Origin of the sequence: Arenicella chitinivorans, from assembly GCF_014651515.1 — a bacterium.
Classification (GTDB): domain Bacteria; phylum Pseudomonadota; class Gammaproteobacteria; order Arenicellales; family Arenicellaceae; genus Arenicella; species Arenicella chitinivorans.
On sequence record NZ_BMXA01000005.1, the window covers coordinates 115,343 to 222,046 of the forward strand.

Consider the following 106,704-nt stretch of genomic DNA (forward strand, 5'->3'; position numbering starts at 1 on the left):
GATGCCCATTGGTGGTAAATACCAGCTTTAATGTACGCGGCGAACCGATCGTTGGTTCACCGGAAGACGCATTCAACTGTTTTATGGGGACCGAAATGGATGTGCTGGCGATTGGTAACTTTGTGTTACACAAGAAAGATCAGAACCCGGATCTCGCAAAAGACTACAAAAACGAGTTTACATTGGATTAACAGCCCATAATCCAGCTCACCCTAATCCTCTTCGAGCAACAGAAACAGCGCTCCCAGCATGGTCTCCGCGGGAGCGCTTGCTGGGTCAGCGGCTAAAAAAGTCATACTCAAGTCAGTCGCATTCTGAAATTTCACGAAAAAGCGCTGCAATGCAATATCCAGTGTCATAGGATCCCCTGCCGCCGTTGTTGGGTACTGCGCTCCAGGTAAGATTTGTTGGTCACACGCACTGCAACGCAACTTAATATTCCAGCCTCCGATCCCATTAATCCTTGGCAACCCAAGCATGAACGGCCACGCCGTTTGACCAGTGGCCGCAGTAAACTGGCGTTCAAATACGGGAGGGTTATTAAACGAAGAGCCGGTAATCGTCAACGTGATGGCTTCCCCACCTTGTGCAACAAGCCCACCTGGAAAAAGAACACTGCCAGTAAAGAAATCCGCATTTCCTAAGGTAATATTTATTGCTAGATCCGACGAATTGGCCGGAAAAACTTCCGCGCGAGTCGAATCCACCACGCCAGCGGCGGGTTTCCAAAATCCTTGTGTGGTGGTTTGCAAGTCGACGTTACATCCTTGCAAACATTCAAACCCGAGTTTGAACGGTGCATAATTAGCCGGTTGCCCAGGTACAGTGCTGGTCGAGTTCTGTAGATTAAGGCTATAAAACGTAGAACGGCTGCCCTGAGAGATGGTTGCGACGGTGGCGGGACCAGTACCAAACTCGCCAGCCTCCCCAGTGCTGGTTAACGTGTAGATCCGAAAAATTACGTCTGACTGGGTACTCGATACACCATTCGGTAAACTGAAATTACCGCTCAGCGTGTGTGTTTGCGCATGGCTGTTAATAGACACCATAAGTGTAAGCCAGCCAATAGATTGGATAAAAATACGAAAAGCTTTCATTTGCGCTGAGCGCCCTCCCGGACCCGATTCACTCGACTGTATAGCCGATTCACTCTCACGCTTCCCTGTTACCCCAAGGCAACGCCTTAATTGAGGCCACCTACCCGTTCACGTCATTAATTTAAGCAGTCACCTACCATTGCGATTGCCCTTTCTCAACCAACCACCAGGCAAGTACCGACATCGCGGTTACGCCCGCAAGCGCCACCAACCCATGCAATGGCGTCAGCGTAACCGAATTTGGGATCAGACCAACCACACCGCTCATTAAGCTATTGAAGTCGATGGTAAAGTACGCAGCCAGAAACCCAAGCAGAATACCGATAAGCTCAATGGAGACTCCGGCTTTGCGTCGTCGCGCCACCCTAGGCGGCAAAGAGTTGAGCACTTGCTTGGTAAAGTTCTCGCCCTCAAACTGAGGCACTGCGTTACGAGCGTCATTGAATAACGCGTCCAGCTCACCAAAGCCCGAGTCGGGTTCATTTGATGTCGCGGAAAACAATTGGTTAAACTCGTTTGTCATAGGGTTTTCTCCTGCCAGCCCTGCAGACTCTGCTGCAGCGCAGACCGGCCACGGTTAATATGCGTTTTCACGGTACCCAATGGGATACCCATGATATCTGAAATTTCTTGTTGCGTATTCTGTCTATGTAGGAATAAGTGTAGCACGGAGCGTCGTTCTGGCTCCAACATAGATAACAATTTGGCAACCTTTTGGTGTAGGGCAGAGGTTTCATCCCCCTGCCTTGGATCGGCAACCTGGTTAGCGATGTATGGATCATCGTCGATCGATTGTGTGTCCAGTTGTTTTTTGCGCACATATTGCAAAAACACGTTGTAGCCAATTCGATAAAGCCAACTGGAGAACTTGGCTTCTTTTCGAAATCGGTGCAACTCTTTAAACGCCTGGATAAAAGTATCTTGCGTTAAATCGTCCGCAAGCGCTTCATTCCAGTTTGTTAACTGGCGCATCGAATAACGCAGATTAGATTGGTGTCGGTTCACCAGTTCTGCGTACGCGCGCTGGTCGTTCTCGCTTACCGCAAGCTCGACCAACACAGCTTCTTCCAGGGTTTTCACAATCGTTCAACAGGTCAGGTTACAAGAAACGACTTACTGCGTGCCCTCTTTACGCTCTGCGATATACCAATACACCAGTCGAGCAATACCAATAAACAGTGGTATCAATCCAAATCCAGCGATGTCGCTGTCACCAACCACATTAAAGGCCGCGACGATACCCGCACCAATACCGGTCAGCATGATCCCTCTGCGCAGAGAGTTCCCGCCGTCCACATCGATTGTATGCAATACTTCTGGCGGCACTTCTTTACCAGAATCTAAGAAGCGATTCACTAGCTCCACGCGCTGTCGACGCTTCTTGTGGCCGAACCAAAGTACCAGCAGCACAATAAAGACCGGCATACCAAAAATGAGCAGCACAGCGAGAGTCGCGACGATTACTGCGCCGACCGGCATGTCACTCCCATTCAAGTCAAAGGTGATGCCATCTTCAATGGCTTTAACAATTTTTTCTTTGTCTTCGTTCGACAAACGTGAAATGTCGGCTTCAAGGTCATTGACCACCTCTTCCCCAAAGTTTTCACGAATCGCTTTTCGGGCGGCGGCGAACTTTTCATCCGAGGTTAATTCTTCGTCGCCGTCAATTTCGATACCAATACGTAATTTACCGTCTTCGTCCTTCAGGTTAACTGTGGTTTCGACCGATTGCTCAACCACGCCTTGGTTATCGGCCGCCTGCGCAAAGGCAAATGATGAAATACTCATCATTAACGCCAGAGAGAAGGTAGTAAGTGTGTTTTTCATAATAATTCTCCAGTTGAAATTAAGCTCGAAAATTGAGCTCTCGGTGATTTAGATGCGCGGCCACCGATTTCGGATTCAGGTTTTTGCTATTTTTTAAGAAAAAAATTAACGTTGGATGATATCCGCTACTAAACCAGCAAAAAATAGCGAAATAGACATAAAAAAAGGCGACCCGCATGGTGAACAATCGTGGTCGCCTTTCGGATGTTTCGATACCGCTAAGGTTGTCAATCTCAAACAAATCTAGCGGCGTTAGAATAAAAACTAACCATGCTTGATGAGGTGTTCAACCACTTTGTCACCAAAGGCCTCGGTGGACAGCATTTGCACACCACTCCCGGGTTTCGACAGATCTGCAGTTGAATACCCGTCAGCAAACACGCTTTGCATTGCTTGCCAAACCTTTTTGGCTTCGTCTTGCATACCGAAACTGTATTCCAACATCATGGCCATTGAACCAATCATCGAGTAAGGATTTGCCATTTGTTTACCCGCGATGTCTGGTGCTGAACCGTGCGATGGCTCGTAGTAGGCCTTACCATCGGTGCCCAAACATGCTGACGGCATTAAGCCCAGCGAACCCAAGATACCACCACCCTGATCGCTGAGGATGTCTCCAAACATATTTTCCATGACCATAACATCGAACTGACCTGGGTTCAGACAAAGCGCCGTCGCCGCAGCGTCTACCAAGGTGTGAACCACGTTGACCTCAGGGTACGCCTGCGCGACCTCTTCCAACACCTCATTCCACAGCACACTGGACTTCAGGACATTACTTTTATGAATATTGTGCAACACCTTTTTACGCGCGCCAGCGAGTTTAAATGCTTCATGCAAAATCGCCTTAATTTGATTTTCATCGTATTCAAGCTGTTCACGCACATAACGCACACCATTTTCATCGACGCCCATTTCCTTGTGTCCAAAATACAGGCCACCAACTAATTCACGCACCATAATCAGATCAATACCCTCACCAACGACCTCAGGCTTCAGAGGTGAAAAGTGAGCCAGTGACTTGGGTAAATAGACTGGACGAAAGTTAGCGTAGGTGTTGAGTCTTTTACGCAGCGGCAATAAAGCGCCGCGTTCCGGTTGCTGGTCGACCGGTATTTTTTTGGATTCCTCGTGACTCAAGCCAATAGGGCCCTTCACCACCGCGTCGGCGCTATCCACCAACGCCTGGGTTTGCTCCGGAAACGAACTGCCATGACTGAAGTACGCGCTGGCTCCGAAGGGAGCCTCTACCAACTCAAATTCAACATCGTTGCGTTGCTCGATGACCTTGAGGACCTTGACGCCCTCACGCATGATTTCCGGGCCAATGCCGTCGCCGGCAAGGATGGCTATTTTGTATTTACTCACTGTATTGATTATCGGTTAAATTGAAGCGAAGCGATTTTAGCTGATTTGACCGAGCAAACGTACCCTAGGATATCAAAAGTAGCTCAATCGCAGGGCACATGGCCTTTGCTTTGCGACCTGTGACGGTGTTGTAGTGCGCCGCACGCGTAACATTTAGCCTCAAGGCCGACGTTCGCATCACATCACCGGCGGTTCCAACCCCGGCAGTGGGGCTCCAAGCAAGGTCACCACCGTACATGACACGATACACACTCACTGCCACCGCGAACGTCCCAAAGTCGGTCGGATGAATCTGGTCCTCTTGAAACAGACGATCAAAGACAGTGCGCGCATTGCGATACATTTCGAACCAGAGGTCGCCGACCCGAGCTACCGATACATCCAGCTCTGCACCAATATCGAGGTAAGCCTGTGATATGCGCACCTGGTCACCCGGATAATTGCCGGTTTGCAGTCGCGCCCACGTCTGGAACAGTATCGGTTCAGCCCCACTCGCACGAACCTCTGTCACTAGCTCTTTGATTCCCGAGACGAAATGGCCGTAATGACGAATTACTTGCGTGCTGTGATCCTGTAACACCACATAGTCCCAGTGTCCATCACGGATCAAGGCCAAGGTTTGCGATCGACGCGCATGTTCGGACAAGCTGATCCCGCCGACATACTCATAGTGAAAAATGTCTTCGCCCTGCGGGTTGCTGGCTGCAAACCGCTGTAGAGTTGTTGCTGAAAATCCGGTAAAGCTGTTACCGACAAAAAGCACTTTAAATGCTGACGCTGGCATTGACGCCAGCAACAAAGCAATCAACAAAAGACATTGCCAATGGAAACGGTTCATACCCTAAAATATTGACGAGCTGTGCAAAATCGTATCATAAAACAGCGCACACAAAATGCCTGCATAAATAACACCAAAATACGCATAGTTGTTTAACCTAGGTAATTTGACTCGACCTTCAGTGCTCTAAAGTACACTGTCACCCCGATGGCCTTGCCGCGGATGATTGATCCCTGGGGTCGAGCCATTTAGAATGTCAAACGTTGACGCCCAACCCAATTCAATACGCTGCAAGTAGCACACAGCCTTTGCGGTCGGCCTTTCCACTCATTTTTGGACACTTTTTACAGGATTCAGTCATGCAAGTTACTACTCTTTTTCGCACTGCGGCCACATCAGCTGTAATTGCACTTTTAATACTTCCTCTGCGTATCGTGTCGGCCGACGAAGTGAAGCTGCACTTGGTAAACACTAAAGTCAGTGACCGGATTTACATGTTGCGCGGCGAAGGTGGCTTCACGGGCGGCAATGTTGCCTTGAGTATTGGCGAAGATGGCGTTGCGATGATTGATAATGGCATTTCCTCGGTACTTGAAATGTTGCGGGCAGAAACCCGTAAGATCACAGATCAACCGATCGACTACTTAATAAATACGCACGTGCACGGTGATCATACCGGCAATAATTTCGCCTACGGTAGCGACGGAACGCGCATCATCAGTCACGAAAACTTGCGCACCGCGTTGGTAAAACAAGGTGTTGAAACCGAAAGCGGCAAGCAACCGACACCGAAGGCCAGCTTACCAGTACTTACATTCTCAGACCGCATGACCATTCACATCAATGGCGATCAGGCGAAGATCATCCATTTCGCACATGCGCACACGGATGGAGATGCGATCGTCTATTTTGCCGGCGATAACGTAATTCACACCGGTGACATTATGTTCAATAAAGTATTCCCTTACATCGATGAATCGAATGGTGGCAGTCTGCGCGGTGCGATCAAGGCGCTCCAATCCATTCACGAGATGAGCAATGACGACACCAAAATCATTCCAGGCCACGGTCCTCTGGCCACGAAAGCCGACATCAAACGTACTATCGACATGATGCAAGACAGCCTGAGCTTGGTTCAAGCTTTAGCTGATGACGGCCAGAGCGACGAGGAAATTTTGGCGGCGAATCCACTCAGCAAATACCAAGAATACCATTGGGGATTCATCACCACTGAACGAATGACCAAACAGGTTATCTCGGCAGTGCGCTCGGTGTCCCAAAAAGCAAAGCCTCATTCTCACAGTCATTAAGGTTCGGTATACACATGGAATCTGAATTTTTTATCGCTACCCTGTTCAACCTCGGTATCAACCTACTCTACACTTTGTTGGCGTTGATCGTCGGCGTGATTGCGCTGAAATTTGTCGATCGACAATTATTGAAGAATGTGGACATCGAAAAGCAGCTGCAAAGCGGCAACATAGCCGTCGCGATTTTCGCCTCAACCATATTGCTATTCGTGGCTGTCATTGTCTCATTCGGGCTAAAAGGCTGAGGCCGAAAGTCAACTGGTTGCAACTAGTTAGAATTCCGTGCGCGTATTCTTTAAAAGTAGCTTCTGGCTGCTGAGCAGTATTCTCGTTATCGCGTGGCTTGAAAGCCACCAACAACAGGTGTCGACACCGATGACGGCGCAGCTGCAACAAGCGGCGGAGTCGCCAGCACCGCCACCAAGCGAACAGTCCGTGCGACAAACCGGCGAGATTCAAAGCTTACCAGATGGACAACGGATGAGCACTGCAACGCTGAATCAGATTGTCAGCGCACCAGATTACCAGGGCGGTTCCGCCAGCTTCTACTTGAGTGATCGGCAACAACGTATCATCAACTACGTGGCAACGGGAATTGACCATCGACCGTATTTCTCAAATTCGTATCTGGTTGGTTTCGTGCCCTTTGAAACAGACTCAATTTGGGTGCCACTGGCCACACTGAGTATGCGTAAACGGTACGTACTCGACCATGTACAACACGGACCAGGGATGACCGACATATGGCAGAATTCGGAGCAGGCGTACTATTACGGACATGGCGATTGCGAAGACCACGCCGTGTTACTGGCCGACTGGCTGATTGGCTTAGGCTATGACGCGCGCGTCGTGATTGGCGAAATACCGCAAGGCGGACACGCCTGGGTGGTGCTATTTATGGCTGACAATACCTACGTACTTGAGGCTACGGACAAGCGTAAACCAACCTCGATTAACGATTTCATTCCGGCCGCACGCGCCACCCAATATCGCCCTAGGATGCAGTTTAATCGCACAGAATTCTGGGAAAACACCGGCTCGACTATGACCGTGGATTACCGAGATTCAAAGTGGTTGCGACGCTCGTTGTTTCGGCCTCAGCCTGCCGTGGTTAAGAACCAATAAGTTGCTCGCTGCTCACGACTACACCATTTAAATCAGCATAGACCCACTCCCCAGGGTAGATGGTCTGCCCAGCAAACGTAACCGGCACATCCAGATCCCCCAACCCACGCTTTTCGGTCTTCATCGGATGCGTATTAAGCGCTTTAACGCCTAAATGGGTATTGGCGATCTCCACACAATCACGTATACAACCATTAATAAGCAACCCAGACCAACCATTCTGAGCGGCCTTTTCAGCCAACATATCGCCTAGAATTGCGCGGCGCAATGACCCTCCACCATCCATCACGATAACGCGGCCGTCACCGGGTGTGTCCACCAACTGTTTCACCACCGAGTTATCTTCAAAACACTTAATGGTGACCGCTGGCCCACAGAATGCGCTCAGCCCACCGTAATTTTGAAACAAACTATCCAAAACTCGGACATCATCTGGAAAATCATCACATAAATCTGGTGTTGAAAATTTAACCACGCTTGCTCCTAACGTTTATATGGTCGAATGGACAGTGCCGACAACGGTTTCCGCAACAGCGACCGCGGGCAAGATGATAGGCTTCGGTTAGCACCATCAGCCCATCTTCCCTGTAATAGTGAACGCCTTCGACCAGTTGGTCAATGGGCCATTGTCGCGCAGGCGCGGCTCGCTTAGTCATGAGAAGTCCCCGACGTACACTTAGGTGCTGCGCCGATACTGCCCGCCGACCTCGAAGAAAGCATCAGTTAACTGCCCCAGTGAACAATGCCGCACCGCCTCCATCAACGCTGCAAACCCATTTCCGCCGGCGTTGATCGTTTGTTTGATCTGCTCCAGCGATTGCGGCGCCGAATCTGCGTGACGCTGGTGAAAATCCGCCAGGCGAGCAATCTGACTCTGCTTTTCGGCGTCGGTTGAGCGCGCCAACTCAATTACCATGTCGTCTTCTTCATGCTCTGGAAGAAAGGTGTTCACACCAATAATCGGGTAGCTTCCATCATGCTTCTTGGTTTCGTACTTCATGGATTCTTCTTGAATACGACCACGCTGGTAGCCGGTTTCCATGGCACCGAGTACACCACCTCGATCAGAGATACGTTCAAATTCACGCAACACTGCCTCTTCAACTAGGTCGGTTAATTCATCAATGATAAACGCGCCTTGCATAGGGTTTTCGTTCTTAGCCAGGCCAAATTCTCTATTAATAATCAACTGGATAGCCAGCGCTCTTCGCACAGATTCTTCAGTTGGAGTCGTAATCGCCTCGTCGTAAGCATTGGTGTGTAGGCTATTGCAGTTATCGTTAATTGCCAGCAACGCCTGTAACGTCGTTCGTATATCGTTGAACTGCATTTCCTGCGCATGCAGTGAACGCCCTGACGTTTGAATATGGTATTTCAGCTTCTGACTACGCGCATTCGCGCCGTACTTATCCCGCATCGCGACCGCCCAGATACGACGAGCAACGCGCCCAATCACCGTGTATTCAGGGTCCATGCCATTCGAGAAGAAAAATGACAGATTTGGTGCAAAATCATCGATGTGCATTCCCCGTGCCAAATACGTTTCCACAAAGGTAAAACCGTTGGCTAAGGTAAATGCGAGCTGAGAAATCGGGTTGGCGCCGGCTTCCGCGATGTGGTAGCCGGAGATCGACACTGAATAGAAGTTTCGTACTTCGTGATCAATGAAGTACTGCTGGATATCGCCCATCATGCGCAGACTGAACTCGGTTGAAAAGATACAGGTGTTCTGACCTTGATCCTCTTTTAGAATGTCAGCCTGTACCGTGCCTCTAACCGCCTTGAGCGCACGCGCGCGGATATCAGCCGCTTCTGCGTCTGACGGCTGTCGCCCTTGCTCCTCAATAAACTTATCGATCTGTTGATCGATTGCGGTATTCAGAAACATCGCCAAAATAGTTGGCGCGGGCCCATTGATCGTCATGGATACCGATGTACTTGGTGCGCACAGATCAAAACCGTCGAACAATTGTTTCATGTCATCCAAGGTCGCAACGGACACGCCGGAATTCCCAATCTTTCCATAAATATCCGGACGTTCTGCCGGGTCGAAACCATACAGAGTCACGGAGTCGAAAGCGGTAGAAAGTCGAACTGCATCAGCGTGTTGTGATAACTTCTTAAAACGTTGATTGGTACGTTTTGGGTCACCTTCACCAGCGAACATACGCGCTGGGTCTTCGCCTTCACGCTTAAACGGAAAAACGCCCGCAGTATAGGGAAAGAATCCAGGCAGGTTTTCACGACGCAGCCAGCGTAGCAAATCGCCATCGTCCGAAAAGGTCGGCACCGCAACACGCGATACCAAGGTGCCTGACAATGTCTCGCTCACTAAACGTGTCGTGACTTCTTTTCCATTCGGCAAACGATCGATACGCTGCTCACCCTTATAGGTAGCTGCGCGTGCAGGCCAGTCCGCCAATAGTGCTTTATTTTCTGCACTCAGCGCATCATTTCGATTTTCGATATGATCACTAAGCATTTGTTTTGAATCAGAAACTAGCTCAGCGGTACGAACTAACGCTTGTCGTTCTCGAGCGACTTGAGCTTGCGCATCGGTGCTCGCATGGTAGGCACGAACAGACTCCGCAATTTCAGCCAGGTAGCGCTGTCGACTACTGGGCACGATCACCGAGCGCTCGGATGGAATGCGCGACTCGACCAAGGGTAGCTTGGACTCCCATTCACGCAAACCTTTGGCACGTAGAACCCGTAGCAAGCCGTGATACGCGGCCGTCACACCATCATCGCCAAAGCGTGATGCAATCGAGCCATACACCGGCAACTGACTTGGATCGGTATCCCATGCCTCACGATTACGTTGCACTTGTTTAGCCACATCACGCAGCGCGTCCGCAGCACCTTTACGGTCGAATTTGTTAATCACAACCAGATCAGCAAAGTCCAGCATATCGATTTTCTCGAGCTGGCTCTGAGCGCCAAACTCTGGCGTCATCACGTACATAGACGCATCCACGTAGGGCACGATACCGGCATCACCTTGCCCGATGCCTGGGGTTTCGACAATGATCAAATCGAACTCAAAATGCTTAATCGCAGCGATGATGTCGGTTAACGAATCAGGCACCTCACCGCTTGAGCCACGTGTGGCAATTGAGCGCATAAAGATCGAATCGTGATAAATCGAGTTCATACGAATTCGATCACCCAGCAAGGCACCACCAGTCTTGCGTCGTGTCGGGTCAATGGCCAACACAGCTATTCGGGCATCATCATTACTGTCTGCCCGGAAGCGGCGGATAATTTCATCGGTTAACGAAGATTTACCCGCGCCACCTGTACCTGTGATACCCAATACAGGTGGAACGGTCGCCTCTGCAGACAATTTGAGACGCGCCCTTTGCGCTTTATCCAACTCTCCATTTTCAATGGCAGAAATCAAACGCGAGAGCGACACGAAGTCACGCTTGTTAGCATCGAAATCTAACTTGGGGCGCGCCTCTGCATTGTGCGCAGCACATCGCGACACCATGTCTTCAATCATACCGACCAGACCAAGTTCCATCCCATCCTGCGGCGAATAAATGCGCTCGACACCATAGTCATGCAATTCACAGATCTCAGCCGGAATGATGACGCCGCCGCCGCCACCGAATACACGGATGTGTTCAGCGCCATTTTCACGCAGCATGTCGACCATGTACTTGAAGTACTCGACATGGCCGCCTTGATACGAACTCATGGCAATGCCATGCACGTCCTCCTGCAATGCCGCCTGAACGACCTCAGCAACCGAGCGATTGTGGGCCAAATGAATGACTTCTACCCCCAGCGACTGAAGAATTCGGCGCATAATATTGATCGACGCATCATGACCATCAAACAGGCTTGCGGCCGTTACGAAACGTAATGGTGTGGTCGTGAGTGAGCTCGAGTGCGTCGTTGCAGATTCGAGTCGTTTGCTTGTCATTATGTTATTCCTCGCTAAGTAAGCGCATCATGGTCTTTTTAAGACCATCGTGTAAGCCCTTGGTTTCATTTATTTTATCTGGATTTGCAAGCCAGAAATAAACGATCCCGATGATTGACGCGCTAAATTGAGCCGCGATCGTATCCGCCTCTTTTTTTATCGCATCACTAATTCTTTCGTCCATCAATATCCAGTTCATTACGTCCTGATAACGGCGCAAATGAATAGCTCTAATGGTCTGACTCAACTCCGAATCCGCATTCAGTGACTCAAACCATAAGGTGTACAGCGTACGAACATGATCTGGCGCATCCACACAGAACTGGTAGTGTTGATCGATGGCCTGCTCCATGGCTGCCAACCCGGTCTTTTTATGCGTTACTTCCTTTAACTTGGCCAGCCACATTTCCCCCAAACGCAGCACCACAAAGTTGAATAAACTCTCTTTCGAGCCAAAGCGATGACTGGCCAATCCTCGACTGTAGCCGGCCATGACACCAACGTCAGTCAAACTGGTACCCGCAGGCCCCCGCTCAGTAACCAGCTTGACTGTCGCTTCGAACATGCGCTGATCGGATATCTCTGTGCGCTCAGCTTGTGTGCGACGCGGCTTGGGTGCTGCAATAGATGACATAGCACTTAACCAAACGCCGACGTGTCGAGCGGGCAGCTGATTGCAGAACCGCCATTTACTGCTGCACCGTAAGCGCCGGCTCGCGGCAATAAATGCGTCATGTAAAAACGTGCTGCAATTAACTTTCGTTGATAAAAGCCCTGATTCGACGCACCGCTAAGCAACTGCTGATTCGCTGCAACCGCCGCACGCAAGTGATACCAAGCACCGCAGACGTAGCCCATCTGCATTAGGAAATTGTATGCGACCGAACCTTCAAATAGCTTGCTATCTGCTTGTTTATTAAGAATATATTCAACGGTTTCTCGCAGGTATGCTTTCGCTTGAATAAACGCATCTGTCAAACCATCCAGACCCTGAGTCTGCGCCAATGTGTCTTCCATCTCTTGCATCAGGGCAGAAAACCCGGCCCCGCCATCGCGAATAATTTTACGGTTGATTAAGTCATTGGCTTGAATCCCGTTGGTACCCTCGTAGATAGCAGTGATACGCGCATCACGATAGTGTTGCGCAACGCCGGTTTCTTCAATATAGCCCATGCCACCATGCACTTGAATACCCAGAGAGGTGACCTCGTTTACTAATTCGGTACACCAGGCTTTGGTGATTGGCGTTAGCAGTGCAAAGCGTGTCGCATGATATGCACGCGACGTCGCGTCCGCCCCGTGAGTACGAATGTCGTGCGACATGGAGGCGTCGAAACACAGTGTACGCATCGCGTCCGTCATCGAGCGCATCTGCATCAGCATTCGCTGCACGTCTGGATGATGGATAATGGTGGCACTGTCACCAGTTTCAGGGTCACGGCCTTGTACACGGTCTCGTGCATATGCCACGGCGTCTTGATAAGCACGCTCGGATAAACCAGCCCCTTCCAACCCCACCTCAAGCCGTGCATGGTTCATCAGCGTAAACATACAAGCCAATCCTTGACCAGGCTCACCAATCATGTAGCCGATCGCCCCATCGCCTTCGCCAAAGCTCATAACACAAGTTGGACTGGCGTTAATACCCAACTTTTCTTCGGTGGAAACTACCTGAACGTCATTCCGCTGGCCCAAGCTGCCGTCATCATTCACGAGAAACTTAGGAACCACAAATAAAGACAAGCCTTTAACCCCTGCTGGCGCATCATCTAGCGGCGCTAAGACAATGTGGACGATATTTTCGGCCATATCATGCTCGCCCCAAGTAATATAAATTTTCTGCCCTTTGATACGGTAATGGTCGTCGTGCGCAGTGGCCTTGGTTTTCAAGTTTGACAAATCTGAACCCGCATGCGACTCAGTTAAATTCATCGTGCCGGTCCACTCACCTGAGATAAGTTTTGGCATATAGATTTGTTTCAACTCATCACTCGCGTGGGCCGCAAACACATCAATGGCACCCGCTGTTAACATCGGGCACAAAGCCATGGCCGTGTTTGCACTGTTCCAAAACTCACTCGCCACCATGTGCACGGTGAATGGCATCCCTTGACCGCCATACTCTGGGTCCTGCGCCAAACTCATCCACCCATTGTCCACGAACAACTGGTAGGCTTCACGGAAGCCATTTGGTGTCACGACGTCACCATCACGAGCTGTGCTGTGCTGTACATCACCGACACGGTTAATCGGTGCAAATACTTGCGCGGCGAACTTACCGGCCTCTTCAACAACTGCGTCAACCAAATCAGCAGATACCTCACCGAAGTCCGGTAAATCATAAAGTTGATCGATCCGAAGAACATCATTGAGCACAAATTGAATATCAGTAACTGGTGCAGAGTAGTCAGCCATTTTTTCCCCAAATAAGAATCTGCGCTTGCCAAGCATGCGCACTAAGTGAACGGATGCCCAATTTACTTGTTTGCAACAAGCAAGTCAATAAATATGGGCGTAATGCTCCACATCACGCGGGTTTCCGCTACACTAGAGCAATACCGATTCGTTCAACCTTGAAGCAGTTTTTGAAGTGACTAGTAAATTAGCGCGCACGCGCACACCCAGTCGAGCTCGAGCGGGACGCCCCAGAGACAGCTCTAAGCACCAGGCGATACTTCAAGCTACACGCGAACTTGTTAATGACGTTGGGTATCGAGGCTTGACCCTCAAGGCCATCGCCAGCAAGGCATCCGTCACTCGCAATGTGCTCTATAACTGGTGGGATGGCGACATCAATCGCATCGTAGAAGAAGCCCTGCTCCCGAATGTTAACGAGTGGGCCGTGCCAGACAACGGCTCTTTTGCCGCCGACATCGATGAATTTCTGGATTTAACCATTGAAGCAATCTACAAGCCCGACGTTTTAAAGGGCTTTCTCACTTTAGCAGCTGAGATTGTGGACGACCAAGGTCAGTTACGTGAGACCTCACGCTATTTTAGAGCCCCCTACGCGAGGCTGGTCGCTAAAATCGTCAAGCAGGCTGAAGCGCGCGATGAAATCTGTGCCAATCTAGACCCTAAGCATTTGGCACAAATGATTTCCGGTAGCGTATTGCAATTCGCCATCAGCAAAAACCCAGGGCGACGCAACACCAAAGCTGTACTGTCTACAATGATTCAGAAAATCGCCGCAAAATAAGCCATTATTGTATACAATAATCTACCCAACACTGAGTTTGCGAGGAATATTCGCAAATAAATCACCACATTGTTGACAATAAAAGCGCATTCGGACATATTGTCGCGATGATCAACACGCCCCACCACATCGCCACCGATGATCACGAATCATCGGACAAGACGCTCAGCGGCCAGACCACAATCGCGCTGCGAGAAGCAATCGTGTGTGGGGTAATTAAGCCCGGTGACAAACTGAACGAGCCGCGACTCGCAGAACAGTACAAAGTTAGTCGAGGTCCACTGCGAGAAGCCATCCGGCGTCTTGTGGCTTTGCGCCTGGTACGTCACGTTCCGCATGTTGGCGCGACGGTGGTCACTCTCAGTGGTGACAGCATTCGCGACCTGTATGAAGTTCGAGAATCACTGGAAGGCAAAGCAGCCGGTCTCGCCGCGCAACACATGACAGACCAGCAAATTGCCGAACTACGCGACCTGTTAAAAGTTCACCGTCGGCATCTGGAGCAAAATGCCGGTGAATACATGCAGGCTGAAGGCGATTTCGATTTTCATTACCAAATCATCAAAGGCAGCGGTAACCAACTGCTAGTTAACCAGCTCTGCAATGAGCTTTATCATCTGATTCGCATGTACCGCTTCCAAACAAGTCGGTTTCGCGCTCGCTCCGACCGGGCACTGATTGAACACGAACAATTGATCTACGCAATCGAAATGCGGGATCCGGAACTTGCCGAAATGCTGATGCGAAAACACATCACACGCGCAAAAAACTCCATTTTAAATTCATTGTTTGAAGAGGAAGAAACATAATGTCGAGCACATCTGCCGGACAGCGGTTTCGCACCGCACTAAATAACAGTACCCCCTTGCAAATCGTTGGCACGATCAACGCCTACACGGCGATGATGGCAAGCAAGATCGGCCATCAAGCGATTTATATCTCCGGTGGTGCGTGCGCCAATGCATCCTATGGTCTGCCTGATTTAGGCATGACCAGCATGAACGATGTGTTGGAAGATGCTCGACGCATCACCGCCGCCGTTGACACGCCCTTACTGGTTGACATTGATACCGGCTGGGGCGGCGCTTTTAATATCGCGCGCACCATCAAGGAGTCGATCCGCGCTGGTGTGGCGGCCGTACACGTGGAAGACCAAGTCGCACAAAAGCGCTGCGGCCATCGACCTAACAAGGCCGTTGTCAGCTGCGAGGAAATGGTAGACCGTATCAAAGCTGCCGTGGACGCTCGAACGGATGACGCATTTTTTATTATGGCGCGTACGGATTCCTACGCAATCGAAGGGCTACAGGCCTCCATTGATCGCGCCGCCGCCTATCTTGAAGCTGGTGCGGATGGTATTTTTGCCGAAGCCATGGCATCGCTCGACGAGTATCAGGCGTATCACGACGCACTGAAGAAGCCACTATTAGCCAATATGACCGAATTTGGTATGTCTCCCCTGTTTGATACTCAGGAGCTGGCTCAGCACGGCGTTAATATGGTGCTCTACCCTTTAACCGCGACCCGTGCCATGCACAAGGCGGCCGAAATGGTTTATCAAGATGTGCTAGAGAAAGGCCATCAACGAGACATGGTGCAGCACATGCAGACCCGCATGGAGTTGTACGACTATCTTAATTATCATGAGTATGAAGAGACACTGGATAAACTATTCTCTTCCCAACAAGACTAAAGACGAGAGAGGCAAAGATGTCATCGGATAAAAAACTAGGTGGCGCGGGCTTGCGTGGCCAGGTAGCTGGTCAAACGGCATTATGTACAGTGGGCACACAGGGCTCTGGATTAAACTATCGAGGCTATGATGTCGACGACCTGGCCGACAACTGTATTTTTGAAGAAGTCGCACATTTGATCTTAAAGGGGCACCTACCGACTCAGGCTGAACTGGATACCTATCAAGCCAAATTACATGGTCTGCGTGACTTACCAGAAGAGCTAAAAGCCGGTCTAGAGCTGATTCCCGCCGGCGCACACCCGATGGATGTAATGCGCACCGGTGTTTCCCTGCTCGGCAACCTAGAGCCTGAAACCGATTTTTCGCAACAAGCGGATGTGGTCGATCGCATTCTGTCACTACTACCGGCGATTGTCGTGTACTGGTACCGGTTTTCGCACGATGGTGTGCGTATTGATACCAACACCGGCGCGGCGACGATTGGCGGACACTTCCTGCACATGTTGCATGACAAACCTGCCAGTAAGCTGCATGAAAAAGTCATGAACGTGTCACTGATTCTTTACGCCGAGCACGAGTTTAACGCATCCACTTTTAACGGCCGCGTTGCAGCATCCACCTTGACCGACATACATTCCGTCATTACCGGCGCGATTGGCACTTTACGAGGCCCGCTGCATGGTGGTGCCAATGAAGCAGCCATGGAAATGATCGAGCAGTGGTCATCGCCGGATGAAGCCGAAGCCGCCATTCTGGAAAAGCTGAAAAATAAAGAGTTGATTATGGGCTTTGGGCACGCAGTTTACAAAGAACGCGATCCACGCAATGCGATTATCAAAAAATGGTCAGAAGCCTTGGCCAAAGATGTTGGTGATGACGTGCTCTTCCCAGTTTCCGTGCGGGTTGAAGCGGTGATGAAACGTGAAAAGAACATGTTCTGCAATGCCGACTTCTTCCATGCCTCAGCGTATAACTTCATGGGCATTCCTACCGGGTTGTTCACACCAATTTTTGTGATGTCACGTGTTACCGGCTGGGCTGCACACGCATTCGAGCAACGTGCGAATAATCGAATCATTCGCCCCAGCGCTGAATACACCGGACCTGAACATCGCGCGGTTGAGCCGATCGATCAGCGTTAAACTAGCTTAGGTTAGACGCCACGAGCTCGGCGCAAGCTGCTTGTGGCGTCCTCAAACTAACTTTGAAGTGGTTTTATTCGCGCATGCTTAAGCCAAACAGGCTCCGGGGACGCGTACCCACCCTTCCATCAGCACACGTGCGCTGCGACTCATTGTCGCTTCGGTCGCACGCCATTGCCCATCTTCCAAATAAGCACTCGCACCAACTTTCAACGTACCTGACGGGTGGCCAAAGCAGACGCTGTTACCTTCCGGTGATGTCAGCACCTGGTTGACAATCGTACCGGGCACGGCGGCGGCAACACTGATGGCAACGGCGGCGGTGCCCATCATGGCATGATGCAACTGCCCCATCGACATCGCACGCACCACCAAATCAATGTCCTGCGAGCTAATCTGTTTACCACTTGAAGCCTGATAAGATGCGGGCTCCGCGACAAACGCCACCTTCGGTGTATGCTGTCGTGATTGCGCTTCATCCAGATCGGAAATCAACCCCATGCGGAGTGCACCGTGCGCTCGTACCAGCTCAAGCCGTTGCAAGGCGTCGGCATCGCTATTAATATCTGACTGCAGCTCCGTGCCCGTAAATCCTAGATCCCGGGCGCGTACAAATACGGTCGGAATACCGGCATTAATCAGCGTTGCCTCAAACTCACCCAGCTTGGGCACCACCAAGGTATCGATACTATTCCCAGTCGGAAACAACGCACCGTCTGCCGCGGGGTCTTTGAAAGCCAACTCAATTTCAGCTGCTGGAAAAGTCACACCATCCAGTTCGAAGTCGCCCATCTCTTGAACCAAGCCATTGTGTATTGGCACATTGGCAACAATCGTCTTACCAATATTTTGTTGCCAGACACGTACCGTGGCAATGCCATTTGCCGGCACGCGAGACGCGTCAACCAAACCCTGTGCGATCGCGAATGGGCCAACCGCAGAAGACAAATTGCCACAGTTGCCACTCCAGTCGATCATCGGCTTATCAATCGACACCTGACCAAACAAATAGTCCACATCATGATCCGCCCGCTCGCTTTTAGAAATAATCACCACCTTACTGGTACTGGATGTGGCCCCGCCCATACCATCGGTCTGCTTGCCATAGTGATCAGGACTGCCAATGACACGCAGCAACGTCTGGTCACGAATTGGACCCGGTTGCTGCATCGCATGCGGCAAGTCGGCCAGATTAAAGAATACCCCTTTACTGGTGCCACCACGCATATAGGTGGCCGGAATTCTAATTTGTGGTAAATACATAGAGCTCTCCTTACGCCGCATCGCCGGCTTCGAGAAAATCCTGCGCAAAACGCTGCAACACGCCGCCGGCGGTGTAAATGGCAACTTCTTCTTCGGTGTCTAGGCGGCATAGTACCGGCACATCGACCCGCTGGCCTGAACGTCGCGTGATACGCAACTGCAAAGTCGCACTGGGTGAGGGCTGCCCGATCACATCGTAGAGCTCAGAGCCATCCAGTTTGAGAGTTCCTCGCGTAGCGCCTGCGGTAAACTCCAATGGCAAAACCCCCATACCAATGAGATTAGTTCGGTGAATTCGCTCGAACCCCTCGGCCACGATTGCCTCCACACCAGCCAGACGCACACCTTTAGCAGCCCAGTCACGTGACGAGCCCTGCCCGTAGTCAGCGCCTGCCACGATAATCAGCGGCTGTTTGCGTTGCATATACGTTTCGATCGCCTCCCACATACGAGTGACCTTACCTTCAGGCTCAATCCGTGCGAATGAACCCTGTACCACCTCACCATTCTCGGTAACCATTTCATTCAATAGTTTTGGGTTAGCAAAGGTTGCCCGCTGTGCGGTCAGGTGATCGCCGCGATGCGTGGCATAAGAATTAAAGTCCTCCTCTGGCAGCCCCATTTTTGTCAGGTATTCCCCCGCCGCACTACTCGCCAGAATGGCGTTTGAAGGCGATAGATGATCGGTGGTGATGTTGTCGCCCAGTACCGCCAATGGACGCATACCACTCAACGTGCGTTCGCCAGCCAATGCCCCCTCCCAATAAGGCGGTCTGCGGATGTACGTACTGGTAGGACGCCAGTCGTATAACGGGCTGATACCAGCGTTATCACTTACCTCGAGGTTAAACATAGGCTCATATGTGTTTCGATACTGTTCAGGCTTGACGCTACTGGCCACGATGGCATCAATCTCTGCGTCACTCGGCCAGATGTCACTTAAACGCACGGGGTTGCCTTCGGCATCGTGCCCCAGTACGCCTTGCTCAATATCAAACCGGATGGTCCCGGCTAGCGCATAGGCAACCACCAATGGCGGTGACGCCAAAAATGCCTGTTTAGCGTAAGGATGGATCCGGCCATCAAAGTTTCGATTGCCAGACAACACAGCCGTCGCATACAGGTCACGCGACACCACCTCTGACTGGATAGTCGGATCGAGTGCGCCGCTCATCCCATTACAGGTAGTACACGCAAAGCCCACCACACCAAAGCCTAAATTCTCCAGCTCAGACATCAATCCAGCTTCTTGCAAGTACAGTTGCACGGTCTTGGAGCCCGGCGCCAACGAACTTTTCACCCAGGGTTTGCGAAGTAAGCCAAGCCTATTTGCATTGCGTGCGATCAATCCAGCGGCAATCATGTTGCGCGGATTACTGGTATTCGTGCAGCTGGTGATGGCAGCGATAATGACCGCCCCGTCTGGCATATGTCCCTGCCAATTGTCTAGATCTACGGTTTCCACAACCTCTCGACTGATTCCCTGTGCGCCAAGCTCAGTCGTGGCGACGCGACGATGTGGATTCGAGGGACCGGCAATATTCCGAACAACGGTTGACAGATCAAACCTCAAAACCCGCTCATACTCCGCGTCGCCCATTTGGGATGCCCATAAGCCAGTTTGCTTAGCGTAGGTTTCGACTAACGCCACTTGCGCATCGTCTCGGCCAGTTAAGCGTAGGTAATCAATGGTATTTTGGTCTATGTAGAACATGGCCGCGGTGGCACCGAACTCTGGCGTCATATTCGAAATAGTCGCCCGATCCCCCAGGGTAAGCTGGTCGGCCCCTGGACCAAAAAATTCCAAATAACTCGAGACTACGCGTTGCTCTCTCAAAAACTCGGTCAATGCCAGTACGATATCGGTAGCCGTAATACCCGCTTGACGCTCGCCAACCAGTTCTACACCGACAATGTCTGGCAATCGCATATACGAAGCACGACCTAGCATGACGCTCTCAGCCTCGAGCCCACCAACGCCGATCGCGATCACACCGAGTGCATCAACGTGCGGTGTATGACTGTCGGTACCGACCAGCGTATCCGGGAATGCCACGCCATCACGTGCGTGCACCACGGGCGACATTTTCTCAAGGTTTATTTGGTGCATGATGCCGTTGCCTGGCGGAATCACGTCGATATTCTTGAATGCTTTTTTCGTCCAATTAATAAAATGAAAGCGATCTTCATTACGACGATCTTCGATTGCACGATTTTTTTCAAAAGCCTCTGGATCGAAACCTGCCGCTTCGACTGCTAGAGAGTGATCCACAATTAATTGCGTCGGCACCACCGGGTTGACTTTGGACGGGTCACCGCCTTTCTCCGCGATCGCATCGCGCAGACCCGCCAAATCCACCAACGCCGTTTGCCCTAAAATATCGTGACACACAACACGCGCCGGATACCATGGAAAGTCAGAGTCTCTGCGCCGCTCAATTAGCTGCATCAACGCAAGTTCCAATTGCTCTGGAGGGCAGCGCCTGACCAAATTCTCTGCCAGCACCTTGGAGGTATACGGCAACTTTGCGTAAGCACCGTCAGACAGACGGTTAACCGCCGCTTCGGCATCAAAAAAATCCAACTGAGTTTGCGCCAATGACTTGCGATAGTGTTGATTCATAACAGAGTGATGTACTTAGAGTTAAAAGAGTGGTTTGACCCTGCCATTGTAAACAATATCGAAGATATTCGCGAATCAGGAAAGCAATTTCGGCTTAAAACGAATTTATTGTTTACAATGTAGACATAAAATCACACCAAACGTCAGACCGAACCTGTACCAAGCCCAAGCCCCCCCCCGCAACCACGGATTGTTACAACCCTGTAATCACTCAAAAGAATTCATATATTTTTATACATTCCTTGTGGTTATTTCTAATATAAGGACATACCATTTTAAATTTGCGCTGTCAGCACGCATATTACGCCCCAGACAGAGCCATTTAAGGCATATGTTTAACCAAATTAACTTTTATCAGATTAAATTTATCAGGTGACAAAATGGAAATCCTAACCGTATTAACTCTGGTTCTATTGGCGCTGGTTGCAATTAACGAAGTGACTGATCACTAAGTAAGCAATGCCTATCGAATACAGTATTCGACAACGCACAGATGTTAGGCTCCTTATCGGGCTCTGTGCACTAGCCTCACTCCTTCGCTAGCTTAACACGTATCTGTTCGCCGCCGGGCCCTTGGTCTGGCGGCTTTTTTATGTCTCATGACAACACAACCATGGCACCAAAGGTGACACTAAACATGACGTTTCTCGGCCATCGCCTGCACAATAATTTGCCGTGACGAGCTAACGAATAGACTTGCAAGTACGGTCGCCACAACGAGATCAGGCCAACGCGTCCCAGTAACGAACACCAACCCGGCAGCCACCAGTACCGCCACATTGCCAATGGCATCATTGCGGCTACATAACCAAACCGATCTAACGTTCGCGTCACCCTCCTTGAATCGAACCAGCAACACCACGCTAATCAGGTTGGCGGCCAAGGCCGCCAGCGCCACGCCACCCATAATCGGCGCACTCGGTGAGTTTGAATACAGCACGTGATATAAGGTCGACCCTAGCACCCAAAATGCCATCAATAAGAGGCTTACGCCCTTAAGCAGTGCGACATTACCTCGGGTAGCCAAGGGCTTGCCGATCGCCCATAAACTCAACGCATAGGTCATGCTGTCACCAAGAAAATCCAGCGCATCAGCTTGCAATGCCTGCGACTCGCCTGCGATTCCGTAGATCATCTCGACGATGAACATACCCGCATTGAGTGCAATCACCAAGAATAAAGCACGTCGGTAAGCCGCGCTCGCACCATCAAAATCGTGGTTGTGTTGACACCCGGCTGACATCTAGAGATGCAAATATGTTTGCGCAGTAATGGGTAACATCGCTTGGTGTACCTGTACACCAGCAGCCATGACATGACCGGACTCCAAATAATTGTCACGGCCTGCTAGATCACTTACGACACCACCCGCTTCGGTCACTAACAAGGCTCCAGCAGCAATATCCCATGGCTTTAAGTGGGATTCCCAAAAACCATCGTAACGCCCGGCAGCGACGTAGGCCAGATCCAATGCCGCTGCACCAAGTCTTCGAATACCGCTGGTCTGTTGTGCCAAGAGTGTCGTCATAGTCGAAGTAAAAGCAGACAGACTTGCGAGCGGATCACCACTGTAAGGCACGCCGGTGGCGAGCAAGGCGCCATGCAGTCCACCGCCGTTGGTGACGCTAATGGTCTGCCCATTCATCTGCGCACCCCGCCCTAGTTCCGCGGAAAAAAGTTCATTCTTTACTGGGTCGTACACCACACCCAGAACCAACTGATCATCGTGTTTTAGCCCAATGGACACAGCGAAATGCGGAATACCGCGCAAAAAGTTGGTGGTCCCATCTAACGGGTCAATAATCCAAGTGTAAGGCGACTCCAACCCACCGGAGACACCGTACTCCTCGCCCAGTATGCGGTGGCTTGGAAAATGCCTATGGAGTTCGGCAGTGATGACCTGTTCTGAGTGACGGTCCACCTCAGAAACAAAGTCGTTGAGGGACTTTTGCTCAATCACCAACTGCGCACGGTCGCCGAAGGACTCGGCAATGTATTTTCCCGCGGACTGTGCTGCAGCTTTGGCGATACTCATCTTATTGCTCATGCGATGAATTATCGACCAGCGACAGATGGATAGCAACCTAGCGTACGCGAATCCGCGCGATCATGAACAAGAATAAAACTCGCCCAGTCGGTCTACGACTGAGCAAGTTCTTTAACATCATCAATTGGTTCGAGAGAGATAACCGTCTAGGCCATGCGGCACTAACCGACCAACCTGACGTGCGACCGAAGAAATGTCCTTCATCGGCGTCTCATCCAACAACCAACCTTGTACCACGCCGATAATGCCACCGGCGTAGAAATCCGCAATAGTATCCAGTTGGCGTGCATTAAAGTTTTGATTAAATTGAAACAGAATTCGATCTGAAATCAACCTTGAAACCAATGATTTCAAGAGCGAAAGACATTGAATCCCGGCTTGACCGGTGAATGCAGCACGCATCAAGATACGATCTTTTTCGCACTCTTCTAACAAGTTACGCATACTGATTTCAACGAACTCTTCACGCCCAATCTCGGCGTTTTGGATGAAAGATTCCGTTTTCACCCAACTCTTTTCAAACATGCTCTCAATTCGTGACAGCAGGATCGATTGTTTACTATCAAAATTGGAGTAAAACGTCTGGCGACTCACACCAGCGGTCTTGGTCAACTCCCCGATCGTAATTTCATCGATTGTTTGCTTTTGTAAATGGTGCGCTAGTGCGACCTGAAGCTTTTCTTGGCTGCGTCTTTTTCTTAAATCCACGTGATAACCCCTATTACTGTTTTCTTGATTTATTAAAATGTCGATAAATTTATGTAAGACAGCGATTCAATGTCGCTGAATTGTTTCAACCCCGGCATGGCTGTCACGAATAACGGCCCTGCCAGCAACAAAGTGATGTAAGATGCTCGGATGGATTGGTCGCATTTCAGGCCAAACAAGTTCAATGCAATCTTGCAAACTTGCGCATAGCGTCACTGGTATAAACCGGACATCGCCAATCGGTACGATGCGCAAATGCCAAGATGAACCACCAGTCCGTCTCGGCACTGCCGTCAATGACCGCAGCAACCACGCCTAACGCAGCTGTAACATTTGCGTGCGACAATGCTAAAAAACAAAATCGCTGACAGACGTTATAGCGAACTCGTTGATCAGAACGCTTCAATGAACCGTGAGATCGACTGTTTACCCCAACCTGATCGACCTGACATTTTGTTACAATCAATAGTCCGGCAGGACTTGTCCCGTATGGAACAATTACCGCCGCCAGCGAATACATCAAGGAGTAATCACTGTTGAAAAAGGTTTAAAGTTGTTTGACCCGATTGGCTCATCAACACACGCAAGTCCAACCTGCACCGTGCCTCTGACACCATCCTTACAGCGCTAACATCAGCACTGTTTATTGCAAACTCAGCAATTAGAACGATTTTTACTAAGCTGCAGGCCTTATTAGACAATGATCTATCTAAATTGCCAATACCAGAATGTGAAATTGTTTAAATCTTTACAATATGGCTAGTACTTTGGGCTATATCCGACTAGTTTATACCGAGGCGAATAGCCCATTAATAGACATTTGTAATACAAGTTATTGAATTTATCAACCATGCTGTACAAAATTTATCGAATATCTTTCCCTCTCGGACTTCTTTTCCTAGTCTCGGCTTGCCAGTCCTGGTTAACCAAGCCGGCCTGGCCGACGGATTTACCGCCGCGTCAGGTTTTCGTCGAAGCCTTTCTGGAAAACCGCAACCTTGAGCAGGCCGAACCCGCGGTGCTCGAAAGCCACCTGAGCTGGATTCAGCGATTCTATCAAGGCACGCTCCTCTACCCTAACGGCTGGAACCAAGCCACCGAACAATTCCTTGCAACCATTACAGACACCCGCATCAAGCAGGAAGTTGAACAAAGAATGTATGCCCTTGGTATTGAGATTGCGAATGAATGGGCACAGGACAATCACCAGCGCAACATAGACAACACAAATGTCGCGATTTGGGGCAGTGCGCTGAGAGAAGCTGCTGAGCGTAATGATCACCTTGCGTTTATCAGCAAAGTAGAAAAGGATGTTGCCAAGCTTATTGCGCGAGAAATAAGCGCCGGTGAAATTGATTACGAAAGATACTATCCCGATGAAGACTATGGTAACTTTTAACGCAAATAGGGTCCGAACAGTTAGCTAATCGGTGTCGACAATAACGATTATTATAAAACCATGTTAAAGCACTTCCGCACCGACAAGTGGGCTCCGCTCTTGTTGTGTCTGTGTTACAGCGTCATACCGGTTTCAGTTTCAGCACAGAATGCCGACCACGCTGAGGGACTTGACCCCATTCAGGTGCACACGAAACCCTCGGCGATGACCGAGAACTCTGCCGCACCGCTGGCCACGCCGAGTAGTGCCAGCGGCGTAAATGCCGCTGACTCTCACGCGCACCCAGCCTCGAATTTTAATCCACAAAACGATGATGGTAACGCCGAAAAAAGTGGTTGCCGTCGGCATACTGCGTCGAAAGTTTGGGTCGATAGACTTCGAGCCGATACTCATACACGCCTGTGTCGTACTGCGAGTTGGGTAGACGGCCTATTCGGTCAAGAGCAGCCGTTTAAAGGCGAAGAATTCCGCGGCAAGGTGTCTGTCGGTTTCCGCCATGACGAGATTGACGGCATTGATCCTCGGTTGCGAATCCGATTACGCACACATTTGCCGAATATGAGCAACCGTTTCGATGCGTTTGTCGGCCGCGTTGAAGAGGACAGTTACATTAGTAATACCGAGGTCAAAGAAGACCGTCTCAACAATGTCGGTTTGCGATCCACCAATGACGAAGACAGCGAATGGTTAATCGGGCTTGGCTACCGATCACCAGATGCCAATAATAACGGCTGGGACTTTTCGGTCGGCGCGAAGCTCAGCAGCGGCATTAGCCCCTACTCAAAACTCGCGTATCGGCATGTATTCCAAACTTCGGAGGATTCCTTCTGGAAAACCGAGCAAACTGGCTTTTGGCGCAAACGGGACGGTTTCGGCGTGAGTAGTAATCTGGACTACACACGCATGTTTAACGATGAGGACATCATGGTTCTGCATGGTAGCATCAAGTACACCGAAGAAGCCGAACAATGGGAATGGTTTACCGATGCTACTTGGCATCATTCGATTACCGATAAGCGCGGCATTTCATCCAGTGTTTACTTACGTGGTGAAGAAGAGAACGCAGTATCGATACCTGAATACGGTGTCACCTTCACATACATCCAGCCCATCATGCGGGAATGGATCTACGTTGAAACCGGGTTCGATTATCGCTGGGAACGAGAATACCCCGGGCAGTCTTACCAAGGCGCAATTAATTTAGGTATTCAGTTTGAAATGCTGCTTGGCGATTATTACCGTGGTCGCCGAAAACGATAAACTGTATATTCATCGCATGCATTTCGATTAGTTATCGCAATTTAAAACACGCCATCGGTACGCCTTGTATACTGATTATTCGGCAATCCGTTTTACGATCGAATTATGAGCTTTTATCCACCCAAACGCACGTTAATGGGGCCCGGCCCCTCAGACGTTAATCCGCGCATTTCACTGGCACTGGCACGCCCAACAATCGGCCACCTGGACCCGGAATTCATCCGCCTCATGGATGAAATCAAAGCCTTACTGCAGTATGCATTTAAGACTAAAAATCTGTTAACCTTGCCGATTTCGGCCCCAGGGTCGGCCGGCATGGAAGCATGCTTTGTAAACCTTATTGAAGCCGGTGATACCGTCATCGTCTGCCAGAACGGCGTATTCGGCGGACGCATGAAAGAAAACGTCGAACGCGCTGGCGGCACTGCCGTCATGGTGAACGACGCCTGGGGGCAAGCCATTGACCTCGACAAACTCGACGCGGCCATCAAAGCTAACCCAGACGCCAAAGCCATCGCTTTTGTGCACGCCGAAACCTCAACCGGTGTGCGCAGTGATGCGCAAGCCATATGTAAGCTTGCGCAGGACAATGACATGCTCAGCATCATGGACACGGTGACCGGCCTCGCGGGTATCGAAGTCGATGTCGATGGCTGGGGCGCGGATGCGGTATACAGCGGCACACAAAAGTGTTTGTCCTGCGTACCGGGCATATCGCCAGTGACGTTTAGCGAACGAGCGCAGTCAGTGATTACCAATCGTCAACTGCCGGTACAGAGCTGGTTCCTCGATATGAATTTGATCATGGGGTACTGGGGCGAGGGTCGTCAACGTGCGTACCACCACACAGCCCCAGTAAATGCGCTGTATGCACTGCACGAAGCGCTCACGATTTTGCGCGAAGAAGGTTTGGAGCAGAGTTGGGCGCGCCATTTGCGTAATCACGAGGCGCTTAAAGCGGGCCTAACAGGACTGGGGTTGTCACTTCTGGTGGATGAGGCTTGCCGGTTACCACAACTCAATGCCGTTGGCGTTCCCAAGGGCGTGGACGAAGCCGCCGTGCGGCAGCGCCTACTGCAACAGTCAAACCTCGAAATTGGTGCCGGACTCGGTGAACTTGCCGGCAAAGTCTGGCGAATTGGCTTGATGGGTTACGCATCCAATGAAACCAATGTGCGTCTCTGTATCCACGCGCTTGAGAGCGCGTTGCTGGCGCAAAATGTGCCGTTGAACCCAGGAGAAGGTATTGCTCGGGTTGACGCAGCCTACGCGTCCTCTGACGGAGCGTAACAAGCGATTTACTATGCTGCTGTCACCGCTTTGGCGCTCGGGCGCGCCTGCTTAAAGTCTGGCTTAGACGTCACACTCAACCCGAGTGTGGAATCACCGCATTGCCCGGGATAAGCCCGTACTGTTGCCATGGAAAACGACCACAAGCGGAACACGCTGAGGAACTAAGCGGACTGGGCAGCCGAGAACGACACCTGAGTAAATAAAACACCAAGCCAGATTCTGTAGGCGAAAAAAAAGCTCCCTACCCAAGGAGCTTTTTTTCCTCATAGCGAGAATATAAATCGACTCGAACATCAATGTGTTGACCTACCCATGCCCAAAACTTGAAGTGCGTTCGGAGTCGATTCATACGCCTACCTAACCATGGGTCTAATATAGGTGCTTTACTCAAACCAAGCTATACACCAAGGTAGGGACTTTCATCAGACCAAAGTCGAATCAATTCAACGACTATTGGATTTACTCATTTCGTAAGCTTTAATTGCGGCCTGAACACGGTTACTCACGTGCAGCTTATGCATGATGTTAGTCATGTAGTGCTTGACCGTTTTTTCGCTCAGGAAAATATCGTCCGCAATCTCCTTATTGCTCATGCCGATTGCCAGCTTTTCCAGTATCTGACGCTCCCGCTCGTTCAAATCAAAGTCATCCGGTGAGTCGGGTTTAGGTTGCTCAGAACTGCGCATTAGTATATTGACGGCTAGATTCGGTGAAATATATGAGTCACCATTATGAATATCGCGCAGAATCGAAATCAACTCTTCCGAAGCAACGCCCTTGAGGATGTAGCCTCGCGCTTGCGCTTTGAGAGCCGCCTGGACGTCGTGCTCCTGCTCGGAGACCGTTAGCATGATAATCTTGATCACAGGGACCCGAACAGCTATCTCTGAGGCAGTCTCGATGCCACCACCGGGCATACTGACATCCAGCAACATCAGGTCCGGTATGTGTTTCTCCGCCTGAATGATCGCCTCTTCTTTACTGCCGGCCTGCGCCACCACGTCAAAGTAGCCGCTCTCTGCCAATGTGGTCACCACACCTTCTCGAAACAAAGGATGGTCATCGACCACAACAATCCGAATTCGATCACTCATACTAGATTTTCTCTCTCCGATGTAAGTTTGATTGCGTAGCATCGCACCCTGTACAGAATGAATCCAGCCTGCCAAAGATTGTCATCTCGCAACCAGTTCGCGGCGTCGGTCTTATGCGTCATCGTCTAAACTGATCGACAACCGCAATGACGTACCAACACCCAGTTCACTGTTGATATTAAATTTTCCACCCAAACTTTCGATGCGATCTTTTAACCCCATTAAGCCAAGGTGGCCACCACCAGTGGATAGGGATGACAAGCGGAAACCAACCCCGTTGTCCTTTAGCGATAAATGTAACACATCGTCCTTCACGAAGGCATTTAATCGGCACTTTTTCGCCTGACCATGGCGATGTGAATTATTCAATGCTTCTTGAATAAAACGGTAAGCCGTAATCTTGATCGGGAGCGGAATATCGTCTGGCAGGTCTTGATAATATTGTGTCACTTCCGTGTCAGACTTTGCACTGTGCAGTAAAACAACTTTGCGCAAGCATTGCTCTAGACTCATTTGTTCAAGCTGTGGCAGTACCAGTCCGGATGAAATACCTCGAATCTCTTCCAGTGATTCGTTTAAGGCGTCTTTTACCGCGTGAAACTCATGCCCTAAATTTTGCGCTGCCTCATGCTTGGAAATCTGTGCCAGCCGCAAAACCGCAAACCCAATCATTTGCGCAGGTCCATCGTGCAAATCAGCCCCAACACGACGTAAGAACTGCTCGTTTAGCTCAACCGCACGAGCACTGGCGGTTTTCATGCTCTTCTGCAATTCCTTATTGGCCGACAGCAAGTTCGATAATCGGGCTATCTGGTCGTTAAGCCGATTTTCTTGCTCATTAATTGTTTGGATACCGCGCTGGAAGATGTAGTACAGCAGGTAGAACAAAACCAGCGTGCTGACCGCAAGAAACAGCAACAAGCGCACGGCCATGGTCTGCGCAATGCCTAACTCAGCTCGATGATCAACCTTCACGTGAGCGAACAATGGCGTCCCATCAACTTGACGTACAATCACAAGCATCTCGGTTAATGGGTAGGCACGTGTGATTGCCTGCCACCAGGCCGCGCCAGTGAGCAGGTCATGCGACACAATGCGATATGGACGACCCGCTTCACGCAATAATGTTTGCATCATGGCGCGTTGCTCAGAAGGCAATGTCCGCGCTTCACTACTACTCCAAACAGGATTAAACGAAGCATCGAACAGGCGAACAGACGTCACCCCCGTGATGCGCTGCATGGCCTTGCCAACACCCAATACGGCTTGTGGTTCTTCGTTTGGATTCAGCGTTTGTGGCTCTGAATCCAACTCTGTTGACGCCCCGGAATCCCGCCCGGACTTTCGAATCACCAGCTGTTGCATTTCACCAGCCACACGACTGGCCATTTCCGCTAGGGTATTTTTTTGCAGGCGATAGTAACCACCTGCCGTCAACGCGGTGACGATCAGAAAAATACCGAGCAGTCCGGCAATAACGAAGCGTCGATTCAGGCCTCGTTTTTTTGCCTCTGCGGTGCTGTAGAGGGAGTAATCGTTCATGATTTGGGTAATTAACCGCGGCGCTTAGCGTTGCTGGCGCAATTTTATGCGGTATTCAGCCAAGAATAAAGCATTCCAGCACGTTTGAGTGAGATCCGTTCGGATATTGACGCTACGCTGGACACTCGGCGTGCCCTGCCGTCGTCGCAGCGGACAAGATCAGCTTGATATACGTTGATCAGTTCGCCAGAAATTAATCAACAGCATCGTCCAGCCGGCGAGTAACAATACACCGCCGACCGGCGTTATCGCCCCTAGCCACGACGCATCGGTCAGCGCCAAGGTGTACAGTGAACCACAAAATATGAGTACACCGACCACCAAGCACAGCACCACTGGCAACGTTACCCAAGACCGGGGCTGATTCAAAGCCACGGCACCCAGCGCCAATAACCCCAGCGCATGGTAAAACTGATACTGGTTGGCCAGCTCATAAGTCGAAAGCCGATTGTTTGCACGCAATAGCGCCTCGAGTGCGTGCGCACCAAATGCCCCGAGTGCAACGCTGGTCAGGCACAGCACAGCGCCAATCAATAGGATGATGCGTGAGAATCCCGCATTTGAATCCGAAGACTTGAGACTTAGATCGGACAACTGACACCCGTACCGCCTATGCCGCAATACCCGTTCGGATTTTTTGCCAAATACTGCTGATGATAATCCTCGGCGTAATAAAACTCAGTCGCTGGACGGATTTCTGTGGTGATTTGTGCGGCCTTGCCCGCGCTGTCGAGTGCGGCCTGATAACGGGCTTTCACCTGCTCGGCGGTTACTTGCTGTGCATCGTTCGTGGTGTACAAACCGGAGCGATACTGGGTACCGCGATCGTTTCCCTGACGCATCCCTTGCGTCGGGTCATGCGATTCAAAAAACACACTGAGTAGCTGTGCGTACGAGGTCTTCGCTGGATCAAATACGACCATCACGGTCTCATTGTGTCCGGTCAGGCCCGTGCATACTTCCTCGTAGGTTGGATTCGGTGTAATGCCCGCCATATAGCCAACCGCCGTGGTTAACACACCGGGTTGCTGCCAAAGTTTGCGTTCGGCGCCCCAAAAACACCCAAGCCCCAAGTACGCGATCTCCAGCGCCTCATCATGGTCGGTAAATGGCGGCTTCAAAGGCTGACCATTGACGTAATGCTTGTTGTTGAACACCATCGGTGTATCCCGGCCAGGAAGCGCGTTCTCTGATGAGGGAAGTGATAATTTGTCGTCTAGCACGGTCTGAATACCTGAGATGAGATTGTGTTGACGTTGCAGATAATATCATTCAACGAGAATTCAATCCTCACGCGTTAAAAAACTGACGGCCAGTACCGATCAAACCAACCGAGAATGACACGTTATGCCTAGAACAAGATTACTTTTGATACCCCTATTCGGACTGCTGATTTCAAGCTTTAGCCCCCTCGCGCAATCCGCACCAGACGCTAAAACGACACAGACAGCGATCTTCGCAGGGGGCTGTTTCTGGTGCATCGAAGCTGACTTTGAAAAGCTCGATGGCGTCATTGAGGTAGAATCAGGCTACACCGGCGGCAGCGCCAAAACCGCCAACTACAAAGCGGTTAGCCGTACCGAGACGGGGCACTATGAAGCTGTGGAAGTACACTACAATCCGCGAGAAATTAGCTACGCGCAACTGGTCGACTATTTCTGGCGCCACATCGATCCAACGGATGCCCATGGCCAATTCTGTGATAAAGGAAGCTCGTACCGGTCAGCAATCTTTTACGCCAATGACGAACAACGAGAGATTGCCATGAAATCACTACTGGAATTGCAGGCCTCGAAGCCGTTTGCTGCGGACATTGTGACGCCAATCCTACCAACGAAACCATTTTATCTTGCCGAGACTTACCATCAGGATTATTACAAGAAAAATCCGATTCGCTACCGATACTACCGCAATGGCTGCGGTCGCGACCAGCGTGTGGCAGAGTTGTGGGGAGGTGACGACTAAATATGCAAGACTAGGGAATTTAACCACGCTCAAGCGCAAGGTTTGAGCGCTGCAACAAAGCCTCCATCGGAGAAGCGTCAAACGCGGTATCCAGCTCGGTCAGTTGGTCGGCCGATTCCGTGCTCAAACCAGCGAAATCAAACAGTGCGCGATCCATCAAATGCGATGAGGTGACACGCGACAACGATTTAAACACGTTCACGACTCGGCCCGGTTGTTCTAGGTCCCATTCGTGAAGCATTTGCTTGATCTTCTTGCGTTGCAGGTTCTCTTGCGAACCGCACAGATTACAGGGAATAATCGGGAACGCGCGTAACTGTGCGAATCGCGCTATATCGGATTCTCGGCAATAGGCCATCGGTCGAATCACAATATTTTTTTTATCGTCACTCACCAGCTTGGGTGGCATACTCTTTAAACGCGCTCCATGAAACATATTAAGGAATAAAGTTTCGACCATATCATCGAGATGGTGTCCCAGTGCAATTTTAGTCGCGCCAAGCTCCGCAGCAGTACGATACAGAATACCTCGACGCAGGCGCGAGCACAAAGAACAGGTGGTCTTCCCGGCCGGAATTTTATCCGTCACAATACTGTAAGTGTCTTCTTCTACAATTTTATATTCGACTTCGATCGACGACAGATACTGTGGCAGTACATGCTCTGGGAATCCAGGTTGTTTTTGATCGAGATTCACCGCAATCAGATCGAAATGAATGGGCGCCCGGGCACGCAGTGCCAGTAAGATATCAAGCATGGCATAGCTGTCTTTACCACCAGACAAACACACCATAACGCGATCGCCCTCCTCAATCATATTGAAGTCTGTGATTGCTTGACCAACCTGACGCTGCAGGCGTTTAACCAATTTATTCTGGTCGTATGTTTGTTTTCGTGTGTCTTGCATGTGCTAATCCCCGGCTCGGTGGCGGTATTCTACTCCAGTCGAAGAACGGTTGTAAGTCGGGGCGGTCATTCACATTGGAATTCAACGCCCTCTGGCGATTGCTGACTATCGTCTTGCTTGTCACAACAATGTAATATGATGACTATGTAATGACGCACATCAATAGTCAAAAATGAGCAACATAGCCGTGAATCCACATATTCTTGTCGTAGATGATGAAGCTGCTATCCGTGACATGGTGCGTATGGCACTGGAGATGGATGGTTTTACCGTATCCGATGCCAGCAATGCACACCACGCGTCCAAAGTTTTGGAGCAGGAAGATATTGATTTGATCTTGCTGGACTGGATGATGCCGGGCATTTCTGGGATCGACTTTGCCGGACGTATCCGGCGTGAAGGCAACACGCAAGTCGGCATTATCATGCTCACCGCCAAAGACGATGAAGACGACATGGTACGCGGACTCGATGTCGGCGCGGACGACTACATCAAAAAGCCTTTTTCGACCAAGGAAATGTTGTCTCGCATAAATGCCGTGTTGCGTCGCTTGTCCAGTAACCAGCTTTCTGGAGATGTGGTGTCTGCTGGCAAGATCACAATTGATTCAGATCAGCATCGTGTGCTAATCGACGGAGAAAATGTGGATTTCAGTCCCACCGAATTTCGTCTTCTGCACTTTCTGTTAACGCACCCTGACCGGGTCTTTGCTCGCGATCAGCTATTGGACAATGTCTGGGGTAATCAGGTGTATGTTGAGGATCGCACCGTCGACGTCCATATTCGACGTCTACGCAAGGTGTTAGAGCCCCACCAATGCGACAATTACATCAATACAGTGCGTGGCGTGGGCTACCGTTTTTCACTGCCATCGCACTAATTTTCTGCCATAGACTATGCGTCAAGACATCTGGAAATTCACCTTACTTTTAATCATCGCTGGCATTGTCGGCTTGGCGCTTGGCGCACCATTGGTGACTCTGTTAGTGATGGCCTTGGGCATAATTGGCATGCAGATCTCTGGATTGAGATCATTACGGAAATGGGTTGAGAACCCGGGTGGAAATCCCATGCCGGAAACCAGCGGTCAGCTCTACCAACTGCACCGCGATTTGAGTCGCAAAGACGCGCAATACACCAAACGTAAACGTCGATTGAATGAGTTCGTCAGTCAGTTTCGTAGCGCCATCGGTGCACTGCCAGACGCCATTGTACTCATCGATAATGAAGGCAAGATCGAGTGGGCCAACGGCAATGCGGAGCACTTGCTGGGAATACGCTGGCCCGCAGATGCTGGTCTGCGCTTTGTTAATTTGATTCGAAATGCAGACGTGGCGAAAATGCTCCGACCCTCAGAACCGCCAACTGAGGGCGTTGAGGTAACCGGCACGGTGCACAGCCAGATCATTAACCTAAAATGCGTTCGCTACACGAATCAACAACGCATGGTGATTGCGCGTGATGTCAGCCGCTTAATTCAAGTCAATAAAATGCACGCTGATTTTGTGGCCAATGTCTCACATGAGCTGAAAACGCCCTTAACGGTGCTGCGCGGTTATTTGGAGATCATTGAAAATAGCGCCGACCTACCCCAGAAGTACCTAAAACCTCTGACCCAAATGCGAACTCAAAGCGCGCGCATGCAATCTATTGTCAGTGACCTTCTGTACCTAGCAAGACTGGAAGATCATAACCACCGCGGTACCTTTCAAACAGTCGATGTGACTCATGTCATCAATGCCATTATGGAGGCTGTGCAACCATTGATCGCTGAGAAGAATCATAAAATAGAGTTAGATGTGGATTATTCCTTGAGCATTCTCGGGATTCAAACCGAACTCTACAGCGCGTTTAACAATCTCATCACCAACGCCATCCACTACACGCCAAAAGACGGACTCATACGCGTACGTTGGTGTGCTAGCACCGACGGCGCATCCTTCTCAGTGATAGACAATGGGATTGGCATTGCACCTCAGCATATTGAGCGCCTAACCCAGCGTTTTTACCGCGTGGACACTGACCGTTCTCGTGACAGCGGAGGCACCGGACTCGGCTTGGCCATCGTGAAACACGTTTTACAACGTCACAATGGCGAACTGATCATTGAGAGCAATGAAGACGTAGGCAGCGAGTTTCGTTGTTATTTTCCAACCGAGCAATTGGTCGTGGTCAAACGCACGCAATCAGACGCCGACTCTGAATCTGCCTGACCCGACTCGGCCTGCCCAGCCAACCACACGAATCAATCACCGCTGCCACTGAAACCAATTTGAGCGATCACATAGGCATGATCACTTGGTTTGTCGCTGACCTCCCCGGGCGTCACACCAATCAATTCGTTGCCGTGCAGAATTTCGTACTGACAGTCTCTTTGCGTCGCCGTCGCGTTACTCACCACGCCATGCATTAAGACCTGCAATTTTCCACGATGGTTATAGTCGTAACGTTCTTCTGGGGGCAATGAGAGCACCAGATTAGTGGCATCCTCACCAGTAATGATGGCCAAAGTATCACTGTGTTCAGTGTCATTAAAATCACCGGTAACGTAATACTCAATACCGGCCGCAGACAAGGCGTCCATTTCGACTCGGATGGCACGCGCCTGAGCATGTCTTACGTCGGCCTTTGCATCCACACCCGGCGCAAAGGCAGTTGGTGCAAAAATACTTGCTTGGTGTCGCTTGGAAGCTAAATGCACATTGATAACGGCTAATGTTTCGCCCGACGCCTGTTCAGTAAAATGGCAAACCAGGGCCTTGCGTGAATCAGCGAAACTCGGATCATCTTGACCGAGCACTCTCACTGACCTTGGGTCCAAAACAACGCGGTCAGGACGATACAAATAGGCATTTCGAATATTACCGCCTGGCTGACCGCCATCCTGACCGCTGACCGGCGCCACATCGATCGCTTGGTACTCGACCCCACTCAACTCCTTAATCAAGGCAATAAGCAATGCGTAAGTGGCACTGGCATCAACTTCGGTGGTCAGCTCCGCACCGTCATTATCCTGAATCTCTTGCAACGCAATAATGTCGGGCAACTGAGCCTGCAATACAATCGCCTGAGCCAGCGTATGGAAACGACCTTCCCCAACATCGTCATCCACATCCAAACGTGGATTGGTGACTCGTGTCTGTGCTTCAACGTGTGGATCCAGGTTAAAACAATTCAAGGTGAGAATCGAGATCGCGCCAGCGCGAGAGCGAATGCTGGACGCACTCAACTCTACAAAGTTTTGGTCAAACTCAAACGCTGCACTGACCGCCAGCTGATATGCGTCTGAGCGGTAATGCAAAGGACCGACCACTGGCGATGTCAAAGTGGCACCCAGATTAACGCGCACCGCATGATTGGGATTAAAGATCCGAAAACCCGGATACCAGCGCATCGGGTTCTCGGCCTGAACAATGGCACCACCTTGCGGCGAACGAATCATTGATGTATCGGGCTTAGGTGCATCCATTGCTATCACATAGTCACCATGAAAGTTACTTGGCGCGATAAAGGTTTGGCCTGGCGCAATGCGCAGCAACATACCTTCCAAAGAGTTCAGCACGGTCGCGAGTTCATCATTACCCTGAGGCAACAATTCCTGCGTCAATTCAAGCGGCCGCACTCGGCGACCTTTGGCGTTCAACACATGCGCCTGATCCAGTTGTATCTGGGTAACTGGTTTGGCGGTCTCATGTTTGTAGTAGTCAACGCACTCACCATGCACCTCTAAGTAATCGTCTAATTCAGGCTTCCACAGAGGACTGTACACAAAAACTGCATCTGAACCGCGTTCATCCCATTCTTTGTCTGGCGTTTGAACATAAAAACCGCGCCGCAACACACCAGTAACCATGCCATGTACCAGTACCGTTTTGCCAGCATAGGGTGATGTCAGGCTGTCGCCCTGAATATCTCGAATTGAAAGGTGATCCACGATGAACTCTGTGTCGAATTGGCTTATACAGAGTATAACGAAAAATGGTCAGATAGCTTATGCCATCTGACCATTCAATGAGCGCATGGATTAGCGCGAGTAACCCTTAGAGGTTGCTACCCGAGTCGTTCCTTAATCCGGTCAAACGCAGTGTGACGGACATCCTCGCCTTCAACCAAGTAAATCACGTTCTCACAAATATTGATGCAATGATCGCCGATGCGTTCGAGTGAACGGGCCGCCCACATAACGTCGAGGGCATCAGAGATATTGTCCGAGTCCTTTTTCATCAAATTTACTAATCGCACCACCACGCGCGAGTATTCCTCATCAATATGCTGATCCATTCGCATGTTCAGCACGGCTGAACGTGAATCCATACGGGCATACGTGTTCAAGGTGGCGTGCAAAAGCTCCTTGACGTGTTCACCCAATGACAACAAGCCCTTGAAGGACTTATTCGACGCGTCGTTATCTAATGCATGGCGGACCATGGTTGCGACCCGTTCGGCTTCGTCGCCAATACGCTCCAAATCACGCACTGATTTACTGGTGGCAATAATCAAACGTAAGTCGCCTGCGGCGGGCTGCCGTTTAGCTAAAATCTGGGTACACTCTTCGTCGATCAACATTTCCAGCTTATTGACTTTTCGGTCCAGCTTCTCAACATCGACAATCTGCTCACTTGAATCTTCACGCAGGGCATGCAGAGCTTTATCCAACTGCGCCTCAACCAGACCGCCCATTTTCAGGACGCGCGCGCGAATTTCTTCCAGTTCTTCGTCAAATTGACGGGAAATATGCCCACCAACTTTAATTTCTTCGTTCATAATTTTGTACTTACAATTCTGATTTGTTCAAAGGGCTGCGGCGATTATCCAATTCGCCCTGTAATGTATTCTTCCGTGAGTTTATGCTCAGGATTCGTAAATACAGTGGATGTATCGTTCACCTCGATCAGTTTACCAAGATGAAAGTAGGCAGTCCGTTGTGATACACGTGCCGCTTGTTGCATCGAGTGCGTCACAATGCAAATGGTGAAGTTCTCACTCAATTCATGAATCAGCTCTTCAACTGTCGCCGTTGCGATTGGGTCCAGTGCAGAGCAAGGCTCATCCATCAAAATCACTTCTGGATTAACCGCAATCGCACGTGCAATACACAGTCGTTGCTGCTGACCACCAGAAAGACCCGTGGCTGGCTCCTCTAATCGGTCTTTAACTTCTTTCCACAAGCCACAGCGAATTAAGCTCTTCTCCACCAATTCGTCCAGTTGTACTTTATTGTCGGTTAGGCCGTGGATTCGCGCTCCGTACGCCACATTTTCATAAATGGACTTGGGGAACGGATTAGGCTTCTGAAATACCATTCCGACCCGAGCACGCAGCTCGACAACATCAATTTTTTTGTCGTAGATGTTCTGAGACTCGAGCAACAATTCGCCTTCAACCCGACAGATATCGATGGTGTCATTCATACGATTCAAACACCGCAGGAATGTAGACTTACCGCAACCGGATGGACCAATCATAGAGATGACTTGGTTTTTACCAATATCCAAGTTCACGTCGAAGATTGCTTGTTTTTCGCCATAAAATACATCGACGTTGCGCACGCGCATTTTAGGATCGTCCAGTAATGGAAAACCCGTTGTCTGATAAGTTTCGCTCACGATTTCAGCCTTACTAATTTGTGCATTATTCATAATAACTGCCTGGGCACCTAGAGTACCTGTCTTTACCAACGTCGTTCAAGGCGTTTGCGTAACCAAACGGCCAAACTGTTCATACAGATCAAAAAGGTCAACAGCACCATAATCGCAGCTGATGTTTTCTCAACAAAAGCGCGTTCTGGGCTGTCGGACCAAAGAAAAATTTGTACCGGCAACACGGTTGCGGGATCCGTAACGCCAGCTGGTGTGTCGACGATAAACGCGATCATGCCGATCATCAACAGCGGTGCTGTCTCGCCCAGTGCCTGCGCCATACCGATAATGGTTCCAGTTAACATACCAGGCATGGCAAGCGGGAGCACATGGTGTATTACGGTTTGCACTTTAGAAGCGCCCATCCCCATTGCGGCATCACGGATCGACGGCGGTACTGCTTTAATTGCTGCACGACTGGATATGATGATTGTTGGCAATGTCATCAACGTCAAAACAAAACCACCAACCAATGGAACAGAACGCGGCAGTCCAAAGAAATTGATAAACACGGCTAAGCCCAACAGGCCAAAAATAACCGACGGCACGGCCGCTAGATTGTTAATATTGACCTCAATAAAATCGGTAATCTTGTTCTTTGGAGCAAATTCTTCCAAATAGATCGCCGTGGCTACCGCAATCGGAAACGAGAACACCAACGTTACCAGCAAGGTCAATATCGACCCAACCACAGCGCCTTTAATCCCCGCTAACTCCGGCTCACGCGAGTCTGAATTGCTAAAGAAAATGGTATTGAATTTTTTCTCTACCGCGCCGGCCTTCACCAACTGGTCAACAATACTCTCTTGTGTTTCGCTTAGACGACTAACCTTTTCATCTGGACTCAGGTCACGACCGTAACTGTGTTTGTAGTAGGTATCAAAGTCATCATCGGCGATCATGCTAATACGCTGGGTAGTACCGATTAATGTTGGATCAGCCACCACCATGTCACGCAGAATCAACGGCATATCGCTGGTGAACAACGCATACAGATCGCGTTTGTCTTTACGGCTAGTCAAATCTGGATAGCGCTCACGCAGAGACTTCTTGAAAAAGGAGCCAAAACTGGCGGCCTTAATTTCCGACTCTGTGCTGTTTGGTGTCAGACCCAATGCATCCGCATCAAAGGTCACTTCTAAATTTACATACGTTTGGGTAAACGCACCGAAGCCTTTACTGATGATGTCGGTGAATAAAAACAACACCGCCGCCAAGCCAAATGCAATCGATAACCGACCGAACCACCGGAAGCGCTTCTCGGCAGCATGACGTTTTTTCAGTGCCGCAGCTCGTCGCTGATCAGTATGCTCACGCAGTGAATCAGGAGATTGTTGTGTTTTATCAGTCATACTGTTCTCGGTACTTTTTAACCACACGCAATGCAATCACATTTAGACACAGCGTGATAACAAATAGAAATAAGCCTAGCGCAAACGCGGCCAGAGTTTTGGCGCTGTCAAACTCTTGGTCGCCCACCAGTAGCGTGACAATTTGAACGGTAACGGTGGTCACTGCTTCCAACGGATTAACAGTCAAATTTGCCGCCAGGCCAGCCGCCATTACCACGATCATGGTTTCACCGATCGCGCGAGACGCGGCCAACAAAACGCCACCAACGATCCCCGGTAATGCAGCTGGAAAGATCACGCGTTTAATTGTTTCAGACTGCGTAGCCCCTAAGCCATACGAGCCATCACGTAGACTCTGCGGTACAGCGTTGATCACATCGTCAGATAACGACGACACAAATGGGATGATCATGATGCCCATCACAATCCCCGCTGCCAGCGCACTCTCAGAAGACACCGACAGGTTGGCAATCCACTGAATGCCGTTGTCTGCGCCCCAGTCCCGGAATGCATCTCCAATGTTTCGAATTGCTGGCGCGACAGTCAGAGCAGCGAAGAAGCCGTAAACCACGGTGGGCACACCAGCCAGAATCTCAAGTGCCGGCTTAACAATGCTGCGCACGCGCGCGCCGGCATACTCAGACAAGTAAATGGCTGACATCAGACCGACCGGCACCGCGATCAACAAGGCGATAAACGAGATCAATAAGGTGCCAACAATGAGTGGAATCACACCAAATGAGCCGGAAGCGCCGGTCTGGTCAGCGCGAATGGCAATCTGAGGACTCCAGTGTGTGCCGAACAAAAATTCGGTGAATGGCACTTTTTGAAAAAAATGAATCGATTCGAATAGAACCGAAAAGACGATACCAAAGGTCGTGAAAATAGCAATGCTGGAGCAAATAAACAGCGTGGCATTAAATACTCTTTCGACGGAGTAGCGCGCATTGTTTTTCGCTCGGACCGCCCGCAGCCCCAACAACACGCCAATCACCAACACGCACAGTGCCAGAACTGGCATGGCTTTACTGCTGACAGCATTGAGGCCTTGTAGACGCTCAACTGCAGGCCGATACTCCACGCCCAGCTGGTCAACCGTGCCGATGCCCGCGGCTATATTCTCAACCTGATTCAGCACTAGACCCAGGCTTTGTTGGCTTAGCTGCTTGGTTTCTTCAGGCAGCGCACTCTTGACCAACGAGGAGATGATGGCCCCATCGACCATCATCCACAGGGCGACCACCAGCAATGCGGGTATTAATGCCCACATGCTCACCATGGTGGCATAGTAGGTCGGTAACGTAGCGAGGTTGCGAATACCGCCAATCGGCTTAGCAATCTGCTGGGATCGCTTGTATCCCAACATGTATGCGACGGCCGAACCAGCCAAAATTATTACTAACAGAGAAGATAATGTCATTGTACGAATTGGATTAGCGTGTAGTACAACCTTTCGGCTAGGTGACCCAGAAATGTGGAAGCTTAGCCAGCTTAGGGCCGCGATTTTACAGGATCGTGACAGTTTCTGAAAATAGGCTGAAATAATACCTTATTCAGAACACAAAAAAAGAAGCGGATGAGAGCAAATCCCATCCGCCACGTTTGACCTGAGGCCCCCCGTCCAGGGCAAGCCAGCCGAATCTTATCGGCGGCCAAGCTCGCCCTGTCGAGAAGATTTGTTAAAGAGCCAGGTTTTTCAACGCTTTTGCGCTGCTCGCCATCTCTTCATACTTTTCAGCATCCAAAGGAATCAGGCCTTTATCGATTAAATAGCCATCTTCGCCGATCGTATCTTCAGAGACAAAGGCATTCAGATACTCTTGGATACCTGGAACCGTGCCGATGTGTGCTTTCTTCACGTAGAAGTAAAGTGGACGGCTTACTTTATACTTGCCGCCGGCAATAGCTTCGAACGTGGGCGCCATGCCATCAATCACAGAACCTTGAACTTTGTCTGAGTTTTGATCAAGGAAACTGAAACCAAAAATACCCAATGCATTTGGATTGGCAACCAGTTTATTGACGATCAAGTTGTCGTTTTCACCCGCTTCGATGTAGGCACCGTCTTCACGAACTGCACGACCGATGATTTTAACCACGTCTTTACCAGAAGCAGAGTCACCTTTCTTCTTCACTGCTGCAGCCCAAGCACTTTCAATACCCAGCTTAGCAACGAGTGCTTCAATTTCAGCTTTGTCTTTTGAGCCACGTAATGTGTCGATATCTGCAACTTGACGAGCGCCGCCTTCCAGCGCAAGCTCAGCAAACGCGTCACGCGTTCCAGATGTTGGAGGAGGACCCAACACCTCAATTTTAGTTGCAGGCAGCGCTGAATTTACGTCTTTCCACGTCTTGTGTGGATTCTCAATCAGTTTACCGTCTGGGCCAGGAACCATTTTCGCCAAAGCCATATAGATATCTTTACGAGACAACTCGAAAGAAGTACCACCTTTCGCATTGGCCAAAACGATGCCATCATAACCAATCAGCACTTCAACAATGTCTTTGACACCGTTAGCTTGACATTGTTCAAATTCGCTCGACTTAATGCGACGTGATGCGTTGGTGATATCAGGTGTTGCAACACCGACGCCTTTACAGAAAAGCTTCAAACCGCCACCAGAACCTGTGGATTCAACTTTTGGCGCTTTGAAATCAGATGATTTGCCGAACCGCTCAGCAACCACGGTTGCGAATGGGTATACGGTCGAAGAACCAACAATACTAATGGTATCGCGTGCTGCCGCCGTTGAAATGTTAAAGGCAGCGGTTGCAGTCACCATGCCAAGTACTAATTTTTTCACAGTTTTTTCTCCTTACTATTTAAGGTATCGGGGGGGTTATCTAAAAACTGTGGCCATCCTAATGAAATTGTGTGACAAGATTATGACAGCAAACAACGCTGTTTTAGCTTGGACTATTTAAGCACAAAACCCTGTTTTTTCAGATATTCCTGCATAAAATCGCGCGTTTGCGTTCGAGCCTGCTTCGCCATCTGCTCACTCCATGACATCGTCAGCTTACCTTGGCTGCGGCGCACATAATATTCTCGGACATGTGTATCGTAAGTATCAATTTCTGGTGCATGCTCTACGGCACTCTGATACCGGTCCCGATACAATACTGTCTCAAGTGGTAAGCGCGGTTTTCGCTCTGGAGACTGGTCGGGGTAACCCAGGCACAGGCCGAACACAGGAAACACAAGCGTTGGCAATGCCAATAATGAGGTCACCAGATCTGGATTATTTCGGATCCCACCGATGTAACAACATCCAAGTTTATTTGCCTCTGCAGCAACAACGACGTTTTGCGCGAACAGCGCGGTATCCACCACGGCGGCAACAAACTGTTCTGTCCAGCTAAAATCAAGTTCTTCATCTGCGACTAGAGACGAACGGTGTGCATTGCGATTTAAATCAGCGCAAAACACCAGAAATTCAGCCGCCGTTTCGATATACATCTGCCCACCGGCCAATTCAGCGAACTGACGACGCAGTTCAAGGTCGCTCACCTGTATCACAGACACGGCTTGAATATACGACGACGTGGATGCCGCCTGTCCTGAGGCAATCAGGTCATTCAATAATGCTGGCTCAATTGGCTTATCCGTAAAACGACGAATCGATCGATGCTGCTTTAGCAGCTCAGTAATTTGAGAAATGTACATCTATCAAAGGAAATAATGGGGCATGAGCTGCGTAATTCTAGGTAACTCTGGTCTCCTGAACCAACACGTACGGTGCAACCACCAAGGTCCACAACAGCTGATTTTCGGCGTGCCAGCGTCGGGCGTGGTCATTACTCGGCGGCGCGAGCTCGCCCGCATCGATCAACGGCGTTAGCGTACTGGCATCATCACTGGCAATCGCGGCACCAATCACGACCAAATCGTGTGCGTCGTCAACACGCAGAACCTTACCTTGAGCGAAAAAGCGCTCCAAATCGCGCCACTCACATCGGGCAGTTTCACTGAGAAGTTTTGCGAGTAGCGATTCGTGACGGGACGCTTGAGTATCCACAGCAGACATAAAACAACTATTAAGTATTGCGGCAGGAAACCTCGTTAAGAGGTCATAAGACAGCGTAACGAGGCCCCTAGGTTTTTGACAGCAGATTATTGGATTGGCTTCTCCATCGCCTCTTCCGCTGCTTCTTCAGCCTCTTGCGCTGCGTCTTCCGCGTCATCCATCGCATCTTCAACGGCATCTCCAGCGTCATCCATCGCATCACCTGCGTCATCCGCAGCACCACTCATCGCATCTTTCGCGTCCTGCATTGCGTCACCGGTTGCTTCCATCGCATCTTCCGCCATCTCAGCAGCGCCATCAACGGCATCGGAGGTCGCTTCAGCCACAGCATCGCCGGCGTCTTCCGCCATCTCGGCAGCAGAATCAACAGCGTCGGCGGTTGCGTCAACTGCATCCGATGCAGCTTCTTTTGTCGCTTCGATGGCATTGCTAATCGCGTTATCTTCCTGCTTGCTATCACAGGCAGCGAGTAAAACGAGCAAGCCGGCTACAACGGCAGACTTAGTAAGGTAATTCATGGGGCCTCCTTAAATATAGGATTAACGGTTCATACACTAATGGGGTAGCAAATTACATAAAACACACAGTGTTTATGCGCCTTTGCGCCGTTCATTATACTCAAGCTAGCGCGGACTACCATGTAAATCGCGAATAATAGAAACCCACTGAATTCGGGCTGTCTCAATTAATTACAGATTAACAGACTCGGTTTTATTGATTAACGGCAGACTTTGTAGTAAAAATGCCTGCTTATTTTTACAGGTGTATTTTCGGTTTTCGCGTCACCATACCGAGCCACGTGCGCAGCCAGTATCTGCACAGTCGTATACGGGTGTTAGAAAACACGCTAAAACCTTTCAATCTGAGGTCACAAAAGACTCGGATTACCCCAACCCACCGCGTGGCCACCCATGCAGTGTGAGTGCAAATGTTGGGGGCAACGGTAATTCAACTTTAAACTACAAGTAGTAATAACGTGACTAAGAAAAAAACATCGGCAGAAGCGGCCAAGTCTGACAACTTGATTCATGGCATTGAGCCTTACAATGAAAAAGCGGGCGAGGAATATATGAACTCGCAGCAAGTTGAGCATTTTCGCAATATCTTGTTGTCTTGGAAGCGTAACCTACTCGACGAGGTGTCACGCACCATTCACCTGATGCAGGATGAGAACATTAATCACCCTGACCCGAACGACCGCGCCAGCCAAGAGACCGACATGTCGCTCGAATTGCGTAACCGCGACCGTGAGCGAAAACTACTCAAGAAAATTGAGCAAACCCTGGTTCGTGTCGACAATCAAGACTATGGCTGGTGTGACCGCTGCGGCATTGAAATCGGGATACGACGCCTGGAAGCACGCCCTACCGCGGAGCTCTGCGTCGACTGTAAGACCTTGAATGAAATCAAAGAAAGACAAATGATCTAGCACGACTGATTTCATAACAACCATAAAAAAGCCCGCTTCAAACGCGGGCTTTTTTATTCCGTCAAACTGTTCAGATTAGGTATTACCAAGCGACTCAGGTTCGGTAACAAACTCAACATAGGCGCCTTCCTGCAGCTCGTTGACCCATTGCTTGTACTCACGATCAGCTCGCTGTCGGCGTAAAATTTGATCGGCGCGGCCGCGGATCATTTGTTCGGTGATGTTCTTCTTACGGCGGTCATCCACGATAATGATGTGCATACCGAATTGTGTTTCAACCGGGAAGCTTATTTCACCCAAAGACAGCTTCTGAAACGCCTCCTCAAAGGGTGGCACCATTTCACCCGGAGAAACCCAATCAAGGCTTCCACCATTGGCGGCTGACACTGAGTCATCCGAGTAAATTCTGGCCAGTGCAGAGAAATCTTCGCCCTCAACAATACGCTTGCGCAGCTCACGCAACTTTTTGGCGGCCTGCGACTTTGCCACACGAGACTCCGCTGAAATTAGGATATGCCGCACCTTGCTCTGGATGATTTCAGTCCGGTCGCCCTTCAGATCCAACAGTTTGAGAATGTGATACCCATTGGCAGTGGTCAATACCGGAGATACGTCGCCAACCTGCATGTCCTGTAAGGCGCTGACGTAAACTTCTGGCAACTGCGCAGCATTGCGCCAGCCAATCACGCCGCCATCTTCAGCATCGGTCGCTTGAGAATAAGCTGACACGGCTTGTTCGAAATTCATGCCCGTACCGATTTCACTACGAACCTGCTGTGCCAGTTCGGCAGCGCCATCACCAGTCTTAATTAATATCCGGGCGATCTCATATTCCGAGGTATCTTGATCCAAGTTATTGGCAGCGATAAATCCATCAATCTCATATTCCGGCACAATTACTCGCGAGCGAGCGTAGTAATCAGTGAAGCGTGAAATCACCATCGAATCGCGCACTGATTCAACAAACATATCGAATGGTTGACCCGTATCTTGTACCTGTCTGCGCATCTGGTCCACTGTCACATCCTGTTGGGCGGCAAAACGCTGCAGAGTGGCTTGCACTTCTTCATCACTCACCGTGATACCACGACGCTCAGCCTCCTGCACCTGAAGGCGATCGCTGACCATGGTGTCGAGCAACTGCTTGGCAAGCCCCGGTGGCGGCGTTTGACCGCTGTTACTCAACTCATCCATCACGGTGGCCATACGATAATCGAATTCTGATTGCGTGATGACATCCTCATTCACGATGACAAGCACACGATCCTCATACGCCACCGCGTTAGAAAGTGGCAATATAGTACTAGCCAGAAGGCTGGCGGCAATGATTATTTTTTTCAATGTTCTTCTACCCTTGATTGTTGACTATCAACGTCAACAAATCTTATAAACCTGTTCGGATGCGACCCAGTGACGTTAGTTCCAACTCCACAAAAAAGGAAGTTCGCTTGTCTTCGATATTACGATTATGAATTCGGTCTGTGCCGATAAACCGAAGTTTCCAGCAGCAGGCGTTATACTCTAGCCCGACGGTGGTTTCTAAGCTTTCTGAGTCCTCCACAGAATAACGCTCAGAGCCAAAAAACTGCCAACGGTCTGAAATTGGCCAATTGGCAGACACGGCCAACTGATCCACCACTCGAGTGCCAAAATCTGATCGATAGTAACCAACACTCACATTCTTGCGATCATCGTCGTCAGGTCGATACCCAACCGAGAAACGCGCGGTGCGCAACTCACTCTCGTCGTGATCGTATTGCAGGAAAGTGTAGGTTGACCACGGGCCGTTGGATTCAGTTTGCAACTCGGCCAACAAATCACCCAAACCACTCTCTTGTACAGGCGAAGACGCGCGCAAGCCCTGTTCCTGGTCTTCCAGCAGCACCAACTGACCAATTGAAGCCTTCAGACGCTGATCACCCGATTCATTGTCCAGAATTCGAGTCGTAACACCGATTGTTACTTGGTTGGTATCACCGACGCGGTCATCACCATAAAAGCGGTTTTCACGGAAAATCCCACTGAAATTATTCAAGGCCACCGCTGCTGTGTCGAAAAGCGGTAATTCATCCTGGTCCTCTTCCGGCGCATAAACATAGTAGACGCGTGGCTCCAGTGTTTGCAGTGCGCCGTCGCCAAACCAACTAGCATTGCGCTCAAATACGACCCCTGAATCAACGCTAAATACCGGAACCGTTGAAGACGGGTTATCATCGAATTCATCAGTGTCGAGATCCAGACTGTAGCTACGTGAGTACACTGAAACCCGTGGTTTCACATAACCCCAGATATTCTCCATCGGCAATTCCACATACGGATTCATGGAGGTTCGTGAACCTTCAAGACGGGTATCCGAACCAAAGCTGGTGTAGCTCGCATTCAATCCATAATTTAAGCCCCAGGGTCCCTCCGGCAGATTCGATGAAAAACCGACTGACGGCAATCGCTCATACGGCGTCACGATACCGGAGATACTGTCATCGATAACCTGATACTCGTTGGCTCGAACACTCATACGAAAATACGGATTAGAGTACGCCAACTGCACATCACGTGGCACATAGGTCGCAGAGTAGTATTGGATATCATTGCGCAAGTCATCGAAGTAATCGATGTCTGACACATCATTATAATTGACCTCACCGTACAAACTATCGGTGAACTGCTGGCGATGACGAATGGTCAAGTAGGCACGATCATCATCGATTTCGGCGTCCGGCTGCCCAGTAATAATGTTCTGTTGTTCCTGCTCTGCACGATAAAAATCATCGCCCGGCAGAAAATCACCATAAATATACGTCGCGGAATTCAGCGACTGGTGGCGATATTCAACCCCAACCTGCATTCCACGATCTGTGTAGTAGCGCGGCGTAATGGTGGCATCTTGGTTCTTTGCAATGTTCCAGTACCAAGGCACTTCAATGATATTGCCAGAATCTTGATCCGAACCAAATCCAGGTGTTAGCAAGCCGGTTTTGCGCTCATCATTCAACGGAAAAGATAAATACGGCGCGTAAAAAATAGGCACGCCCTTAAACCGCACTGTCGCGCCACGCGCCTTACCAACCCCGGCGGTACGATCTAGCTCCAACTCACGCGCGCCAACAATGACGCTGTCGTTGCCTTCTGGGCAGGTGGTGTATCTGGCCCGCTCCAGCCGCACCACACCTTCACCTTCTAAATGTAGTTTGTCTGCCGAGCCGCGTGACTCGATAAACGCCGTATCAATCCCATCTTCCGACTCTAAACCCTCAGACAATTTAAACTCGGTGTTGGTCATGCTGCCAATCTGAGTCGGCACATGCACATCGATCTCATCACTGGAAAGGTAATCGCCATTCTCGGAGATCATTTCCACCTGCCCCTGCGCAATGACTCGCTCAGAGGATCGGTAGTAACGAATACGGTCGGCCACAATGGTTTGTCGTCCCTGCTGAACTTCCGCATCGCCAGACAACATCACCAGGTCTTCACCTTGCGCCTCCACCTCGTTTGCTTCTAATGAAATCGGATACTTGCCTTCCGAATTTTTGGCCAGAGATGGTGTCTTAAACTGCAGCTCGGATGGCTTACATACGCAGTTCTGGCCTTTACATGCGCCCTGCACCACGCCCGACCAGAATATAAATACTGCGACACTTGCGAGTGCAATGCCTCGTTTCCTATAAAGTGATTTCAAATTCACTCGCGCACCTTTGTATGGGTTATTGATTTATGCTGGCGGTTTTATAATGTGTTTCCCCAAGCATGGCTATTGTCGCCAGGACGAATAGTACAGAAACCACCAAAACAATCCCGCGTACGGCAAGTAACTGGGTGGTCATCGAGTTTCAAGCTCGTTGAGCTGAATTTCTGTATACTTGGAGCGTCGTATTATAGAGCAATAAGCACGGCTCTGCTAAGCCACGATTAAGCGCTTTTAATTAAACTAATCCGCCGCAAAATCATTTGTCTCGGTATTTAACCCTGTCACCTGTATTTAGACACTACTTTGGACCCTCGTTTCTTACAGGCCCGCGAATGGGCAACCCAGCAAACCGGCTATCTGACCTCGCCCATTCAGTCGATGCAAGCCGCATCTGTCGACGCTAGTTTTCGACGTTATTTCCGCATTATCACAGCCCAACAGCGTTGCATACTGATGGATGCGCCGCCAGAGCAGGAAAATGTGACTAAATTCGTACAAAACGCAGATGCATTGCGCGCTATCCAAGTAAAAACACCAACCATCTATGCACGAGATGACAAAAACGGTTTTTTGTTGCTGGAAGATTTTGGAGACACAACGTATTTATCCGCTTTGACACAGTGCAATCTCGCACCCGACACACTTTACCGCCAAGCGATCGACAGTCTGGTTCAAATACAGTCCGGTCCACGGCTAACCCCAACAGCACTGTCATTGCCTGCTTACGATGCAGATTGGCTATCAATGGAATTTGACCTGTTCCGTGAATGGTATGTCGAGCGCCATCTCGGCGTCGAGTTAATACCGAAACACGTCGCCATCCTGTCGGCCCTGAAAACCACGTTGGTTGACGCCTGCCTCGAGCAGCCCCAAACCTGGGTGCATCGCGACTTCCATTCTCGCAACCTCATGCTGATTGACGGCGACCAACCGGGTGTATTAGATTTTCAAGACATGGTGACTGGTCCTCTGACCTACGACATTGCTTCGTTACTCAAAGACTGTTATGTCGCCTGGCCCAGAACGCAACAAATGGCCTGGCTGGCGAGTTACTGGCAGCGCGCATCAATGCAGTTAAAACTGCCCGATATCGACTTTGCCACACTGACGCGCTGGTATGATTTTACTGCACTGCAACGCCACATGAAGGTGTTGGGCATTTTTTGCCGCTTGAACTACCGCGACCAAAAACCACACTATATGAACGACCTACCTCTGGTGGCAAATTACGTGCTCGATACCTTGGCGAGGTATCCAGACTTTTGCCCCGTTCAAGAGGCTTTGGGTGACTTAATCGCACAAGCAGCAAACGCATGAGCAAGACACGACAAGTCAATCAGACGACTGTGTTAATTCTTGCCGCTGGGCGCGGGGCGCGCATGCGTGAACTGACGCAACATACTCCTAAACCACTGATTAAGTTAGGCCAACACAGTCTTATTGAGCATCACTTGATGCGCCTCGCAGCACTCGGATTCAAAGATATTGTGATCAATATTGCGTATTTGGCTGAACAGATATCGGCTGCATTGGGTGATGGTTCACGCTACGGCTTGCGGATTCGCTATTCCGATGAATCCAGCACCGGCGCGTTAGAGACCGCGGGCGGCATTGCCAACGCGTTACCTCTACTCAAAAGCGACCACTTTATTGTGATTAATTCAGACATCTACACCGACTTCGATTATCGGCAACTGCTGGACGTAACGGACCATCACGCACATCTGGTTTTGGTGCCAAACCCGGCGCATAACCCGCTAGGCGACTTCGGCCTCACCCAACAAGGTATCGTGGTGCGCAAAAAATCACCTGAACCGACCTACACATTTAGTGGCATCGCGCGCTATGCGAAATTACTGTTTAGCGACGTACCGGTCAAAAAGCAGCCGCTGTCACCCGTATTCGACACACTCATTCAACAAGGCACATTGCACGGTTGCCTGTACAACGGTTTATGGCAGGATGTTGGCACGCCGGAACGGTTGAAGGAAATTGAACAAGAACAGCCACTTACAACTGAGTCAGAAAACAATCCAGCACTTGACGTTTAACCTGTTCCGAGTCGAACTGATCATTCAGCTCAGATAACTGTGTGACCACCAACCCTTGATATCCACATGGGTCGATGTTCTTAAAAGGCTGCATATCCATACGCAAATTGAAACTGAGCCCGTGGTAACTCATTCCGCGCCTAATCCGCAATCCTAGCGCGGCAATTTTCGCACCGTCAACGTACACACCTGGCGCATCATCTCGTCGGTCACCTTTAACACGGTGCAAACTCAAGGTGTCGATAACACATTGCTCCAGCCCATGCACCAGCGACTTCACGCCAATACCATAGCGCTTCAAGCGCAGCAACGGATACATGACCATCTGACCCGGACCATGATAGGTAATCTGTCCCCCGCGATCTGTTTTCACCACCGGAACGGCGCTGGGTAATAACGGATCAAGCTGACACGCCGTACCTTGTGTGTAGACCGGAGCATGCTCAACCAGCCACACCTCGTCGAGGTCCTGCGGGTCGGCATTGGCCACATGTTCACACATAGCCTGGTAGGCGGCTTCATACGGTACCAGCCCAAACTCACGCACCAACAGCCGATGACCACTGCCAGAGGTCACCTGCCGGGTAGCACGTGGACTTAACGACTGAATCACGGTCATTATTAGAGGGTCATAACGACGCGTTTGGACTGGCCAATTATCAGGTAGATCGACTCCAACTGGTCTCGACTCTCCAGTCGAACCTTGGCCGTCACAGACTCAAATTTACCAGTACGGCTCTCGTTTGACTGCATATCCAGCAACGCCTCCGCCGTCACCAACGGCGAAATCAAATCTTGTATGTGATCAAGCGCTGACTGCATAGGGTCTGCGCGACACATTGCTTTAAACGCAAAGTCGCAAGGATATTCGATCAGATCAAAGCCATCTTTGGCTTCTGGGCCGGGAATGGTTGCGTCGCTACTCATAATTAAAACTCGCTTATCTACTTACTCTGAAAACAGTTTATGGGTACTCAGCTTAATAGAATCAACCAGGCTTTTCCACCAACCGCCCTCGGCCACACCCGTCGATGCAATCAATGGCACATCGGCAATTACGGTATCACCAAGCATAATACTTGCCATCCCCAGAGGTGCGCCGTCAGCGATCGGCGCTTCAAAGTACGGGCTATGGTGAAACTCAGTACGCAGATTGTCGCGCTGCCCTTGTGGCACCACCACGTCCATCGACTGCATAGGCCGCAGTGTTACTTCGTCAACAGTCCCCCCGTAGACTCGAGCGGTGACCAACTCGTCGGACGCTTTTACCGCGCGTTGCGCGTCGTAGGCCGCAAACCCGAAATTCAACAATGTCAACACCTGCTGTTCCCGGGTACGCTCACTTTCAGACCCGAGCACCACCGCGATCCAGCGTTCACTGCCGCGCTGCGCGCTGGCAACCAGACAAAAGCCAGCGGCCTCAGTATGCCCAGTTTTTAAACCATCGACACTGTCGTCTTTCCACAGCAAACGATTACGATTTCGCTGCGTTATATTATTGTGTGTGTATTCTTTTTCGGCGTACCAAGAGTAGAACTCTGGATACTCCCGAATAATGGCTGCCGCCAGCTTGGCAATATCATGCGCCGACATCGCGTGTCCTTCAGCTGGCAAACCCGTGCTGTTCTCAAAATGTGAGTGCGTCAATTCAAGCTTGGCAGCGGCCTGATTCATCAGCTGCGCAAATGCGTGTTCGGTACCACCCGTGTATTCCGCCAGGGCGATTGCTGCGTCATTACCCGACTGAATGATGGTGCTCTTCAACAAATGCGCCAGCTCGATCCGGGTATTAACATCGGCGAACATCCGAGAACCTTCGGCACGCCACGCCTTTTCACTGATCGGCACCTGATCGGACAGCGATACATCGCCATCACGAAGACGCTCAAACACCACATAATTCATCATCAACTTGGTGATACTGGCTGGCGGCAAAGGCAAGTCGGGGTTGTGACCCGTGACCACCGCCCCGCTGTTCATCTCCATTAACACCCAGGCGGTCGCCTCGATCTCTGGTGCCGGTAAGGAGCCCGCAACCACCTCTGTCTGCTGCGCATGGACTGGCAATACAGCCATCATGCGTAGACCCACTACAACGACAATAAAACAACGCTTAATAAACACAACTAGACCCTGACAAAGATAAAACGTTAATTCGTATAGGCGCGCGCAATCGCGACACTCAAATCGTGCACAGCCATCGCGTATAACACGCTGTGATTGTACTCGGTAATGGCATAAAAATTTGGGTGCGTATAGAAATAACGCGGCATCGGTACATACGCTGACTGTGATTCACCAATCTGCGCTGAGTGCGATTCCGCTGCTGGCTGACTCACGACCCATTTACTGGACTCGGTTATAGGTTTAGAGACCCGCTGACTTCGCGGTGTGTTGCGTACCACCGACGCCGGCAGTTTTAAACGCTGACCACGGTAAATAGTCCCGCGCTTATTTAGTTTATTCAGCGAAAACAACTGTTTACAAGGAACTGAAAACCGCTCTGCGATCTGACACGCGGTATCACCGGCACGCACAATATAGTAGTCCCGTTGATCGTCATCCGGCACTATTTCGCTGGCATCTAACATAAGCACATTAAGCCGCTCGTTCGCGGCTACGCTGGCCCCAATTTCGGCACCCAATTTGCGTAGATCTGCGGCGATATAAGGCGTTTTTCGATTTCGATTAGCTAATTCTGCAACTGGTTCCGCGACCTTCTGGTGCGCAGTGGAGGTAATCGCACCACCCGGTTGCCATCCGTTGCGTTTTAAGTAATTTGCCACACTCCCGATTGCATCCACTGGCTGTGACATCAAGTCAGTCACACCATCACCAGAAAAGTCGACTGCGTAGTGACGGTAACTACTGGAAATAAATTGTGGATAACCAACTGCGCCCGCATAGGACCCCACTATGGCATGCGGGTCTAGATTATTTTCTTTGGCGAGAAGCAGAAACTCCTTTAACTCTTTGGTGAAAAATTTGCTGCGCCGCGGATAGCCGACCGAGAGAGTAGTAAGGCTGTCCAGCACTTTGTGCTTACCGACAATGCGTCCAAACTTGGTCTCAACCCCAATGATAGCGACTATCACGCTCGCCGGTACGCCATATTCTTTTTCTGCGCGAGCCAGTGTCTCAGCATGCTCCTGCCAAAACTCAACACCCTGTTGGATACGCTCTTGCCCAAGAAATATTTTGCGATATTTACCCCAGGTCAATCGATACTCAGCGGGGTTCATCATCGCGTCCAGTACCGATTGCTGTATTTCGACGTCCTTAAAAATCGCGTCCAGCTCTGCTCTGGAATAGTAATTCTGCGCGACCAGTTCCTCTGCCACAGCACGCAATTGCGCATGGTCATCTAAGCTGATTGCGGCAACCTGAGACCACCAACCGTGTGCGATTACTGCCAAAGCGATGACAACAATTTTTTTCATATTACCTACCGAGATACCAAGCTACGTGTATTGTGAATGCCCATTAAAATGCCAAACCCAGCCATCAACGTTACCATGGAGGTGCCGCCATAACTGATTAAAGGTAACGGTACACCAACCACGGGCAATAAGCCGGAAACCATACCAATGTTAACGAAAACATAGAAAAAGAAGGTCATTGACAAACTGCCCGCCAATAGACGCGAAAACGTGTCTTTAGTGTAATACGCAATATACAAACCGCGTGCCGTTAGCCCGACGTATAAAGTCAATAGCATCAGCACACCGATAAAACCCAGCTCTTCAGAAAATACAGAAAAAATAAAATCCGTGTGGCGTTCTGGAATAAAGTCTAATTGCGACTGACTGCCTTCCATCCAACCTTTACCCTGTGCGCCGCCGCTGCCGATAGCGATCATAGACTGAATCGTATGATACCCATCACCGAGCGGGTCGGACCAAGGATCAAATAAAGTCTGGATACGCCGCTGTTGATACGGATGCAAAAACTGGTATAGCACGGGTGCCGCCACCGCACCAGCTGCGATCAAAATACCTATGTACTTCCATGCGAAGCCGGCCAAAAATAGAATCAAGGTGCCGGACATCAAGATTAGTAAGGTGGTTCCCAAGTCTGGCTGTTTCAAGATTAAGAAAGCGGGAACAAACAGGACCAGCGCGGCATAAACTAGATTTTTTGGTGACGGTGGTAAGGTCTTGCGCGTCACCACCCAGGCCACCATCATTGGCACGGCCAATTTCATCGCCTCTGACGGCTGAAAGCGCACCACGCCCAAATCCAGCCAGCGCTGCGCGCCTTTTCCAACATCGCCGACCACCAATACCAGCACCAACATTAGCAACCCGACGGCATACAGATACGGCGACCAGCGAAACAGTGTATCGGTGCGGATTTGTGCAATCACCATCATACCGATCATGGCCACCACCATGCGAATTGCCTGGTTCATCACAATGCGTGGATTTTCACCGCCTGCGCTCCATAGAATCAGTAGACTGCCGCCACACAGCATCAACAAGCCGAACAACAAAGGTAAATCGACCTTAACCCGAAACATCAGACTGACCCTCCGATACGGCGTCTGGAGACGCCTCGTCAATTTCTTGGGGTTCGGGTTTAGGTGCGTTTGCATCAATACCCAGTAAATAATAATCCATTACTTTGCGGGCGACCGGTGCCGCCACGCCGCTGCCACTGCCACCGTTTTCAACGATCACGGCAATCGCAATCTTCGGGTCATCAACTGGGGCGAAGGCCACAAACAAAGCATGGTCTTTTTCGAACTCGCTGAGCTTGCTTTCATCGTAACGCGCGCCCTGCGGAATACCGACGACTTGTGCGGTCCCAGTTTTACCCGCCATTGTGTAGGGCGCGCCCTCACCAGCACGCCGAGCGGTGCCACGAGGATGATGTACCACCGCCTCCATCGCATCAATAATGCGCTCGAAATGCGTACTCTTGGCGTCGACCTGACTCAGTTTTGCACCACTAATTTCGCGCACTTCGCGCGGGGCCGGTCCGCCGGTGGCGTGTGCTAAATGGCCGACGATTCGGGGTTCCACACGTTGTCCTCGGTTCGCCAACGTGGCCGTCATCACACCCAGTTGCAACGGCGTAACCAACATATAACCTTGTCCGATTCCCGTGTTTAAACTGTCACCTGGATACCAAGCCACTCCGTAGCGTTCACGTTTCCATTCACGAGACGGAACCAGGCCGGTCGGCTCTGCCGGCAAATCAATACCAGTGCGGTCCCCGAGCCCAAAGGATTTCAGGAAAGGTGAAATTTTATCGATTCCAAGGGTATTCGCCAGTTGATAATAAAACACATCACAGGATTGCATGATCGACTCGGCCATTGACACCGGGCCATGCCCTTGGCGTTTCCAGCAACGGTAGCGATGACTACTGCCCTTTAAGGTGAAATAGCCGTTGCAGTAGACCTCATGACTCGGACTCCAGCCATTCTCAAGCCCCACCATAGAGACCAAGCCCTTGATGGTAGAGCCCGGTGCATACCGGCCACTGAGACCACGATTGAGCAAGGGGCGATCAATATCGTCTCGCAACTGGTTGTAGGACTGATGATCGATCCCGTTCACAAACTTATTTGGGTCGTACACAGGGTTACTGACAAAGGCCAGCACATCGCCACTAGCAGGTTCAATCGCGATCACAGCGCCGCGCTTGCCATCAAGATATTCACGCGCCTTAATTTGCAGCTCAGCATCAATATTCAGATACAAATCATCACCGGATACAGGCGAATTCCGATCCAGCGTGCGGATCAAGCGACCATGCGCATTGGTTTCAACCTGCTCGACGCCGACTTCGCCGAGCAAATGAGATTCGTACTCCGCTTCAATTCCCAGCTTGCCGATGTAATCTGTCCCTTTATAGGCGCGTTCGTCAATATTATCTAAATCGCGCTGATTGATCCGACCGACATAGCCAACCACGTGCACCAGCTCTGGGCCATACGGATAATGCCGCTGTAACTTGGCTTCGACCTGCGCACCGATCAAACGATGGCGATTGACCATAAAACGCGCCACTTCGGCTTCACTCAGATTCAGTTTCAGTACCTGTGCTTCAAACTTCGGACGCGCCCGCACCGCACTGCGGAACTTGTTGATCTGTGCTGGCGATACTTCAATAATCTTGCTCAAATCATTTAGCAAAGCGTCCATGTCCTTGACTTTATCCGGTGCAACCTCAAGCGTGAAGACCGGAACGTTTTCTGCTAACACACGCCCTTCTCGATCATAGATCTGACCACGCACCGGCGGCACCGGCACCAGCCGCACGCGATTATCCTTAGACAACACCTCGAAACGATCAAAGTTATAGATCTGTAAATACCACAGGCGTGCGACCAAAATGAGCACCAGCACCGCCAGAAAAATGCCCAACGCAATCAAGCGTGCGTGAATTAAATTGGTTTCACGAAGGTAATCATTCAGCTGTATTTGTTCCTGCGCCATCGCCGATCTAACGAATACGCGCCTTGCGTCGCATTTCGTCCAACAGAATGAACACAAATGGCCAAACCAGCATGCCGCCTAACAGCGAATACCAATATTCCTTGGTGATAGCAAAGTCGTCCACGATTCCGTACAACCATCCAGTCAGCAATTTAAAAATGCCAACAAACAAGCCCACGAATAGCATCTGCTGCCACATCGACAACATTTTCAACTGCTGACTCAACGCGCTGACCAAAAAGATGAGCACGGCCAACCCGAGTCCCAAGACCCCAAAGGTGCGAACAAACAAGACCTCCAGCAAGGTGCCGATCAGAAAACCCGTGAAAGGACCGATGCGGCCAGGCACCATCAAAGCCCAATACACTAAAATTAAGGCAATCCAGTCTGGCCAAAAGTGAAACAACCAACTCGGCAACTGCACGATGGTCAACACAAATGCGATAAACGTCGACAGCGCCACAGCGATGTGAACACCGATATTGGAACTTCGGTCATGCGGCGACATCGTTTATTCGACCTCCTGAACGGGCAACCCAAATTCGCTGTGTTTCACTGGTTCTCGTGACAACAGCAGCACATGATTGGAACGATCCAACTTAGCAATTGGCGTGGCAATCACGCGGATAAACTTTTCATCCTGAATCACTTCGACATCGCTAACTTCCGCCACGGGATACCCGTTCGGGAATCGTCCTCCAAGGCCAGAACTAATCAAACGATCACCGATTTTTATATCGGAGTTCTGATTCAAAAATGGCACACGCAGCCGATCTAGGCTGCCGGTCCCGTACACAACAGTGCGTAAACCATTGCGCTCGACTTGTACCGGCAAGGCGTGCCCAGGGTCTGTAATCAATACCACCACACTGCTCAAGGGCATTACTTCGGTGACTTGGCCGATCACGCCACGATCATCGATCACCGCCTGACCTTCATAGGCCTCGTGACGCAATCCACGACCAATAGAAATACGATGATTATCTCGATCCAAGCGCACATCAACCAACTCGGCCAATGTCACCTGTTCGCGTAAGCGCTCAGAGGCTCCAAGCAAGGCCCGCAAATCGCTGTTCTCTTCTTCTAGTGCGCGCAACAGCAAGGTTTCGGACTTGAGTTTGAAGTATTCATTACGCAGATTGTCATACGCGATCTGCACATCTGGTTCGGCTGTGAGCGCTGACGTGAAATACCCGCTTACCGATGACGGCAGCGATGCTAGGTATTGAATCGGGCTCAGCACCACAGACACCACATTGCGTGGTGCATTCAGCCAAGTGGTTCGAGAATCGACCACCATCATTGCAACCGACATTACAAAAACCAGCCCAAGTTGCGGCCAACCAGATGATTTTCTAAATGGGTCTGCCACCGTCGTTTTGAAATGCGTCTTTACGTGTTATTCGTTATGCTGGCACTAGCGGAGTGACCAACTCGCTCGGTTAGTCACCGCATGTTATTTTATTCGTGTGCGAATACGTCGCCTAAATTGTCCATTTCTTCCAACGCGCGGCCACAACCTCGAGCTACACACGTCAGAGGGTCATCTGCGATCACGACCGGCAAACCGGTGTCTTCCATCAATCGACGGTCCATATCGCGCATTAGCGCACCACCGCCCGCGATCACCATACCTTTGTCACCGATATCTGCACTCAATTCTGGTGGTGTTTGCTCTAGGGCTTGTTTAATCGTCTGCACGATTGACTCCAGCGGATCACTGATCGCGGAGTAAATTTCTTTACTGCTCAACGTCACCGCGCGCGACAGACCTTCGGCAATATCGCGCCCTTTGACTTCCATCTCACGCTCCTCGGATTTATCCCAAGCGGTGGCGATGGCTTTTTTCACGCGTTCCGCACTGGCTTCACCAATCAGCAGCCCATGATTACGACGGACATGATTGATAATGGCTTCATCAAAGGTGTCACCAGCCACACGCAGCGAGGTGCTGTAGACCATGCCACCGAGCGACATAACACCAACCTCAGTGGTGCCACCGCCGATATCCAGTACCATTGAGCCCGTTGGCTCTGCGACGGGCAGATTAGCACCGATCGCAACCGCCATCGGCTCTTCAATTAAATACACTTCGCGTGCCCCTGCACCATACGCCGACTCTCGAATCGCACGTCGTTCAACTTGAGTTGAGCCACACGGCACGCAAATAATGATTCGTGGGCTACCTTGTAGCCAACGATTTTCTTGCACTTTCTTGATGAAGTACTTCAACATCTTCTCGGTGACGTTAAAGTCGGCGATTACGCCGTCCTTCATCGGGCGAATTGCCTTGATTGATCCAGGTGTGCGACCTAACATTTTCTTCGCGTCGGCCCCGACCGCAAGAATACTTTTGTTATTTAAACCTCCGCCAGGCGAATAACGAATTGCCACCACAGAAGGCTCATTCAATATGATGCCTTTCTCTTTAACATAAATGAGCGTGTTGGCGGTGCCGAGATCGATCGCCAGGTCGTTTGAAAACAAGCCGAGAATACTGCGTAACATAGTGTATTGAGATGTGTTCTTTTTAAGAATTATTTTTCATGGGGGGTTAATCGGATTATTGTACAGTCTAACGAGCGCTTGTGCTATTCAACAACAGGTCTATCTGTGGTAATTTCGTGGTTTATCAGGAGATTTCTTCCAGAGCGTGAATTCCTGCTCCGGAATCGCTTGTTCCGAACCATCAGACACCCTGCAAGCATTCAATTAAATACTTATTAACGCTGGCGAGATCGCCACGGCAACAAACCAATGACTCTAGACAAATCAACCGTGCAGACGATTGCGCGTCTCGCGCGCCTCAATGTGGACGACACCGAGATCGACACGTATCAATCCGAGCTTTCCAATATTCTGGATTTAGTCGAACAAATGGATACCGTAAATACCGATGGCATAGAACCAATGACGCACCCATTCGATGCCACGCTTCGATTGCGTGACGATATCGTGACCGAACAAAACCAGCGCGACAAATACCAGGCCGTGGCACCGAGTACCGAGAACGGATTGTATTTAGTTCCCAAGGTAATCGACTAGAGTGTTGCCGTTTAGTAACTAAAGCCGCCCGACCATCTCAACCTGCGTACTGCCTGCCAGTTCGTGAATTTAGGATTTCAGTTTTTAGCATGACCACCTTAGCCCAACTATCCAAGCTACTTGCCAGTGGTGAGCTGTCAAGTGTCGAGCTCACCCAGACTTATCTCGATCGCATCGAGCAATCAAACCATAACGCCTTCATCAGCACCAATACCGAGTTAGCGCTGACCGCCGCCAAAGCAGCAGACCAGCGTCGCGCCGACGGTGACACCAACCCCCTGCTGGGCATCCCCGTCGCGCAGAAAGACATATTCTGTATTGAGGGCATGCTGACCACGTGTGGTTCTCGCATACTCGAGAACTTTGTCGCTCCGTACACCGCCACCGTGGTTGAGAAGATGCACGCACACGGTTTGGTGACGTTGGGTAAAGCCAACATGGACGAATTCGCCATGGGCTCGTCCAATGAAAACTCGTTTTTCGGCGGTGTTGCCAACCCTTGGAGCGCTGAGGAAGAAACACTGGTCCCTGGTGGCAGCTCAGGTGGTTCCGCCGCCGCGGTGGCTGCACACTTAGCACCAGCGGCAACCGGCACCGACACAGGCGGCTCTATTCGACAGCCTGCTGCTTTTTGTAACTTGACCGGTGTCAAACCAACTTACGGGCGCTGCTCACGCTTTGGCATGATCGCATTCGCCTCTTCTCTCGATCAAGCAGGCCCAATGACGCACACGGCAGAAGATGCTGCCCTACTACTCAACACCATGGCTGGCTTTGATCATCGCGATGCGACCTCACTTGAAGTCGAAGCAGAAGATTTCACACGCAGCCTCGACGACTCACTCGCAGGTATCGTCATCGGCGTACCGAAAGAGTTTTTCAGTGACGGCTTGGACAACGAAGTCGCCACGATCATCGATGCTGCGATCAAGCAGTACCAATCGCTCGGTGCCAAGATCAAAGAAGTCTCATTACCAAATTCGCACCTAGCCCTACCCAGCTATTACGTCATTGCACCGGCCGAGGCCTCGTCTAACTTGTCACGCTTTGACGGTGTGCGGTATGGATTTCGCGCTGATGAGTACACCGACCTCGTCGACATGTACACCAAGACGCGTACCCAAGGCTTCGGTGATGAGGTTAAACGCCGCATCATGATTGGTACGTACGCCCTGTCCTCTGGGTACTACGACGCCTACTACGCCAAAGCGCAGAAGCTCCGCCGCTTAATCTCCAACGATTTTGTCGCCGTTTTTAAAGATTGCGATGTGCTAATGGGGCCAACCACACCGAGCCCGGCATTCGCAGCAGGTACAGGCGGTGAAGATCCCGTGGCCATGTACATGAACGATATTTACACCATCCCGGCCAACTTAGCAGGTTTGCCTGCCGCGTCTATTCCCGCTGGTTTCACGCAAGCTGGATTACCGGTTGGCTTACATTTGATTGCACCGGCATTACAAGAGGCCAAGATGCTGAACATTGCGCATCAGTATCAACTGGTTACCGACTGGCACACACGCGTCGCGCCAACCGCGTTGGGAGGAAGCAACTAATGTTTACCTGGGACAAACACTGGGAGGTCGTCATCGGCCTCGAAGTTCACACACAACTGCTCACCAAATCAAAAATTTTCTCCGGCAGTTCTATTGCTTATGGCGCTGAGCCGAATACACAAGCTAGCGCGGTCGATATCGCCTTGCCCGGCGTGCTACCGGTAATGAACCGGGAAGCAGCGAGACTGGCGGTGAAATTCGGGCTGGCCATTGGTGCACACATCAACCAGCGCAGTGTGTTTGCGCGTAAAAACTATTTTTACCCTGACTTGCCTAAAGGCTATCAGATCTCGCAAATGGAGCTGCCGATTGTTGGACTCGGCCAGCTCGAAATCGAGACCGAACAAGGCAGTAAAGTGATCGGCATTACCCGCGCACACTTAGAAGAAGACGCAGGCAAGTCACTACACGAAGACTTTCAGGGTCAGACCGGCATTGATTTGAATCGCGCCGGCACACCGCTGCTCGAGATTGTGTCGGAGCCTGACATGCGTTCGCCCGCCGAAGCCGTGGCGTACTTACGAAAGCTGCATAGCCTGGTACGTTACATAGAAATCTGCGACGGCAATATGCAGGAAGGCTCGTTTCGTTGCGATGCCAATGTCAGCGTGCGCCCAGTTGGTCAGACAGAACTTGGTACGCGAACGGAATTGAAAAACATCAACTCGTTTCGTTTCGTTGAACGGGCGATCGAATTCGAAATTGAGCGCCAAATCGATATTTTGGAAGACGGTGGTCAAGTAGTACAAGAGACCCGCCTGTATGATCCAGACAACCACGAGACCCGGTCAATGCGTTCCAAAGAAGACGCGCACGATTACCGCTACTTCCCAGACCCAGATCTGCCACCGATGGTGCTGGATGATGCTTTCTTGGAAGAGGTGCGCGCCACCCTGCCGGAACTGCCAGCGGCAAAACACGCCCGGTTCGTGGCCGACTACCAACTCAGTGATGCCGATGCCCTGTTATTAACCGCAGACCGCAGTACCGCCGATTTCTTCGAGCAGGTGGCCACGGCTACGCGTGCCGACAGTAAAACCGTGGCCAATTGGATGGCTGGCGAATTGTTTGCCAACCTTAACAAATCGGAACTCGATATCGCCGACTCACCGATCTCTGCCGCCCAGATGGCAACTTTGCTTGATCGATTGCAAGACAATACGCTGTCGGGTAAAACCGCGAAGCAAGTGTTTGCTGCCCTCTGGGCGCAGGAAGGTGATGTAGACCAGATCATTGAGTCGAATGGTCTAAAGCAGATTACTGATACTGGCGCCATTGAAGCCATCGTCGACGAGGTGATTGCGTCCTGCCCTGACCAGGTACAACAATTTAAGGACGGCAACGATAAGGTCATCGGTTTCTTGGTTGGGCAGGTTATGCAAAAGTCCAGAGGCAAAGCAAATCCACAAATGGCGAACCAAATGCTGCAAGAGAAAATGAAATCATGAGTACGACTTCTTTTTCACAACTCGTCGCTGGCGTAGTGGCAGCGAAGAATGATCGTTGGCGTGTGACCATTCCAGCGGACTGGATGCAGGGACGCACTACCTATGGAGGACTCTCTGCGGCGTTGTGTCTGCAAGCAGTGCAGCAACAATTCCCTGATCTGCCGCCTTTGCGCTCCGCACAAATAAATTTTATTGGCCCTGCTGGTGGCGAAGTCGAAATCGAAGTGAGCGTATTGCGCCAAGGCAGATCGGTTACCTACATCATGGCAACGGCTACCCTCGCGGGGCAAATCGCCACGCATGCCGTTTTCTGCTTCGGTGCCAACCGTGAATCACGACTCGATGCCGATTACACTGCGTCACCAACCGTGCCCAATGTTGAGCAAGCTGGCCCATTTTTCACCGCAGCCGGTGCCCCCGTATTTACCCAACATTTCGAATGTAAGCTCGCGAGCGGCGGACAACCGGTTACCGGTTCCGACGAACACGAGCACCATATCTGGGTTCGACATAAAGACACCGAGGCTAACGGCATTCCAGCGATGTTGGGTATTGCCGATATGCCACCGCCTGCTGTACTGCCCATGTTTTCAGAGCCGGCACCAATCAGCTCGATGACCTGGAGCCTCAACTTTCTGAGTGACGACTTCGAAGTCGCCGATAATTGGTGGCTCATCCGCACTGCCGCCGAAAATGCCCGTCATGGCTACTCCAGCCAAGACATGCAAATCTGGAATGAAGCTGGTGAACTTGTCATCAGCGCCCAACAGAGTGTGGCTTTGTTCTATTGATTCGCCCTACGGGCAGCCTGCGGCCGTGCAAATCCGCTCCAGCGGATTTGTCGAACCTTACGTGGGGTTCTCTTCAAGTCCGCCGAACTCCCCACACAAAAAAACCGGCTTAGAGCCGGTTCTTTTGTATGGCGCGCCCGGAGGGATTACTCATCGCATCCATGCGATTCGCCCTACGGGCAGCCTGCGGCTGTGCAAATCCGCTCCAGCGGATTTGTCGAACCTCACGTGGAGTTCTCTTCAAGTCCGCCGAACTCCCCACACAAAAAAACCGGCTTAGAGCCGGTTCTTTTGTATGGCGCGCCCGGAGGGATTCGAACCCCCGACCACTTGGTTCGAAGCCAAGTACTCTATCCAGCTGAGCTACAGGCGCGTAACTCGTTCAAATTTTTTTTGATATATCGGCGTAAGCAATGGGTGCCAATCAACAGGCGGTGATTATATTCCAATCATCGACGAGATTCGACCTTTGTTTTGCGCGCGGACCAAAAAAATAATCACCAAAGGCTGATCCTGATTGCGACGAGCTGCTGTCCATGGCAAGCTTGCGCCCTAGCTCGGCGGTGCTTTGCCGATGCACCCAAAAATTACGCATGAAACCATCTAAGACACAACCTAAGTCGCCCTGGGTCAAACCGATCCAATTCCCAGACGCACTGCCGATTTCACAGCGACGGGATGAGATCGCTGCTGCCATTCGAGATCATCAGGTCGTGATTGTAGCCGGGGAAACTGGTTCTGGGAAAACCACGCAGTTGCCTAAAATCTGTATGGACCTTGGGTACGGCGAGCGCGGCTTGATTGGACACACGCAACCCCGGCGTATTGCAGCCCGCACAGTAGCGGCACGAATCGCGGAAGAACTAAATACCTCGCTCGGCCAGACGGTAGGCTATCAGGTTCGATTCAAAGATCAGTCCAGTGCAGAGACTCGCATCAAATTAATGACGGACGGTGTCTTGCTGACCGAGTTCCAGCACGACCGTTTACTGAAAAAATACGAGGTCATCATCATTGATGAGGCGCACGAGCGTAGCCTCAATATTGACTTCCTGCTGGGGTTATTGAAGCCGCTCTGTGTGCGACGCCCCGATCTTAAAATCATCATCACTTCAGCCACCATCGATCTTGAAAAATTTGCGCAGCATTTTGCGAAGGGCGAGCAGGCGGCACCCATCATCGAAGTCTCAGGTCGCTTGTACCCGGTGGAAACGATTTACCAGCCACCGGAAGATGACGCCGTCAGCTTGCCAGATACAATTGGCAACACAATCAAAGGCATTCTGCGCGATGAGGCGAAAGGTCGATATCGAGCCAGCGGTGATATTTTGGTATTTTGTGCTGGAGAGCGCGACATCCGGGACACAGCGCATAGTTTACGTCGCTTGGAATTGCCGGTAGACATCCTGCCGCTCTACTCTCGACTGAGCGTTAAAGAACAAAATCGTGTATTCCAAAGCAGCCCTCGGCGCAAGGTGGTGCTTGCTACCAACGTGGCTGAAACATCGATCACCGTGCCCGGTATCGCGTATGTGATTGATCCAGGCTTAGCACGGATCTCACGCTACAGCTTTCGGTCTAAGATCCAACGTTTACCGATCGAACCAATTTCGCAGGCCAGTGCCAATCAGCGACAAGGCCGTTGCGGCCGTGTGGCCAACGGCGTGTGTATTCGCTTGTACTCAGAAGAAGACTTTCTGCTGCGCGACGAATTTACCCCAGCGGAAATTGTGCGCAGTAATCTGGCATCGGTAATTTTGAAAATGCTGCGTCTGGGCATTAAACAGATTGCAGCGTTTGACTTCATCGACCGACCAGACCCGCGACTCCTGAACGATGGTTACAAACTGTTGCAAGAACTGGATGCGATTAATCAACAACGCAAACTGACACCGATTGGTCGTCAGATGAGCGATCTGCCAATTGATCCCCGGTACGCACGTATTTTGGTTGCCGCCAATGACCTGGGCTGTTTACGTGATGCGCTGGTGGTGATCAGTGTGATGAGCGTTCAGGACCCCCGTGAGCGACCGGCCGACAAACAGCAGGCCGCCGACCAGAAGCACCAACAGCTGGCACATCCGGCGTCGGACTTCAGTAGCTACCTGTATCTGTGGCAAGCAATCGAAAACGCACGAGACGAACTGAGTAATACCAAGTTTAAACAATTCTGCGGAACACGATTCTGGTCAATCTCACGTGTGTTTGAATGGCGCGAACTGAAACATCAACTGTTGACCCAATGCAAACGCCTCAACTGGAAGTTCGACCCGTGGAAGACCATCGAACTGCCCGACCTAAACGACACCGCGCCAAAAAAGCAGTCGACAAGCCAAGACTCGAAAAAGTCTGTGATGGACGCACGCTACCAGAACCTACATCGTGCACTGTTGGCCGGTCTAATCAGCAATATCGCCAATAAAGGCGTCGATGGCGAGTATCTGGCCGCACGTAGTCGCAAGATTTCGCTGTTCCCGGGTTCGTCACAGGCTAAGCGCGCGCCGAAGTGGATTGTCGCTGGTGAGTTCTTGGAGACGTCGCGAGTCTTCGCACACACCGTAGGCCAAGTGCAGCCGGAATGGATTGTTAATTCGGCTAAACACCTCTTACGCTACAGCTACAGTTCGCCGCGGTACAACGTTCGATCAGGCACTATCAAAGCCGACCGCAAAACCGTGTTGTACGGTTTGACGTTAAATGAGCGTGAGCCGGTGAACTATGCCCCTATCAACCCGAGTGAAGCTCGCACCGTCTTTATTCAACAGGCATTGGTGGACCAACAATATCAACCGCGCGGCAACGCTGCACCGTTCATGGCCTACAATCAGGCGCTAATTCGCGATATTGAGAAACTCGAGACCAAAACCCGTCGTCGCAACCTGTTGGTAAGCGATGTCGCCATTGCAGAATTCTATAATGAACGCTTACCGGAAGGGATCTGTAGTCGAACCGGACTCGAAAAGTGGCTGGCGCAAGGCAATCAAGAGGCGCTGCAACTTTCACGTGAACATTTACTGGTCAATCGTGTCGACCAAGGTGAGGTAGCGCAGTTTCCAGACACGATTGAGGTCAGCGGCAAGGCCATTGATGTGGTATACCGTTTCGATCCAGGCTCGACACGAGACGGCGTAACGCTGGTGGTGCCCATCTCAATCCTGGCGCCTTTTCCAACGCATTTGGGTGATTGGCTGGTACCCGGCCTACTGCGGGAAAAATGCATTGCACTGATTAAGACCTTGCCCAAGCCAATCCGCCGCCATTTTGCGCCAGCGAGCGACGCGGTGGACCGCGTATTTTCGAAGCTCGAGCGCACCGATGTGCCACTCCATCAGGCACTGGCTGACGCACTGTATCGAACTCGCGGCGTCAAAGTCACTGCGGATGATTTTGATCTCAGCAAACTGGATGATTACTATCGGCCCAATTATCGCGTGATTGATGTTGATCAATCTCTGGTCAATGAAGGTCGAGACCTGCAACAGCTCAAGCAGGCGTACGCTGACGCCGTGCAGGAAAGCGTGCACGCGAGCAATGCACCACAGAAAACACGCTATGAACAACACCAGATCGAACAATGGGATTTTGGTGCCCTGCCGGACCATCTGGATTACCAACATCAGGGACTGACTGTGCGTGCGTATCCGATGCTGCAGATTCAGCAAAACCACAGCATCTCGCTACTTTTACATGAAGACCAACCCGCGGCCCAGTACTTCACACAGCGTGGGGTATTGGCGCTGGCAAAGCAGGTGCTGGCAAACGGTGCACAGAAACAAGCCGACAAGTATTTGAAAAAAGAAGTGCTGGCGCCCAAAGCCGCGAAAGCCAAAAACCTGAGCGCGCTGGCGGCGAAGTTGCAAACCGCACTCCCGACCGTCTCCGATCAATCCAATTGGCAAGCAGAGTTGATTGATGCCGGGCTGAAAGCCGCTTGTTTTGAGAATGGCTTGGCCGAGGTGCGCGACGCAGCCAGTTTCGAGCACTGCTTACAGCGCGGTAGTAAACACTGGGTCGCCCGAACGATGGCGCTGGAAGAAGCGTTTGTGCCGTGCTTACGCCAACGTGACACCCTGTTATCTCGACTCAATGAGATTAATGCGACCACGATTAAGACAGATCAGGCCCTGGAGGACATGAAGTCGCAACTGTATCAGTTGTTCGAACCGACTCTGCTGCGATATACCGATCTCACGCAGCTTAAACAGTTTCCACGCTACCTGCGGGCGATCGAGATGCGCATCGATAAACTCGCTAAAACGCCTGCCGAGGAATCAGCCTTGATGGCAATTCAAGCCAAGTTTGATAGCGCAGTGCAAGGCGAGTACGGCTACGATTATGCCTACGCCTTGCAGCCAACGTTACATGAACTGCATTGGATGCTACAGGAGTGGCGAGTATCCATCTACGCACAGCACCTGAAGACGCGCATCGCGGTCTCGCAAAAGCGCATCGAACAAGTCGCATCAAAATCACTGGACTGGTGACGAGCAGATCGAGAACCACTCACGGTGGTTCTCGACCCAAAGTGGCAAAAACCTGTTAACAGCCTAGGTTATTCCCTGGCGACACACCTAAAATGCCAGTAATACGGTTGTATTCATTGATACGGCTTTGGACCTGCCCCGGATTACCACCGTTACACTCCAGCGAGCCGTTGATGGTACGGATAGTCTCGCCAAACCCGGCCCCGGTGACCATCGACTCGTGCGCGGGACGATAACCTGCCCCCGGTTGCGTCATCCAAAACCACAGGGCTGTCTGCCAGGCAATGGTCGGGTTTTGTGCCACCTGATCGGGATTGGCCCACAGATTCAAGCCTAATGCCTGACCCGCAGCGCAGTAGTTATAATTCCAGCTCAACTGAATCGGGCCACGACCGAAATAGCGTTTGCCGCCAGCGCAAACGCCACATGGCGTTGCCGTTCCTGAGCAGTACTCGCCTTGTGCGATTTCGGTAATGTAGTACAAACCACCGGTTTCATGATGGAAGTTAGCCATCGCCGCAGCAGCTTCACGTTTCTTAGTCGTCAGATCGCCCGTACCCGCGAAAGCCGGATAGGTTTGCGCGGCGGCAACCAAACCTGCGTAGGTATAAAAGCCATTCCGATTTGGAAAGATTTGGTTAAATTGCGATTCGCTGATAATTGACGCGAAGCCACCCGTGTTACCGCCTGCTGGCCGCACGATGATCGACGACACATTGTCGTTAAACCCTTCGTTATCAAGACACGCGTCTTCGCCCTGTACCACAATAGCAGCCCCGGTGAAATTATCGTCCAAGTACAGCACGGCTTCATAGCCAGCCGACACACGAATTGAAGAGGCTCGGTCATTCACAAAACCGCGAGGTATCAAACTGCCCAGTGTAAACTGACCAACATCCATCGACGCGGCCCAGCCGTTATAGGCGCAGTGTTCATACAGCGTCACCAAACCGCCAGTTGGTGTACCCGCTGACACCACTTCAATCCAGTTGAAATTCCAGCCACCGGTCTGGGCAAAAACACCCAGGTTATAAGTGCCCGCGTTGATCTGCACCGATTGTTCCACCGTAACCCAGTTTTGCCAGCCACCTGTGGCAGGAATATCCACGTTGCCGAAGGGAATCGAACCACCATTTAAATCAGTCGATGCGATGGCACCACTCTCGCTCGCGACGCGCATGCGAATTTTGTATTGGCCGGTGCTTGGAATAACCAGATTCGAGTACACCAACCATTCGCCAGTATCTATCCAGCCGACGTTGTAACCGCCTTCAGTGCTGCCTTCGATATCCACATTATCGTTTCGATATGCACCGCCCTGATTGCCCGGTGTGGTGTCGTAGTAATTTGAATAATCCTCTGCCTGGAAAACTTGTGCGTTAAGCTGTGCACAGGCTATCGCCGAGATAGACAACGTTGTCATTAATAAGCGACGCCATGCGCTTTTGGAAGTAGTCATAATTAAAATCCTGTGTATTGAGTTATGTCGGAGAACACGACCGGGTTCGTTGACAGGCCACATTCTTGATGCTCCGATCACCGTATACGTCTAGTGCTAGCGTACTGGCGATCACTAGCAGTGTTCTCCTCCCATCCAAGTCGCTCCTCTGGGCACCGCTTGCCTTAGCTTATGCGAGTTTTAGACACTTGGCAAATAAAGTCGGTTAAGAACTGGAGGTGTTACAGGCCCCAAAATACCGATTCAGCGTCTTCCACTACTCGACCTGAATCCAGAATCTGTGTTAAGACAATGACGTCACTCGCTGCAATCGCGTAGTATTGAGTTAAAGCCAATGCCAATCCCTCCTGAAGCCTGATGATCGCCGAAGATGACCAGATAGATGGCAGATACAGGGTTGCCACCACCGCGTAAGGTTGGCCTTGTTGATGCGCCTTGATCAGGTTCACCGTCATGTGATCGGCAGATTGTCGGGATGCGCGTGACCATTGCGCGATCAAGTCCCCTTGCCCGTCAGGACAACTTGGTGAGATCACACAGTTCGCGATGGGCATACTCGCACTCCGTTAACACATCATTTCAGTGTTTTCAAAAAACATACCACACGCTCGGTCTCACGGAAGCCTAAGTGCGCATGCATCGCGATACTGCGGCGATTTTCCAAGTCCGTGTCGCTGGCGATCTCGCTATAGCCATTCTCCAGCGCCCAGTGCTCCGCACTCGCCATCAATTGACGACCAACGCCTTGTGCACGAAATTCGCTCGCAACAAACCAGGCTTCAATATAGGGTACTGGACTATTCCGGCTCCCCTCCGCAAAACTACGCAGATTGAGTTCAATGAAGCCGGCCATCTGGGCATCGATATCGGCTACGAGCACAGCGGAAATATCGATGGACTCCCCCGCAAAGAATTGATCTATCTCCACACGGTGTGCGTCAGCGGCATCTGGCCACAATTCTGTGCGCATGGCTGACCAGACCAACCGGTCACTCGGTGTGATGGGGCGAATCTTCAGTGCCATTCAGACCTCCTGAAAAGCACCTAATAAAGGTAAACGCTTACGGTGGTGGTAGCTTAACGCCAACTCGATACAATGCGCCACCGCTGTTGTTGGTAATTGAGCCTTTAAATGAAACAGGATGGCGCGTTTTCCATCAAACTCAAGCTCATCACGATACAATTCACGGAATGTCTCAACCAGGGTGGTCTGACAGTGGAAATACAAAGCATAATGCTCAGGCGATTTTGGCTTCCAATCCATTCGCACAGTAGACCCGGTCGGACACAAATAACTCGGTTCGCCCCATTTTAGCGTTTCAGTGACGTTATCTAACCCAACCACGGAGTCCGCTGTTTGCAACAGAAGATGTCGAAGAGCCAGCAACTTCAGCGCGGCTGATTCGGGGTAACTCGAGAAAACATCAGCCACAGCTTGATCAGAAAATGCGTAGGTATCCATATCCGTCAGTTCTAGTGTGTGCAGCCGCTAGATTAGCATGCTTTGCTTAAGATACGCTACGATTCCCTGTTTTTGTCTGCCCTACTTTTCCGTCCACCTGGGACACACCATCCAAACACCAGTCCCTCGATAAAAATCCGCACTCGAGCGCCAACAGATAAGTCGCTGATCACCGGAACATACCACCGTGCGATGCTCCGCAATTAAGGCCGCCGCTCGTACATACTCTTCGAACGGCACCAGGAATCGACGTTCATTGTAACTCGCAATTTGCACACCGGGATACAAGCTCCCGAAATGCTCACCAACGATCGCAAAATGAATATCTTCTGACTGCAACAATGCCCTCAGAAACAGCACCTCCATGTCGTCCATGGCGTGGCAAAGTACTACCATAAATCCAAATCCCTGCTAAGCGCTACTCTTGCGGTACAAAAATCAACTCGTCAGTGTTAAAACCAAGCGCCTTCGCTTTGGCAATAAACGCTTGCTTGAGTGTGTCACTCACGGTTGGTGTACGCGACAAAAACCACAAATAGCCGTCGCCAGAACTGATGAATGCGTAGTCATAATTTAGTGGCTCAAGTTCGAATACCACGTAGGGACCGTAGAACGGTCCAAAAAACGAGACTTCCAAAAAGCCCACGGTCTCATCGCCCGGGAAACGCGCCTTGCCAACGGCCTCTTTCCATTCACCCTTCTCGCTGTCAAAACCGCGATTCACTACCTTGATCTTACCGTCATCGCGTAATGAGTAAGTTGCGCTTACTTTCTCCAGGCCCCGCTCGAACCGGTGATCAAGGCGTGCTATTTCGTACCATTTACCAAGATACCGATCCACCTCGAAATCACGTACTGGCGTGATGTTGTCGGGTACTGAACCACAGCCGGACAATAGACTTAGGCCGATGGTGATTGTGAGAGCTGTTAAAATTTTACGCATAGTCTGAGAGGGGCCGAATTCCGACGATTTAGTTGAACACGCGCAGTCTACTGAAAGCAAACTGTGTAGGCCGAGTCTAAACCAAGCTCAATCAAGCGGGCGTCAACACCAACGACCTCGTAGCCGGCAAACAATAGCGTGCAGTTGGCGTAACCATTCGCACTTGCCATTGCATACGGACACGCCAGATACTGATGCAGTGACGACTCCACGTCTGCGTTGTGGCGGACCTAATCCTTAATTAATTGGGCAGCTCCGGCGTGACGGCACCTAGCCCTCACCATGTGCGTACCGCAGTTTTTTAGTTCGACTCAACTCTTCGCTCAGACCCAGATCAATTGCGGCTTGTCGGTCAGGCTTTCGCTGTCAATTGACGGCGTAGACAATGCTGTCACGCACTGCATGAGTCGAGCCTACTAATATGAGGATGATCAGCGTTCAATTGCAGCAAATCCCACCGATTTCCATATAAGTCCTCGAACACGGCCACCGTCCCATAAGGTTGCTCTTGCGGATCACGCACAAACTGAATTCCAGCCTTACACATAGCGCGATAATCGCGCCAAAAGTCATCCGTGTACAGAAATAAGAATACGCGACCGCCGGTTTGATTACCTACGAATGCCGTTTGATCGGGTTTGGATGCCTTTGCCAGTAATAACGTAGCACCGCGTGAATTCGGTGGCGCCACCACAACCCAGCGCTTGTCCTGTTCCGGTTGATAGGTGTCTTCAATTAACTCAAAGCTGAGCTTATTAACATAGAAGTCGATCGCCTCGTCATAGTCTTGAACCACTAGGGCAACATGCAGTATATGCTGTTCCATCCTTTAAGTCCGCGCCCTCTTCGTACGCTTGCTGGTCCATCTCAGCAGGCGCACCAAAACGCATACGGGCTGCAAGAAAACCGAATTAAATAGTCAGTGTGTGGTAGCTTATCACGCGAGGTTGAGGTTTCTGGCCCAATGAACAGCCCGACCTTAATCCTAAGTCCAAGGCCACGGTTGTTGAGCACACACAATAGCCAGCCATCGAGTTCGTGCCCGGCAACAACCTATTCGAACAAGAAAACAGTTTCAAACGGATTCCAGAGTGCTTATATTACCGAACCCAGCGTCATCATCGGCGCATAAATTAGTATCGTTATCCAGAATAGACCCAATGATGGCGGTGCCATGCTCCACCAAACGCGTCGCTTAAAAAAGACAAGCGGTACCGCGCTCAGAATTGTCAGAAACACCAACATCAATGGCCACCAAGCAGTCTTGCTGAGGAACCAAAGACTGATCTGAGGGGACGTGACATCAAAACTGGCGTACAACTCGCGGTACGCGTGCCCCGATACTTGGTGTAAATGACGCAACACCCAACCGCATACAAGCAGCAAAGATAAGCTCGCGATTCCAATTAAACTTCGTTTGATCATCTGCTACTAACCACCATATTCAACTGCCGTGCTACCTGTTTTTAAGTGGTATCCAAAGGTCGATTTGCAGAGTTTAAAGGCTTCGTCGAAATCGAACAATGTATTGAAGCTCATTCGTATTTCACCACCGATAATTACGCTGGCCTCAAGTCGTAACTGCAGCACCAAATACACTCGATCAAGACCGCCGTTTACGCCGTCCCCAGAACAAACGAAGAAGCCAGATCAGTAACATCAAGAGCAACAACCATGGAAGCAAATACGCCATGGCTGTGATAAAAACACTCAGTCCATCAGCCACATTGTCAGCGAACGTCGACAAGGCGTCACCGATCGGACCGTAAAAAGTCGTGTCTCGAGACGATTGCAGCGTAATTTCGAGCACGTCCATATTGATGCGCTGATAGAGCTTTGCCTTCTGCCCTTGCGCAAACTCGATTTGAGTCTGTACCTCCGCCATTTCCGACGACAATTTGATCAACGCGTCAACATTCACATTCGGATTTTGTTCCAGCTTCTGCAGTCGCGCCTGATACGAATTTAACATTTCGAGACGTTTTTCGGTATCTTTCACCGCCGCAGTTAAATCTTCTGCATGCATGGACTGCGCAGCAAGTTCTCCAGATTCCGTCACCAGTCTTTTGTACTTATCAATGCCGTTGGGTGATACCCGCAGCGTGATATGACCATAGGCATACTCTCCACCGGACTCCTCGGAGCGCATAATCAAACAGACATACTCGGTTTCGTGAACACACGTTTCAATCACCGAATTGAACACGCTAGACAAAGCGGAATGATCAACATCCACGGCAATCTGGTGTGTGTACGCCAGAAACTCGGTCTTGGCGCGCTGGGTTTCCTGTAACGCCTGAAACTCATTAACATCTTTGTACGCACTGACATTGAGCGCACGATCAGCATCACAAGCCGAGATCATCGCCAGCAAAATCACATAAAACCCAACTCTAACCATGCGCATCATCCTTTTTAGTAACTCAAATCTAGCGCGCACGCTAACACGCCAATGCACGATACCAACCCGAAATTACAACAAATTCAGACACGGTGGTGGTCAATCTGTGGTGCGCATCCCGCGAGGCGCACCACAGCATGTGACTAATTAGTCACAGATACCGCCTGAAATGTCCACCACTTCAGCTGAACTGTTAACAACGGCTTTATTGGCCTGAAAACCAAATTTGGTCGAGCTTCCGGGTTGGATTGTTCGATTCCAATTCAATGGCTCCACGGTATAGGGGTTGCTGGCACTAAAACTGCCATTCCATGAATTACTGATCGTTGTGCCGTTCGCAAACTCAAAGCTAATTGGCCAACCAGTACTGATTGCAACACTGCCGGTATTTGTAATTGTGACCTCAGCAACATAGCCGGAGTTCCACTCACTTTGGACCGTCATCTCACATGTCGCGCTACCAACTGGATCAGTCGGATCAGTCGGATCAGTCGGATCAGTTGCCCCGCTGTACGCGCGCACCACATTGCGAACAAACGTACCCGATGCCGTCAAATCAGAATCCGCCCAACCGCCGGTACTGGCAGCCCCCGGTTTTAAAACCGACGCGCCCTCTTGCTTATCATGTAACGACCAATTTAAGTGAATAAGGTTATTCTGCTTCATCCACGCCACCCAAGCATTGGTTTCACTGACGGCCACGCCGCCGTCGCCATTAGCATTTACCGTTCCCCACTCTGTGACAAAGATCGGTAAACCAGCATTGATGGCCATATCCGCGCGATTACGTAACCATTGCCCGTGTGTTCCGGCATAGAAATGCAAGGTGTATGCGATATTTTGCGATGAGGTTATTGGATCCGCAGCAGCCTTATCAACATCTTGCGACCAAGTCGGCGTGCCCACCACAATTAGGTTGTCTGGGTCATGCGCACGAATCGCGGCAATCACCGCTTCCGCGTAGGGTTTGATGGTGTTACTCCATGAAATCTGCAATGGTTCATTGTAAATTTCGTAGATGACATTGTTATATGCGCCATACTTTTGCGCCATTTCAGAAAAGAAGGCGACCGCCTGAGCTTGATAATTCTGCGCATTGTGAGAGTGCCAGTCGATTAATACATACATGTCGTTGGCAATAGCGGCATCGACCACGGCCTCAACCCGGGCTTTATTACCGGCCGGGTCTTGCAGATAGCCGCCAGCGTCTTCAACCCCCATCGCCGCGCGCACGATTTGTGCGTCGAAATCCTGCTTTAACCAAGCGACCGCCTGATCATTGTAAAAACGTTCAGCTCCCCAACCAGTATTGCTCCAAAAATGGCTAACGCCAGCAAAGCGCTTGTGCTCGCCACCCACCATAATTTTCGAACCATTGACGCTCAGTGGTTCCACCGCAGCGTACGACTTAGTAACAACGGTAAGCGCGGCGAAGATTAGGCAGAATAACGCGAGGATAAGGTCAAGTCGGTGCTTAAACCTAAAAGAAGGTTGGTGTTTGGTCATGATTTAGTCTCCTCTCGACAGAGATAAGGTTGTATCCAGGCCAACAGAACCGCACTTCGATGATCATGGTTATTCGAACGAAGCCGATCCGTTTGTTGGTCAAAAGGTCGTGCCCCAACCATGAATATGCAGCTTAAGCGTCAATATTTAGGCATTTCAAACAAATAAATACCTATATTTAATAACCACTTAGGGAGCAAACCCATCACTTACTAGATTATTGTAAACGTTTTCCGTGTTTGCAATGATTTTCCGCCTGCATTAACTATGTTTAAGACTGATGAGCGCAATCATGCTGACTTAAATCATATCGCGCTCATCCCTCCCCAACAAACTCGTCACGGATTGTCCGTGACCAATTCTTTAATGATTTCTAATCAAGCGACGCCTATTCCAATGCAACAAATTTTGACCGCATTGCCAAGCACACCACGACGTACAGTAGACTCGTCGAAGTAACTCTCGGGAACGTCGTAGATAGAAAGCAAAAGTGTTTTCTTTCGCGCTTGCTCTGCGTGATATATTTGGCTGAGGTTGGCGAGCCTTAACGTGCAACAACATATCGCTATTTTCGGCTATTAGTAAACGGTTTGGCTAACAACGCATGACGAATGATGAGCTAGAGGAAATATTTCACTCAGCGCTTGAGAGAGCGGCTAATGAACGGGAAAAGTTCGTTCGAAATGCTACTCAAACCGACGCGGACTTCAAATTCATATGGAATCTGATTTCCAAAGCCGATAAGCAGACTCAATTTATGGCCACGTCCTATGCCGTAGAAGACTCACCAACGGCTCTCAATGCCGGTGATATTGTAGGCAACTGGCTAGTACAGGAGCTGCTGGGTCGTGGCGGTATGGGCGAAGTGTATCGTGTTTCGCGTATTTACCCCGATTTTGAGCAGTTTGGGGCGTTGAAGATTTCGCGTTCACCCCAGCAAGATTTGGTTGCACGATTTCATAATGAGCGTCGAATTCTTGCGCAGTTGGAACATCCAAATATTGGCCGCCTAATTGATGCAGGAGTCCTGAAAAATGGGTTGCCGTTCATGGTGACTGAGCTGGTCGACGGCATCGACATTCTCGATTATGTTGCTGACAATGCCCTGACATTCGACACCTCTCTTCAGCTCTTTACGCAGTTGTGTGATGCAATTGCACATGCGCACGAACGTCACATCTTGCATCGCGATATCAAGCCAAGCAATGTGCTTGTTAATCGCGCAGGTCAGGTCAAATTGATCGACTTTGGCGTCTCAGGTTTTTTGAAACGTGGCGAAGCAAAAAGTGCACCATTCACCAAAGCGTTCGCAGCACCAGAACAAGCGACTGGGCACAGGCTTGATGAGTCCACGGACATCTTTGCGCTTGGTAAGTTGCTCAGCGTACTGGTGTATGAAACCAAACCGGTCGCCACGGCGTTGTCTAAAACGCCTCGCTCACTGCGTGAACTCGGGGCCATCTGTGACAAGTGTACTCGTGACAATCCTCAGGATCGATACCGGTCAGTCAAAGAGCTCACTCGTGAATTGCAGTGTTATGCAGACAAAAAACCAATACAGGCAATGCACGGCGACTGGCGTTATGTGTTGCAAAAATACTTTCAACGACATCGCTGGTTGGTCGCAGGTGCTTGCCTGGTCACGCTAAGTGTATCAGGGGCTGGGATAGCATACTTAAGTGCAACCGACAAAACCCTACGAGCTAAAACCGAGCGTCGCACCATCAAGCCTGTCGTTGACCTACCCTCTGATCGAATTGCATTGGGCTGCGACCAATCGAGTATTGGAATATTTTCAGATACCGTCACCACCGGCGGTGAACTCACCAGCGAGCAGAGAAACCTAGTCAGTTTAGCGCGAGATCATGTCAAACAAGGTCTGGGGATTTCAGCATTGAGTTTCACGCCAGATTGTCAAGGCATCGCACTGGTAACCCAGTCTACTCAACACACCACCAATGTACGTGGCAGCTTACCAGTCAACTTTCACATGACACTCCAGCGGCTCCTCGGTGAAGGTAAGAAAGTTACCGCGATTGCATTTGATCCCTACCAATGGGAGCAGCGTGCGGCGTTTGTCATTGCCTATGAAGGTGGCTATGAGGCTTCACCAGACACGAGCTCCGAGCTTTTAAAACGTTTAAAGTCTGCGACAGACACTGACGGCGCGGTCGCCGCAATCGCTTTTTTTCCATTAGCAGACAGACCGAGTGGCTGGTCAGTACTCGGCGCAAATGGATTTCAATACACACGTAATGTCACCAAACAGAACACTGTCGCCTGGTATTACGAGAACCTACGCTTTCTAAAACGTCACGCTGTTGTGCCTACATTCGCTTCCTTCTCAGCTGATGGAGAAGACTACGTTTTGGGAAACGCTCAGTGTGTCTACTCTAGCAGAACCGACCTGTTACAGCTCACAGATTGCCCGTCATTTACACCGCAATAACTAAGTGAGCACTGACTCACAAGCATGCCAGAGTAGATATAGGTTCAACCTCGCCCTCAATAGGGTTTACTGACTATCCGTGCGCTCTAACTCGGTGGCCATCCATGCTTTTATAAACACCCAATCACGGCGCACCGTGCGCGTGCTAACGCCCAAAATTTGAGCGGTTTCGTCCTCTGTAAAACCACCAAAATAGCGTAAGTCGAGTGTTTGCCCGTATCGGGGGTTGCGCTCTTCAAGCCGTGCGAATAAGTCAGCAATCGCGATTATCTGTTCGGGTGTTTCTCTAAATTCCGGAATACATTCCGCTAGGTCGTCATAACACTCCGTACCCGCATTTGCGCGTTTTATTGTGAGCTTCGATCGCGCGTACTCAACCAATACATGGCGCATCGCCAGTGCCGTCGTTTTTAAAAAGTGGCTTTCACTTGCCCATTCCTTTGTCTGTCTTAATTTAAGCCAACTCTCATGCAAAATATCGGTGGTCAACATCGTTTGCCCACTTTTAGCGCGCCGACGCTTCTCGCGGGCGAGGGATTTCAGCGTCTCGTAATGCTCAGAAATTAACTGTTTTGAATCCAGTGGCAATGTCGCTCGTTGCTCAATCGTTCGCATAGTTATTTAAAAATATTTGTCCGGTTAATACGCTGGATCTCGTTAGATAGAGTAAGAGCGAGCAATTTGCGCCCGCACTCCATTAATCGTTTGTCCGCGCGAATAGAATAACACAGGCCAATTTATCGGCGTTCATCGCGAGAGCATCAATAAACCACAACACACTTAATACCCGAAACGCCTAATGTATAAAGAAACGATAACGAAAACACTTCGCTTCAGTTCGACCAGTCTCGCCCTATTGCTGATACTCGGTTGTCAATCAGAGTCAGCTTTCAGCGAAACACATGCGTGTGATTTCACCACACCTCAAACACTAGCAACACATTACGGGGTTCAGGCGGAGACTGTCACTGAAACACCCAACCCACGTAAAAGCGATCACTTCACTGCCTGTGAATGGCAATTTGTCAGCCCAGAAGGTTACCCCGTTGCATTACATGTACGCACGCAACATCGCACTGAGAAAATCAAGAACCCGGACTTTTTCAAGAATAATCTCGGTTACCTGATTGATAACGGTAAGAAGATAGGTGGCCGAACTGTGTCTTTTTCTGCGACCACGTTGAGTGACCTTCCAGCGGGCGCGTTGTCCACGTCGTACGGCAATTTTGGCTCGCAATCAATTGCGTACACCTGGAATCAAGGCGAAGAGCGGAGCATCACTGTCACGCTTACCAAGTCAATGACTGAATCAGGCAGTAAACCGAACGTTGACCAGGAACAATTGGCGAATGCCATTAAACCGTTCTCTTTCTGACGCTCAGATTGACTGCCGGTTCGCGTATCGACTCTTGCGCCACAAGATTGTCACGCTAGGCAACGTCGTTTTTCGACATAACGCATTGTCAGTCATGACTCTTGCTGGTGAGGCCAGATATTGATACACCCTACTGATTAACTCGAACGTTCTCGCGGCCATTGTCGAAAAATCGAGCCATAGACAGCCTAGCAACTAACTGACCATGGTCAATGCCAGCTAGATGCCGAGACTCGTAAGGTAAAGCCGACACTTCAGAGTAACAACCCAACCAGGAATCACACGATAATGATAAGAAAACCACGAATACTGCTGATCGGGCTTTCGTCTATGTTGACTTTGTTGCAAGCGCAAGGGTCCGAGAACGCGGTTGACCGCGCTCAAATGATGGTGGTTCTGGATGCATCCGGATCAATGTGGGGACAAGTGGATGGCCGACCTAAAATAGAGCTGGTCCGAGAAGCCTTCGGCGCATTGGTTGATGACTGGGAGGCGCAGCCAGTTGACGCCGGGCTCATCGTGTATGGGCACCGCACTAAGGGCGACTGTCGTGATATACAAATTATTGCGCAGCCGGGCCCGGTCGATGCCGCACAGCTGAAGCAGTCTGTTGCTCAACTTAACCCGAAAGGAAAAACCCCACTAGGTGACGCAGTGCGCATGGCTGCCGAGCAGCTGAAACTCACCGAACAAAAGGCAACGGTGATCTTATTGAGCGACGGTCGAGAAACGTGCGACGCCGACCCGTGCAAGGTTGGGCTAGAGCTTGAAGAGACCGGTGTTGATTTTACTGCACATGTTATTGGGCTCGATATCGAAAAGGAACAAGATAAACGCCAGCTGAAGTGTCTGGCAGACAACACAGGCGGAAAATACATTGATGTGCACAGTGCGAGAGAACTCAATGATGCGTTTAGTACTAAGTCCGACTTACTTAGCTCTTCGCCCAGGTTACAGGTCTTAGCCACCGCCACTGATCTTGAAATACCCTTAACGGAAATAACGTGGACAATTACGCACCACGAACAGGCAAAAGATTTAGTAACCCAATCCACGACGCTCGACCTAGTCGACTGGTTGGGGGACTCACTGGTTGCCGGTGAGTACACCCTACATGCCAAGTCAGGTAGTTATGCTGGATCCATTCAATTTACCTACCCAATTAGCCGCGAGTCCATGTCTCTGACGCTCACCCGAGAAATTCCTCCGAGTCGGCTGATTGTGGCAGACACGGTAACGGCAAGTAGCGCGTTCGAGGTGCAATGGGAAGGCTACGGCGGTACCACTGATGCCATTGCGGTGGTGAATATTGGCGATCCGTTCAATTCGCATTTAGGGCAGACCGGGGTCCGTGATCGCAGCCCCCTAACTTTAATCGCACCGGCAGCACCCGGCGAGTACGAATTGATATACGTGTTCGACGCCTATGGTCAAGCTCGAGTCGATGCACGGGTCCCCATCAAAGTGAAGCCGGCTCAATTCGGCTTTGAGGTGTTGACGGAAATCCGAGCTGGTCAACAACTCGAGATTCGATGGACGGGTCCGGGTGCACAAGGCGACTTAATCGCCATTGGCCCACGAACTCAGAAAACGGATGACCACCTCTATGTAAATTGGGTCAGCGAGGGCAATCCAATCACGCTGACTTCTGCTGACCAACCAGGCGAGTATGAACTGCGTTATTACAACGATCGGTACGACATTCTTTTCAGTAAACCGATCATCGTAGCGCCGTGACCACGAAGACAAACATGCATTTACTCGAGCCGCTTATGGAACCTGATGGCGCATTCTCTTTTTAGTGAAAAATCTTATGAATAGACATTACTCAAAACACTCAACTGCCCAGCTTTGGCGTGTGCTTTTTGTTTCCACGGTACTGAGTAGTAGCTTGCTACTCTCGACAAGTCATGCAGCGACGATCACGGTTCTCTCGACGAGCGATGCCGCCAACGGCGGCTGCACTGTGCGTAAAGCCATCGAATCGGTCAACCTTGGCAGTAACATCAGTCCATGCACTGCCATCGGTATATTCGGTACAGATGATCGCGTACGCATTACACCAACAAATGGAAACATCATTCAACTTCAAGGCTCATCAATCCCAATAACCAAGTCGGTAGTGATAGAAGGCCCAAGTATGAACGACCTGGCTATTACACCTGCCGCTGGCGAACTCGGTTTCTCAATTGAAGCCGACAGCATTTCAGTCGTGTTTGAAAAGTTACAGTTGAGTGGCGCTGACCGCCCACGCCAATTTGGCGGCGCAGTGTCAATCAACTCCAATCACGCAAATGTCAATTTTGATTCAGTCAGATTCAGCCAAAATTCAGCACGCCTTGGCAGTTCGATTCTTTCATTTTCCTCAAGTGATACCAGCATCACCATCGTCTCAAGTGAATTCAATGACAACGTGGCACGCAACGAAGGCGCGGCGCTTTACACAGTCGGCGATGATTTGGTGCAAATCGCAGATACCAGCTTTACTGGCAACCGCGGAATGGTTGGCGCTGATCCGTTCTCTGAGGTATTTAGTGGCGGGGCCGCGATCTATATCGAAAACGCTGATAATTTATCTTTGGTCAAATCAACGTTTACAAACAATGGCTTAGATGGTGTTGATTCCGTCGAGACTTACGGCGGCGCGGTATTGATCGATAATGGTGGCGGCATGTTAAATATCGATCGAAATCGATTTTCTCAAAACAGTGTCGGGGCTGGTGATGGTGGCGCACTCAGTATTCGAGGGTCTCTAACCGGCGTTGTGGTAGAGAACACGTTCACTAAAAATACGGCGAGATTTGGCGGCGGTATCCATATCGATCAGACGGGAAGCACGACAGATTTTAACTTGATTGCAAACACATTTTCTGAAAACAGCGCCGTAGACGGTGGTGCCATGCACGTCGACACCTCAGCTACCAGCTTCATTAACAACACCTTGGTATCAAACGTCGCCACCAGTGCTGGTGGCGCTATGTACGTCGATGGCGGGCTAGACAACAAGCTCACAAATAATACCTTGATCAGCAATCAGACTCAGGGGGATGGCGGTGCTATTTATCTGAATTCTACTTCAGTGGCATTTGAGAATAATCTACTCATGTTGAATCGCGCAGACAACGACGGAGCGGATATTATCGCCAATTCCACAACCTTCACGAGCTTTTCTGGCAATCTGATCGGCGACGCAGGCGTATCAACGCAAGACAGCCTCGACGGATTTGTTGCGCCACCAGGCACGCTATTGGGCACCAGCGACTCAGCACGGCCGTTGGCATTGTCAGACGTACTCGATCCTGCTTCCACCAACAACGGTACGACCTTTTTTATACCAACAGAAAGTTCAGTCGCAGTTGATGGCGGCGTCAATACCAATTGTCCATTCAGCGACCAACGCGGGCGCTTAAGAGATGACGGTCACTGCGATATCGGAGCCATTGAGCTGCGACCAAGCGATATTTCAAAACGCACAAACTTGTTTGTAATTCCGCTTCGCCAGGGGCGATCTGTTGTCATCGTGTTGTGATCTAGCGCTGAGCAGTATGCCGCGATGTGAGAAACACGCGTGTACTTGGCTTGCCCGCGACGCCCTTTCTACAGTGATCTGTGCGCTACGTAATGAGCAACAATTGCCCACGAATACCGACACAACGTGCTCACAGTAGATCGCGCCCACGTTTTAATCGGCACACCCAAACCAACGCATCGCGCCGAGTCATGGCTAGTCATAAGCGAACTCCATTCGCAATCCAGCGAACCCTCTTGAAGGTCACCACTTGGTAAATTTGAGCTTCAAGGTGCCCTTGTACATCCAGTACGGCGCTTCTAACTTTTTTACCAAAAGCATCATGTCGTTATTTGAAATTCGCTTGCCAAAAGAACCTTTGTTTTCAGGAGAAGGAATCTCGACCCAAATGTCACCCGGCTGGTCAACGTAAAATTGAATCGTTGTACCATGACGATCGACAAATCCAATAAAGTTGCTGGCACCGGCGACAACGTCCCCTAAAATTCGATTGATCTCGGCATTCTCGATGGGTATCGGATCCGAGCTCTCCACACATTCATTCGTTTGGTAAACGCAATAGAATACCGAATCATGTGCACCTGCCGGCGTACATAAAAATAAAAGACTCAACAATAGGGTAACTTTATACATGCGTGTCTGCCTCACGTTGTTATTAACAGCGAGCGCTGCTAAAGGTGTGCGAGTGTGTGACCTGCGCGCCCAACTTCGAACGAGCACCGCCGTGGATTGAACTTCGACCTTCCTTAGGATACTACTTACTAAACCAGGCTCGCATGGGAATTTTCACTATTACAACAACAGCGATTAATAAGACTACATTCAGAAACACCAAGGTCTCGCCAACACCAATAAAGATTCCTTTCCCTAGCCAGTTTTGAAAATCAATAATAACCAGCATGGCCAAATACACATAGCACACGATCAGAATCGTCTTTCGGCCATTCATGATCATAGTGCAAATCCAGGCATACAAACAGAGTGAAGCCGCCAGTACCGCCACCATCTCAAAACTCATCAAGTTGACCGGACTACTATCATACGAACCAAGTAAATTAATGGCGATAGTGAATACCCCTTCTAAAGCAAAGGCGAATAGTAAGATCCAACCCAACTTTGGCATATCTCCTCGACTTTCTGACAGGTCAGCCTTGGGTGCGTTGTAAAAATTATCCATGCGAGATGACCACTTTACTCCGAGGACTGCTTGGCAGCCGAATACTCTGAGTTGTATCGATTTGAATTGATCGTTTGATAATGCGCCTCAATTTTGTCATATAGGTCCCGAGTCCACTCAGGCGCGTTACTGGGTACAACCAGTGGATTTTTTGACGGATCAGTAGGTGAGATTAGCACGGTTGTGTTGTCACGGCCGGTGGCGTAGACAAGTGAGAAGAGTTTCTCTATCACTGGATCCCCCATGGCAAGACAGCCTATCGAGGCAGCACGACCATGAATAAAAATGTTGGTCCCCGGCTCCGCCCGTCCCTCGGCCTTCGCGTGTTCGAGATCATACGCATTAGGGTAGTTAATCTTCATCGAAAGATGATAGGCACTATTAGGGTTCAAGCCAATGATTGTATAAATACCCTCTGGCACCTGCCTGTCACCTTCCCGAAGCTTCGGGCCTAGTTTGCCGCTAGCCGCTTTTATTGGGTAACGGACAATTAGTTGGTAATTTGAGCCTTCATTGGACGCCCAGACCTCCAGAACATTGGTGTCTTTAAATGCAACCAAGGCCAGTTTTTTAGGCGGATAGGTGATGCCCGATCTATCGAAAAGAGGCGCTAGTTCATCGCGTGTTGACAGGCCATAAGTTTCGATTACTTGCTCGACGGTTTGTTTACCTTTGATCTTTATTGCCAATGGATACCAGATGCTGCGCCCAAAGTGGTAGAAAAGAAAAAGACTCAAGACTACCAATGAACATACAAACAATCGCTTCTTCACAGAATTTAGCTCTAAGTTAATATTGTGCTGCACTGACCTTATCCCCAAACCGAGTGCCAAGACAAGGGGGGAGACCTCTCATCAACCGTCAGTTTCTGGAGTTCCCAAAGCCAACAAGGTACCTTAGCAAGGTGAACAAGGTTAAGGTCTTGCTGACCTTACTCGTAAAAGTCGAACGAGCAGCCTTCTGCATTTCATTGCGTCGACCAAAGAGAATACAATGCAAAGTAAACACCGGTTAGTTAGCCTTAACTACGGCGACTTAAATACTGAAAGATCTGAACAGCCTTTTGTTCCACATCCCTAAACTCCTTTGGATCTAAGCGCCCCATATTTCCGGTAGAGCCATCTTCATACATTGCTCGATACACGATCATTTGGTCACCATTCCCATCGATATCAAATGAATCATTATTCGATATAAAATCAAGAAATTCGTCACTAAATAATTTTCGCACTGCGCTTTCATCACTGCAACGCACTAAGTATTTTTGAGAGAAGGTAGGATGATCAACCTTGACGCCACCTTGGCCTAAAGACTGTAAAAATCGAGCCTGATGTGTATTAAATAAGCGGACATGAAAATTAGGCAGAGCTAAGGATGCGGATCTAAAATAAAAAACCGGCTCCATATTCCTTCCGGTGCTAGCGCCTCTTAGTGAACACTCGAAAAACACCTTCTCAACCCCGTCAACACTGTTTCGCAAGACGTTTTTAATCGTCGACAGTCTGTATTCTTGGGTGTGAGAACGGCTACTAAATCGGCTAAATAATTTTAGTCGTTTTCTAAAGTCGGTGCTTATCTTGGGAGCATACTCCATGCCCAACTGCGCAGCCAAACGACGAAACACTTCGGAGCGTTCCTGCTCATGTTTATTCGATCCGAGTCGGAAATACTGAATCAATATAAAAAGCGCCAAGATTAAAAATAAAACAATACCAAGGGTCATACTTATGCTCTCCGTTGAATAGAGGCACTAAGTGCCTGTGTGGTGCTGTACAAAATTGATAGCGTTGTTTCCTTGCCTCAGAATCGTCTGATTTCAGGGAAATATAGCTTCTGACCTAATAGGTCTAATGTGGATGCTTCCAAGATCACCTACCCCCTAAAGTAATGGCGTGCACGGCAAATGCGTCCAGCTCTTAGGGCGAAAGACCGATTCTTGGTAAAGGCTCTGCTAGCCATTTATCTCCACGTTGATTACTGCCAACTTTAAAATTAGTGCAGCACAAACCAAAATCATCAGCATCGCATTTGATTTATCCGAGAGCTTAAGCCCGGTAATCAAGAACAATACAGAGCCAAGTGAAAACTCGTACGGCATCTTCTCCGGCTCTGACAGTAACAAAGCCACAAAGCTCAACAGCAATAATGCTGAAAATATTAACGCCCCTTTTTTAAATCCCTTAGTTAAATCACGCACCATCTCTTTGATAAATATCATGCTCAGCCTTGCGGCAACACGTCAACAGCGCCTCAGCGCTGAAAGCGAGATAGATTGTGACCTGCTAACGCCTTGATACACTGATTTGGTCCGCATGAATCTCGATAACACCATCAAGTAAGTATAACCATAAGGTATTTCCTCTTAAGTATCCATTTGAGACGGAACCTGCTGAATAGTTGTCTTTGACTTCCAAGAAATTGATGACGTTGTTGAAACGAGTGACATCACGACAATTTATGGTGAATTTATCTCTCTGCGTTGACTCAGGAGTTGAATAGAACTCTGCTTCAATTGCTAATGATGCGCCGGATTCAGCAACTGAATAGTTCAGAGAATTAATATTCCCATCATGCCAAATAAAATCGCTCATAACTCAAATAACATTTACGCCCAAGATTTCGCTGCATGCCAAGGGCGCGCCCAGCCCTTGAGGCAAAAAGACTTCTCTTGTTAAGTATTTTGCCCAAAAATGCTGTTTTCTATTTGTGCTGCTCGCGCTTTCATCTGATCAGAAAAATCAATGTTTTTCTCGACACCGATCCCGTTTTCATAGAACCACGCTATTCTCTTATACGCAATGAGCTCTGATGGAGGCGCACCACCCCTTTCGATGATCTCGCGATACAAATTGTAAGCTTTTTCATAGTTCTTGTCTCTCATCGCGGCAGACGCAGCTCCAATATCACCGCCCGATATTATTCCTTTTCCCACATTCTGAGTCCGCTTAAATTGGATCAAAATTCGTGCTACCGAGGTAAGAAGCCAATAAGCCGGAGTTAATAACAGTCTGATAATTCGCATGGATACCGTTACGTTAGTGCCATTCACCTAGCCACGTGTCTTCCGTGCGACTATGATAACGAAGTGAAGCTGGTTTTGGCCAATGCCTCTATACCTGAAAACGAAATACGCGTTTTCGATGCTTTAAAAACAACCTCAATTGCATCAGTGAACAAGAGATCATTTACCCCGGCCCTTTCCTACCTTTGATTAGCTGCGTTTAAGTAGCCATTGAAACACGCAAACAACACGAACAACACGCAGGGCTACCATTACAGTAGATAGCATATGCCAATAGCATCTAAAACGCGCACGCGCATCTGTGCAGATGTAGTATGCGGTAGATTTTGACTCTGCTATAGGGTCTCACGCTCTGCGGCTTCCAATTCAGACAGCCTAGTATTAACTTTGTTCATGTCAATATATTTGGACATGAACGTCATTCCGGTACTGGTCACAAACCAGTTGTAACCAACAGCAAGCAAGACACCGGATAGAACCAGGAGAAATGCGGTTGACCACACACGACTAATCGATTGAAAGAGTTCTAAATAGGCTAGCAGAAGCACGCCGACTAGGAGAAAGATAAAACCTTTAAGCTTCGCTCTCTTTTGATGAAGCGCCGCATCGTTGGATATCTCTACCAAGCCTTTCAGGCCATTGATCTCACTTTCTCTTTTCATAGCTTCTCATCAAGACATAGAACACTACGCTCACCGGTAAGTACCGCTGAAAGCGTTTTCGGGTAAACAGTGCGCAGCAACGTACTCAACTAAGCGTTACATTACGTATCGGAGTGCAGCGACTTGTTGCGTTTTACCATATTTTCCACCAAGGTTTAGCCCGCTTGAAACCGAAGAGCGTAATCCGTTCAGGCTCAATAAGTTCGTCATCGACAAAACCTTCTAATTGATAACCAAAAAACGCCTTCAATACGGCCTCTCCAAGCTCTAACGGGTGAAATTCGAACGGATATTCCTCTTCATCATCCTCGTCAGAATCAACGGCTGGGTGCCCCCCATTCCAATAAGGGATTTCAAACTCAATCCGTTCACCAATATCTTCGAGTATTCCACTATCGGGCGAAAGGCTCAGTGATCGCTTGAGCTCACCATCCTCCCACTTAGCAAACGCAAACCAATCAACAACACTATGCATGGCATGAAGATAGGTATTGCTAAAAGGAGACTCTGATATAAAACGCCGATCTAATTTTGATGGATTATCGATACCGAACTCTTTTGCAGCGACGACTGAAATTCCCTCAAAGTATCCGGCATAAATCATGTCGTTAGGAGGACATGTGGAGGACAAATCCCCATCGTCAGTTTTCTCGAGTTTTTCGTTAGGAAATAAACGGTTCAATAGCGCTACAGTCTTCTCCAGATTCGGTTTCGGATAGCTCTTAAACTTACTTGATGATTGATTATCCGAAGATACAATCATCCATGTCTTTGCTCCCATTATTACTCCTCGTTCAAGTTGAAATATAACGCCTTAGTCTGCTCTATGGCGCCAATGTAGTTTTGCGGTTAACCAGAGGCGTAAGCTTGACCGTTCAGTCACTAAGCGGTTACTTCCATTTAGTTGGGTCACCTTTAAATCGGTCTTTCTCAAGCCGCTCCAAAAATGTAAATGTTTGGGGCGCTTCTTTTTTTACCTCAGACCAAACTTCCTCAAACTCTAGTTTTGCAAGGTTTGACTCTATACCTGCGCACCAATCCACCCAAGTATCTTTGCGTATTCGCTTTTTGCGCCTCAAAAATATCTGCTCATTGCACAAATCAAGATAGTTGTAGATTAGCTCTCTAGTCATTTCCTTTTTATCGTTGGAAACACTTTTTCCAATAAGCGCATCAACAGGAATACCTCGCGCCAAAGCTCGATATTGTTGATCAATAGAGTCTTCAAATTCACTTTGTGCAATTTTAGAGCTGGTACGGAGTTGAAACGCTGCGATTAGAACACCTACAGCAGTTGCAACAGACACGAGAGAATTCCAATCAATATTCATACAGTGATCTTAGTTGTGTTTATAACATCGCCGCCGCCAGCCAGACCGCAGTTGGTTTGTTTGCGACATCATAGTGTTACACCGGCGAAGACCATGACAGCGAAAATGCAGCCAATTTGCTGGTGGTGATTGATTAGTTTTTTATGAACCACTATTTAACTTCCACGGCACCCCAAACTTATCAATGACCATGGCATAACACGTAGAAAAAAAGGTTTTTTGAGGATGCATTACAGATACCCCATCTTTGGACAATACTTCAAAGTACGTTCTCACAGTATGGTCGTCTAGGCCTGCTAAAAGTAAGTTAACACCCTGTGGAAGTTTGTAGTCACCCTTTGATACATCCCCGCCCGTAATCGTCAAACCGTGTATGACAATATCTCCATGCACGACTCTACCGTTTTCCGACGCGCCTTCTCTAAAAATGCGCCCGACCATTCCACCTAAATTGGCAGAGTAGAACTCAAACGCTTCCTCACAGTTACCGTTAAACCCTATATCGACTGATCCGCTCATGCCTCCCTCGCATTAAACCATAGATGACGCACCGCAGGTAGCGCCGGCAAAGTAAACGTTCCGCGCTGGCTAGTAGTGCCAGATTTGACTTAATCACATGTTTAGCAATTGTTTCTACCGCCATGTCCTGATAGTTTCGCAACCATTTTTCCAACAAACACCTTGCGTTGGTTTTGGAACAACAAGCGTGCAAACATCGATAGATGATTTAGACATTTCTAACTCATCTTGGTCAACTCGCTTTTTGGCTAATTCAAGCAAATAATTTTCACTTTCTCCTTTAATCATAAGGCTTGAATAGACCAATGATTCGTAACCGCCACAGCTATAGCTATTTATCTTTATAACTTTGCAGTGTGAATTTTTTAAACATTTTTTACTGACTTCATCAAATTCATGTATGTTGAATTTGGACATATTAACGTCATTGGTTGAGCACGCTGACGTACCGAGTATCATACAGAGCAAAATCAAGAGCCTAGACAGCATTCTGACAGCTGTATTTAGAGTGCTTGTTAAGAGTCTTGCCATTTTTCTAATATTTGATCTAGGATTCTAATTGCTTTTTGCTTTTTCAAACCTTTGTTAATCCCTGCTGGTAATTTCGAATACTAAGGGTGCCAGTAGTGTTCTAAATCATGCGCTTTTTCTCGTGTTGCCGGGTGTGTTTTATCAGAAAAATAATTCTTACAATCTTCGACTTGGGCCAAGTTAGCAAATTGAAAAACGAAACCGCCCAATTCAGCAAAATATACTCATTTATCTATTAGGTTATCTCGTGATACTTCAACCGGAATTGCACCTTCATGTTTACGGCTCATGAAGTCGATATGTTTTGAAGGGTCCGCTTTTTCTCGCCAGAATTTGCTCACACTCTAAAACTCAAAGGCCTCTAAGATGAGCGTGTACTTGTTTGCGCGTCTGAGCCGCTCGTAACACTTTCGTTTTTGAATTCGCTATGTTTCTTTCCACGTGTAGTTAGGTACGATACCGTAATCAGACCTATTAATGCGCCCATAATCGCACTTGTAACCAAGGTTAAAAAAATTAGCCCAATCGACCTATAAGACTTGAGTATCGATTTTTTTACGCACACGAACACTGAAAGTGCTGTACACACCAATACCGCTAAAACCACACCGACAATAAATGCAACATCAATGCTGCCACCAAAAACGCCTGTAGTGATCTGCCCAGATAAGAACCCTGCGCATAAAAGAATAATAAGATACACAAAGTAGAACGCTACTGCCTGTTTTCCACTGCGCTCATATCCCAGATCAAACAAGCTAGTAAATGCACCTGAAGCGTTCACATCCAAATCCAATATGTCGCTCTCAGGCGGTTTATACGGGTTCTCGCTCATACAGCCTCTTTGCAAAGCGAAAGGGTACACGGCTGTGCATTTCTTTGCACTTCCTGTTTAGTGTCCTAGATTGTTGAAACATAATATATTGCACTATCTCCCTGCTCTGTTCTAAGAATGTAATGGCTTCGTCTTTCAACTTCAGCTACAAAGTATAGACGTATGGTGCTGTCAGCGATAAACGCATGAGGAAATTTTGAGATCAGGTGTTTTGCTACATGGAATCCATTATCAGATTTTTCACCGATACTAAACTCAGTCGAAGAAACTCTATTAGCCCAGTCGCTATCGGCTGAAACATCTAACAACCACGCATATTCACTTTTGAACAAGTTATCCGAACCTTCAGTTTGGTATGCAATAACGTTAATTTGATCTGATGGTTCGCCATAAGCGGATTCGAAAAAGTCCCTGTCACTCGATGTACAACTTGTTGTAACAAGCAAGACAAAAGTGAGCATCAGCAAAACTTTCATGGGCACTCAACGCCGCTAGCCGGGGCTGGAGCACGCTTTGCAGAAATCCCTCTGGCTGGCTTTGTTAGATTAATCTTGGACGACTTCAACATTATCCCCGATTGATACCGAGCCAATAGATATAACCTTAGCGTAAACACCAAAATCCAAACCGAAATCTTTAGATATAGCCTTGAGTATCTCGGGGCTGCGTTCAAGTCCAGGCTGGCCAAGGGTTATCATACGGCACCGCTCACTTTTATGAGTAACCTCTAAGGAGACTGTGCCAATATTTATAACCTTACCCAAAAGCTCGTTATCTTGAAACTGACTCTTAACCACTATATTTGGCCTGAACCTTCTGGGTTCCACGCCAGAGTGTGGCAACTTTTTACGGAGCAGCGATAAGGATGCCGTTGTTAATATATGTATAGCTCCGTCATCAAAGTGCGAGATCTTATCTTCTTTAGTTAAGGTTACGTTTTGCCCAAGAATTTGTGAGAGCCTACTATTTATGGATGGAGAGTTACTCGTTACGACCTCTTTATCAGGGAGTGTAATCGATATACCATTGTCTATAGTTTCTGCCGACATTGAAAAAAGCCCATCAATGCGCCTGAATCTGCGCGTATCCTTACCACTACCGAGCTTGCCATCTGAATTCGATATAGCATAGAGCCGATCACCTGAAACCCCTCTGCAATCAATATCAAAACTGTCTACGGATTCACCAATAAGCGATTTGACTGGATATCTCCATAGCGATTCAACCCTCCCGAATTCCATTTATTCTCCGTGTTTGATAGAAATCTAACGCCGCCGAAACCCAGCAGCGAATCCGCTGGTTTTACCCTCCAACGTAGCGCCTGCAGGGCGTGGAGTAAAGCTAACTGCCTTATTAGGTATCACCGGCCAATTCGCTTGCAATCTTTTGCTTTTCCATTATCTTTAGGGAAACCTTCGGTTCCAGAATAGTAGCGACTGATGATCAAGTAAGTTGCGGACTTATGACCATTTTCAGCAGCGCGTGTTAACCAATAAATAGCCAGTTCATCTTCGGCTTCTATCTCCCGGCCAACTCGAACATAGAGTAAAACCCTCATAAAGACCAAGACTAATGTGGTGTGCGCAAGATACCTTATAACTAGATACGAAGATGAGTAGGATTTGAAGGAAATATTTCATGACCTCAGTAAACTTAACACCGAAGTTGCTAGCGGCCAATAGTTAGTTGTTTTTTTGTACTACTCAAGCACTAAAAACAAGCGACGGAAACGAATTCCAGCAGATTGCTTTGTTACATGCCTTTCTCTCTTTTTACCACTGCAATAGTTCTTTCAATAAACCTCCTAAATGCTTTTTGTGGTAGAAATACTGCTTCATTGTTCACATTGAATTTCTCCAAAACATCCTTAACTTTGGCATCATCCATTATTCTATCTACATCCCACCCTTGCTGGTCTAGTTCTCGAATCTTACTGATCCACTCTAATGTATTTTTTCTAAATTCCCGTAAGGATAGTTTACTTGATGGGGCACCATGGCCCGGCACTATCAGTGTCTGATCATCACCTAGATTTAAAATAGCATCAATTGCCTCAATAAAACCCTTAGTTCCGCCAGCATAAAATGTTGGGTGCCAACTGGTATCGAAAACATCTCCGACAAATACAGCGTTACTTTTTGTATGATAGTAGATATTATCAATTGCCGAATGAGACTTGGCCTTGATATGAACAAAACCAACTAAGTTAGAAGTGCTCCCGACAAGCTTCCCACCTTGTTGTATAAAATATTCATTACCACCTGCATGGTCTGAATGTGCGTGTGTGTTCAAGATAAAAGTAATCGGTTTATCGTAAATAGAACGAACTATTTTATCTAATTCACTCAGGTGGCTATTGCCCGGCATGGGATCAATTAATACCAATCCATCATTTATAGGTATTAAACCGATATTAGTTCCGTACTCTTTTCCACTCAAGATATGTAAATGCTCGGATACTTTCTTTACATTAATACCACTTGATAAAGCAGTACAACTGAAAAGGAGTAAGGAAATGGCTATCAAAATTTTAAACTTTGTCATAACTAATCCTTTTGGACGACGCTAAATGGTTTGTAGGCATGTAACGCCCGCAGCAGCGACGGCGAAGCCGTCCAGCCCGAAGGGCAATGCTGCCCTTGCTTGTTAAGTGTTTACTCTTTAAATGCACTGACATCTTTAACAATTGCCTTGAGATTTTTAAGCTTCTTAGGATGGTTGGATGCCCACATGACCTCTGAGCCATCTTCCAATTCTTCGTAAATTGGCAGCAGATCAATTATACCGAGATACTCCCATTGGACAGGAACACCTGTTTCTCGACTTTTATACGGTTCAGCATGTTCGATACCAATTCGCTCTATCTTTTCAAAGGCCTCCTCAAGAGTCGGAGCCTTCACAATAACTGTGTTTTCCCACGTTGCAAACCTGGTCTCGGGATCATCGTTATTCTCATCTTCAATCTCGATGAATCTTGCCAAGTATGTTCCGATGTACCAGCCGACTGGTGAGATAATCTTATCCATGATGACACTTAACACCGTGGTGAGGAGCGAGCGAAACAAGGTGTAGCGAAATCCCGCGCAGGCTCCGGGCTTTTCGCGGTCGGAGTGAACTTAACCACATTGTTACGTTGCCAACTGTAAAACTTGATTGACGGATTCATTGCAATGCTCTGATTTTGCGATGTAACTCCTGACATCTTGTCCCATGAGTGGATCTGGATCGATCAATGTTAATTTTGCTAATAATATAAGTTTTTCAGAGCTTGGATTTCGTTTTAACCACCAATGGAATACGCCAGTTCTATCGTGGTCTGAACCGTCCTCATATCCAACTTCGTTGCCAGAAATCTGGATTTGAAATAATTCGTCCGGGTACATATCCCAAACTAACCATTCATTTGGGAAATGCATTAATTTTAAAGACTCTTCTTTCGTCATCTTCAAGCAACATAACGCCCGCCACAAGTGCCCGGAACTTGTTGCGCATCCAGTGCGCAACGCGCACGATTTTGGCTGGCGTTGTTATGGGTTTCTAATTTCTTGTACATAGGTTTTGTACTTTTTTAATACTTCTGGTTGATAGCTTAAAAATGTAGCTCTAACTGCCGTGGAGATAGAGTAAAGGCATTCCCCTGAAATAAAATCGTTGTAGTGACTTTTAAACCCATTGAAAGGATCGTTTTTCCGGCTTTCTAGACTCATTTTTTGCTTTTTCATTGCAGCCTCGGGTGTATCAAAGCATGATTTAGCTAGTGTGAAACGTGGATAATACATCTGGTTTTCATCCACTCGCTCCCCCTTGATCCGCTTTATATCCTGACCGTCTCCACGTACTTTTGTTGTTTTATATCCCCACTTGCCTAGGACATCTTCAGGCACTACCACTTCAGCGAGTGAAAGATTTGAAAAAGCACATAACATGGAAATAGCAATTAATTTCAAACAGAACCCATAACGCTTGGTACATCCCAGGCCAGCACGCTGGCTGTTGTAGAGCGTATTATTAAGCTAGCGGTATAAATGGTGATAACGCCCACAATAAATACACTCCCATAATTATCCCCAAAAGGCAGGGGACCCGAATAACCCATAGCGGCCAAGCCGCTAATATTTGTCTTAGTTTTCTCAGACGCTCTCGCCCAACTACAAAATGCGCTACTGCGGAAAACACTAGCAATACTGAGAATACTTTTAAAACTTCTGGCGCATTGGATTCTTGAGAACTAAGCCAGAGTAACACACCAAAAACAATGCGGACCGATACTGCGCCCCACAAACCCAGCTTACGTGAGGCAAGTTTATCTACCAACGCCATCAAGCGAGACGGCAGGAAAACGCCGCCCAGGGAAAGCACAATCAGCGCAAATGAAAGGATTACAAGAACTAACCCCATTTACTAAACTCTAATGGCATGAATACTTGACCTGGGATCATAGTCTCTTGTTAGGAGTAGTTTCTCTGCAAGAAACTAAATAGCCATTCTCGTTCAATTTCAGTGGCTCCTATTGCTATTTCTACGCGTTCGGCTCCTTTATCAATGGTAAGACGGTTTCCACTATCCGTTTCTCGCAGCTTCATTGTTTTGAGTTCTGATGGCAAAAATTCAATGCGCTTTCGCTTGGGGAACATGGACTTCCAATATTTTTTTTGGCTGCGCATACCAAAATCTATTTTTAACGGAGGAACTCCAGTGTCCAAGGATAGTGATGGGCGATTGAGAAGAAGTTGTTCTGGGATACTTTTTTCGAACACCCTGTAAATCATATATCCCGCGAACAGGCCACCTACAGACCAACCGCCCAGCCAAAAGACAAGGAAGGCACCACCATCACCAGATGATATTTGTGAAAAAGCACTGGTAAAACCCATGAACCAGCCACCCATCCAGAATAAGAGAAATAACCCGATAAAATATCTCATCGCCCCACCTTTGCCGTGAGGTACAAGGATATGTTGATGGCCATTCAAGGTATCAACTTTTATTTCACTACCTTGTGGAGGTGTACTACTCATTATTACTCCTAACGCTCCGCTAAGGGGCCGGAGCTGTGTTGATGGTTTTGCGGTAGCGTAGCGTGAAACCGCAAAACGAGCAACGCAGCGGAGGTCCAAGCAGCTTTAGCTGCTGAACCTTGAGTGGCCTGTTAGCCTTTGTTTGCTCAAGCTATCTGCTTTTCCAAATAAGCCTTAAATGCTGCCCCAAAAAAGTGATTCCACCCAGAATTACAAATGCTATAGCAATTTACTTCTGGAGTTAACCCAACATGAGTGAAATGAACATCCGTATTTTCACCCTTACCAATAATGTTGAACCGTAATGTCGTGTTTTCCCACTCTTTCCTCATTTCCGGAGTTGTAACTGGGTGAATATGGTCTGCTTGATAGCAGAACAGTTCGACGAGTCTATTTGCTTCTAGCTTAACAACTTCAAAAGACCATGTAGTGCCATCTTCAAATTTTGCTGTTGTTTTATCCCCAATTTTATCTACTGTAGATGTCATATCAGTCCACCAATTAGACATCTCTTTTGTAAGCGCATCAAAAACACGCTTCGGGGTGACTTTGACTGTTATTGTATGGTCGTAATTTTTCACTATTGGTTCCTCTTCTGTATTGAAGAAAACAATATACTTAATTAGGTATGATAATATAAGTAGGCAATATTTTAGTATATAGTATCATTATCAATACTATTGGGGTTAGAGGTCGACCGATGACATCGAGAAAAGAAACAACGCAATCCGCCGAAGGGACGCTATGCCCAATGCCTCAGATAGCAAAACTCATTGGGGGAAAATGGAAATTAATAGTGCTGCAGATTTTGATTTTTCATGGAACTCACAGATTCAATGAGTTACGCCGGAAGATCGAAGGCATCACTCAGGCTATGCTTACAAACCAGTTAAGAGCACTGGAAGAGGATGGATTAGTATCGAGAAAAGTATACGCGGAAGTTCCTCCACGTGTTGAGTACACTGCTACGCAAAAAGCAATGGATTTAAACGAAATGTTTGAAGCAATGCATCGTTGGTGGGTTACGTATGAAGGCTAACGCCGCCAACACAGATCAGCGTTAGCGAGTCCAGCCCGCGCTTTTTGCGGGCGATTGTGGTTGGCCTTGTTATGGCTTTGACTAATTTGCAAGAAAGTTAAGCCTTTCATCTGTTTTTTTAGGCGAAACTTCTATTATTTCAGCCGTTACAACATTTTCAGATACAAAAGGGTCTGCGTTTACTATTTGCTCTAGTTCTTGGAGTGAAATATTGTGTGCTATTACCGAACCACCCTGTCCAGGTTCAATGCTGCCGACAAGCAAGAATATACCATCATCGAAGTTCTTCTTTATCCACGCATTATGTCCGTCCATATATTCTTTAGCGCTAGATTTATTATCTGAAAATTTTAGTAAAACGATAAACATAAATTCTTCCTATCTATCAATTGAGGTAACGCCTTTAAAACGGCACCGCGTTCTAGCGGCGTCCGGGCCAGCTTTGCTGGCATTATCGTTTTTGAACTTGTTATGCATACGAGTTTCGTAATACTGTTGACTTGACTATAAGGAACAAGCCAACCAACGCCTCAATGATTTCTACGACTATAAATGATATCTGTACATTGCTAAGTTCGCCTACCATGCTCGCGCCGACTAGCCTGAATGTAATAAATGAAAAGATAATGGTTACCGCAAGCATCGCGGAATAAACCCATGTTTTGCTGAAATAGGCGATTACGGAAATTGCCACTCCAATACCAATCATAAGACCGCAATAGATCAAGACAAACGCAATTTCTCCATCTTTACTCGTCGCGCTTAAACCAATTCGGCTGAGCTTAGCTTCAATATCTAAAAGTACAGTGAATCCTGAAACAAAGAAATAGACCGCCATAACACTGGTATAGATTTTTCCAAGAGTATCTAATTTCATATTACCGACTCTGATCAAGTCATGCAGAACGCCGCTATCAGCGGCAGACTAGTTGTTGATTGTTTTGTGCAACAATGGCGTAGCCATGTACAAAACGAGCGACGGCTAGGCTGTCTAAGCCATGTAGTGGCTGTGCTGTGTTGCATTGTTAGCCTCTATGCTACGAATAGATACCATATTGAAACCAATATCATAATGCCAAAACCAATTATGAATGCATACTCCCCAAACCCAAACTGGGTGGATTTATATGCTCGAAGAACCTGGGACAAGCTCTGTAACTCCCAATCAGAATATTCATACTTAATTCCTCTCGAGAACTCATCTCGAATACTTTCTAGTTCTTCGAACGTCTTACCCACTGAGATTAACTCTCCCGTTTCCGGGCTTTGAAAATCCCAGGGGAAATCAAGTATCCGAGATTTACATATATCGATTTCACTCACAGGTGAATAGTGACAAGATTCGCACTCATCCATATGATCGGACTTCCATTCATAGCATTTAATGCACAGGGCGCGTTTTTTCATGCGGCGTATAAGGCCTTTGTCATTTGCGTTTTGGTTGTAGTGGAGTTTTGAGGTAATGTGGCGTAGCCACCCCAAAACGGAGCGTAGACCAAAACGTCAAATGGACAAAATTGTTATGTTTTTGGTACACCACGTGCTCCCAACCAAGCCGCCCCATTACTTAATACTAGTGATTCCTTTTGCATTGGCAAAACTAAAATACAGCCCTCATCCTCGTATAGGAAATTGCTCCAGTTTTTAATAAAAACGCCCCAATTAGTCTTAACTCCAACTTCTTTCATCCAGAATATATATAGGGCGCTATCCGTAGGAATCCCAATACTTTCTAATCTATGCGTAAACTCTGAAAAATCATCTTCATTCCAGTCTTCTACCCAGTGGTACCAACACTTTTCCCCAGACACAATTTTTGCTGGCCACTCATCATCATACATTTGCATAAAGTGACGATTTACTTCACTAACATATTTATCCCACCGCTTAGCGCTAACGACGTCACTAAGAATTTCAATTAGAGCAAGATCATCGGAAGACATCTTTGGATCATCATGAAATACGCCCGGAATCTCCTTACCCATTCATCACCTCGTGAAACTGGTGTTCCCCACATAAAAGGCGAGCGCTTTTCGCGAGTCCAACCCACGTTTTTTGTGGGCGATTTTTAATGTGCTTGTTACAAGACATTGGTTATTGTCCAATCTTTGTATGTGACAACAAACGCTTTAGCCTCTACCAAGTTTTTTGGGTAGGGCACTGATTCATAGCTATTTTGGTCTAGACGATTTTTTTTGAAATAAAAAATCATGTTCGATAAGGAATGCTACTTTTTTCCATTGAGCATCGTCAGATTTCTTAGGTGCTTTGAAATGCCTGCCAAGATTGAATGTAGTGCCTTTACATATTGGGCACTCCATTTTCAATGGGTAGTCCGACGGGCTACCCTCGACGTGACGCTTATGAGCCGTTTTACATGAAAGACATGCGTATGACATCGAATATTCGGGGCCGGACACCTTCAATTTAGGTTCGCTAGTTCTCAAACCAGCATCCCAGCGAAGTGCCGTTTTTGTATCTCGGTCAGGAGTCATGTTTTGCCTTGTAACGCCCCATTAAGAGGCTTTTGATTGTTTGTTAAAATGTGAAGCGAAGCGGAACCTAACCAACTGTTAAAAGTCCTGCTTGAATGGCTTGTTACATTCAATTATCAATCAAAACTTCCAAAGCCTTCAACAACGTTATATCACCACCTTTTTCGTCAGTATCGGCACTTTTGATAAAAATAGTTGGCTCAAAGTCTTCTCTAAAGCGACCATCTATATGATACAAACGCTCAAAGCCTAGCGATAAAGTAGCATTACTTTCTGTAAGTTGAATTTGTTTTATACCACCTAATAAATCAGCCATAGGCGCACCTAAAATAGCTTTAGCCCCAAGTGCATCAAGTCCAATTGTCATGCCTTCGCCCATACTGCCTGTCCAGCGACCGGCTAATACAACAAAAGGTTTATCTATAAATGGCGCCTGAGGAAATACTGTCGCTTTTTCAAATGAAGCATCAGAATAATGCTGACCTGACTGTTGAGTTTTATAGAGTTGGTATGGCCTTTCTGTTTTAGTAAAGTGGCCAAGGATAGGCTCTGCTACGCCCGTATTCCCTCCACTAGGCGTATTTCGCAAATCAATAATTAGTCCTTTGGTTTGTTCCAGTATTTTTATAGCACTTCTAAATTCCGTTACACTATCATTGTCACCAAGTGCGTTATTAAAACGAATATAACCAATGCCGTTGATCTCCCTATGCGTAACTTTTGGCCCATGCTTAAATTTATTAATCCTATCGTAACTTGGATCTAAATTATAAGTTTTCACCTCATTATCCGTTGAAACAGTCAAAGTACGACTTTGGTATCGTTTACCGCCAAGAGCAATGTTAATAGCATAAGCTTGTTGCTCTTTTGACAAATTATCTGCTGACAATCCTGTTACTGCTTCAATAGTCCTTTGAAAGGCTAAACCATCAATGCTTTTAACAATCATCCCTGAACGAATACCTTGTTCATATGCTGAAGAGTTAGCTTTAACATCAACAATGTATATTTCTTCGCCTTTAATCTCAGCATAGATATCTGAGCCTGTTGGATAAACAATATAATCATCAGGATCTAGCGGACTAATATTCAAGTGAGGATCTTGAAAGTTTCGTAAAAACGACTGGCTTACATCGACAAACTCTTTAGGTGACTTTGTGGCTAGCGCTTTAACATAAAAAAGATCAGTCAAATTTTTAAAATCATGCTCAACTTTATCTAAGTAGGCATAATCAGATCGAAGAGTTGATACCATTTCATTCCAGGCCAGCTTAGAATCAAAAACATCATCATTTGAATAACTGGATGAAACAACCAGCAATAATAAAGCAGGTATTGAAGAAATCTTCATAGTTTCCCTTTCATGGTTTTGAATGATACGCCCTTAAAACGAGCGCGCGTTTTTTGCGCGTCCGAATGAACGAAGTGAATGTAAGTCTTTAAGCTTGTTAGGTTTTTCATAACACCTTTATGGTTGATAGAGAAGCGAGAGCACAGTAGAGACAAGAGTTACGAAAAATATTACTTTTAGCACTATATGTACGTTTTTCAGCTTTCCGGAAAATTGAAAAACTATAAGAGTTATCAACAAGATCAATTCAATAATTACATGTGGAATCATCAAAATCATTCCATAGGCCATTACCAACCCTTCTGCATTTTGCACATATGTTGCATACAAAATGAAAGGGATTAGAAGCTGGCTTAATATAGCCAGAACAATGATGATCGTGCCGGTTTTTGCCACCTCAGTAGTCATCAGGTAAACCTAACGCCTCAAACACCGGCGCAGCTTTGCCGCGTCCGCGTGCTTTGACTTGTTAGCCATTGAAACTGGGCTATCGTGCGCGAACATATCGGCAGACTTGTGCACCGGTGCTGGCTTTAACTGTTGATTTCAATTCGAAGGAGATCGCCTTACCATTCTCAGGGAAAATCGTTTTACCTCCGCCAAGAATGATTGGTTCAATTGTCAAAAGTAGCTCATCTACAAGATCGGCATCAAGTAACGACCTTACTAATGCCGCACTGCCATACACATAGATATAGCCTCCAGGCTTCGCGCGTAATTCGGATACCGTTTGCAAGAGATCAGCACCACGAACTATCGTGGTGGGATTCCAAATCGCGCCCTTTTCGGTAAGCGTATCAGATACGACGTATTTCTGGACACTATTGATCCAATCCGTGAATGGATCCCCGGAGCGACTAGGCCAAGCAGCGGCCGACACCTCATATGTACGGCGACCTTGCAAAAGAATATCACTCTGCGCAGCGAGTTCAGTATACGTACTGCCCATAACCTCTGGGTCGAAATACTTCATTGACCAACCGCCGTGCTCGAAGCCTCCGTCTGTGTCTTCGTCTACCCCACCTGGGGCTTGAACAACGCCGTCTAGACTAATGAATTCAGTGATTATTATTTTCATGTAACCTCCTAATTCTCCGTGACCATTGTTGTGATCTGATTATGGCTAACGCCTTTAAAACAGGAGCGCGAATAGCACGTCCGTGCCAACCGCGTTGGCATTTTCGTTTTTAGTCTTGTTAAGGAGTGACTTCAATAAGGAACCCATGATTCGCATCATCATAATTTTTCCACCAAGCCGAAATACTTAAGATATATACGCCAGGCTCTAATTTTTTCTTAATGCTTAGCCTTCGGCTTAACTTTAACTCTTGAATCTCGGAAATACCGCCCTGCCAATTATAACGCCCAGGGTATTCTTCTTTTGAATCAATCATTTCATTAGTTACTGGAATAAAAGTGTACTGAACTGCTCTGAGATTTTCTTGATTCGGCATTTTTAATCTGAAGACAGAATTACTTTTAACTTTAATCCTTTCTTGTGGCGATACTAAACCTGTATCAGCACAAAAATGACTGCCATCCTCAGGGTGCCAACAAAATGAACCAACAACAGACTTTTGCTCTGCCTTACCTACTCTTATACTGGAAGTTGGAACTTCATCAAAAAGACTTTTTCCATACGAGAGCGTAGAAACAAAAAGTGCAAGAAACAGAAATCTATACATGGGGTAGCTCCTTAACGCCGCGTTAAACGGCAGACAAAGTTGTGATGCTTTTGTGCAACAATTTGCGAAGCAAATGCACAAAAGCAGCGCAGCTTTGGCTGTCCAGCGAAGGGCCGAAGGCCCGGAGCGAGTTTGAACGCTTTGTTATGCTTTTGATTCGCCACCTTTAGGCCCCCAAAAAACAGCCCACATTTTTATACCAGAAAGTTCACCTATAAATTTGTGCTTTTGGCCCGCAGCAACAAAAATTGATGAGCCTTTTTTAAATGAGTGGGTAACACCATCTATTTCAATTTTGCCCGAACCTTCCATTACAAAATACAGCTCATCCTGATCGTGCGGTGTTTGATAATCTGTTCCCTCAGGTGCGAAATAAATTAGTGACATACTACCGTTTTGAAATGCTTCTATGTCCCACACGCCATCCTTCCATTTTTCTGTTGCGGGTAATGGAAGCTCCTTATCAAAAAGGTCGACATCAAAGATCATCTCTTGTTCCTTTCATGAGCATAACGCCGTGACAAGGGGCGCATTGAAAATGCGTCCCGCGGAGCCGCTTGCGGCGGAGTGAATTTTGGCGCCTTGTATGGTTGATTCCGACACATAAATATCCTTTCTCCATGTTCGTCTTACGGGTAAATTGAGACCCACCTTCGGTAACGGCCGAAGGCCATTGTTAGTAGCTCGATTTGCGACGGGTTTTAAAAACCGATAACAAGAAGGAGCGCTAGCAATCTCTCAAGTTTAACTTCGAATAGTCTTTTGGGATGTGGCCCTGGTGGCGTCGCGGTGCGCAGCACTCAAGCCCGTATAACAAGCAAGAGGTAGCTTAGCATGAACCAAACTGAAATCAATGTCGGTATCGACACTTCCAAAGACCGATTGGACATCGCCATCCGACCTGCTGGCGACTTTTTCTCAGTCGATAACAACCCGCATGGCATCAAAATCGCCATCGAACGCCTTGCGCTCGTTCAGCCCGATCGTATCCTGATTGAGGCGACGGGGCGACTCGAACTGCCCTTCGCCTGTGCCGCGTTCAAGGCTGGGTTGCCCATCGTCATCTGCAATGCATGGCATGTTCACAGCTTTGCTAAAGCCACCGGGCAACTTGCCAAGACCGACAAGCTCGATGCTTTCATCATCGCTCATTATGGCGAAGCGGTTAAACCTGCTTTAACGCAGTTGAACCCCGAAAAACTGCAACAAATCAGTGACTTAATCACACTGAGAACACAACTGCTAACCATCAGAACACAGCAAAAGAATCGCTTATCTCGCATGCCAAAACCGACACACGCGCCAATACGTCGTGTGCTGAAAGCCGTTCAGAAAGAGATTCAAACACTCGATAAGCAGCTCGACAAATTGATTCGCCAAGTACCTCAATGGCAACACGATGTGGATATCCTGATGAGCGCACACTCAGTTGGCAAGGTGCTCGCGTATACACTGCTGAGTGAACTGCCTGAGCTCGGATCATTAAGCCGGCGACAAGTCGCCGCCTTAGTCGGCGTCGCGCCGATCAATCACGACAGTGGTAAGCGCTCAGGTAAACGAAGCATTCGTGGTGGACGGCACAAGATCCGTTCAGTGTTGTTCGTCTCGGTGATGTCGGCCATCCAACATCACCCCACACTCAAACCGATGTATCAACGGTTAGTCGCGCAAGGCAAACCCAAGAAAGTGGCGCTCATCGCCTGCGCCAGAAAGCAGTTGATTACCCTGAACGCGATGATGAAAACGAGGACTTATTGGAACGAAAAAATGGCCTGAATACTTGACCTGGGATCATAGTCTCTTGTTATGTGTTGATCTCGTACTCGTTGATATCGAAGGATTCTACTAGCGAAAACGAATCATTATCTGGCCCTGAATTTCTGAATTCTTCTAATGGGGCGCGTGCAATCCATTTCTCGAAAATATTCACCCTGTTCTCGTCGATGGGATCTGGCGACACAGAAAAATCTTCACAGGCATCCAGCGATCTTGCTTGCGTCATAGCATCACGAGACTTTTCGATAAACTCACCTCGCGAGCCTGGCTTCAACCTTAGTTTCCCTGCAACGATTATTGCCACGCAATTACTCTCCTAGACACATAACGCCAATAACACGGGCGGCTGCACAGCAGACGTCCGAGCGCTATAAGCGCTTTGTGTTTATTCTTGTTATGTGACGATACCCTCATAGTCTTCGTCCACGTAGTAACTTACTGAAATTTCTTTTGCTACGGCACCATAAATAGAAAATTCATGGTAACCGTAATGTTCAGAAAATACCGCAGCCACACGACTCTCTTCGTCTATTACTAAGAATGGTAAGGCCTGAGTTTACCCGACACTTTTCATAGTAAATAATGTAACTTAACTATGAGAGGTAAAT

The 106,704-nt window shown here is 49.0% G+C and carries 110 protein-coding genes, 1 tRNA gene and 1 pseudogene (1 of these 112 running past the window's edge); 28 read left to right on the top strand and 84 right to left on the bottom strand.

The window, feature by feature from the left end; all coding sequences use genetic code 11:
- Positions 1-191, top strand: the final stretch of a protein-coding gene (locus IE055_RS13555; RefSeq protein ID WP_189402127.1) for a carbamoyltransferase family protein. 1,645 nt of this gene lie to the left of the window's left edge; 191 of the gene's 1,836 nt are visible here — the last part of the coding sequence; the start codon falls outside the window, past its left edge; it ends in the stop codon at positions 189-191.
- A 21-nt stretch (positions 192-212) separates the two neighbouring features.
- On the opposite strand, the gene IE055_RS13560 is transcribed toward IE055_RS13555, so the two are convergent.
- The 6 genes from IE055_RS13560 to IE055_RS13585 all read right to left on the bottom strand — a co-directional run bounded on the left by IE055_RS13560 (position 213) and on the right by IE055_RS13585 (position 5,130).
- Positions 213-1,097, bottom strand: coding sequence for a hypothetical protein (locus IE055_RS13560; protein ID WP_189402129.1), 885 nt, complete (start codon positions 1,095-1,097; stop codon positions 213-215).
- Between the two features lie 133 nt (positions 1,098-1,230).
- The gene (locus IE055_RS13565) at positions 1,231-1,620 is read right to left on the bottom strand and encodes a hypothetical protein (RefSeq protein WP_189402131.1); all 390 of its coding nucleotides are present in this window, start codon (positions 1,618-1,620) and stop codon (positions 1,231-1,233) included.
- Positions 1,617-2,177 carry an RNA polymerase sigma factor gene (locus tag IE055_RS13570; RefSeq protein ID WP_189402133.1) on the bottom strand — a complete coding sequence of 187 codons (561 nt, stop codon included), beginning with the start codon at positions 2,175-2,177 and terminating at the stop codon, positions 1,617-1,619. Before IE055_RS13570 ends, IE055_RS13565 begins: the two co-directional genes overlap by 4 nt.
- A 33-nt stretch (positions 2,178-2,210) precedes the next feature.
- On the bottom strand, positions 2,211-2,924 hold the full coding sequence (locus tag IE055_RS13575; RefSeq protein WP_189402136.1) for a DUF6249 domain-containing protein: 714 nt from the start codon (positions 2,922-2,924) through the stop codon (positions 2,211-2,213).
- Between the two features lie 264 nt (positions 2,925-3,188).
- Entirely contained in the window at positions 3,189-4,292 is a 1,104-nt protein-coding gene (gene leuB / locus IE055_RS13580) for a 3-isopropylmalate dehydrogenase (RefSeq protein WP_189402137.1), read from the bottom strand.
- Between the two features lie 64 nt (positions 4,293-4,356).
- On the bottom strand, positions 4,357-5,130 hold the full coding sequence (locus tag IE055_RS13585; RefSeq protein ID WP_189402139.1) for an SGNH/GDSL hydrolase family protein: 774 nt from the start codon (positions 5,128-5,130) through the stop codon (positions 4,357-4,359).
- A 299-nt stretch (positions 5,131-5,429) separates the two neighbouring features.
- On the opposite strand from IE055_RS13585, the gene IE055_RS13590 reads away from it, so the two are divergent.
- The 3 genes from IE055_RS13590 to IE055_RS13600 are packed head-to-tail and all read left to right on the top strand — an operon-like array spanning position 5,430 to position 7,505.
- Complete coding sequence (locus IE055_RS13590; RefSeq protein WP_189402140.1) at positions 5,430-6,380, top strand: MBL fold metallo-hydrolase; 951 nt, start codon at positions 5,430-5,432, stop codon at positions 6,378-6,380.
- Positions 6,381-6,394: 14 nt separating this feature from the next.
- Positions 6,395-6,625, top strand: coding sequence for a DUF350 domain-containing protein (locus IE055_RS13595; protein WP_189402141.1), 231 nt, complete (start codon positions 6,395-6,397; stop codon positions 6,623-6,625).
- A gap of 37 nt (positions 6,626-6,662) precedes the next feature.
- Entirely contained in the window at positions 6,663-7,505 is an 843-nt protein-coding gene (locus IE055_RS13600; protein WP_229794296.1) for a transglutaminase-like domain-containing protein, read from the top strand.
- On the opposite strand, the gene rraA is transcribed toward IE055_RS13600, so the two are convergent.
- From rraA to IE055_RS13625, 5 genes are read right to left on the bottom strand one after another with little or no spacing between them, the layout of a single operon-like run.
- Entirely contained in the window at positions 7,492-7,980 is a 489-nt protein-coding gene (gene rraA, locus IE055_RS13605; RefSeq protein ID WP_189402142.1) for a ribonuclease E activity regulator RraA, read from the bottom strand. The genes IE055_RS13600 and rraA overlap by 14 nt on opposite strands.
- On the bottom strand, positions 7,973-8,161 hold the full coding sequence (locus tag IE055_RS18110; protein ID WP_189402143.1) for a C1orf53 family protein: 189 nt from the start codon (positions 8,159-8,161) through the stop codon (positions 7,973-7,975). The genes rraA and IE055_RS18110 overlap by 8 nt, the downstream gene beginning before the upstream one ends.
- A gap of 20 nt (positions 8,162-8,181) precedes the next feature.
- A complete protein-coding gene (gene icmF / locus IE055_RS13615; protein ID WP_189402144.1) occupies positions 8,182-11,436 on the bottom strand; it encodes a fused isobutyryl-CoA mutase/GTPase IcmF in 3,255 nt (1,084 codons plus the stop codon).
- A 4-nt stretch (positions 11,437-11,440) separates the two neighbouring features.
- The gene (locus IE055_RS13620) at positions 11,441-12,070 is read right to left on the bottom strand and encodes a TetR/AcrR family transcriptional regulator (RefSeq protein WP_189402145.1); all 630 of its coding nucleotides are present in this window, start codon (positions 12,068-12,070) and stop codon (positions 11,441-11,443) included.
- 5 nt (positions 12,071-12,075) lie between these two features.
- Positions 12,076-13,851: an acyl-CoA dehydrogenase family protein gene (locus tag IE055_RS13625; protein WP_189402146.1), complete on the bottom strand. Its 1,776-nt coding sequence runs from the start codon at positions 13,849-13,851 to the stop codon at positions 12,076-12,078.
- A gap of 175 nt (positions 13,852-14,026) precedes the next feature.
- Between IE055_RS13625 and IE055_RS13630 the strand changes: the two genes are divergently transcribed.
- The 4 genes from IE055_RS13630 (at position 14,027) to prpC (ending at position 17,473) form a co-directional block, all read left to right on the top strand.
- Positions 14,027-14,635, top strand: coding sequence for a TetR/AcrR family transcriptional regulator (locus IE055_RS13630; RefSeq protein WP_189402148.1), 609 nt, complete (start codon positions 14,027-14,029; stop codon positions 14,633-14,635).
- Positions 14,636-14,742: 107 nt separating this feature from the next.
- The gene (locus tag IE055_RS13635) at positions 14,743-15,444 is read left to right on the top strand and encodes a GntR family transcriptional regulator (protein WP_189402150.1); all 702 of its coding nucleotides are present in this window, start codon (positions 14,743-14,745) and stop codon (positions 15,442-15,444) included.
- A complete protein-coding gene (gene prpB / locus IE055_RS13640; RefSeq protein ID WP_189402152.1) occupies positions 15,444-16,328 on the top strand; it encodes a methylisocitrate lyase in 885 nt (294 codons plus the stop codon). The genes IE055_RS13635 and prpB overlap by 1 nt, the downstream gene beginning before the upstream one ends.
- A 17-nt stretch (positions 16,329-16,345) precedes the next feature.
- Positions 16,346-17,473: a bifunctional 2-methylcitrate synthase/citrate synthase gene (gene prpC / locus IE055_RS13645; protein WP_189402154.1), complete on the top strand. Its 1,128-nt coding sequence runs from the start codon at positions 16,346-16,348 to the stop codon at positions 17,471-17,473.
- 87 nt (positions 17,474-17,560) lie between these two features.
- Here the strand turns inward: prpC and prpF are convergent, their stop codons facing one another.
- From prpF to IE055_RS13670, 5 genes are all read right to left on the bottom strand, one after another.
- Positions 17,561-18,736, bottom strand: a complete 1,176-nt coding sequence (prpF, locus tag IE055_RS13650; RefSeq protein WP_189402156.1) for a 2-methylaconitate cis-trans isomerase PrpF — start codon at positions 18,734-18,736, stop codon at positions 17,561-17,563.
- A 10-nt stretch (positions 18,737-18,746) separates the two neighbouring features.
- A complete protein-coding gene (acnD, locus tag IE055_RS13655; RefSeq protein WP_189402157.1) occupies positions 18,747-21,359 on the bottom strand; it encodes a Fe/S-dependent 2-methylisocitrate dehydratase AcnD in 2,613 nt (870 codons plus the stop codon).
- A 631-nt stretch (positions 21,360-21,990) separates the two neighbouring features.
- Positions 21,991-22,602, bottom strand: coding sequence for a cation efflux transmembrane domain-containing protein (locus tag IE055_RS13660; RefSeq protein WP_189402160.1), 612 nt, complete (start codon positions 22,600-22,602; stop codon positions 21,991-21,993).
- Positions 22,603-23,394: an inositol monophosphatase family protein gene (locus IE055_RS13665; RefSeq protein ID WP_229794297.1), complete on the bottom strand. Its 792-nt coding sequence runs from the start codon at positions 23,392-23,394 to the stop codon at positions 22,603-22,605.
- A 132-nt stretch (positions 23,395-23,526) separates the two neighbouring features.
- Entirely contained in the window at positions 23,527-24,114 is a 588-nt protein-coding gene (locus tag IE055_RS13670) for a TetR/AcrR family transcriptional regulator (protein WP_189402163.1), read from the bottom strand.
- A gap of 850 nt (positions 24,115-24,964) precedes the next feature.
- Between IE055_RS13670 and IE055_RS13680 the strand changes: the two genes are divergently transcribed.
- From IE055_RS13680 to IE055_RS13690, 3 genes are all read left to right on the top strand, one after another.
- Positions 24,965-25,513, top strand: a complete 549-nt coding sequence (locus IE055_RS13680) for a hypothetical protein (RefSeq protein WP_189402167.1) — start codon at positions 24,965-24,967, stop codon at positions 25,511-25,513.
- Between the two features lie 60 nt (positions 25,514-25,573).
- Entirely contained in the window at positions 25,574-26,773 is a 1,200-nt protein-coding gene (locus IE055_RS13685) for a hypothetical protein (RefSeq protein ID WP_189402169.1), read from the top strand.
- Between the two features lie 105 nt (positions 26,774-26,878).
- Positions 26,879-28,063: a pyridoxal-phosphate-dependent aminotransferase family protein gene (locus tag IE055_RS13690; protein ID WP_229794298.1), complete on the top strand. Its 1,185-nt coding sequence runs from the start codon at positions 26,879-26,881 to the stop codon at positions 28,061-28,063.
- 446 nt (positions 28,064-28,509) lie between these two features.
- Here IE055_RS13690 and IE055_RS13695 read toward each other — a convergent pair whose 3' ends face one another.
- From IE055_RS13695 to msrA (IE055_RS13710), 4 genes are all read right to left on the bottom strand, one after another.
- Positions 28,510-29,160, bottom strand: coding sequence for a response regulator (locus IE055_RS13695; RefSeq protein ID WP_189402171.1), 651 nt, complete (start codon positions 29,158-29,160; stop codon positions 28,510-28,512).
- Positions 29,161-29,271: 111 nt separating this feature from the next.
- Positions 29,272-30,702 (bottom strand): sensor histidine kinase, encoded by a 1,431-nt coding sequence (locus IE055_RS13700; protein ID WP_189402173.1) that lies wholly within the window; start codon positions 30,700-30,702, stop codon positions 29,272-29,274.
- A gap of 159 nt (positions 30,703-30,861) precedes the next feature.
- Positions 30,862-31,296: a DUF423 domain-containing protein gene (locus tag IE055_RS13705; protein ID WP_229794299.1), complete on the bottom strand. Its 435-nt coding sequence runs from the start codon at positions 31,294-31,296 to the stop codon at positions 30,862-30,864.
- Positions 31,284-31,925: a peptide-methionine (S)-S-oxide reductase MsrA gene (gene msrA, locus IE055_RS13710; RefSeq protein WP_229794300.1), complete on the bottom strand. Its 642-nt coding sequence runs from the start codon at positions 31,923-31,925 to the stop codon at positions 31,284-31,286. Before msrA (IE055_RS13710) ends, IE055_RS13705 begins: the two co-directional genes overlap by 13 nt.
- Positions 31,926-32,049: 124 nt before the next feature.
- On the opposite strand from msrA (IE055_RS13710), the gene msrA (IE055_RS13715) reads away from it, so the two are divergent.
- Entirely contained in the window at positions 32,050-32,667 is a 618-nt protein-coding gene (msrA, locus tag IE055_RS13715) for a peptide-methionine (S)-S-oxide reductase MsrA (RefSeq protein WP_189402175.1), read from the top strand.
- A 19-nt stretch (positions 32,668-32,686) separates the two neighbouring features.
- On the opposite strand, the gene ttcA is transcribed toward msrA (IE055_RS13715), so the two are convergent.
- The gene (ttcA, locus tag IE055_RS13720) at positions 32,687-33,574 is read right to left on the bottom strand and encodes a tRNA 2-thiocytidine(32) synthetase TtcA (protein WP_189402178.1); all 888 of its coding nucleotides are present in this window, start codon (positions 33,572-33,574) and stop codon (positions 32,687-32,689) included.
- Positions 33,575-33,746: 172 nt separating this feature from the next.
- On the opposite strand from ttcA, the gene phoB reads away from it, so the two are divergent.
- Together phoB and phoR are read left to right on the top strand one after the other, a co-directional pair.
- Entirely contained in the window at positions 33,747-34,454 is a 708-nt protein-coding gene (gene phoB, locus IE055_RS13725; RefSeq protein ID WP_189402180.1) for a phosphate regulon transcriptional regulator PhoB, read from the top strand.
- 16 nt (positions 34,455-34,470) lie between these two features.
- The gene (phoR, locus tag IE055_RS13730; protein WP_189402182.1) at positions 34,471-35,787 is read left to right on the top strand and encodes a phosphate regulon sensor histidine kinase PhoR; all 1,317 of its coding nucleotides are present in this window, start codon (positions 34,471-34,473) and stop codon (positions 35,785-35,787) included.
- Positions 35,788-35,819: 32 nt separating this feature from the next.
- On the opposite strand, the gene IE055_RS13735 is transcribed toward phoR, so the two are convergent.
- The 9 genes and pseudogenes from IE055_RS13735 to IE055_RS13775 form a co-directional block, all read right to left on the bottom strand.
- Positions 35,820-37,508, bottom strand: a complete 1,689-nt coding sequence (locus IE055_RS13735; RefSeq protein WP_189402184.1) for a DUF8508 domain-containing protein — start codon at positions 37,506-37,508, stop codon at positions 35,820-35,822.
- 116 nt (positions 37,509-37,624) lie between these two features.
- Positions 37,625-38,338, bottom strand: coding sequence for a phosphate signaling complex protein PhoU (gene phoU, locus IE055_RS13740; RefSeq protein ID WP_189402185.1), 714 nt, complete (start codon positions 38,336-38,338; stop codon positions 37,625-37,627).
- A gap of 44 nt (positions 38,339-38,382) precedes the next feature.
- Positions 38,383-39,165 (bottom strand): annotated as a pseudogene (pstB, locus tag IE055_RS13745) (phosphate ABC transporter ATP-binding protein PstB); the annotation flags it as partial.
- Between the two features lie 80 nt (positions 39,166-39,245).
- Positions 39,246-40,565 carry a phosphate ABC transporter permease PstA gene (gene pstA, locus IE055_RS13750; protein ID WP_189402189.1) on the bottom strand — a complete coding sequence of 440 codons (1,320 nt, stop codon included), beginning with the start codon at positions 40,563-40,565 and terminating at the stop codon, positions 39,246-39,248.
- Positions 40,558-41,985, bottom strand: coding sequence for a phosphate ABC transporter permease subunit PstC (gene pstC, locus IE055_RS13755; protein WP_189402191.1), 1,428 nt, complete (start codon positions 41,983-41,985; stop codon positions 40,558-40,560). The genes pstA and pstC overlap by 8 nt, the downstream gene beginning before the upstream one ends.
- A gap of 259 nt (positions 41,986-42,244) precedes the next feature.
- Entirely contained in the window at positions 42,245-43,348 is a 1,104-nt protein-coding gene (locus IE055_RS13760) for a substrate-binding domain-containing protein (RefSeq protein ID WP_189402315.1), read from the bottom strand.
- A 134-nt stretch (positions 43,349-43,482) separates the two neighbouring features.
- Entirely contained in the window at positions 43,483-44,232 is a 750-nt protein-coding gene (gene nfsA, locus IE055_RS13765) for an oxygen-insensitive NADPH nitroreductase (RefSeq protein WP_229794301.1), read from the bottom strand.
- Between the two features lie 37 nt (positions 44,233-44,269).
- A complete protein-coding gene (locus IE055_RS13770; protein WP_189402193.1) occupies positions 44,270-44,593 on the bottom strand; it encodes a DUF2288 domain-containing protein in 324 nt (107 codons plus the stop codon).
- Between the two features lie 86 nt (positions 44,594-44,679).
- A complete protein-coding gene (locus IE055_RS13775) occupies positions 44,680-45,111 on the bottom strand; it encodes a hypothetical protein (protein WP_189402195.1) in 432 nt (143 codons plus the stop codon).
- Positions 45,112-45,569: 458 nt separating this feature from the next.
- Here IE055_RS13775 and dksA point away from each other — a divergent pair, with 458 nt between their 5' ends.
- Positions 45,570-46,022, top strand: a complete 453-nt coding sequence (gene dksA, locus IE055_RS13780) for an RNA polymerase-binding protein DksA (protein WP_229794302.1) — start codon at positions 45,570-45,572, stop codon at positions 46,020-46,022.
- Between the two features lie 75 nt (positions 46,023-46,097).
- Here the strand turns inward: dksA and IE055_RS13785 are convergent, their stop codons facing one another.
- Positions 46,098-47,363, bottom strand: coding sequence for a peptidylprolyl isomerase (locus tag IE055_RS13785; protein WP_189402197.1), 1,266 nt, complete (start codon positions 47,361-47,363; stop codon positions 46,098-46,100).
- A 43-nt stretch (positions 47,364-47,406) separates the two neighbouring features.
- Positions 47,407-49,707, bottom strand: coding sequence for an LPS-assembly protein LptD (locus tag IE055_RS13790; protein WP_189402198.1), 2,301 nt, complete (start codon positions 49,705-49,707; stop codon positions 47,407-47,409).
- Positions 49,708-50,013: 306 nt separating this feature from the next.
- On the opposite strand from IE055_RS13790, the gene IE055_RS13795 reads away from it, so the two are divergent.
- On the top strand, positions 50,014-51,027 hold the full coding sequence (locus tag IE055_RS13795; RefSeq protein WP_229794303.1) for an aminoglycoside phosphotransferase family protein: 1,014 nt from the start codon (positions 50,014-50,016) through the stop codon (positions 51,025-51,027).
- Positions 51,024-51,761 (top strand): N-acetylmuramate alpha-1-phosphate uridylyltransferase MurU, encoded by a 738-nt coding sequence (murU, locus tag IE055_RS13800; RefSeq protein WP_189402200.1) that lies wholly within the window; start codon positions 51,024-51,026, stop codon positions 51,759-51,761. Before IE055_RS13795 ends, murU begins: the two co-directional genes overlap by 4 nt.
- On the opposite strand, the gene lipB is transcribed toward murU, so the two are convergent.
- From lipB to IE055_RS13850, 9 genes are all read right to left on the bottom strand, one after another.
- Positions 51,721-52,380, bottom strand: a complete 660-nt coding sequence (gene lipB / locus IE055_RS13805; RefSeq protein ID WP_189402202.1) for a lipoyl(octanoyl) transferase LipB — start codon at positions 52,378-52,380, stop codon at positions 51,721-51,723. The two genes, murU and lipB, sit on opposite strands and share 41 nt — an antisense overlap.
- A 2-nt stretch (positions 52,381-52,382) precedes the next feature.
- Complete coding sequence (locus IE055_RS13810; RefSeq protein ID WP_189402204.1) at positions 52,383-52,688, bottom strand: DUF493 domain-containing protein; 306 nt, start codon at positions 52,686-52,688, stop codon at positions 52,383-52,385.
- A 21-nt stretch (positions 52,689-52,709) separates the two neighbouring features.
- Positions 52,710-53,840 (bottom strand): D-alanyl-D-alanine carboxypeptidase family protein, encoded by a 1,131-nt coding sequence (locus IE055_RS13815; protein WP_189402206.1) that lies wholly within the window; start codon positions 53,838-53,840, stop codon positions 52,710-52,712.
- Positions 53,841-53,911: 71 nt separating this feature from the next.
- Complete coding sequence (mltB, locus tag IE055_RS17895) at positions 53,912-55,201, bottom strand: lytic murein transglycosylase B (protein ID WP_229794304.1); 1,290 nt, start codon at positions 55,199-55,201, stop codon at positions 53,912-53,914.
- 5 nt (positions 55,202-55,206) lie between these two features.
- Positions 55,207-56,280, bottom strand: coding sequence for a rod shape-determining protein RodA (gene rodA / locus IE055_RS13830; RefSeq protein WP_189402208.1), 1,074 nt, complete (start codon positions 56,278-56,280; stop codon positions 55,207-55,209).
- Positions 56,267-58,207 (bottom strand): penicillin-binding protein 2, encoded by a 1,941-nt coding sequence (gene mrdA, locus IE055_RS13835; RefSeq protein WP_189402210.1) that lies wholly within the window; start codon positions 58,205-58,207, stop codon positions 56,267-56,269. Before mrdA ends, rodA begins: the two co-directional genes overlap by 14 nt.
- Positions 58,208-58,214: 7 nt before the next feature.
- Complete coding sequence (gene mreD, locus IE055_RS13840; protein ID WP_189402212.1) at positions 58,215-58,715, bottom strand: rod shape-determining protein MreD; 501 nt, start codon at positions 58,713-58,715, stop codon at positions 58,215-58,217.
- A gap of 3 nt (positions 58,716-58,718) precedes the next feature.
- The gene (mreC, locus tag IE055_RS13845; RefSeq protein WP_189402214.1) at positions 58,719-59,579 is read right to left on the bottom strand and encodes a rod shape-determining protein MreC; all 861 of its coding nucleotides are present in this window, start codon (positions 59,577-59,579) and stop codon (positions 58,719-58,721) included.
- Positions 59,580-59,668: 89 nt separating this feature from the next.
- Positions 59,669-60,715, bottom strand: coding sequence for a rod shape-determining protein (locus IE055_RS13850; RefSeq protein ID WP_189402216.1), 1,047 nt, complete (start codon positions 60,713-60,715; stop codon positions 59,669-59,671).
- 249 nt (positions 60,716-60,964) lie between these two features.
- Between IE055_RS13850 and gatC the strand changes: the two genes are divergently transcribed.
- The 4 genes from gatC (at position 60,965) to IE055_RS13870 (ending at position 65,047) form a co-directional block, all read left to right on the top strand.
- On the top strand, positions 60,965-61,252 hold the full coding sequence (gatC, locus tag IE055_RS13855) for an Asp-tRNA(Asn)/Glu-tRNA(Gln) amidotransferase subunit GatC (RefSeq protein WP_189402217.1): 288 nt from the start codon (positions 60,965-60,967) through the stop codon (positions 61,250-61,252).
- An 89-nt stretch (positions 61,253-61,341) separates the two neighbouring features.
- Positions 61,342-62,808 (top strand): Asp-tRNA(Asn)/Glu-tRNA(Gln) amidotransferase subunit GatA, encoded by a 1,467-nt coding sequence (gene gatA / locus IE055_RS13860; RefSeq protein ID WP_189402219.1) that lies wholly within the window; start codon positions 61,342-61,344, stop codon positions 62,806-62,808.
- Positions 62,808-64,256, top strand: a complete 1,449-nt coding sequence (gatB, locus tag IE055_RS13865; RefSeq protein WP_189402221.1) for an Asp-tRNA(Asn)/Glu-tRNA(Gln) amidotransferase subunit GatB — start codon at positions 62,808-62,810, stop codon at positions 64,254-64,256. The genes gatA and gatB overlap by 1 nt, the downstream gene beginning before the upstream one ends.
- Positions 64,253-65,047, top strand: coding sequence for an acyl-CoA thioesterase (locus IE055_RS13870; protein WP_189402223.1), 795 nt, complete (start codon positions 64,253-64,255; stop codon positions 65,045-65,047). Before gatB ends, IE055_RS13870 begins: the two co-directional genes overlap by 4 nt.
- Positions 65,048-65,343: 296 nt before the next feature.
- Here the strand turns inward: IE055_RS13870 and IE055_RS13875 are convergent.
- Positions 65,344-65,420: transfer RNA gene (locus IE055_RS13875), tRNA-Arg, on the bottom strand.
- Positions 65,421-65,583: 163 nt separating this feature from the next.
- Between IE055_RS13875 and hrpA the strand changes: the two genes are divergently transcribed.
- Positions 65,584-69,531, top strand: a complete 3,948-nt coding sequence (hrpA, locus tag IE055_RS13880; protein ID WP_268244549.1) for an ATP-dependent RNA helicase HrpA — start codon at positions 65,584-65,586, stop codon at positions 69,529-69,531.
- Between the two features lie 55 nt (positions 69,532-69,586).
- On the opposite strand, the gene IE055_RS13885 is transcribed toward hrpA, so the two are convergent.
- The 11 genes from IE055_RS13885 to IE055_RS13935 form a co-directional block, all read right to left on the bottom strand.
- Positions 69,587-70,990, bottom strand: a complete 1,404-nt coding sequence (locus IE055_RS13885) for a glycoside hydrolase family 19 protein (RefSeq protein WP_229794305.1) — start codon at positions 70,988-70,990, stop codon at positions 69,587-69,589.
- A 221-nt stretch (positions 70,991-71,211) separates the two neighbouring features.
- Positions 71,212-71,544 carry a hypothetical protein gene (locus IE055_RS13890; protein WP_189402226.1) on the bottom strand — a complete coding sequence of 111 codons (333 nt, stop codon included), beginning with the start codon at positions 71,542-71,544 and terminating at the stop codon, positions 71,212-71,214.
- A gap of 20 nt (positions 71,545-71,564) precedes the next feature.
- On the bottom strand, positions 71,565-72,014 hold the full coding sequence (gene aac(6'), locus IE055_RS13895) for an aminoglycoside 6'-N-acetyltransferase (protein ID WP_229794306.1): 450 nt from the start codon (positions 72,012-72,014) through the stop codon (positions 71,565-71,567).
- Complete coding sequence (locus tag IE055_RS13900; RefSeq protein ID WP_189402228.1) at positions 72,015-72,452, bottom strand: DUF1801 domain-containing protein; 438 nt, start codon at positions 72,450-72,452, stop codon at positions 72,015-72,017.
- A gap of 81 nt (positions 72,453-72,533) precedes the next feature.
- Positions 72,534-72,848: a putative signal transducing protein gene (locus tag IE055_RS13905; protein WP_189402230.1), complete on the bottom strand. Its 315-nt coding sequence runs from the start codon at positions 72,846-72,848 to the stop codon at positions 72,534-72,536.
- Between the two features lie 22 nt (positions 72,849-72,870).
- Positions 72,871-73,395: a lipocalin family protein gene (locus IE055_RS13910; RefSeq protein WP_189402232.1), complete on the bottom strand. Its 525-nt coding sequence runs from the start codon at positions 73,393-73,395 to the stop codon at positions 72,871-72,873.
- A 47-nt stretch (positions 73,396-73,442) separates the two neighbouring features.
- Positions 73,443-73,607 carry a hypothetical protein gene (locus IE055_RS13915; RefSeq protein WP_189402234.1) on the bottom strand — a complete coding sequence of 55 codons (165 nt, stop codon included), beginning with the start codon at positions 73,605-73,607 and terminating at the stop codon, positions 73,443-73,445.
- 179 nt (positions 73,608-73,786) lie between these two features.
- Positions 73,787-74,221 (bottom strand): VOC family protein, encoded by a 435-nt coding sequence (locus tag IE055_RS13920; RefSeq protein ID WP_189402236.1) that lies wholly within the window; start codon positions 74,219-74,221, stop codon positions 73,787-73,789.
- Positions 74,222-74,490: 269 nt separating this feature from the next.
- Positions 74,491-74,820, bottom strand: a complete 330-nt coding sequence (locus IE055_RS13925) for a hypothetical protein (protein ID WP_189402237.1) — start codon at positions 74,818-74,820, stop codon at positions 74,491-74,493.
- A 178-nt stretch (positions 74,821-74,998) separates the two neighbouring features.
- Entirely contained in the window at positions 74,999-75,796 is a 798-nt protein-coding gene (locus tag IE055_RS13930; RefSeq protein ID WP_189402239.1) for a DUF4349 domain-containing protein, read from the bottom strand.
- Positions 75,797-75,943: 147 nt separating this feature from the next.
- Positions 75,944-77,302: a cellulase family glycosylhydrolase gene (locus IE055_RS13935; RefSeq protein WP_189402241.1), complete on the bottom strand. Its 1,359-nt coding sequence runs from the start codon at positions 77,300-77,302 to the stop codon at positions 75,944-75,946.
- Positions 77,303-77,906: 604 nt separating this feature from the next.
- On the opposite strand from IE055_RS13935, the gene IE055_RS13940 reads away from it, so the two are divergent.
- Complete coding sequence (locus tag IE055_RS13940) at positions 77,907-79,751, top strand: serine/threonine protein kinase (protein WP_189402243.1); 1,845 nt, start codon at positions 77,907-77,909, stop codon at positions 79,749-79,751.
- A 66-nt stretch (positions 79,752-79,817) separates the two neighbouring features.
- Here IE055_RS13940 and IE055_RS13945 read toward each other — a convergent pair whose 3' ends face one another.
- Positions 79,818-80,366: an ECF-type sigma factor gene (locus IE055_RS13945; protein WP_189402245.1), complete on the bottom strand. Its 549-nt coding sequence runs from the start codon at positions 80,364-80,366 to the stop codon at positions 79,818-79,820.
- Positions 80,367-80,550: 184 nt separating this feature from the next.
- Between IE055_RS13945 and IE055_RS13950 the strand changes: the two genes are divergently transcribed.
- The 3 genes from IE055_RS13950 to IE055_RS13960 all read left to right on the top strand — a co-directional run bounded on the left by IE055_RS13950 (position 80,551) and on the right by IE055_RS13960 (position 84,655).
- Complete coding sequence (locus IE055_RS13950) at positions 80,551-81,126, top strand: hypothetical protein (RefSeq protein ID WP_189402247.1); 576 nt, start codon at positions 80,551-80,553, stop codon at positions 81,124-81,126.
- A gap of 288 nt (positions 81,127-81,414) precedes the next feature.
- Positions 81,415-82,863, top strand: a complete 1,449-nt coding sequence (locus IE055_RS13955) for a vWA domain-containing protein (protein ID WP_189402249.1) — start codon at positions 81,415-81,417, stop codon at positions 82,861-82,863.
- A gap of 76 nt (positions 82,864-82,939) precedes the next feature.
- Positions 82,940-84,655, top strand: coding sequence for a right-handed parallel beta-helix repeat-containing protein (locus IE055_RS13960; protein ID WP_189402251.1), 1,716 nt, complete (start codon positions 82,940-82,942; stop codon positions 84,653-84,655).
- Positions 84,656-84,898: 243 nt separating this feature from the next.
- Here IE055_RS13960 and IE055_RS13965 read toward each other — a convergent pair whose 3' ends face one another.
- From IE055_RS13965 to IE055_RS14070, 22 genes are all read right to left on the bottom strand, one after another.
- A complete protein-coding gene (locus IE055_RS13965) occupies positions 84,899-85,288 on the bottom strand; it encodes a hypothetical protein (protein ID WP_189402252.1) in 390 nt (129 codons plus the stop codon).
- A 121-nt stretch (positions 85,289-85,409) separates the two neighbouring features.
- Positions 85,410-85,832 (bottom strand): hypothetical protein, encoded by a 423-nt coding sequence (locus IE055_RS13970; RefSeq protein WP_189402254.1) that lies wholly within the window; start codon positions 85,830-85,832, stop codon positions 85,410-85,412.
- Between the two features lie 14 nt (positions 85,833-85,846).
- On the bottom strand, positions 85,847-86,638 hold the full coding sequence (locus IE055_RS13975; protein WP_229794307.1) for a L,D-transpeptidase family protein: 792 nt from the start codon (positions 86,636-86,638) through the stop codon (positions 85,847-85,849).
- A 215-nt stretch (positions 86,639-86,853) separates the two neighbouring features.
- Positions 86,854-87,555, bottom strand: a complete 702-nt coding sequence (locus tag IE055_RS13980; protein WP_189402256.1) for a hypothetical protein — start codon at positions 87,553-87,555, stop codon at positions 86,854-86,856.
- 228 nt (positions 87,556-87,783) lie between these two features.
- A complete protein-coding gene (locus tag IE055_RS13985) occupies positions 87,784-88,050 on the bottom strand; it encodes a hypothetical protein (RefSeq protein ID WP_189402258.1) in 267 nt (88 codons plus the stop codon).
- Positions 88,051-88,114: 64 nt separating this feature from the next.
- A complete protein-coding gene (locus tag IE055_RS13990) occupies positions 88,115-88,423 on the bottom strand; it encodes a hypothetical protein (RefSeq protein ID WP_189402260.1) in 309 nt (102 codons plus the stop codon).
- Positions 88,424-88,503: 80 nt separating this feature from the next.
- Positions 88,504-88,764, bottom strand: coding sequence for a hypothetical protein (locus IE055_RS13995; protein WP_189402262.1), 261 nt, complete (start codon positions 88,762-88,764; stop codon positions 88,504-88,506).
- A 425-nt stretch (positions 88,765-89,189) separates the two neighbouring features.
- Complete coding sequence (locus IE055_RS14000; RefSeq protein ID WP_189402264.1) at positions 89,190-89,516, bottom strand: hypothetical protein; 327 nt, start codon at positions 89,514-89,516, stop codon at positions 89,190-89,192.
- 133 nt (positions 89,517-89,649) lie between these two features.
- On the bottom strand, positions 89,650-90,297 hold the full coding sequence (locus tag IE055_RS14005; RefSeq protein WP_189402266.1) for a DUF6928 family protein: 648 nt from the start codon (positions 90,295-90,297) through the stop codon (positions 89,650-89,652).
- A 109-nt stretch (positions 90,298-90,406) separates the two neighbouring features.
- Positions 90,407-90,847 carry a hypothetical protein gene (locus IE055_RS14010; RefSeq protein WP_229794308.1) on the bottom strand — a complete coding sequence of 147 codons (441 nt, stop codon included), beginning with the start codon at positions 90,845-90,847 and terminating at the stop codon, positions 90,407-90,409.
- Between the two features lie 141 nt (positions 90,848-90,988).
- Positions 90,989-91,366: a VOC family protein gene (locus IE055_RS14015; RefSeq protein WP_189402267.1), complete on the bottom strand. Its 378-nt coding sequence runs from the start codon at positions 91,364-91,366 to the stop codon at positions 90,989-90,991.
- 114 nt (positions 91,367-91,480) lie between these two features.
- Entirely contained in the window at positions 91,481-91,783 is a 303-nt protein-coding gene (locus IE055_RS14020; RefSeq protein ID WP_189402269.1) for a hypothetical protein, read from the bottom strand.
- 475 nt (positions 91,784-92,258) lie between these two features.
- Complete coding sequence (locus IE055_RS14025) at positions 92,259-92,732, bottom strand: hypothetical protein (RefSeq protein ID WP_189402271.1); 474 nt, start codon at positions 92,730-92,732, stop codon at positions 92,259-92,261.
- A 65-nt stretch (positions 92,733-92,797) separates the two neighbouring features.
- Positions 92,798-93,208 carry a hypothetical protein gene (locus IE055_RS14030; protein WP_189402273.1) on the bottom strand — a complete coding sequence of 137 codons (411 nt, stop codon included), beginning with the start codon at positions 93,206-93,208 and terminating at the stop codon, positions 92,798-92,800.
- A 69-nt stretch (positions 93,209-93,277) separates the two neighbouring features.
- Positions 93,278-93,973 (bottom strand): MOSC domain-containing protein, encoded by a 696-nt coding sequence (locus tag IE055_RS14035; RefSeq protein ID WP_189402275.1) that lies wholly within the window; start codon positions 93,971-93,973, stop codon positions 93,278-93,280.
- Positions 93,974-94,484: 511 nt separating this feature from the next.
- Positions 94,485-95,276, bottom strand: coding sequence for an MBL fold metallo-hydrolase (locus IE055_RS14040; RefSeq protein ID WP_189402276.1), 792 nt, complete (start codon positions 95,274-95,276; stop codon positions 94,485-94,487).
- Positions 95,277-95,386: 110 nt separating this feature from the next.
- The gene (locus IE055_RS14045) at positions 95,387-95,758 is read right to left on the bottom strand and encodes a DUF4288 domain-containing protein (RefSeq protein ID WP_189402278.1); all 372 of its coding nucleotides are present in this window, start codon (positions 95,756-95,758) and stop codon (positions 95,387-95,389) included.
- A 102-nt stretch (positions 95,759-95,860) separates the two neighbouring features.
- A complete protein-coding gene (locus IE055_RS14050) occupies positions 95,861-96,175 on the bottom strand; it encodes a hypothetical protein (RefSeq protein WP_189402280.1) in 315 nt (104 codons plus the stop codon).
- A gap of 84 nt (positions 96,176-96,259) precedes the next feature.
- Positions 96,260-96,679 carry a hypothetical protein gene (locus IE055_RS14055; RefSeq protein WP_189402281.1) on the bottom strand — a complete coding sequence of 140 codons (420 nt, stop codon included), beginning with the start codon at positions 96,677-96,679 and terminating at the stop codon, positions 96,260-96,262.
- Positions 96,680-96,740: 61 nt separating this feature from the next.
- Positions 96,741-97,130, bottom strand: a complete 390-nt coding sequence (locus IE055_RS14060) for a hypothetical protein (RefSeq protein ID WP_189402283.1) — start codon at positions 97,128-97,130, stop codon at positions 96,741-96,743.
- Positions 97,131-97,180: 50 nt separating this feature from the next.
- The gene (locus IE055_RS14065) at positions 97,181-97,750 is read right to left on the bottom strand and encodes a hypothetical protein (RefSeq protein WP_189402285.1); all 570 of its coding nucleotides are present in this window, start codon (positions 97,748-97,750) and stop codon (positions 97,181-97,183) included.
- A 146-nt stretch (positions 97,751-97,896) separates the two neighbouring features.
- On the bottom strand, positions 97,897-98,331 hold the full coding sequence (locus IE055_RS14070; protein ID WP_189402287.1) for an SRPBCC family protein: 435 nt from the start codon (positions 98,329-98,331) through the stop codon (positions 97,897-97,899).
- A gap of 119 nt (positions 98,332-98,450) precedes the next feature.
- On the opposite strand from IE055_RS14070, the gene IE055_RS14075 reads away from it, so the two are divergent.
- Positions 98,451-98,789, top strand: a complete 339-nt coding sequence (locus tag IE055_RS14075) for a winged helix-turn-helix transcriptional regulator (protein WP_189402289.1) — start codon at positions 98,451-98,453, stop codon at positions 98,787-98,789.
- An 81-nt stretch (positions 98,790-98,870) separates the two neighbouring features.
- Here the strand turns inward: IE055_RS14075 and IE055_RS14080 are convergent, their stop codons facing one another.
- The 7 genes from IE055_RS14080 to IE055_RS14110 all read right to left on the bottom strand — a co-directional run bounded on the left by IE055_RS14080 (position 98,871) and on the right by IE055_RS14110 (position 104,809).
- Positions 98,871-99,158 carry a YciI family protein gene (locus tag IE055_RS14080; protein ID WP_189402290.1) on the bottom strand — a complete coding sequence of 96 codons (288 nt, stop codon included), beginning with the start codon at positions 99,156-99,158 and terminating at the stop codon, positions 98,871-98,873.
- A 100-nt stretch (positions 99,159-99,258) separates the two neighbouring features.
- Positions 99,259-99,666 carry a hypothetical protein gene (locus IE055_RS14085; RefSeq protein ID WP_189402292.1) on the bottom strand — a complete coding sequence of 136 codons (408 nt, stop codon included), beginning with the start codon at positions 99,664-99,666 and terminating at the stop codon, positions 99,259-99,261.
- 643 nt (positions 99,667-100,309) lie between these two features.
- Complete coding sequence (locus IE055_RS14090; RefSeq protein WP_189402294.1) at positions 100,310-100,774, bottom strand: DUF2947 family protein; 465 nt, start codon at positions 100,772-100,774, stop codon at positions 100,310-100,312.
- A 619-nt stretch (positions 100,775-101,393) separates the two neighbouring features.
- Positions 101,394-102,635, bottom strand: a complete 1,242-nt coding sequence (locus IE055_RS14095) for a S41 family peptidase (RefSeq protein WP_189402296.1) — start codon at positions 102,633-102,635, stop codon at positions 101,394-101,396.
- 487 nt (positions 102,636-103,122) lie between these two features.
- Positions 103,123-103,713: a dihydrofolate reductase family protein gene (locus IE055_RS14100; RefSeq protein WP_189402298.1), complete on the bottom strand. Its 591-nt coding sequence runs from the start codon at positions 103,711-103,713 to the stop codon at positions 103,123-103,125.
- 118 nt (positions 103,714-103,831) lie between these two features.
- Positions 103,832-104,320: a hypothetical protein gene (locus IE055_RS14105; protein ID WP_189402300.1), complete on the bottom strand. Its 489-nt coding sequence runs from the start codon at positions 104,318-104,320 to the stop codon at positions 103,832-103,834.
- Positions 104,321-104,464: 144 nt separating this feature from the next.
- Complete coding sequence (locus IE055_RS14110) at positions 104,465-104,809, bottom strand: cupin domain-containing protein (protein WP_189402302.1); 345 nt, start codon at positions 104,807-104,809, stop codon at positions 104,465-104,467.
- A gap of 345 nt (positions 104,810-105,154) precedes the next feature.
- Between IE055_RS14110 and IE055_RS14115 the strand changes: the two genes are divergently transcribed.
- Positions 105,155-106,096, top strand: coding sequence for an IS110 family RNA-guided transposase (locus IE055_RS14115; RefSeq protein WP_189402303.1), 942 nt, complete (start codon positions 105,155-105,157; stop codon positions 106,094-106,096).
- A gap of 28 nt (positions 106,097-106,124) precedes the next feature.
- Here the strand turns inward: IE055_RS14115 and IE055_RS14120 are convergent, their stop codons facing one another.
- Positions 106,125-106,400: a putative quinol monooxygenase gene (locus IE055_RS14120; RefSeq protein ID WP_189402304.1), complete on the bottom strand. Its 276-nt coding sequence runs from the start codon at positions 106,398-106,400 to the stop codon at positions 106,125-106,127.
- Positions 106,401-106,704: the final 304 nt, after the last annotated feature.

What these genes read in the sequence shown, in the direction of transcription:
- IE055_RS13560 (WP_189402129.1), bottom strand. Translation starts at nt 1,097, where the DNA reads ATGAAAGCTTTTCGTATTTTTATCCAATCTATTGGCTGGCTTACACTT.
- msrA (WP_189402175.1), top strand. Translation starts at nt 32,050, where the DNA reads ATGCCTAGAACAAGATTACTTTTGATACCCCTATTCGGACTGCTGATT.
- IE055_RS13960 (WP_189402251.1), top strand. Translation starts at nt 82,940, where the DNA reads ATGAATAGACATTACTCAAAACACTCAACTGCCCAGCTTTGGCGTGTG.
- phoB (WP_189402180.1), top strand. Translation starts at nt 33,747, where the DNA reads ATGAGCAACATAGCCGTGAATCCACATATTCTTGTCGTAGATGATGAA.
- IE055_RS13770 (WP_189402193.1), bottom strand. Translation starts at nt 44,593, where the DNA reads ATGTCTGCTGTGGATACTCAAGCGTCCCGTCACGAATCGCTACTCGCA.
- pstC (WP_189402191.1), bottom strand. Translation starts at nt 41,985, where the DNA reads ATGACATTATCTTCTCTGTTAGTAATAATTTTGGCTGGTTCGGCCGTC.
- IE055_RS13575 (WP_189402136.1), bottom strand. Translation starts at nt 2,924, where the DNA reads ATGAAAAACACACTTACTACCTTCTCTCTGGCGTTAATGATGAGTATT.
- prpF (WP_189402156.1), bottom strand. Translation starts at nt 18,736, where the DNA reads ATGTATTTACCACAAATTAGAATTCCGGCCACCTATATGCGTGGTGGC.
- IE055_RS14010 (WP_229794308.1), bottom strand. Translation starts at nt 90,847, where the DNA reads ATGAATATTGATTGGAATTCTCTCGTGTCTGTTGCAACTGCTGTAGGT.
- gatA (WP_189402219.1), top strand. Translation starts at nt 61,342, where the DNA reads ATGACCACCTTAGCCCAACTATCCAAGCTACTTGCCAGTGGTGAGCTG.
- IE055_RS13635 (WP_189402150.1), top strand. Translation starts at nt 14,743, where the DNA reads ATGATCAACACGCCCCACCACATCGCCACCGATGATCACGAATCATCG.
- IE055_RS13990 (WP_189402260.1), bottom strand. Translation starts at nt 88,423, where the DNA reads ATGAGCGATTTTATTTGGCATGATGGGAATATTAATTCTCTGAACTAT.
- IE055_RS13695 (WP_189402171.1), bottom strand. Translation starts at nt 29,160, where the DNA reads ATGAGTGATCGAATTCGGATTGTTGTGGTCGATGACCATCCTTTGTTT.
- IE055_RS14080 (WP_189402290.1), bottom strand. Translation starts at nt 99,158, where the DNA reads ATGTTTATCGTTTTACTAAAATTTTCAGATAATAAATCTAGCGCTAAA.
- IE055_RS13760 (WP_189402315.1), bottom strand. Translation starts at nt 43,348, where the DNA reads ATGGTGACTGCAACCGCTGCCTTTAACATTTCAACGGCGGCAGCACGC.
- IE055_RS14005 (WP_189402266.1), bottom strand. Translation starts at nt 90,297, where the DNA reads ATGGGAGCAAAGACATGGATGATTGTATCTTCGGATAATCAATCATCA.
- IE055_RS13810 (WP_189402204.1), bottom strand. Translation starts at nt 52,688, where the DNA reads ATGAGTAGCGACGCAACCATTCCCGGCCCAGAAGCCAAAGATGGCTTT.
- mltB (WP_229794304.1), bottom strand. Translation starts at nt 55,201, where the DNA reads ATGAAAAAAATTGTTGTCATCGCTTTGGCAGTAATCGCACACGGTTGG.
- gatC (WP_189402217.1), top strand. Translation starts at nt 60,965, where the DNA reads ATGACTCTAGACAAATCAACCGTGCAGACGATTGCGCGTCTCGCGCGC.
- mrdA (WP_189402210.1), bottom strand. Translation starts at nt 58,207, where the DNA reads ATGGCGCAGGAACAAATACAGCTGAATGATTACCTTCGTGAAACCAAT.
- IE055_RS14050 (WP_189402280.1), bottom strand. Translation starts at nt 96,175, where the DNA reads ATGACGAAAGAAGAGTCTTTAAAATTAATGCATTTCCCAAATGAATGG.
- IE055_RS14105 (WP_189402300.1), bottom strand. Translation starts at nt 104,320, where the DNA reads ATGTATAGATTTCTGTTTCTTGCACTTTTTGTTTCTACGCTCTCGTAT.
- prpC (WP_189402154.1), top strand. Translation starts at nt 16,346, where the DNA reads ATGTCATCGGATAAAAAACTAGGTGGCGCGGGCTTGCGTGGCCAGGTA.
- lipB (WP_189402202.1), bottom strand. Translation starts at nt 52,380, where the DNA reads ATGACCGTGATTCAGTCGTTAAGTCCACGTGCTACCCGGCAGGTGACC.
- IE055_RS13930 (WP_189402239.1), bottom strand. Translation starts at nt 75,796, where the DNA reads ATGGTTAGAGTTGGGTTTTATGTGATTTTGCTGGCGATGATCTCGGCT.
- IE055_RS13850 (WP_189402216.1), bottom strand. Translation starts at nt 60,715, where the DNA reads ATGTTACGCAGTATTCTCGGCTTGTTTTCAAACGACCTGGCGATCGAT.
- IE055_RS13690 (WP_229794298.1), top strand. Translation starts at nt 26,879, where the DNA reads ATGAGCTTTTATCCACCCAAACGCACGTTAATGGGGCCCGGCCCCTCA.
- murU (WP_189402200.1), top strand. Translation starts at nt 51,024, where the DNA reads ATGAGCAAGACACGACAAGTCAATCAGACGACTGTGTTAATTCTTGCC.
- phoR (WP_189402182.1), top strand. Translation starts at nt 34,471, where the DNA reads ATGCGTCAAGACATCTGGAAATTCACCTTACTTTTAATCATCGCTGGC.
- IE055_RS13585 (WP_189402139.1), bottom strand. Translation starts at nt 5,130, where the DNA reads ATGAACCGTTTCCATTGGCAATGTCTTTTGTTGATTGCTTTGTTGCTG.
- IE055_RS13955 (WP_189402249.1), top strand. Translation starts at nt 81,415, where the DNA reads ATGATAAGAAAACCACGAATACTGCTGATCGGGCTTTCGTCTATGTTG.
- IE055_RS13980 (WP_189402256.1), bottom strand. Translation starts at nt 87,555, where the DNA reads ATGACCCTTGGTATTGTTTTATTTTTAATCTTGGCGCTTTTTATATTG.
- ttcA (WP_189402178.1), bottom strand. Translation starts at nt 33,574, where the DNA reads ATGCAAGACACACGAAAACAAACATACGACCAGAATAAATTGGTTAAA.
- IE055_RS14015 (WP_189402267.1), bottom strand. Translation starts at nt 91,366, where the DNA reads ATGAGCGGATCAGTCGATATAGGGTTTAACGGTAACTGTGAGGAAGCG.
- IE055_RS13965 (WP_189402252.1), bottom strand. Translation starts at nt 85,288, where the DNA reads ATGTATAAAGTTACCCTATTGTTGAGTCTTTTATTTTTATGTACGCCG.
- gatB (WP_189402221.1), top strand. Translation starts at nt 62,808, where the DNA reads ATGTTTACCTGGGACAAACACTGGGAGGTCGTCATCGGCCTCGAAGTT.
- IE055_RS13590 (WP_189402140.1), top strand. Translation starts at nt 5,430, where the DNA reads ATGCAAGTTACTACTCTTTTTCGCACTGCGGCCACATCAGCTGTAATT.
- IE055_RS14115 (WP_189402303.1), top strand. Translation starts at nt 105,155, where the DNA reads ATGAACCAAACTGAAATCAATGTCGGTATCGACACTTCCAAAGACCGA.
- IE055_RS13665 (WP_229794297.1), bottom strand. Translation starts at nt 23,394, where the DNA reads ATGAGTATCGCCAAAGCTGCAGCACAGTCCGCGGGAAAATACATTGCC.
- IE055_RS14095 (WP_189402296.1), bottom strand. Translation starts at nt 102,635, where the DNA reads ATGAAGATTTCTTCAATACCTGCTTTATTATTGCTGGTTGTTTCATCC.
- IE055_RS13950 (WP_189402247.1), top strand. Translation starts at nt 80,551, where the DNA reads ATGTATAAAGAAACGATAACGAAAACACTTCGCTTCAGTTCGACCAGT.
- mreD (WP_189402212.1), bottom strand. Translation starts at nt 58,715, where the DNA reads ATGTCGCCGCATGACCGAAGTTCCAATATCGGTGTTCACATCGCTGTG.
- IE055_RS13890 (WP_189402226.1), bottom strand. Translation starts at nt 71,544, where the DNA reads ATGCCCATCGCGAACTGTGTGATCTCACCAAGTTGTCCTGACGGGCAA.
- IE055_RS14040 (WP_189402276.1), bottom strand. Translation starts at nt 95,276, where the DNA reads ATGACAAAGTTTAAAATTTTGATAGCCATTTCCTTACTCCTTTTCAGT.
- nfsA (WP_229794301.1), bottom strand. Translation starts at nt 44,232, where the DNA reads ATGTACATTTCTCAAATTACTGAGCTGCTAAAGCAGCATCGATCGATT.
- IE055_RS14045 (WP_189402278.1), bottom strand. Translation starts at nt 95,758, where the DNA reads ATGGATAAGATTATCTCACCAGTCGGCTGGTACATCGGAACATACTTG.
- IE055_RS13620 (WP_189402145.1), bottom strand. Translation starts at nt 12,070, where the DNA reads ATGTCATCTATTGCAGCACCCAAGCCGCGTCGCACACAAGCTGAGCGC.
- IE055_RS14075 (WP_189402289.1), top strand. Translation starts at nt 98,451, where the DNA reads ATGACATCGAGAAAAGAAACAACGCAATCCGCCGAAGGGACGCTATGC.
- IE055_RS13565 (WP_189402131.1), bottom strand. Translation starts at nt 1,620, where the DNA reads ATGACAAACGAGTTTAACCAATTGTTTTCCGCGACATCAAATGAACCC.
- IE055_RS14025 (WP_189402271.1), bottom strand. Translation starts at nt 92,732, where the DNA reads ATGAGCGAGAACCCGTATAAACCGCCTGAGAGCGACATATTGGATTTG.
- acnD (WP_189402157.1), bottom strand. Translation starts at nt 21,359, where the DNA reads ATGAATCAACACTATCGCAAGTCATTGGCGCAAACTCAGTTGGATTTT.
- IE055_RS13905 (WP_189402230.1), bottom strand. Translation starts at nt 72,848, where the DNA reads ATGGTAGTACTTTGCCACGCCATGGACGACATGGAGGTGCTGTTTCTG.
- IE055_RS14065 (WP_189402285.1), bottom strand. Translation starts at nt 97,750, where the DNA reads ATGAGTAGTACACCTCCACAAGGTAGTGAAATAAAAGTTGATACCTTG.
- IE055_RS13700 (WP_189402173.1), bottom strand. Translation starts at nt 30,702, where the DNA reads ATGAACGATTACTCCCTCTACAGCACCGCAGAGGCAAAAAAACGAGGC.
- IE055_RS13900 (WP_189402228.1), bottom strand. Translation starts at nt 72,452, where the DNA reads ATGGATACCTACGCATTTTCTGATCAAGCTGTGGCTGATGTTTTCTCG.
- IE055_RS13885 (WP_229794305.1), bottom strand. Translation starts at nt 70,990, where the DNA reads ATGACTACTTCCAAAAGCGCATGGCGTCGCTTATTAATGACAACGTTG.
- IE055_RS14020 (WP_189402269.1), bottom strand. Translation starts at nt 91,783, where the DNA reads ATGTCCAAATTCAACATACATGAATTTGATGAAGTCAGTAAAAAATGT.
- IE055_RS13945 (WP_189402245.1), bottom strand. Translation starts at nt 80,366, where the DNA reads ATGCGAACGATTGAGCAACGAGCGACATTGCCACTGGATTCAAAACAG.
- IE055_RS13660 (WP_189402160.1), bottom strand. Translation starts at nt 22,602, where the DNA reads ATGTCAGCCGGGTGTCAACACAACCACGATTTTGATGGTGCGAGCGCG.
- IE055_RS13940 (WP_189402243.1), top strand. Translation starts at nt 77,907, where the DNA reads ATGACGAATGATGAGCTAGAGGAAATATTTCACTCAGCGCTTGAGAGA.
- IE055_RS13680 (WP_189402167.1), top strand. Translation starts at nt 24,965, where the DNA reads ATGCTGTACAAAATTTATCGAATATCTTTCCCTCTCGGACTTCTTTTC.
- IE055_RS14060 (WP_189402283.1), bottom strand. Translation starts at nt 97,130, where the DNA reads ATGGGGTTAGTTCTTGTAATCCTTTCATTTGCGCTGATTGTGCTTTCC.
- IE055_RS13775 (WP_189402195.1), bottom strand. Translation starts at nt 45,111, where the DNA reads ATGAATTACCTTACTAAGTCTGCCGTTGTAGCCGGCTTGCTCGTTTTA.
- IE055_RS13685 (WP_189402169.1), top strand. Translation starts at nt 25,574, where the DNA reads ATGTTAAAGCACTTCCGCACCGACAAGTGGGCTCCGCTCTTGTTGTGT.
- rodA (WP_189402208.1), bottom strand. Translation starts at nt 56,280, where the DNA reads ATGTTTCGGGTTAAGGTCGATTTACCTTTGTTGTTCGGCTTGTTGATG.
- IE055_RS13970 (WP_189402254.1), bottom strand. Translation starts at nt 85,832, where the DNA reads ATGGATAATTTTTACAACGCACCCAAGGCTGACCTGTCAGAAAGTCGA.
- IE055_RS13910 (WP_189402232.1), bottom strand. Translation starts at nt 73,395, where the DNA reads ATGCGTAAAATTTTAACAGCTCTCACAATCACCATCGGCCTAAGTCTA.
- hrpA (WP_268244549.1), top strand. Translation starts at nt 65,584, where the DNA reads ATGGCAAGCTTGCGCCCTAGCTCGGCGGTGCTTTGCCGATGCACCCAA.
- IE055_RS13595 (WP_189402141.1), top strand. Translation starts at nt 6,395, where the DNA reads ATGGAATCTGAATTTTTTATCGCTACCCTGTTCAACCTCGGTATCAAC.
- IE055_RS18110 (WP_189402143.1), bottom strand. Translation starts at nt 8,161, where the DNA reads ATGACTAAGCGAGCCGCGCCTGCGCGACAATGGCCCATTGACCAACTG.
- IE055_RS13625 (WP_189402146.1), bottom strand. Translation starts at nt 13,851, where the DNA reads ATGGCTGACTACTCTGCACCAGTTACTGATATTCAATTTGTGCTCAAT.
- IE055_RS14100 (WP_189402298.1), bottom strand. Translation starts at nt 103,713, where the DNA reads ATGAAAATAATAATCACTGAATTCATTAGTCTAGACGGCGTTGTTCAA.
- phoU (WP_189402185.1), bottom strand. Translation starts at nt 38,338, where the DNA reads ATGAACGAAGAAATTAAAGTTGGTGGGCATATTTCCCGTCAATTTGAC.
- IE055_RS14035 (WP_189402275.1), bottom strand. Translation starts at nt 93,973, where the DNA reads ATGGAATTCGGGAGGGTTGAATCGCTATGGAGATATCCAGTCAAATCG.
- pstA (WP_189402189.1), bottom strand. Translation starts at nt 40,565, where the DNA reads ATGACTGATAAAACACAACAATCTCCTGATTCACTGCGTGAGCATACT.
- IE055_RS13870 (WP_189402223.1), top strand. Translation starts at nt 64,253, where the DNA reads ATGAGTACGACTTCTTTTTCACAACTCGTCGCTGGCGTAGTGGCAGCG.
- IE055_RS14085 (WP_189402292.1), bottom strand. Translation starts at nt 99,666, where the DNA reads ATGAAATTAGATACTCTTGGAAAAATCTATACCAGTGTTATGGCGGTC.
- IE055_RS13920 (WP_189402236.1), bottom strand. Translation starts at nt 74,221, where the DNA reads ATGGAACAGCATATACTGCATGTTGCCCTAGTGGTTCAAGACTATGAC.
- prpB (WP_189402152.1), top strand. Translation starts at nt 15,444, where the DNA reads ATGTCGAGCACATCTGCCGGACAGCGGTTTCGCACCGCACTAAATAAC.
- IE055_RS13815 (WP_189402206.1), bottom strand. Translation starts at nt 53,840, where the DNA reads ATGATGGCTGTATTGCCAGTCCATGCGCAGCAGACAGAGGTGGTTGCG.
- IE055_RS13935 (WP_189402241.1), bottom strand. Translation starts at nt 77,302, where the DNA reads ATGACCAAACACCAACCTTCTTTTAGGTTTAAGCACCGACTTGACCTT.
- IE055_RS14090 (WP_189402294.1), bottom strand. Translation starts at nt 100,774, where the DNA reads ATGGGTAAGGAGATTCCGGGCGTATTTCATGATGATCCAAAGATGTCT.
- IE055_RS13925 (WP_189402237.1), bottom strand. Translation starts at nt 74,820, where the DNA reads ATGATCAAACGAAGTTTAATTGGAATCGCGAGCTTATCTTTGCTGCTT.
- icmF (WP_189402144.1), bottom strand. Translation starts at nt 11,436, where the DNA reads ATGACAAGCAAACGACTCGAATCTGCAACGACGCACTCGAGCTCACTC.
- IE055_RS14030 (WP_189402273.1), bottom strand. Translation starts at nt 93,208, where the DNA reads ATGAAAGTTTTGCTGATGCTCACTTTTGTCTTGCTTGTTACAACAAGT.
- IE055_RS14110 (WP_189402302.1), bottom strand. Translation starts at nt 104,809, where the DNA reads ATGATCTTTGATGTCGACCTTTTTGATAAGGAGCTTCCATTACCCGCA.
- IE055_RS13985 (WP_189402258.1), bottom strand. Translation starts at nt 88,050, where the DNA reads ATGATATTTATCAAAGAGATGGTGCGTGATTTAACTAAGGGATTTAAA.
- IE055_RS14000 (WP_189402264.1), bottom strand. Translation starts at nt 89,516, where the DNA reads ATGAAAAGAGAAAGTGAGATCAATGGCCTGAAAGGCTTGGTAGAGATA.